This is a genomic window from Acidobacteriota bacterium (assembly GCA_016703965.1).
Classification (GTDB): domain Bacteria; phylum Acidobacteriota; class Blastocatellia; order Pyrinomonadales; family Pyrinomonadaceae; genus OLB17.
Genome location: JADJBB010000021.1, coordinates 2,018,501 through 2,131,425, shown reverse-complemented (window position 1 = coordinate 2,131,425; position 112,925 = coordinate 2,018,501). Strand labels below are relative to the sequence as shown.

General features: G+C 53.4%; 120 protein-coding genes, 3 tRNA genes and 2 pseudogenes (2 of these 125 running past the window's edge). 54 read left to right on the top strand and 71 right to left on the bottom strand.

Going from position 1 to position 112,925, the window contains the following annotated elements:
- The 26 genes from IPG22_16620 to IPG22_16495 form a co-directional block, all read right to left on the bottom strand.
- Nucleotides 1–199 carry the 5' portion of a hypothetical protein gene (locus tag IPG22_16620; GenBank protein MBK6589912.1) on the bottom strand. Its footprint begins 92 nt before the window's first position, so only the first 199 of its 291 coding nucleotides appear in the window; it begins with the start codon at nt 197–199; the stop codon falls past the left edge of the window.
- Between the two features lie 74 nt (nt 200–273).
- Entirely contained in the window at nt 274–708 is a 435-nt protein-coding gene (locus tag IPG22_16615; GenBank protein MBK6589911.1) for a hypothetical protein, read from the bottom strand.
- Complete coding sequence (locus IPG22_16610) at nt 641–1,021, bottom strand: hypothetical protein (protein ID MBK6589910.1); 381 nt, start codon at nt 1,019–1,021, stop codon at nt 641–643. The genes IPG22_16615 and IPG22_16610 overlap by 68 nt, the downstream gene beginning before the upstream one ends.
- Nucleotides 1,018–1,245 carry a hypothetical protein gene (locus IPG22_16605; GenBank protein MBK6589909.1) on the bottom strand — a complete coding sequence of 76 codons (228 nt, stop codon included), beginning with the start codon at nt 1,243–1,245 and terminating at the stop codon, nt 1,018–1,020. The genes IPG22_16610 and IPG22_16605 overlap by 4 nt, the downstream gene beginning before the upstream one ends.
- Nucleotides 1,246–1,284: 39 nt before the next feature.
- Nucleotides 1,285–2,328, bottom strand: a complete 1,044-nt coding sequence (locus IPG22_16600) for a hypothetical protein (GenBank protein MBK6589908.1) — start codon at nt 2,326–2,328, stop codon at nt 1,285–1,287.
- 7 nt (nt 2,329–2,335) lie between these two features.
- A complete protein-coding gene (locus IPG22_16595; protein MBK6589907.1) occupies nt 2,336–2,806 on the bottom strand; it encodes a hypothetical protein in 471 nt (156 codons plus the stop codon).
- 176 nt (nt 2,807–2,982) lie between these two features.
- On the bottom strand, nt 2,983–3,393 hold the full coding sequence (locus tag IPG22_16590) for a hypothetical protein (protein MBK6589906.1): 411 nt from the start codon (nt 3,391–3,393) through the stop codon (nt 2,983–2,985).
- A complete protein-coding gene (locus tag IPG22_16585) occupies nt 3,394–3,744 on the bottom strand; it encodes a hypothetical protein (GenBank protein MBK6589905.1) in 351 nt (116 codons plus the stop codon). It abuts the gene before it with no gap.
- 1 nt (nt 3,745) lies between these two features.
- The gene (locus IPG22_16580; GenBank protein MBK6589904.1) at nt 3,746–4,075 is read right to left on the bottom strand and encodes a hypothetical protein; all 330 of its coding nucleotides are present in this window, start codon (nt 4,073–4,075) and stop codon (nt 3,746–3,748) included.
- Nucleotides 4,068–4,424, bottom strand: coding sequence for a hypothetical protein (locus IPG22_16575; protein ID MBK6589903.1), 357 nt, complete (start codon nt 4,422–4,424; stop codon nt 4,068–4,070). Before IPG22_16575 ends, IPG22_16580 begins: the two co-directional genes overlap by 8 nt.
- 46 nt (nt 4,425–4,470) lie before the next feature.
- Entirely contained in the window at nt 4,471–4,887 is a 417-nt protein-coding gene (locus tag IPG22_16570; GenBank protein MBK6589902.1) for a hypothetical protein, read from the bottom strand.
- A 75-nt stretch (nt 4,888–4,962) separates the two neighbouring features.
- Nucleotides 4,963–5,817, bottom strand: a complete 855-nt coding sequence (locus IPG22_16565; protein MBK6589901.1) for a P22 coat protein - protein 5 domain protein — start codon at nt 5,815–5,817, stop codon at nt 4,963–4,965.
- A gap of 41 nt (nt 5,818–5,858) precedes the next feature.
- Complete coding sequence (locus IPG22_16560; GenBank protein MBK6589900.1) at nt 5,859–6,464, bottom strand: hypothetical protein; 606 nt, start codon at nt 6,462–6,464, stop codon at nt 5,859–5,861.
- A 163-nt stretch (nt 6,465–6,627) separates the two neighbouring features.
- Nucleotides 6,628–6,822 (bottom strand): hypothetical protein, encoded by a 195-nt coding sequence (locus tag IPG22_16555; protein MBK6589899.1) that lies wholly within the window; start codon nt 6,820–6,822, stop codon nt 6,628–6,630.
- On the bottom strand, nt 6,819–7,706 hold the full coding sequence (locus IPG22_16550) for a hypothetical protein (protein MBK6589898.1): 888 nt from the start codon (nt 7,704–7,706) through the stop codon (nt 6,819–6,821). Before IPG22_16550 ends, IPG22_16555 begins: the two co-directional genes overlap by 4 nt.
- Nucleotides 7,703–8,470, bottom strand: a complete 768-nt coding sequence (locus IPG22_16545; GenBank protein MBK6589897.1) for a minor capsid protein — start codon at nt 8,468–8,470, stop codon at nt 7,703–7,705. The genes IPG22_16550 and IPG22_16545 overlap by 4 nt, the downstream gene beginning before the upstream one ends.
- The gene (locus tag IPG22_16540) at nt 8,457–9,884 is read right to left on the bottom strand and encodes a phage portal protein (GenBank protein ID MBK6589896.1); all 1,428 of its coding nucleotides are present in this window, start codon (nt 9,882–9,884) and stop codon (nt 8,457–8,459) included. Before IPG22_16540 ends, IPG22_16545 begins: the two co-directional genes overlap by 14 nt.
- Nucleotides 9,885–9,976: 92 nt before the next feature.
- Nucleotides 9,977–11,380, bottom strand: coding sequence for a phage terminase large subunit (gene terL, locus IPG22_16535; protein ID MBK6589895.1), 1,404 nt, complete (start codon nt 11,378–11,380; stop codon nt 9,977–9,979).
- A 205-nt stretch (nt 11,381–11,585) separates the two neighbouring features.
- Nucleotides 11,586–11,786, bottom strand: a complete 201-nt coding sequence (locus IPG22_16530) for a hypothetical protein (protein ID MBK6589894.1) — start codon at nt 11,784–11,786, stop codon at nt 11,586–11,588.
- A gap of 59 nt (nt 11,787–11,845) precedes the next feature.
- The gene (locus IPG22_16525) at nt 11,846–12,415 is read right to left on the bottom strand and encodes a hypothetical protein (GenBank protein MBK6589893.1); all 570 of its coding nucleotides are present in this window, start codon (nt 12,413–12,415) and stop codon (nt 11,846–11,848) included.
- Nucleotides 12,416–12,745, bottom strand: a complete 330-nt coding sequence (locus IPG22_16520) for a hypothetical protein (GenBank protein ID MBK6589892.1) — start codon at nt 12,743–12,745, stop codon at nt 12,416–12,418. It lies immediately after the preceding gene.
- A gap of 4 nt (nt 12,746–12,749) precedes the next feature.
- Nucleotides 12,750–13,184, bottom strand: a complete 435-nt coding sequence (locus tag IPG22_16515) for a hypothetical protein (protein ID MBK6589891.1) — start codon at nt 13,182–13,184, stop codon at nt 12,750–12,752.
- Complete coding sequence (locus IPG22_16510; GenBank protein ID MBK6589890.1) at nt 13,181–13,489, bottom strand: hypothetical protein; 309 nt, start codon at nt 13,487–13,489, stop codon at nt 13,181–13,183. Before IPG22_16510 ends, IPG22_16515 begins: the two co-directional genes overlap by 4 nt.
- Before the next feature lie 4 nt (nt 13,490–13,493).
- Nucleotides 13,494–14,627, bottom strand: a complete 1,134-nt coding sequence (locus IPG22_16505; GenBank protein ID MBK6589889.1) for a chitosanase — start codon at nt 14,625–14,627, stop codon at nt 13,494–13,496.
- Between the two features lie 5 nt (nt 14,628–14,632).
- Nucleotides 14,633–14,710, bottom strand: a tRNA-OTHER gene (locus IPG22_16500).
- A 6-nt stretch (nt 14,711–14,716) separates the two neighbouring features.
- Nucleotides 14,717–15,199: a hypothetical protein gene (locus IPG22_16495; GenBank protein MBK6589888.1), complete on the bottom strand. Its 483-nt coding sequence runs from the start codon at nt 15,197–15,199 to the stop codon at nt 14,717–14,719.
- A gap of 283 nt (nt 15,200–15,482) precedes the next feature.
- Here IPG22_16495 and IPG22_16490 point away from each other — a divergent pair, with 283 nt between their 5' ends.
- Nucleotides 15,483–15,755: a hypothetical protein gene (locus tag IPG22_16490; protein ID MBK6589887.1), complete on the top strand. Its 273-nt coding sequence runs from the start codon at nt 15,483–15,485 to the stop codon at nt 15,753–15,755.
- 53 nt (nt 15,756–15,808) lie between these two features.
- On the opposite strand, the gene IPG22_16485 is transcribed toward IPG22_16490, so the two are convergent.
- Genes IPG22_16485 through IPG22_16470 form a run of 4 tightly spaced genes read right to left on the bottom strand, consistent with a single transcriptional unit; the run spans nt 15,809 to nt 17,411 of the window.
- Nucleotides 15,809–16,108, bottom strand: coding sequence for a superinfection immunity protein (locus tag IPG22_16485; protein MBK6589886.1), 300 nt, complete (start codon nt 16,106–16,108; stop codon nt 15,809–15,811).
- Nucleotides 16,092–16,262, bottom strand: a complete 171-nt coding sequence (locus IPG22_16480; GenBank protein MBK6589885.1) for a hypothetical protein — start codon at nt 16,260–16,262, stop codon at nt 16,092–16,094. The genes IPG22_16485 and IPG22_16480 overlap by 17 nt, the downstream gene beginning before the upstream one ends.
- The gene (locus IPG22_16475; GenBank protein MBK6589884.1) at nt 16,259–16,693 is read right to left on the bottom strand and encodes a hypothetical protein; all 435 of its coding nucleotides are present in this window, start codon (nt 16,691–16,693) and stop codon (nt 16,259–16,261) included. The genes IPG22_16480 and IPG22_16475 overlap by 4 nt, the downstream gene beginning before the upstream one ends.
- Before the next feature lie 28 nt (nt 16,694–16,721).
- Nucleotides 16,722–17,411 carry a helix-turn-helix domain-containing protein gene (locus tag IPG22_16470; protein MBK6589883.1) on the bottom strand — a complete coding sequence of 230 codons (690 nt, stop codon included), beginning with the start codon at nt 17,409–17,411 and terminating at the stop codon, nt 16,722–16,724.
- 115 nt (nt 17,412–17,526) lie between these two features.
- Here IPG22_16470 and IPG22_16465 point away from each other — a divergent pair, with 115 nt between their 5' ends.
- The 23 genes from IPG22_16465 to IPG22_16355 all read left to right on the top strand — a co-directional run bounded on the left by IPG22_16465 (nt 17,527) and on the right by IPG22_16355 (nt 28,580).
- A complete protein-coding gene (locus tag IPG22_16465; GenBank protein ID MBK6589882.1) occupies nt 17,527–17,772 on the top strand; it encodes a hypothetical protein in 246 nt (81 codons plus the stop codon).
- A gap of 94 nt (nt 17,773–17,866) precedes the next feature.
- Entirely contained in the window at nt 17,867–18,340 is a 474-nt protein-coding gene (locus IPG22_16460; protein ID MBK6589881.1) for a hypothetical protein, read from the top strand.
- A gap of 167 nt (nt 18,341–18,507) precedes the next feature.
- On the top strand, nt 18,508–18,948 hold the full coding sequence (locus tag IPG22_16455; GenBank protein ID MBK6589880.1) for a hypothetical protein: 441 nt from the start codon (nt 18,508–18,510) through the stop codon (nt 18,946–18,948).
- Entirely contained in the window at nt 18,945–19,148 is a 204-nt protein-coding gene (locus tag IPG22_16450; protein MBK6589879.1) for a hypothetical protein, read from the top strand. The genes IPG22_16455 and IPG22_16450 overlap by 4 nt, the downstream gene beginning before the upstream one ends.
- Nucleotides 19,145–19,312 carry a hypothetical protein gene (locus IPG22_16445; GenBank protein MBK6589878.1) on the top strand — a complete coding sequence of 56 codons (168 nt, stop codon included), beginning with the start codon at nt 19,145–19,147 and terminating at the stop codon, nt 19,310–19,312. Before IPG22_16450 ends, IPG22_16445 begins: the two co-directional genes overlap by 4 nt.
- Nucleotides 19,302–19,901 (top strand): hypothetical protein, encoded by a 600-nt coding sequence (locus IPG22_16440; protein ID MBK6589877.1) that lies wholly within the window; start codon nt 19,302–19,304, stop codon nt 19,899–19,901. The genes IPG22_16445 and IPG22_16440 overlap by 11 nt, the downstream gene beginning before the upstream one ends.
- Before the next feature lie 163 nt (nt 19,902–20,064).
- Nucleotides 20,065–20,331 (top strand): helix-turn-helix domain-containing protein, encoded by a 267-nt coding sequence (locus IPG22_16435; protein ID MBK6589876.1) that lies wholly within the window; start codon nt 20,065–20,067, stop codon nt 20,329–20,331.
- 104 nt (nt 20,332–20,435) lie between these two features.
- A complete protein-coding gene (locus IPG22_16430) occupies nt 20,436–20,945 on the top strand; it encodes a hypothetical protein (GenBank protein ID MBK6589875.1) in 510 nt (169 codons plus the stop codon).
- A gap of 31 nt (nt 20,946–20,976) precedes the next feature.
- Nucleotides 20,977–21,339 carry a hypothetical protein gene (locus IPG22_16425; protein ID MBK6589874.1) on the top strand — a complete coding sequence of 121 codons (363 nt, stop codon included), beginning with the start codon at nt 20,977–20,979 and terminating at the stop codon, nt 21,337–21,339.
- A 39-nt stretch (nt 21,340–21,378) separates the two neighbouring features.
- Nucleotides 21,379–22,020 carry a hypothetical protein gene (locus tag IPG22_16420; protein MBK6589873.1) on the top strand — a complete coding sequence of 214 codons (642 nt, stop codon included), beginning with the start codon at nt 21,379–21,381 and terminating at the stop codon, nt 22,018–22,020.
- Nucleotides 22,021–22,508: 488 nt separating this feature from the next.
- A complete protein-coding gene (locus tag IPG22_16415) occupies nt 22,509–23,834 on the top strand; it encodes a transposase family protein (GenBank protein MBK6589872.1) in 1,326 nt (441 codons plus the stop codon).
- 27 nt (nt 23,835–23,861) lie between these two features.
- The gene (locus IPG22_16410; GenBank protein ID MBK6589871.1) at nt 23,862–24,710 is read left to right on the top strand and encodes an AAA family ATPase; all 849 of its coding nucleotides are present in this window, start codon (nt 23,862–23,864) and stop codon (nt 24,708–24,710) included.
- Nucleotides 24,646–25,065 (top strand): hypothetical protein, encoded by a 420-nt coding sequence (locus tag IPG22_16405; protein MBK6589870.1) that lies wholly within the window; start codon nt 24,646–24,648, stop codon nt 25,063–25,065. The genes IPG22_16410 and IPG22_16405 overlap by 65 nt, the downstream gene beginning before the upstream one ends.
- Entirely contained in the window at nt 25,062–25,346 is a 285-nt protein-coding gene (locus IPG22_16400) for a hypothetical protein (protein ID MBK6589869.1), read from the top strand. Before IPG22_16405 ends, IPG22_16400 begins: the two co-directional genes overlap by 4 nt.
- A 66-nt stretch (nt 25,347–25,412) precedes the next feature.
- Nucleotides 25,413–25,697, top strand: coding sequence for a hypothetical protein (locus tag IPG22_16395; GenBank protein MBK6589868.1), 285 nt, complete (start codon nt 25,413–25,415; stop codon nt 25,695–25,697).
- On the top strand, nt 25,681–25,905 hold the full coding sequence (locus IPG22_16390; GenBank protein MBK6589867.1) for a hypothetical protein: 225 nt from the start codon (nt 25,681–25,683) through the stop codon (nt 25,903–25,905). The genes IPG22_16395 and IPG22_16390 overlap by 17 nt, the downstream gene beginning before the upstream one ends.
- Before the next feature lie 11 nt (nt 25,906–25,916).
- Nucleotides 25,917–26,453 (top strand): DUF1643 domain-containing protein, encoded by a 537-nt coding sequence (locus tag IPG22_16385; protein MBK6589866.1) that lies wholly within the window; start codon nt 25,917–25,919, stop codon nt 26,451–26,453.
- Nucleotides 26,453–26,725, top strand: a complete 273-nt coding sequence (locus tag IPG22_16380) for a hypothetical protein (protein ID MBK6589865.1) — start codon at nt 26,453–26,455, stop codon at nt 26,723–26,725. Before IPG22_16385 ends, IPG22_16380 begins: the two co-directional genes overlap by 1 nt.
- Before the next feature lie 12 nt (nt 26,726–26,737).
- Nucleotides 26,738–26,977 (top strand): hypothetical protein, encoded by a 240-nt coding sequence (locus IPG22_16375; GenBank protein ID MBK6589864.1) that lies wholly within the window; start codon nt 26,738–26,740, stop codon nt 26,975–26,977.
- Nucleotides 26,978–27,026: 49 nt separating this feature from the next.
- Nucleotides 27,027–27,356: a hypothetical protein gene (locus IPG22_16370; protein ID MBK6589863.1), complete on the top strand. Its 330-nt coding sequence runs from the start codon at nt 27,027–27,029 to the stop codon at nt 27,354–27,356.
- Nucleotides 27,357–28,040 (top strand): hypothetical protein, encoded by a 684-nt coding sequence (locus IPG22_16365; protein ID MBK6589862.1) that lies wholly within the window; start codon nt 27,357–27,359, stop codon nt 28,038–28,040.
- Nucleotides 28,037–28,411 carry a hypothetical protein gene (locus IPG22_16360; protein ID MBK6589861.1) on the top strand — a complete coding sequence of 125 codons (375 nt, stop codon included), beginning with the start codon at nt 28,037–28,039 and terminating at the stop codon, nt 28,409–28,411. The genes IPG22_16365 and IPG22_16360 overlap by 4 nt, the downstream gene beginning before the upstream one ends.
- A complete protein-coding gene (locus tag IPG22_16355; protein ID MBK6589860.1) occupies nt 28,368–28,580 on the top strand; it encodes a hypothetical protein in 213 nt (70 codons plus the stop codon). Before IPG22_16360 ends, IPG22_16355 begins: the two co-directional genes overlap by 44 nt.
- A gap of 58 nt (nt 28,581–28,638) precedes the next feature.
- Here IPG22_16355 and IPG22_16350 read toward each other — a convergent pair whose 3' ends face one another.
- Complete coding sequence (locus IPG22_16350; protein ID MBK6589859.1) at nt 28,639–29,154, bottom strand: hypothetical protein; 516 nt, start codon at nt 29,152–29,154, stop codon at nt 28,639–28,641.
- A gap of 431 nt (nt 29,155–29,585) precedes the next feature.
- Between IPG22_16350 and IPG22_16345 the strand changes: the two genes are divergently transcribed.
- The 4 genes from IPG22_16345 (at nt 29,586) to IPG22_16330 (ending at nt 32,808) form a co-directional block, all read left to right on the top strand.
- Nucleotides 29,586–29,825 (top strand): hypothetical protein, encoded by a 240-nt coding sequence (locus IPG22_16345; protein ID MBK6589858.1) that lies wholly within the window; start codon nt 29,586–29,588, stop codon nt 29,823–29,825.
- 267 nt (nt 29,826–30,092) lie between these two features.
- On the top strand, nt 30,093–31,259 hold the full coding sequence (locus tag IPG22_16340) for a hypothetical protein (protein ID MBK6589857.1): 1,167 nt from the start codon (nt 30,093–30,095) through the stop codon (nt 31,257–31,259).
- Nucleotides 31,260–31,344: 85 nt separating this feature from the next.
- Nucleotides 31,345–32,394, top strand: a complete 1,050-nt coding sequence (locus tag IPG22_16335) for a CHAT domain-containing protein (GenBank protein MBK6589856.1) — start codon at nt 31,345–31,347, stop codon at nt 32,392–32,394.
- A 132-nt stretch (nt 32,395–32,526) separates the two neighbouring features.
- On the top strand, nt 32,527–32,808 hold the full coding sequence (locus IPG22_16330) for a hypothetical protein (GenBank protein ID MBK6589855.1): 282 nt from the start codon (nt 32,527–32,529) through the stop codon (nt 32,806–32,808).
- Nucleotides 32,809–32,892: 84 nt separating this feature from the next.
- Here the strand turns inward: IPG22_16330 and IPG22_16325 are convergent.
- From IPG22_16325 to IPG22_16285, 9 genes and pseudogenes are all read right to left on the bottom strand, one after another.
- Nucleotides 32,893–32,968, bottom strand: a tRNA-Lys gene (locus IPG22_16325).
- Between the two features lie 71 nt (nt 32,969–33,039).
- On the bottom strand, nt 33,040–33,522 hold the full coding sequence (locus tag IPG22_16320) for a GNAT family N-acetyltransferase (protein ID MBK6589854.1): 483 nt from the start codon (nt 33,520–33,522) through the stop codon (nt 33,040–33,042).
- 9 nt (nt 33,523–33,531) lie between these two features.
- Nucleotides 33,532–34,851, bottom strand: a complete 1,320-nt coding sequence (locus tag IPG22_16315; protein MBK6589853.1) for an adenylosuccinate synthase — start codon at nt 34,849–34,851, stop codon at nt 33,532–33,534.
- Nucleotides 34,852–34,951: 100 nt separating this feature from the next.
- A complete protein-coding gene (locus IPG22_16310; protein ID MBK6589852.1) occupies nt 34,952–36,373 on the bottom strand; it encodes a glycogen synthase in 1,422 nt (473 codons plus the stop codon).
- 90 nt (nt 36,374–36,463) lie between these two features.
- Nucleotides 36,464–37,885, bottom strand: a complete 1,422-nt coding sequence (rho, locus tag IPG22_16305) for a transcription termination factor Rho (GenBank protein MBK6589851.1) — start codon at nt 37,883–37,885, stop codon at nt 36,464–36,466.
- Between the two features lie 234 nt (nt 37,886–38,119).
- Nucleotides 38,120–38,701, bottom strand: a complete 582-nt coding sequence (locus IPG22_16300) for a YihA family ribosome biogenesis GTP-binding protein (GenBank protein MBK6589850.1) — start codon at nt 38,699–38,701, stop codon at nt 38,120–38,122.
- A 21-nt stretch (nt 38,702–38,722) separates the two neighbouring features.
- A pseudogene (gene lon, locus IPG22_16295) lies at nt 38,723–41,145 on the bottom strand (endopeptidase La).
- A gap of 567 nt (nt 41,146–41,712) precedes the next feature.
- The gene (locus IPG22_16290; protein ID MBK6589849.1) at nt 41,713–42,069 is read right to left on the bottom strand and encodes a hypothetical protein; all 357 of its coding nucleotides are present in this window, start codon (nt 42,067–42,069) and stop codon (nt 41,713–41,715) included.
- A gap of 107 nt (nt 42,070–42,176) precedes the next feature.
- Nucleotides 42,177–43,904: a M20/M25/M40 family metallo-hydrolase gene (locus tag IPG22_16285; GenBank protein MBK6589848.1), complete on the bottom strand. Its 1,728-nt coding sequence runs from the start codon at nt 43,902–43,904 to the stop codon at nt 42,177–42,179.
- A 219-nt stretch (nt 43,905–44,123) separates the two neighbouring features.
- On the opposite strand from IPG22_16285, the gene IPG22_16280 reads away from it, so the two are divergent.
- The 4 genes from IPG22_16280 to IPG22_16265 all read left to right on the top strand — a co-directional run bounded on the left by IPG22_16280 (nt 44,124) and on the right by IPG22_16265 (nt 46,831).
- Nucleotides 44,124–44,765: an SOS response-associated peptidase family protein gene (locus IPG22_16280; protein ID MBK6589847.1), complete on the top strand. Its 642-nt coding sequence runs from the start codon at nt 44,124–44,126 to the stop codon at nt 44,763–44,765.
- A gap of 131 nt (nt 44,766–44,896) precedes the next feature.
- On the top strand, nt 44,897–45,601 hold the full coding sequence (locus IPG22_16275; protein MBK6589846.1) for a tetratricopeptide repeat protein: 705 nt from the start codon (nt 44,897–44,899) through the stop codon (nt 45,599–45,601).
- An 18-nt stretch (nt 45,602–45,619) separates the two neighbouring features.
- Nucleotides 45,620–46,177: a YdeI/OmpD-associated family protein gene (locus IPG22_16270; GenBank protein MBK6589845.1), complete on the top strand. Its 558-nt coding sequence runs from the start codon at nt 45,620–45,622 to the stop codon at nt 46,175–46,177.
- Nucleotides 46,178–46,183: 6 nt separating this feature from the next.
- Nucleotides 46,184–46,831 (top strand): Crp/Fnr family transcriptional regulator, encoded by a 648-nt coding sequence (locus tag IPG22_16265; GenBank protein MBK6589844.1) that lies wholly within the window; start codon nt 46,184–46,186, stop codon nt 46,829–46,831.
- Here IPG22_16265 and IPG22_16260 read toward each other — a convergent pair.
- The 12 genes from IPG22_16260 to IPG22_16205 form a co-directional block, all read right to left on the bottom strand.
- Nucleotides 46,764–47,225 carry a group III truncated hemoglobin gene (locus IPG22_16260; protein MBK6589843.1) on the bottom strand — a complete coding sequence of 154 codons (462 nt, stop codon included), beginning with the start codon at nt 47,223–47,225 and terminating at the stop codon, nt 46,764–46,766. The genes IPG22_16265 and IPG22_16260 overlap by 68 nt on opposite strands.
- Nucleotides 47,226–47,294: 69 nt before the next feature.
- Complete coding sequence (locus IPG22_16255) at nt 47,295–49,523, bottom strand: nitric-oxide reductase large subunit (GenBank protein ID MBK6589842.1); 2,229 nt, start codon at nt 49,521–49,523, stop codon at nt 47,295–47,297.
- 54 nt (nt 49,524–49,577) lie between these two features.
- Nucleotides 49,578–49,904 (bottom strand): hypothetical protein, encoded by a 327-nt coding sequence (locus IPG22_16250; protein ID MBK6589841.1) that lies wholly within the window; start codon nt 49,902–49,904, stop codon nt 49,578–49,580.
- Between the two features lie 173 nt (nt 49,905–50,077).
- The gene (locus tag IPG22_16245) at nt 50,078–51,046 is read right to left on the bottom strand and encodes an electron transfer flavoprotein subunit alpha/FixB family protein (GenBank protein MBK6589840.1); all 969 of its coding nucleotides are present in this window, start codon (nt 51,044–51,046) and stop codon (nt 50,078–50,080) included.
- Nucleotides 51,043–51,819 carry an electron transfer flavoprotein subunit beta/FixA family protein gene (locus IPG22_16240; GenBank protein ID MBK6589839.1) on the bottom strand — a complete coding sequence of 259 codons (777 nt, stop codon included), beginning with the start codon at nt 51,817–51,819 and terminating at the stop codon, nt 51,043–51,045. The genes IPG22_16245 and IPG22_16240 overlap by 4 nt, the downstream gene beginning before the upstream one ends.
- A gap of 82 nt (nt 51,820–51,901) precedes the next feature.
- A complete protein-coding gene (fabF, locus tag IPG22_16235; protein MBK6589838.1) occupies nt 51,902–53,143 on the bottom strand; it encodes a beta-ketoacyl-ACP synthase II in 1,242 nt (413 codons plus the stop codon).
- 88 nt (nt 53,144–53,231) lie between these two features.
- Complete coding sequence (locus tag IPG22_16230) at nt 53,232–53,471, bottom strand: acyl carrier protein (protein ID MBK6589837.1); 240 nt, start codon at nt 53,469–53,471, stop codon at nt 53,232–53,234.
- 17 nt (nt 53,472–53,488) lie between these two features.
- Nucleotides 53,489–54,421, bottom strand: a complete 933-nt coding sequence (gene fabD / locus IPG22_16225) for an ACP S-malonyltransferase (GenBank protein ID MBK6589836.1) — start codon at nt 54,419–54,421, stop codon at nt 53,489–53,491.
- Nucleotides 54,422–54,530: 109 nt separating this feature from the next.
- Nucleotides 54,531–55,511 (bottom strand): ketoacyl-ACP synthase III, encoded by a 981-nt coding sequence (locus IPG22_16220; GenBank protein MBK6589835.1) that lies wholly within the window; start codon nt 55,509–55,511, stop codon nt 54,531–54,533.
- 83 nt (nt 55,512–55,594) lie between these two features.
- Nucleotides 55,595–55,780, bottom strand: coding sequence for a 50S ribosomal protein L32 (rpmF, locus tag IPG22_16215; GenBank protein MBK6589834.1), 186 nt, complete (start codon nt 55,778–55,780; stop codon nt 55,595–55,597).
- A gap of 91 nt (nt 55,781–55,871) precedes the next feature.
- The gene (locus tag IPG22_16210) at nt 55,872–56,390 is read right to left on the bottom strand and encodes a DUF177 domain-containing protein (GenBank protein ID MBK6589833.1); all 519 of its coding nucleotides are present in this window, start codon (nt 56,388–56,390) and stop codon (nt 55,872–55,874) included.
- Between the two features lie 98 nt (nt 56,391–56,488).
- On the bottom strand, nt 56,489–57,568 hold the full coding sequence (locus tag IPG22_16205; GenBank protein MBK6589832.1) for a quinone-dependent dihydroorotate dehydrogenase: 1,080 nt from the start codon (nt 57,566–57,568) through the stop codon (nt 56,489–56,491).
- A 110-nt stretch (nt 57,569–57,678) separates the two neighbouring features.
- Between IPG22_16205 and pyrR the strand changes: the two genes are divergently transcribed.
- From pyrR to IPG22_16175, 6 genes are all read left to right on the top strand, one after another.
- The gene (gene pyrR, locus IPG22_16200) at nt 57,679–58,230 is read left to right on the top strand and encodes a bifunctional pyr operon transcriptional regulator/uracil phosphoribosyltransferase PyrR (GenBank protein ID MBK6589831.1); all 552 of its coding nucleotides are present in this window, start codon (nt 57,679–57,681) and stop codon (nt 58,228–58,230) included.
- A 71-nt stretch (nt 58,231–58,301) separates the two neighbouring features.
- Nucleotides 58,302–59,249 carry an aspartate carbamoyltransferase catalytic subunit gene (locus IPG22_16195; protein ID MBK6589830.1) on the top strand — a complete coding sequence of 316 codons (948 nt, stop codon included), beginning with the start codon at nt 58,302–58,304 and terminating at the stop codon, nt 59,247–59,249.
- 5 nt (nt 59,250–59,254) lie between these two features.
- A complete protein-coding gene (locus IPG22_16190; protein MBK6589829.1) occupies nt 59,255–60,538 on the top strand; it encodes a dihydroorotase in 1,284 nt (427 codons plus the stop codon).
- 11 nt (nt 60,539–60,549) lie between these two features.
- Complete coding sequence (locus IPG22_16185) at nt 60,550–61,065, top strand: hypothetical protein (protein MBK6589828.1); 516 nt, start codon at nt 60,550–60,552, stop codon at nt 61,063–61,065.
- 16 nt (nt 61,066–61,081) lie between these two features.
- The gene (locus tag IPG22_16180) at nt 61,082–61,879 is read left to right on the top strand and encodes a TerC family protein (GenBank protein MBK6589827.1); all 798 of its coding nucleotides are present in this window, start codon (nt 61,082–61,084) and stop codon (nt 61,877–61,879) included.
- Between the two features lies 1 nt (nt 61,880).
- Entirely contained in the window at nt 61,881–63,473 is a 1,593-nt protein-coding gene (locus IPG22_16175) for a D-aminoacylase (protein ID MBK6589826.1), read from the top strand.
- Nucleotides 63,474–63,760: 287 nt separating this feature from the next.
- Here the strand turns inward: IPG22_16175 and ggt are convergent, their stop codons facing one another.
- The 3 genes from ggt to IPG22_16160 form a co-directional block, all read right to left on the bottom strand.
- Nucleotides 63,761–65,506: a gamma-glutamyltransferase gene (gene ggt, locus IPG22_16170; protein ID MBK6589825.1), complete on the bottom strand. Its 1,746-nt coding sequence runs from the start codon at nt 65,504–65,506 to the stop codon at nt 63,761–63,763.
- 45 nt (nt 65,507–65,551) lie between these two features.
- A complete protein-coding gene (locus IPG22_16165; protein ID MBK6589824.1) occupies nt 65,552–66,487 on the bottom strand; it encodes an RluA family pseudouridine synthase in 936 nt (311 codons plus the stop codon).
- Between the two features lie 79 nt (nt 66,488–66,566).
- Nucleotides 66,567–68,060 carry an ammonium transporter gene (locus IPG22_16160; GenBank protein MBK6589823.1) on the bottom strand — a complete coding sequence of 498 codons (1,494 nt, stop codon included), beginning with the start codon at nt 68,058–68,060 and terminating at the stop codon, nt 66,567–66,569.
- 265 nt (nt 68,061–68,325) lie between these two features.
- Here IPG22_16160 and IPG22_16155 point away from each other — a divergent pair.
- Both IPG22_16155 and IPG22_16150 read left to right on the top strand, forming a co-directional pair.
- Nucleotides 68,326–69,833 (top strand): annotated as a pseudogene (locus IPG22_16155) (sigma 54-interacting transcriptional regulator).
- A 103-nt stretch (nt 69,834–69,936) separates the two neighbouring features.
- Nucleotides 69,937–72,681 carry a hypothetical protein gene (locus IPG22_16150; GenBank protein MBK6589822.1) on the top strand — a complete coding sequence of 915 codons (2,745 nt, stop codon included), beginning with the start codon at nt 69,937–69,939 and terminating at the stop codon, nt 72,679–72,681.
- Here the strand turns inward: IPG22_16150 and nagA are convergent.
- The 4 genes from nagA to IPG22_16130 form a co-directional block, all read right to left on the bottom strand.
- Complete coding sequence (gene nagA / locus IPG22_16145; protein ID MBK6589821.1) at nt 72,674–73,834, bottom strand: N-acetylglucosamine-6-phosphate deacetylase; 1,161 nt, start codon at nt 73,832–73,834, stop codon at nt 72,674–72,676. The genes IPG22_16150 and nagA overlap by 8 nt on opposite strands.
- 77 nt (nt 73,835–73,911) lie before the next feature.
- A complete protein-coding gene (locus IPG22_16140) occupies nt 73,912–77,631 on the bottom strand; it encodes a carboxypeptidase regulatory-like domain-containing protein (protein ID MBK6589820.1) in 3,720 nt (1,239 codons plus the stop codon).
- A gap of 278 nt (nt 77,632–77,909) precedes the next feature.
- Nucleotides 77,910–80,582, bottom strand: a complete 2,673-nt coding sequence (locus IPG22_16135) for a DUF1343 domain-containing protein (GenBank protein MBK6589819.1) — start codon at nt 80,580–80,582, stop codon at nt 77,910–77,912.
- Between the two features lie 39 nt (nt 80,583–80,621).
- Nucleotides 80,622–81,539: a LysR family transcriptional regulator gene (locus IPG22_16130; protein ID MBK6589818.1), complete on the bottom strand. Its 918-nt coding sequence runs from the start codon at nt 81,537–81,539 to the stop codon at nt 80,622–80,624.
- A gap of 128 nt (nt 81,540–81,667) precedes the next feature.
- On the opposite strand from IPG22_16130, the gene IPG22_16125 reads away from it, so the two are divergent.
- The 5 genes from IPG22_16125 (at nt 81,668) to IPG22_16105 (ending at nt 88,781) form a co-directional block, all read left to right on the top strand.
- Nucleotides 81,668–82,633 carry a hypothetical protein gene (locus IPG22_16125; GenBank protein ID MBK6589817.1) on the top strand — a complete coding sequence of 322 codons (966 nt, stop codon included), beginning with the start codon at nt 81,668–81,670 and terminating at the stop codon, nt 82,631–82,633.
- Nucleotides 82,634–82,843: 210 nt separating this feature from the next.
- Entirely contained in the window at nt 82,844–83,734 is an 891-nt protein-coding gene (murQ, locus tag IPG22_16120) for an N-acetylmuramic acid 6-phosphate etherase (protein ID MBK6589816.1), read from the top strand.
- The gene (locus tag IPG22_16115) at nt 83,735–85,249 is read left to right on the top strand and encodes a sodium/solute symporter (protein MBK6589815.1); all 1,515 of its coding nucleotides are present in this window, start codon (nt 83,735–83,737) and stop codon (nt 85,247–85,249) included. It abuts the gene before it with no gap.
- Nucleotides 85,230–87,062 (top strand): glycoside hydrolase family 3 C-terminal domain-containing protein, encoded by a 1,833-nt coding sequence (locus IPG22_16110; protein ID MBK6589814.1) that lies wholly within the window; start codon nt 85,230–85,232, stop codon nt 87,060–87,062. Before IPG22_16115 ends, IPG22_16110 begins: the two co-directional genes overlap by 20 nt.
- A 63-nt stretch (nt 87,063–87,125) precedes the next feature.
- A complete protein-coding gene (locus tag IPG22_16105) occupies nt 87,126–88,781 on the top strand; it encodes an alanine racemase (protein ID MBK6589813.1) in 1,656 nt (551 codons plus the stop codon).
- Between the two features lie 10 nt (nt 88,782–88,791).
- On the opposite strand, the gene IPG22_16100 is transcribed toward IPG22_16105, so the two are convergent.
- From IPG22_16100 to IPG22_16075, 6 genes are all read right to left on the bottom strand, one after another.
- Nucleotides 88,792–90,288 (bottom strand): hypothetical protein, encoded by a 1,497-nt coding sequence (locus IPG22_16100; protein ID MBK6589812.1) that lies wholly within the window; start codon nt 90,286–90,288, stop codon nt 88,792–88,794.
- Between the two features lie 125 nt (nt 90,289–90,413).
- On the bottom strand, nt 90,414–91,103 hold the full coding sequence (locus IPG22_16095) for an HAD family phosphatase (protein MBK6589811.1): 690 nt from the start codon (nt 91,101–91,103) through the stop codon (nt 90,414–90,416).
- An 81-nt stretch (nt 91,104–91,184) separates the two neighbouring features.
- Nucleotides 91,185–92,681 carry an FAD-binding oxidoreductase gene (locus IPG22_16090; GenBank protein MBK6589810.1) on the bottom strand — a complete coding sequence of 499 codons (1,497 nt, stop codon included), beginning with the start codon at nt 92,679–92,681 and terminating at the stop codon, nt 91,185–91,187.
- 43 nt (nt 92,682–92,724) lie between these two features.
- Nucleotides 92,725–94,713, bottom strand: coding sequence for an excinuclease ABC subunit UvrB (gene uvrB / locus IPG22_16085; protein ID MBK6589809.1), 1,989 nt, complete (start codon nt 94,711–94,713; stop codon nt 92,725–92,727).
- Nucleotides 94,714–94,837: 124 nt separating this feature from the next.
- The gene (locus IPG22_16080; protein ID MBK6589808.1) at nt 94,838–95,386 is read right to left on the bottom strand and encodes a peroxiredoxin; all 549 of its coding nucleotides are present in this window, start codon (nt 95,384–95,386) and stop codon (nt 94,838–94,840) included.
- Nucleotides 95,387–95,427: 41 nt separating this feature from the next.
- A complete protein-coding gene (locus tag IPG22_16075) occupies nt 95,428–96,618 on the bottom strand; it encodes a HEAT repeat domain-containing protein (protein ID MBK6589807.1) in 1,191 nt (396 codons plus the stop codon).
- A gap of 250 nt (nt 96,619–96,868) precedes the next feature.
- Between IPG22_16075 and IPG22_16070 the strand changes: the two genes are divergently transcribed.
- Both IPG22_16070 and IPG22_16065 read left to right on the top strand, forming a co-directional pair.
- Entirely contained in the window at nt 96,869–97,765 is an 897-nt protein-coding gene (locus IPG22_16070; protein MBK6589806.1) for a phosphoribosylaminoimidazolesuccinocarboxamide synthase, read from the top strand.
- Nucleotides 97,766–97,818: 53 nt separating this feature from the next.
- Entirely contained in the window at nt 97,819–98,628 is an 810-nt protein-coding gene (locus tag IPG22_16065) for a hypothetical protein (GenBank protein ID MBK6589805.1), read from the top strand.
- Here IPG22_16065 and recA read toward each other — a convergent pair whose 3' ends face one another.
- On the bottom strand, nt 98,629–99,642 hold the full coding sequence (gene recA, locus IPG22_16060) for a recombinase RecA (GenBank protein MBK6589804.1): 1,014 nt from the start codon (nt 99,640–99,642) through the stop codon (nt 98,629–98,631).
- Between the two features lie 573 nt (nt 99,643–100,215).
- Between recA and IPG22_16055 the strand changes: the two genes are divergently transcribed.
- Entirely contained in the window at nt 100,216–100,365 is a 150-nt protein-coding gene (locus IPG22_16055) for a hypothetical protein (GenBank protein MBK6589803.1), read from the top strand.
- A 1-nt stretch (nt 100,366) separates the two neighbouring features.
- Here the strand turns inward: IPG22_16055 and IPG22_16050 are convergent, their stop codons facing one another.
- Both IPG22_16050 and IPG22_16045 read right to left on the bottom strand, forming a co-directional pair.
- A complete protein-coding gene (locus tag IPG22_16050) occupies nt 100,367–102,472 on the bottom strand; it encodes a xanthine dehydrogenase family protein molybdopterin-binding subunit (GenBank protein MBK6589802.1) in 2,106 nt (701 codons plus the stop codon).
- Between the two features lie 7 nt (nt 102,473–102,479).
- Complete coding sequence (locus IPG22_16045) at nt 102,480–102,947, bottom strand: (2Fe-2S)-binding protein (protein MBK6589801.1); 468 nt, start codon at nt 102,945–102,947, stop codon at nt 102,480–102,482.
- A gap of 346 nt (nt 102,948–103,293) precedes the next feature.
- Between IPG22_16045 and IPG22_16040 the strand changes: the two genes are divergently transcribed.
- From IPG22_16040 to IPG22_16030, 3 genes are all read left to right on the top strand, one after another.
- On the top strand, nt 103,294–105,651 hold the full coding sequence (locus IPG22_16040; protein MBK6589800.1) for a serine/threonine protein kinase: 2,358 nt from the start codon (nt 103,294–103,296) through the stop codon (nt 105,649–105,651).
- The gene (locus tag IPG22_16035) at nt 105,648–105,887 is read left to right on the top strand and encodes a hypothetical protein (GenBank protein MBK6589799.1); all 240 of its coding nucleotides are present in this window, start codon (nt 105,648–105,650) and stop codon (nt 105,885–105,887) included. The genes IPG22_16040 and IPG22_16035 overlap by 4 nt, the downstream gene beginning before the upstream one ends.
- Before the next feature lie 79 nt (nt 105,888–105,966).
- A complete protein-coding gene (locus IPG22_16030) occupies nt 105,967–107,352 on the top strand; it encodes a VWA domain-containing protein (GenBank protein MBK6589798.1) in 1,386 nt (461 codons plus the stop codon).
- A 2-nt stretch (nt 107,353–107,354) separates the two neighbouring features.
- Here IPG22_16030 and IPG22_16025 read toward each other — a convergent pair whose 3' ends face one another.
- Nucleotides 107,355–107,798, bottom strand: coding sequence for a hypothetical protein (locus IPG22_16025; protein MBK6589797.1), 444 nt, complete (start codon nt 107,796–107,798; stop codon nt 107,355–107,357).
- A 106-nt stretch (nt 107,799–107,904) separates the two neighbouring features.
- Between IPG22_16025 and IPG22_16020 the strand changes: the two genes are divergently transcribed.
- The 3 genes from IPG22_16020 (at nt 107,905) to IPG22_16010 (ending at nt 109,743) form a co-directional block, all read left to right on the top strand.
- A tRNA-Phe gene (locus tag IPG22_16020) sits at nt 107,905–107,980 on the top strand.
- Between the two features lie 198 nt (nt 107,981–108,178).
- The gene (gene ric / locus IPG22_16015; GenBank protein ID MBK6589796.1) at nt 108,179–108,919 is read left to right on the top strand and encodes an iron-sulfur cluster repair di-iron protein; all 741 of its coding nucleotides are present in this window, start codon (nt 108,179–108,181) and stop codon (nt 108,917–108,919) included.
- A gap of 5 nt (nt 108,920–108,924) precedes the next feature.
- The gene (locus IPG22_16010) at nt 108,925–109,743 is read left to right on the top strand and encodes a YwiC-like family protein (GenBank protein MBK6589795.1); all 819 of its coding nucleotides are present in this window, start codon (nt 108,925–108,927) and stop codon (nt 109,741–109,743) included.
- 330 nt (nt 109,744–110,073) lie between these two features.
- On the opposite strand, the gene IPG22_16005 is transcribed toward IPG22_16010, so the two are convergent.
- Together IPG22_16005 and IPG22_16000 are read right to left on the bottom strand one after the other, a co-directional pair.
- Nucleotides 110,074–110,268 carry a hypothetical protein gene (locus tag IPG22_16005; GenBank protein ID MBK6589794.1) on the bottom strand — a complete coding sequence of 65 codons (195 nt, stop codon included), beginning with the start codon at nt 110,266–110,268 and terminating at the stop codon, nt 110,074–110,076.
- Between the two features lie 156 nt (nt 110,269–110,424).
- On the bottom strand, nt 110,425–112,925 hold the 3' end of the coding sequence (locus IPG22_16000; GenBank protein ID MBK6589793.1) for a carboxypeptidase regulatory-like domain-containing protein. It continues 3,739 nt past the right edge of the window; 2,501 of the gene's 6,240 nt are visible here — the last part of the coding sequence; its start codon lies off the right edge, out of view; its stop codon occupies nt 110,425–110,427.

Below are 112,925 nucleotides of genomic sequence, written 5' to 3'. Positions count from 1 at the left end.
CGAGGCCATCCGGATACTGAAAGGCCGCACCCGAGGTTTTAAGCTCTGTAAGCTCAAAACCGGTGGTCACGAGAGCCCGCATGGACTCGTCGATCGCATCAGGTTTCGACTTCTTCAACGGGCACCCGCCGCAAATACTTTCAGGATCTCCGCTCTCGTATTTATGGAGCGGTTTGCCGTCAGTTTCTGAGCAGGTCACCTCGCCTGGACACGCCTCGCCGTGTTCGTTGATGCAAGCGAATTGATTTTCAAATACGGCCGCGAGGGCCTCGCCTAGTCCAATAGGCCGCCGACGATCGATTCGACCAGTGTCTGCACGACTAGCCGCTTGATCAGTGGATCCACGTATTGCTTGAGTTCCACCGGGTGAAAGTTGGGCAGATTCTTGAGCGTTGCTCCATGAACGCCAACGCACCACAGGTCGTAATGCTCGACTGCGTTCTTGAGCGTCGAATGGCTGACAAAACGCTGCTTCCCGCGTTTGCCGGGCTTGATCTGTCCGTTCGACGATCGGCGTCGATAACGCTTCAATTCGCTCTCAGACGGCTGCCGCATGAGGTGAACGATCGTAAAGTCCGGCTCGTCACCGCTGCCGATCTCCTCGATCACCGGGACCTCGTCCGCGAACTGGTCCGTCGCCTCATCGACGTAGACCTCGCGAAGATAAAGGGCCTGAAAAGCCGCGGCCTTGTGAGACTGCCGGCACATTGCCGTTATAACCCTCGGTCGTGACGACGATCTGGTCGTAGAACTTCGCGTCGATGTCCTCATTCGCAGTCGGGTCCGGCATCTGAAAGCTGCCGTCCTTCGCGATCGGAATATCACTCTGCAGCTCGTCCTCGCGGGCAAAGATCTGCTCCGATGTCGGCCGTCGCAGCGTGTGCTTGAATCGCCGGTCCTTCAGCGTCACCCGCGTGGTTTCCCAGTCGAGCGGGTAGAGGTTTTCAGCAGGCTGAGCCGGTGCGATTCCCGCAGCCGGCTCGGACCTGTCCAAAGTTAAAATGTTGTCTGCTTCGTTCAAGCTTCTCCTTCTCCTTCCGCCTTGTCGGCGGGCTGTTCCACTGCCGGAGCTTCCGACAGCGGCGTTGATGTCAGCGGATGAGCTGGCTCCCAGGTGACCGTTTCACCGGTCCGCTCCTCATACGCTGCCTTTTCCTTGGCCAGAAACTCCCTGGCCGCAAATTCCTCGGTTCCGGGAACGATCTCGACCACATCCTCGGCCTGTTCAGCTTTTTTCCTTGCCATAATTCGTAAACTCCGTAACTTTCGAAACTTCGAAACCTTTTAGATCAGCGTCGCTGTCGCGTTCTGGATCCTTGCCTTGATCGTGCCGAGCGTCGTCGGGTCCTGCAGCGGGATCACGTTGATCGGTGTCGCTGCGTCGCCGTTGTCTTCACCCGGATCGACCGAGTCGAACATGAATTTCGGCACGATGATCTCGAATTCGTGACGATAGGTGCTTGAGATCACCGGCCCGATGACCGTGAACTTGAGGTTCGTCAGCACTTCGTTCTGGACCGACTTCGTCCAGTAGGTGAGATCTGCAAAATCGAGCAGGATCGACGCCGTCGTCTGATATTTGCCGCGAGGCATCTTGCGAACGTGAGCCCCGGAACCGCTCGAACCAACCGTCTGGATCGTGTCGCCGATGCGGCGTTTCGCGGTCTGAATATTGTTTTTGTGCTCGACCATCCACTCGATGATCGTGCCAAGCGTGCCTAGATTGACCGTCGTCGTGTTGTCAGAGTCGAGATAGGTGACCGTCGTTCGGAACGAGTCCATACACGCCGGCGTCGATAGCACCGGCAGGCTCGACAGCCCGTGCGGGTTCGTGAATTTACCGCTGTTGACGATGTCAGCTTCGTACTGGGCCCGGTTGTCGCCCTGCTGGCTCATCTTGAACCGCTCGACCATGCAGCCATGCAGCAGGAACGACGCGGTGTCGAGAAGCGAAGCCATGCCAAACGACGGCAGGATCGCACCCGTCTGCGGCGGCAGGATCGCAAATTCGTGGCTGTAAACACCACTCGCCACCAGCGAATCTGTTACCGTACCGCCCAGAGCTCGCCGCAGCAATCTCGCCGGCACGTCGGTCTCGACGTCATCGACAAAACCGTACTGTCCGGGCGACCAGTAATGATTGCAAAGGTGCGACGGTGCATTCTGGCCCGCACGGTCCGCGTCTGACCGCTTCTCGAGCTTTGGCAGCACGAAGAAAGGATTTCTCGTCGGGACCTGGCTGTAATTTGAACCAGTTGACTCGGCTGTGTTGTAGGTCGATTCGACCGTTTTTGAGATCCAATTTTGAGCGGTATCTAGTCTTGACATAGTATTTTTAGCAGCACAGGTGGACTCTCAATCTGCCCTGTGCGAAGTGCAGCGTTTCCTCGCCGCATTTGATCGTGGTCAGCTGGCGGTATTGCAGCAGTTCGTGATATTCGACCTCATTTTCAAAATCCAATCTTGGTTCGGCTTTGATCGCGTTGTAGGTTTTCGAAGTGATCACCGCGAATTCCTCGTCCGAGTTGTCACCCGCCTTGCCCGACCTGAAACCATAAAAACCGAGGATCTCGTACTCGAGCATTACGCGGTCTCGATGTGCCGTTTTTCTTTCGGCCAGTTGTGAAACTCTCCTGATCACCCAGCCGTGCGTTCGGCCTGCGATCGTCTGGCTTCGAAACTTGCCCGGCCAGTCGGCGAGCTGGTGATTCAAAACGTTCCAGCCATACACCTGGGCATCAGGATGCTGTGCTGCGAGCAGGGCGGCGATCTTCTCGCGGATGTCGTGATCTACTGTTTCTGTCATCGTGTCCGAGATGATACTCGTGGCAGTATGGGCATTTGTACGCCTTCAAGGTCTGATCGCCGAGCTCGTTGTCGCGAAACATTTCGGCATAGAACCTCGTCGCGAACGCCCGCTTTCTCGTACATGATCTTTCTCGTCGCCATTCGTCTTTTGTCACGTCCTTAAATTGCAACCCGCTAAATTGCTGCCACTGCCTGCTTAAGCATTTTTTCGAGCGTCGGCATGCTCTCGTCTACCGTCTTTTGCCACAACGGCCTGTCCAGGCCATCTTTCGCTTCGAGTATCGGTGCGTATTCGACATTGGTTCCGATCAGAGCTTCGAGCGTCGATGGGTAGATCGGAGGCCCGATCGAGTTGATGAGATTTCCGGAATCGCTCGCCGGAGATTCTCCGGGAGCCGACGCGATGTGAACTTTATCCTTGCCCCGTTTGTAGGCCCGGCCGGACTTTGCCGACGCGATGTTGGTTTTCAAACCGCCTTCGAGAAAAGCGGCGCCGTCCTGGACGAACTGTTCGAGCTGTTTCTCGAGCTTCGCCTCGATCTCCGGCGTCCGGTCCTTTGTGACTTTTACCGAGATCTCAGCCATTTACTTCTCAACTTCCGCCCGGATCTTCCAGACCAGCGATTCGCCTATTGGCTCCTCGATCTTCGTGATCTTCCACCGCCGCGTGCCGATCGTTAGCGCAACGATCGATCTCATGAATGCTTGAGTCGCCGCCCAGTTCGTCTTGGCCACAACCTGGAATTGCCAGGCTCCGGTACCGCCGCTCGTTGTGATCGCATCCGTTCGCTGGCCCATCCAGTCTTTCGCGAACGTCTCAACGACAGCTTCGCCGGCAGCCGGCGTGATCGAATAGACTTTCAAAGAGCTGTCGCCGAAGAGCCGTTTCCGGTGGCGGTTTATCGCCGAGATCCTGAGATCGTTAGCTTTCGACATTTCAAACCATCACAGGGCTTGCGGTGCCCGCGTACCGCTTCATCATTCGCTCGCAATGGTCAAAGATCTGGTTGGCTGACATCCTGTCGCCGTCGAGATCCGTCGATTGCAGCTCGGCGGCTTTGCCCATTTTCAACTTCCAACCCTGCCGGGCCGCTGCCCGCAGGTCATACGTCGGGATCCATTCCGCATCGGCCGGCGTCAGTCCGTCAGAGTCAGCGATCGCGTACTGGTCCAGCAGCGACTGCAGCTCGTCGGAGAGAAGGCACGGCGTGTCTTCCCACGCCGTCATCCTTTTCAACCGGTCCAGAGGTTTGTCCGCATTACTCATTTACTTCTGCCGTTTCGGCGAGCTTCGCCTCGATCGCCGCGATGATCTGAGCCTTCGTCACCTTATCCGGGACGAGATCCAGCTCGAGCTCTTCAGCTTCCGCGATCAGCTCGGCTTTGGTCTTCTTCGACCGATCGGGCGTTTCTGCGATCGCAGCTTTTGCCTTCGCCTCGGTGCTCTCATCAAGGCCGTTGTTCTGGGCGATCGCGTCTTCGAGCGTGTAAACGAACGGCTCACCCGCGGCGTTCAACTGCTGAAAGCCCGCATTCCGCATGATCTCGGCTGCCGCACTGGCCTCTTCGACCTCATGCTCTACGCCGTCACCACTGATAAATCTGACTTGTGCCATGTTGACTCCTTCAAAACTAATAAACGGGGCGGCTTAGCCTAGGACCTTACCGCCCCTCTCTTGGGTTGTTCCCGTGGATTACGTTTTCGGCAGACGGTACGCACGAACGGTGACATTCGGCGTGCTGGAGGCCTGCGAGGAATGCGATGTTGACCGAACCGTCATCCTGCAGGAACCGAGCCGATTCAAACGGGCCCGCGATCACCGCAGGCGTTGCCCCGCCCGTTGCCGTCAGTGCGATCGCTAGATCCTGCGATAACGGTGATGGCGGATTATCGCCGCCTTTGATCGTGATCGTCACCGCGGCTGCAGCCGCATTAACGAACTCAAAGATGAGTCGGTCCATTGCACCGCCAACAGAGACCGGAACGGTTCCGTCAGTGTCGATCGTCTGCACCGCAGGCCGGGCCGTCGAGCTGTTGGCAGCAAGTGCCGTGACTGTAATTGAACTTGGATTTGCCATAACTTTGGTTTTTCATGCGGGGCGGCATCACGCCGCCCCGGCTTTCTACGTTGTCGTCGGTTGGGTTATATGAAATTAGCTGGCCGCGTTGGTAACGGTTCCGACTGCCCAGGCGGTCGGACGAACGAGCTTGCCGCCGTAAACGTGCAGGCCCTTGACACCGTCCGCAAAGCCTTTCTCCTTGCGGTACGATTCGACCTTGCTGATCTGCTCGGCATAGCTGTACGCGATGGAGTGGCCCGCGATGACCTTGTACTTATCGCTCGAGGCGATCGGCACATTGTTCGACTTCATGACCGTGAAGCCCGCAGCTTCACCGATCTTGCCGTTGAGCATACGGGCATCAGCCGCAGCTGCACCGCTACCGACAAAACGCGAGTCCTGCAGCAGGTAGCCGTGGAAGAACGGAGGCACGACAACAAAGCGGCCATCGCTCGGCACGTTGGCCTCGTCGAGCTTCACGCTCAGATTTACGAGGTGGTTGTACGCGGCATTTGCCGCACCGGCTGCCACCGGCGAACCGGTCGAGCCGACTAGGTTGCCCGATGGCACCAGCGTGTAGCTCGCCGCGATGAACTGGTCCGCGAGATCACGTAGGCCATAGGCCGCACGCGTCATCGCCTCATCCATTGCATTGACGTTCTGCTGGACTTTGTCCACGTCATCGACGGTGAATGCAAAATACTTCTGCTGATTGATCAGCAATGTCTGCTCGGCGTCGGTCAGCACCTGGACCGAGATGTCCGCGTCCTTGGTGTACGTCCCGATTGTCGGATCACCGATCGACGCGATCTTCACCGTGTCACCGGCTTCCCGGATCTCGCCTTCGTAGTCGCGATTGACCACGCCGGCTTGTCCGTAAACGAGAGACTTTTCGAGGGCCGACAGCAATCGGGCGGCCCAAACTGTCTTGATAAAATTGAGTGACATATTTTTTAGTTAAAAAAGCGACATGTCGCTTGTTGCGGCCCTTATTTGCCGGCCATTACCTTCTTGACCTCTTCCCAGTCAAGCAGCTTTATCTCGGCCGGCGTCATATCTGCCAGCTTCTCCTTTGTGAGCTTGGTTGTACTGACGCCCTCTGCTCCTCCGTTTATCGACTCGTCCGGTTTTTCGATCCCGAACGCGTCCGCAAAATCTGATTTGTAGTTAGTGATCAGGGCATCGAGATTCTTCAGGCCGCCCTTATCATCAAATTCGAGATCGCCCTTCATCGCATGCCAAAGCAGCTCAGGTGATCTTGCACCGGCTTTTGACAGTGCAGCGGTGACCGTTTCCTTCGCACTCGTCAAACGCTGCCCGGCTTCGAGCTCCTGGATCCGTTTGTTTGCTCTCTCCAGTTCGCTGAGATCCTTCTCATCGTTGGCCTTTTTCAGAGCCTCAGCCGCAGCCTTCTGCCTTTCGGCTTCGACCTCAGCCTTGGTGTAGGTCTTTTCAGACTTCGCCTTCGGAGCAGCAGGATCCGCAGTCGGCGTGTCCGCAGCTGCAGGAGCAGGAGTTTCGGCCGCAGCAGGTGCGGCAGAAGTGTCGTCAGGTTTTGGATCAGCGGCCGGAGCCGCAGGAGCGTTCTTCGCCATACAAACCGAGGTTATTAAATGGCAGGCAGGTCCGGCAGGGTGTTTCGTTTAAATCGCGAGATTTGCTTAATTCAATCATTTACTCGTTTTTTCCGGGATTTCACGCGCAAAAAAGCCAACCCTAAAGGCTGGCTTTTAGATCTCAAATGTCAGATCTCAGATTCTAATTTGTGAAATTTCGGATCTCGTCCGCGGTGGGCTGATCAGGCAGCTGCACGACGCCGTCCTCTTCGGCGACCTCACGCCAGGCCTTATCGAGAGCCTTCTCGTCGCTCGTCGATAATTCGAAACCTTCATCGCCGGCACCGGTAAAGCCGGGCCGCGAAAGGATCCTGTCCATGTCGTCTAAACTGATCATTCGTCAAAGTCTATCTCAAATTCCTTTTCCTGTAAATACTTTCTCAGGATCCGGAAGCTCGCACTGTCGCGGTTCAGGTCGAACATCATTGGGCGTCCGTAACCATAATAAAGCCAGACGCGCTTTCCGTTCGTTTGTTCGATGAGCCCGTTCAGATCTTCGATGCCTCGAAAAGTTAGCGGGAACCGGTCCCAGTCGCTTTCCGTCAGCCTGGCGTTATATCCCATCCTCGCCCAGCTGTAATAACCATTCCAGACCTTCCCGGCCGTCGAGCTGTAATTGCCTGCGGCCATCGTATCAATGTATTCGATCCCGAACCGCTCGGCATGAAAAGCCTGCGTCGCAAACGATTTGAGCCCCGTTCCTTTTGGAGCCGTTCGCGAGGTTCTGAAGATCTCATTATGAATGAACAGCCGCCCGGCCCAGTCATGATCGAGGATCCTTTCCTGCGTCGCGATCAGCGGATGCCTAACGGTGAAATGCAACCCGTCTTCGTGGTCTATTACGCTGATCTTGGCTCCGTCCAAAGCTCCAACCAGGCCACCGATCTGATCGTGCGTGAGCTCGCGGCCGAGCATCTCGACGAGACGATCTTCGGTGCCGTAGTCAAAATCGACCGCGACCTCCTTCGGCGTCCGGATGACGCGATCGGCGACCGGTTTGCCGGCGAGGATCTGGTTGAGCGGTTTCGTATAGACAGACTTTCCAAATTCCTTGCTGTTTTTCCACCCGACAAAATCCTTAAGAGTGACTAAGCCTTCCTTGTATGCGGCCAGCCCATCGACTCCCAGGATCTTCTCTTTGACCGCATCGCTCTGCCGCTCGAACCATTCACGCCCGAGCTCACGCGGCGGCCGCGTCACGCCCTTAATGACCGGGATCATCGTGCATCGACAGTTGATGTGCTGCGGAATCCGTCCTTGATCGCGAAGATCGTTCCATCGAGAGCCAGACAAACCGGACACGTCCGCTCGGACTTTGCCGCGACCCACTCCCAGCCGGTGATATTTTGGTTCTCGCGATAAGCCTCGAGCGTCGTCGCTCTGCGCACACGGTTGACCTCGGTACGCGCCATTGTCAGTGCCCGGTGCCTGGTAATGTCGCCGGCCTCGACAAGCCTCCGGGCGATCGTGCGAAAGTCGGTTCCCAATGCCGCGGCCCTCACTATCTCACTGCGCAGCTTCTCAGCGACGGCCGGTGCAAATGTCTTCTCGAAATACGCGAGCATCGGCGAACCGTCGCCCATCATACCGATCGCATTTTCGATCGTCCGCGTCGGCAGCAAACTTCCGATCGCATCGGCCGGGCTTAGAACGTTGATCACTTCGCGGGTCTGATTCGCCGCGATCGAGATCGCCGATCGCTGTTCACGCGAAACGATGCCGGTCACTTTCCCGCCAAATCTGACGATCTCGGTTTTGACCTGGTCAATAAGAGCTTTTAGACGACGCGAACGAGCGATCCAGCTCGGAGTGATCTCCTCGCCGGCAGCCCGTGCCTCGTCCATGAGTTTTTGGATCGCTTTGTATTGGAGGGTTAGATCTTTCTGAAGATCGGCATAGACCGAGAGCATCTCGCGAAAAGTCGCCTCTTCGCGTTCGATGATCCGTTTCCGGTGAGCTTTGAGAAGGTCATCAAGAACCGACATTTACATCCGTCTGCTGCTGATCAGTGTTGTCGTTCGACAGATTCTCGCCCGCATTAAAGCTCTGGACCATCTTCTGCTGGATCTCTTGTTTTTCGAGCAGCATCTCATCGACATCCTCTTCGCCATAACCGGCTTCTATCAGAGCCTGCCGCTCGGTGATGCCGAGATCTTTTTTAACGACGATGTTATCAAGCTGCTCTTTCTCCGAGAGCGGCGCCGGATCCTGCCACTCGGTAAACAGCCTGACTCCTTTGCCTTTGTTCTCGATCATCAGGGCGAACGACATCAGGTTTTCCCAGACTGAGCCATAACTCTCCATGCGATCGCGGATCTTGCCGAGGAATCTCGACTCGAGCTTTTCTATTGAGATCCCCGACTGTGGGAACGACGCACCGGTCAGCATGAAGTAATGCAGCGGCGTTCCGGTCACCGTTGCGATGTCCGTGCGGAAACCATCCTTGACCTTCAGGAACTGCTCGAGGTCCGTGACCTCGAAGTCGCCGAACTTAGTCTCGGCATTCTCCGTGATCCAGAGCTTCTCGACACCGGCCGTAAATGGCGGCTTGGCTTTGCCCTCGTCGTCGATCTCGATCTCGATGCCCGACGCCCACCGCTGCCGATAGCTCGCAAATTCCATCGTCACCAGCATGTCGAGTACCGACTTATTGAGAGCATCCTGGACAGGCATTGCGTTGTGCAGCTCCGACACGCCAAACCCGCCGATCGATCCGTTGTTCGCAAAATGGAAAACTGGCACGATACCGTAAGGATTCGACACCGCAGGCTCGAACTCGACGAACTCCTTCGCTTCTGGCAGCTTGCCGTCCTCGCTCTTTTTCTTCGACACCAGCCGCTCGATGCGGTCCGGATAATACATGTTCAGCCGGAACAATTTCTCCGGCGTCTGCCAGTGCTTCGCCGCCCACAGGATCTTGCCCGGTGATTCCTCGTCGTAAAAGACGGTAACGTTCGCCGATTTGTTCGGGTAGATCGTGACCTGCTTCATATCATCGACCCAGACGATCGCATACGCGTCGCCGTTGATCGAGGCTTCTTTGTGGATCTCGCCGGACCGAACGCCCATGCGGTTGGCCTGCCAGATCTTCCAGGCTTCTTTTGGCAGGTCCTTAACTTCGCTGCCGCCTTCGCCGTCCGACTCGACACGAAAACCGGTGATCACCAGTTTGTCGCGGACCGCATCGCAGATGGCCGGGCACACGTTCAGGGCAAACGATTTGAATAGGTTCCCAAATGTGTTCTTGAATTTGTCTGTCGCGAACTTCAGATCATGCTCGCCGCGGTAATAGTCAGTTGTCTTTTGAACCGTCGTCGAGCGATCGTTAAACTGCTTGATTGCCGTTTCGATGTCTTTAGCGGTTGTCGATGCGTCCTTTTTTACGTTTTCCTGAGCCATAAGCCTGTCCCTTTGTGTCCCAACGGGCTTGAAACCCGTCGTTGGGAGTCCGAGCCGTCCGCGATCAGCCACGGGCCTCTATTCATTTCTCATCAAAATGCCCAAAGCTTGCCCGATTTTTTCGACAACATCCCGACCGCGACTCTAACCGCATCGACCTGGTCATCATGAGCATCGCCCTTGCCGGTGAACCTGCAGCACTCATCCAGAAAATCAGCGTTCCAGTGCCCGCGAACGATAAAGACCTTGCCCTCTTCCGCGAGGTTCGCCCATGCCAGGGCTCGGGTAAATTTGTCGGTATCGACCTTGACGGCCTTCAGCGGGATCGCCCGCAGCGACGGCTCACGTCTTAGGTCCTGAACCAGAGCCTCGCCGTGCAGAGCTTTTTCGACGCCGTGCCGGGTGTTTTTTTCCTGCTTCATCCGCTGAACGACAAAACGCCGCTGCTCCGGGTATTCGATCCGGCCGCGAAAACCTCCCGAGATGTAGAGATTGCCCTGCTTGTCAAAGCCGCATCGAAAGCTCGCCGTATAGTCGGCCGAGGTCTTCTGCGAGACCGCGAGATCGTAACCTCTGGCCCATTTCAGGTTTTCCGGTTCCTTCTCGACGATCTTGTCTTTGAACCAGCTTCGCTTGAACAACGCACCTTCGAGCGGCGTTGGCCGTTGTTGATAGAGAGCTGCGAACGAATACGCTCCGAGCTTCTTTTCCGCTCTCCGGAGACTCGCGATGTCGTACCGCTCCGGGCACAACGCCTGCCCGACCTTCCGGCCCATCGGGTCTTTCTCTTCGGCGATCGCCGGCAGCCGCAGCACTTCCCAACGCTCGCCGCCTTCCTCCATTTCCTTGAGCAAACGCCCGGCGAGATCATCATCGTGCCATCTGGTCATCGTCAGCACGATCGCACCATCAGGTTCGAGACGCGTGTAAAGATCATCGTTGAACCAGTCCCAGCATTTGTCGCGATAGGCTTCCGATTCGGCCTCCTCGCGGTTCTTGACCGGATCGTCCACCATGATCAGATTGCCGCCGAAACCGGTGATACCGGCACCGACGCCGACCGCACGAATGCCGCCACCGATCGCTGTCTCCCATTCCTCGACCGCCTTGCGGTCCTTGGCGAGAGCGATCCGTTGCTTTGCGATGCGATAGGTCTTTCTTGAAAATCGATTGGCGAGCTTCTGGTTGTACGATCCCAGAATGATGTTCATCTTCGGATCCTGCTCGAGCCTGTACGCGCTATAACGAACCGTCACCGTCTCCGACTTCGAATGCCTCGGCGGCATAAAGATCATCAGCCGCTTTGTGATCCCGTCCGTCACGTCCTGCAGCTTGCGGTAGAGCATAAGCTGATGCTTCCAGCCCCACGACCATTGCGGCGTGACCTGCGGGAGCCATTCCGGAAAGTCGATGCGGTTCAGCCCGAGCCCTTTTCTGGTTTGCTCAAAATCCGCTCGCTGCCGCTGCCGGTGATCATATTTGGTGGCTGGTTTCACGTTTTATTTCGGTGGCAGTTGTAACGACGCTCGCCCGCAACGGTCGGACTCGACGTGTAAATCCGGCTCAAATAGTCACTGAGACTGACGAATGGTTGGTTCGATCGCGGCGTAAAAGAAATAATTTCGCTCTGACCGCAATTACACTGCTTGCATTCGCCAGCCTCGTGGGATGCGTGACTACAGGTTTCGCATTCGGACATTGTTAGTCTTCGACTTTAGTAAGGTCGATGTAAAAGAACTTGCCAAGTTCCAGCTGCTCTGCCGCTGCAGGGTTATCGACCTGCATCGTGAAAGTTCCGGAAGGTGTGGCTTGGGCGAATCGCTGATCTTCGGGTATCGAAGTATCATCTTGCCGCGTCAAGGTGATCTCCTTTGAAGTCGGATTCCATGCGAACGACTTCACCGACGTAACTTGAAATTTTGCTCTAACTGACATAATTGTTTTCTCCTTTTTTTTCGTGGCTAAACTTTATCCGGTCCTTCCTCCTCAACAACGAACTTCCTCTCGGCCCACTCGATCAGCGCATCCTCTGCATCGCACAGCTCCTTCGCCAGTGAGGGCGAGATCTCGATGGCCGCGGCCAGTAGGTGTTTCAAAAAGAATGTCCAGTTGCCGTAGTTATCACGGGCAGCTTCGAGCTTGTCGAGGATCTTGATGCAGTTCTGGGTGTACGTATTGTGCTGCCAGACGAGCTCCTTCGATGCGCGAACGCCTTGAGCCTGGATTTCGATATACGCGGCCTTCCTGATCGTCTCGTTCTCAGCAAGCAGTGATTCGGCCGATGTCGCCGCGGCTGACGTCAGGCTTGCCAAGTGGAGCTTGAGCGAATTATCCCAGCGATATTTCGAGATCCAACCCTCGCGAAAGTTCTCGCCCTTGCCTCGGTTCGTGAGCAGCGACTTGCGAAAGCCCGCCCAGCCCATCCGCTGCATTTCTTCCTCAATGAGGTCGAGACGCTCGCCGTTATATTTCAAATACAGGGCAAAAGCGTCCTTGATCTCCTCGTCGGAATGTCTTTGTCGTGGAGCCATCTATTTGTTGATCAGCAACGAGCCGGCGACGATACCGGCAGCACCGCCGATCACCATCCACTTGAATTTTTTCCAGAACGTGACCTGATTCTTTTTCAGGACCTCGTTCGCCGCCTTTATCGCGGCCGTCTCACGCATCGCCGCCGCGACCGCATTGCGCAGCTGCGTCTTCTCCTCAGCGTCGAGCTCCCGCAGATTTTTCAGCCCGAACGAAACCTTGCTCTCGAGCAGCAAAAGCTCATTCTGTTTCTCGATCTGCACGCCCTGCGAAGCCAGCAGCTTACGCGCCGCTCTCAATTCCTCGACAACCTCCGCACAAGCAGCTCTCAAACCGTCATCTTGGGTAACAGGGGTAGCCGAGGGCACCGAGTTCGCGGCAGAGTTCGTCTGTGCTTGGAGCGTCCAAACGCCGCTCACGAACAGCACGCTCATACTCAGCACGATCACGGTTAACACTCTCAGCAGCACGTTTGACCTCTTCAATTTTTGCATCACGCTTTACCTCAACTTTTGCGAGTTCCTCCTCGCGAATCTTGATCACATTGGCGATCTTTGCTGCCTTCTCCAGAGCCTCGTCACGTTCCTGCCGGGCCTTCGTCGCTTCACGTTCGTAAACCCGAACCTCGCTCCATGTCTGAAACGTATTCCACCAGCTGCCGGCGATCGCAAAGATCACCACGGCGACGAGGGCCAGACTGACAAATTTCTGACTCGCCGAGAGATCAGCCCACAGGTCCGAAATGATTTCTTTGATCGGCACTTTCGTCATCTTTTCTCTGCCAATCCTTTCACGAGTTCCTTGATCTCGTGAAGGTCGCCCTCGATCCTGCCAAACCGCTCGCCCTGCCGCCTGTCAACTTCGGCTGCAAGCCGCTGGTCAAAGTGAATGCCCCCATTTGACCGGTGAGCCTCGAAATCCTTCCAGGTGTCTTCGAGCGACTGGTCCTGCCGCATCTGCGTCTTGTCAAGCTGGTTCACTTTGCCCTCCAGCCGTATGAGCCACGCGATACCGCCGATCACCGCGACCGCAACAGCGAATAAAAATCTTGGGTCTAGCCATGGAGAGTCTTGCATGCATCTATTTGGGCCTGATCACCAGGTTGTGCCGCGTCGGGTCTGTCGCATAGTCAGCCTGCAGCTTGAGTGTTTTCCAGCCAATCACCTTCTCCGCGACGAACCAGACCAGAAAACCAATGAATCCGAGGCTGAGCACTGTCGGCACCAGGATCTTCAGCAGCTCGATCGTCTCCGGAGAGATCTGCACGTTAAACAATTCTTTCAACCCCGCAACGCCACCGACCGCTCCGAGGATTATTGCCCCTTGTGCTTTGAGCTTCGCCATGAAACCGGTCGGCTCCGGAGCATCGACCGTCTTATCTTCCGCGACGAATGTCGGCGGCTGATCAGCAACTGTTGGTTCAGTAGCGGCCTGCGTAGCAGCTTCGTCGGAGGATGTTCGTTCCAGCGGAGTGTCGATAATAGCGGGCTGATCAACTGCCGAATCTTCAAATGGCTCGCCCACCGTCAATCGCTCGCCGGCGACGACTATGTCATCGTCGGTCAACTTGCGGCCGTGAACGTTTAGCGGCAGATCGAGCCGCCAATTATCTCTGGCGATCTGGGCCAGGAAGAAATCAGTTCGATAGTCCGTCACGGCCAAACGGGGTATCGACTCGAGCCAAGCGTCACGCTTTTGCACGTACTCCGTGATCCAGCCTTCCTCGTCGATCGGGCTGCACTTTACGCGGTCACGGATCTTGGCATAGGAACCGTGATTGATCGAGTCATAGATCACCGCCAAACTTAGCGGCAGTTCAAAGCCCGAGCCCTCACACGCATCGATCGCTGGCTGCAGATAAAAGTTCTCGGCGATCATCTGCTGAGCCTGCTTCATCTCGTCCGTCCGAGCCGCAGCTCGCAGAGCGTTTTTGAAAGTGAGGTTCTCGGACCATTTCAAAATATTTCGCCCCGAGTGCAGGTCCGGTAAGGCGAGCCGGAATATTTCCGCTCCAACCTGACCGCCCATACCGAGGTATGTATTCAGAACCTTGTAGAGAGATCCCGACCGATGCGTAAACTGGTTGATGCCGTAGCTCACGCCGGCACCGTCATTCAGCACCGCCACCGCCGCATAATCTCCGAACGGTTTCGCCGTCTCGAAGATATGCACGATCGCAAGTGCCGTCAGTTTTGCTTTCTCGGAAAATCCCATGATCTTGGTCGCGGGAGTCGGATTTGAACCGACGACCCTCGGGTTCGTGAGCGTAGGCGACTACCAGGCTGCTCCATCCCGCAAAATTCTTAGTCCTTCAGTCGGATGTTCACGACCTTCGTCGGCACGGTCGGGATCTCGCAGATCGCATTGATCTCGGTCTCACCCAGAGCTTTGTCGAGCTTGCCCAGGGCAACGCTCACGAACTGCCAGAAATCAACGCTTTTCTTTTTACAAAGGGCCATCAGCTTCTTCAGATCTGGCACACGGACGCCGTTCTTCGAACCGTGAACGACCTCAGCGACAGCGTGTTTCGTTTCGAGCACCGTCGTTTTCGGTTTCGTCCCGAGCCACTCGCGGATCTTTCCCTCGATCTCGTCTGCATTTGCCTGCAGCTTGTCGATCTTCGGATCGTGCTGCTTATTGATCTCAGCGACCGCTGCGTCGTATTTGTCGGTCAGCGGCTGGATCTCTTTCTCGCGAGCAGCCTCAGCCGCCCGCAACTTTTTCATCGTCGCAGCCCAACGCTCCGTTTCGTGCGTCACATCTGATTGTGATAGTGCTTTGCCCACGTCTTTTTCTCCTCGCCGGTCTCGTAAAAAGGAAACCTCTTGACCTTTTCCGGCTTCTCATTTATGGTTATGGCAAGCGAGCCGCCTCCGTCTGTCCAAACAAAAACGGCTCGCCCCCTGATAGCATTGAGCAACACAGTCAGCCCTTTTCCGAACCGGATTGTCTTTGCCGTTTTTGAGAATAAGTCGCTTGGGCGGGCATTTCACTAGCGTTTTCTTTGAATCGCGAGTTTTGCTTAATTCAATCGTTTTCTTGTTTTGTTTGAGATTTGAGAGTGTCCAAATGAATACGCAGATGACCCAGACTTCGCTTTTGCCATTTCCATCGCCCCGCTCGAACGACCGCCTGATCAAGCTCCGCGACGTCGAGCACATCCTCGAGGAATACTTCCACCGCGACAGCCGCCCCAGCCGCTCGACCATCATCGGCTGGATCGAAGACGGCACCCTGAACGGCACCCAGCTCGGCCGCGGCCGCAATTACTACGTATACGAATTAAGCCTCGACAGCTTTAAAACCAAGCTAGCCGCCCAAAACTACGAAATGGCAGCATAAACACAAAAAAGGCGTCCACCCGGACGCCTTTTGCTTTTCTTGTCTTTCAGATCTCAAATCTTTTTGTAGTTATAATCCGCAGCTCGGGGCGATTGAACAACCGGTTGCTGCGTCGTCTGAATGGCAGGTTTGTCATAGTTCATGACCGCCCAAACCAGTGCGATCACCCAACCAACGAACGTCCAACCCAGAAATAGATTCAGCAGAACAATTGCTGCCGTTTGCGGATGACTACTCGCCACCGCCACGATGCTCGGCAAGAAGTAAAAAAACAATCCGCCCAGAAAGACCGCTCCAATGACTAGCAAACCCGCAGCTGCATCGCCACTGCCTTGATTAGCTTGAAACAACATCATATTCGCCTTCCTCATCAAAAACGTATTGTAAATTCCCGAGCTCTCGATCCAGCAGGATCTCTTCTGCCTTCTCCAGACCGTGCTTAAGAATCAAGCCCTCACGCTCCACTTCTCTGAGCTCGTCTTCCATCCATTTAGGCAATTTGCTCATGCTGCCCTCTTCATCTTGTGGATCACGTAACGCACGAGCCCCCAAACTCGGAACGAGTCGGTTCGATCGACGCGTCTGATCGGGTAATCTTCGTTAGCTGGTACCAAATACAAACCATGAGAATGGTGGCGCAGCCTTTTGACCGTATATTCGCCATTTACTTCCGCGATCACAACGTCGCCTGGATTCGCAAATCCGGTCTGCTGGACGGCCAAAATATCGCCGTCATCAATGCCGGCTTCCATTTTCGATTTCATCGACAGGCCGCTTGCCCGGCAATAAACGATATCGTCGCTGCCAGAAAGGTAATCGTCGATGTCGATCCATTCCGGATCCTGTTGTATCGGGGCAGCCGGTCCAGCTGGAATGGCTACCGAGAAATATGGTCGTAATTTGTGCGAGTGTTTGGGTGTGAGAATCTGGATTTGCATGTCGTTCGTGAAATTTATGTCTAGTGTGTTATCCAGCCTTTCGGCGGGTCGTTTCTTCTATTTCGTCGTCGTCGTCGGCTCTAGATAATACGAGTGGGTAAACAGGACGTTTTCTCGAATTACTGACTTCCTCTCTAACGATTTCACGAATCATATCACGAATCTCGCCTTGCGTGTCAAGTGTGAAACGTTGATCATGCGAGACCCGCGAATCGACTATTTCTTGAATTCGATCGTCCACTGACTGCGGTTGATTACTGAAGAACGAGAATCTTTTCGCCCGCCGTCGATCCGAATAAATCCCTTCATCAATAGCCGGGATCAATCCAAATTTCAACATTCCGTGCTGCAACAAGACCTCGCAAAGAATACGAAGTGTGGCTTCGGTTAGGCCGTCTGATCCTATATCAAGATCAGCAAACACGATTGGAGCTTGTTCCTTTGCTACGATACGCAGTCGCTCCATCAGTGCATGATGAACGATATAGGCCAAGTTCCCCGAACCAGATACAAAACGATCACCTTCACCTGTCAATAACCAGTGAAGGCTACAATTCGTCAACTTCGAGATTTTTACAAGCTTCTTGTCGTCCGGGACGCGCCCAGCCATATAAACCTTGACCGTTGCCTCAGAAACCCCCATTTTAGCAGCAATTTGTGCGTATTTGGCGTTGCCAAAAGCAAGTCGCAGTCGTTCACCGAACGTAGATTTTTCCATTTGGTTGACAAAATATAGACGTTTCGCTTGACAGAGGTCTACGATTCGTCTACATTCTAACTCAAGCCTGTAACCTCCGGTTAAAAACTCAGGCTGGTAAACGGGGAATGTTACCATGACACCACGCAAGAACAAAGAAAAACTGATGGACATCGGCAAAACCGTCGCCGATCTGGTCCGTGAATTAAAGGAGCAGTATCCGGACGTTACGGAACGCAGCCTTCGGGCGATGATCGACGATATGATCTGGGGTCGCGATTACTACCCACGCTACGCGATGTACCTCAATACCAATTACGGCTTTAAGTTCACGCGTCCTGACCATAAGCGTCCGGCACGACAGATACTGAAAGCTGCTTAGGCTCGATAGGTTTTGACCATGTGGTCGAGCCTATCTTTTTTGCCCATTTTCGGCTAGGTCCGATTTTCCGAGATTCGTGATAACGAGAGGTCTGATGGAATCCTACGAGGTCTTACAAAAAGCGATACCCGAGCTACAGAGCCCAAAGGTGGCGAAGTTCCTCGGCATATCCGCAAACTACGTCAACCGCTGGCGACGCCGGCCGTCTGACGACGAAGAACCGACCGCAACCGGTCAACGCTCTATCCTGGATCGCATCACTGATCTGATCGACGTAGTTTTCCTGATCAATCCATCCGGCTCCGGCCTGATCATCCAGTACATCGACGCGCACCACGACAACCTGCTTACGACGCACGCCAAGCCGATCCCTTGCCGCGACACCCAGGCTCGAACCGGAGCAATCCTGCTGAGCGAAGCCGTCGAGGCGGTCAATTCTTTGCACGTTGACGGCTGTACACCTGAGACTCTGCAGCAGCTCGTGCAGCTCCGCGACGCAAGCGAATATGCGATCAAACAGGTTGAGAAAACGCTAAATCAGGAGGCAGCAGCGCATGGCCGTGGATAGGACACCATTCAGAATTTTTGACTCGGGTTTCAACCTCATCGCTGTCGCATATTTCAACGGTGAATCGGTGGTGATCACGTTTGGGAGGGAAACAAAGTACGCAGCCGGAGACCGTCTCTGTCTGGCAGTGACATCCCTCAAGGCCTTGATAGGAGAAGAGAAAACAGATGAACAGTCAGCCCAAAACAACTGAGCAGCTCCGGGCCATTTTCGGTCTCGGCAAAAAGCTTAACTGCTCGAAAGAGGATCTCGAAGAGATGGCCGGAAAACGGCTCTCGACGCTGACCTTCGACGAGGCAAACGGAATGATCACTCGCCTTGGCGGTGACGCATTCCCGTCACCTGCCGGTCCGGCACCGCGCCGCACCCAAAACTATCGCAAGCAAAAGCAGCAGATCAAAACGATCGTCACGCCTGCCCAACTCGATAAGCTCGACCGGCTCTGGTTCAAGTTCGACCACCGGACGGCATCCGGTCTCAATACGATCTGCCGCCGTGTTAACCGCGGAGCCGAAAAGCCCCGCACAACCGAGGAATGTAACCGCGTGATCGAAGCGGTCAAGTCCATGAATGCCCGCGAGGTCGCGGGCCGCAAGGAGGCAGCATGACAAGTGATCAGATGTACTTTCTTTCGATGTTTTTCATCATCGCCGGCTCGGTCGGCGTCGGTTTTGGATTCGGACACCTTCGCGGCTATCTGAAAGGCTGGGACTCCGGCTTCAATTCGTGCTCTGCCATCTGGAACCAGTTCCGCGATGCCATCCAGGAGGACGAGGGCGATGTCCTCAACGCCAAGGAGATCAAATGAGTCTGCTTGCCACGATAAACGTCCATGCATGCGACTGGTGCGGCGAGATCGCCGTACTACACACCGATAACGATGTCGATTCGTTCGCGGCAAATTGGTCGGGCGACGACGAAAAGGATTGTTGCCCAACGTGCCAGGAGGAGCTTGAAAAAGATGCTAATTGAATTACATAAACACGTCGATTCGATGCCGCCACAGGGCGATGACTACGCCGGACGCTGTAAGTTTTGCGGTGATCTTGGCGTCAGGATCACTTCGCTCGGCAAGGTCGATGTTTGCCCTGACATTCAGCTCAAGAGACCGCACGTTGAGCCGAATGATGCTGCCAAGATCATCGAGCGTTGCTGCCGTTCGTTGATGTTTCGCAAGGTGCCGGTGAATCCGTTGTCGTTTGACATTGCTCGGGCGTTATCGAGACAGACGACCGATGATCCGGCACCTCGCCAAACCATGCTCGACAAGTATTTCGGTTGGGCGTCGAGCCAGCGTTTGCGGAAGTTTCACCTGGTGATCGAAGACCTGCGCGACGTTTGGCTGTTGCCCGTCGCGAGCCGCAAAGGAACGCCGCACGGTTACTGGATCGCGACTACTGAGGCCGATTTTAAGGAATGGGTAGACCGTTCAAAATCGGCTCCGATCAAGCAGTTAACCACTATTCACAAAGTCGCTCGGGCAAACTATCCGATCCTTGCCGAGCAGCTCGAGCTCGAATTTTGGAAAGATCTGCCGCCCGCTGAAAGGCTGGCTGCATAAAGCTCCGCCAAGTGAGCGAGCCCGGCCGTCTGGCGGAAACCAAATGTTGGCGGTCGGCATTTTCTATCTCGAAAGTCTATGTACTCAGCAATTCCATATCTTGCCCTCGGCGTCGTCCTGGCGACGGCTCTCCTGTGCATTTATCAGGAGGCTCTGGGTATCGATGAGTAGAGAACATCGCGACGATCATCGCTACGAGATCGAAGCACTATCAAAGGGCCTCGCCGTACTCGAGGCCCTCGAAGGGCTCCGGTGGGAACCGGTCAATGTGGCCACGATCATGGAGCGTACCGGCCTCAGCCGAGACACCGTCGATCGCACATTGAAAACCCTTCGCCTCCGCGGCTATGCCATTTGCGAGGCCGGCAAATGGACCGCAGGCAAACGCCTGCAGCGGGTATCTAGGAGCCTGACGCTCCACAAGCTTTAAATTCTTTCACGAAAGAATTTAAAACGCCCATTTTTGAGCAAAGGTCAATAAAACCCTGAAAATTGCAATTCTTGCGCGCACGAATTTAAAGGAGAGAAACGATAGTGAGTGACAAATTAAATAAACAGATCCGCGAACTCGAAGAGGAGCATGCGGCCGAGACCGTCGAATCGCATCTGGAAGCGTTTCGGCAAGAGGATCACGACCGCGCGATGTTCATCCTTGGCGGCGTGAATATCGCAGATAAGATCGCGACCTCGCTGAACGCCGAGGCGATCAAGGCACTGATCACGTTCCAGGAACAAAAGCTGCACGAGGCGTTGGGCTTCGAGACTTTTGTCGCATTCCTCAATGAATCGGAGTATTCGCCGATGTCGAAGCAGCAGTTCTACGACCGCAAAGCGATCCTCGAAAAAGAGGGCGAAAAGATGTTTGACCTGCTCACCGAGTTGGGAGTATCGATGCGCAAGAGAAAGCTGCTCGGCAAGGGAAGTGTGGAGATCGTCGGCGACATTGCCATTGTTCACGATGGCGGCGAAACGACTGAGATTCAGCTAACCGACAGGACACGACTGCTCGAAACCCTCACGGCCTTAGCCGAACGCCAACGCTGAAAAGTCGATCAAGCTCGAACGGCAAAAGGAAATGATAGACAAGCACGCCGATGAGAAACGTGATCTCTACGAAGAAATGGATCGCGTTCGTGCGTCGAAAGCCGCTCCGACTCCGGATGATCACATGATCGCCCGCGTTGAGCTGGGTCTCAGTTTTACACGCCTTCGGGATAGTGCTGCGGGCCTGTCAGAGATCGAGAAGGATCAGTTTCGCGACAGTGTCCTTGAGGACGTCGCCGGCTGGACCGCGAGCCTCCGCGAAGCCTACAAACCCGGCACTGCCGCTGCAAAGCCCGCTGCCGAAGCTGAGATCGTCGGCGAAACATTCGACGATGCTCTGACCAATTTTCTCGACAAGGTCGATCTCGATGATGTCGCGAACGACGGCGAATGAGCCGCTCAACTTTAAATCACAGGAGACTAAATTTTTATCATGAAACGACAAAATTACACCAAAGAACAGAACGAGCTGATTGCCGAAGACTGTGCCGCCTACGGCCTCGAACCTGAGCAAATCATCTTTTTCAGGGACGATCCAAAACCATTCTTCGACCGCGAGGCGACGGCGATCTTGCTCCACAAACTGACTAACGCGGTCGGTATTGAGGACTTTCCTGTCAGCTCGGTTTTCCCGGACAACATTACGATCCAGTACAAGGTCACGTTCGAGGACGGTTCGTTCGCCAGCTCCACCGGCATGGCAAACCTGAACGAAAAGATCGACGGCGAAGCGATGTCTCCCGAACAGATCAAAAGCCTCGCCACGGCCCGAGCTGCACGCAGTGCTTTGACCAATAAGGGTATCGACCTGGTAAAGCTGCACGGTTTTGGCAAGGGCCACAACGTTACTCGGTTTTCGGGACCGCCCGAAACGGAGCACGCAAAGCTGCTTCGCGAGGTTCACGCCCTCGGCGATGAGGTTGGCTACATCATTGGCAGTGACAAGGATCACTGGTACGCCCTATTGATAAGGCGTTACAACAAAACCGCCAGCAATAAACTGAGCGTCGAGCAGCTAAAAGACCTAGCCGCATTCCTTAAATCACAAAGACCTGCCATGCAGCAGGCGGCCTAAAACCAAAACACCTGGTCCCGCTGTCGTTTTCAGCCCGAACGGCAGCGGTCCATCACGACTAGAGCAATGACACGAACTGTACTTGGCGAGTTAGCCAAGGCCGAAATAATCGAGTGCATGGGACGGTGCCGCACACGCTCTGAGCGTAGCAGCGAGGCTGACCGTCTCTCCGCACATTACAAGGTTGGCAAGGATCGCATTTATGCGGTCACGAAGGCCGTCAGGCCGCAGCGAAAGATGAGATCGGACAAAGGAAAACGCATCGTCAATATTCGCCAGGATGAGGCTCTTCGCCTCGTCGCCGGGTGGGTACTCGAGTACGACGTTTCACCTGCCGAGGCGATCAATATGGCTCGTGATCGCGGTCTCGAGGTACCGATCGAGTTTCCGACGCTGACGCGCTACCTTCGCGAGTCCGGGCTTGATAAAAAGCACGCCGCAACGCGACGACACCGCACCGCCGCTTTGAGGCATCGGCTCCGGGCGAGATGTTCCAGTTCGACATCTCCGGTCTTAAATCCCGCTGGCTCGATCAGAAAACCCGGCGTATTATTTCCGTCTCCAGTCTCGAGGTTTCAAAGAACCATGAAAACACCAACAATGATCGTGTCAGAGTTTGGCGTTTCGCTCTCATTGACGATTTTTCCCGCCGTTGCTTTATCCGCTACGTTGGAGTCGCGAAGCCGAATAGCTCACACGTCGTTGATTTCCTGCTGCAGGCGTACAGTGAACTTGGCGTCCCGCAAACCCTTTACACAGATAACGACGCGATCATTAAGTTCGGTCGAAATGCCCGCACTACGGAGATTCTCAATAAGGTTCTCTTAGACCAGGGCGGCTATCAAAACACTTTCCACTTACCCGGTAATTCACGAGCTACCGGCAAGGTCGAACGCCTGCACCAGACCGTCGAGCAGTGCGAGAGATTCATAGGTCCTTACATCGCCGAGCGCGGCCAGCTGACCCTCGAAGCACTTAATGATCAGTTCGCCCGCGGCGTCATGCACAAGCTAAATAACTCAGTCCACAGCGAGACTGGCCAAAAGCCGCTGGAACGCTGGGAAAACACTCTGTCCGTCATACGCCGGCTCGATTATTCATCGCTTCGCTCCGCCTTTATGGCCGATGAGCATGAGGTCAAGCTCAAAGGCGATCTGACGTTCCGGCTCAAAGGCAAAACCTATCAGCTGCCGCAGTCCGAGATCTATCCATTTGCGAACTGGACGACTCGCAGCGAAAAGCTGCGGATCATATTCCCGGACGATCAGCCGTTCTTCACGGTCGTCGGCTTTGATGGCCTTGAGTACGACGTGCCGAAGGATCTCTACAAACCGGACACTGCCGGCGAATACCGCTCGACAGCTCAAACCGATGCGGAAACGCTTCGGAAGGAGCTCAAGCAGGTCGCCAAAGAGGATGCGAAACGCGTCCGCACCGTCTCGTCCGAGGGCCGTGTTGCCGAACCGATCCGGTTCTTCGACGAGTCGGTCAACGATCAGCCAGCAGCGATGCCGAGCAATATTGCCCGTTTCCCAAAACCGGAAACTGTCGCGGTTCCGCTCGAACGCCTCGCCGAGGCAGCCCCCGGACGTGTCCGCGAGGATCTCTACACCGGCCGCATGCTCACCTGTTGGGAAGCCTGCGACCTCTACAAACAACGTTTCTCGACTCTTGCTGAGTGCAAGTCTTTCATGGATTCGATGTTCGCATCGCGTGATGAGACCTGCTTTGTCCCTCAGTCCGAGATCGAGAGTGGCATAGACGCCGGGCGGCAGACCGAAGCCGTTCCGCAGAGGATATTGCGAGCCGTTTAGTGCCGCATTCAAATAGGAGATTTTCCGATGAAACAGTCAGCCCTTCAGCCCGAAGATATTGCCTTTTGCCAGGCGGTAGACGAATTCTGCCAACGCAATGAGATCTCACATCGCAAGCTCGGTCACATGTGTACGTCACCGCAGCAATATTTCTCCAAGTCGAATGCGTTTCGTTTGCGATCGGGCGAGGCTCCACTCATGTTGGTGCGACGTATGCGTCCGATCCTCTTCGACGCTTTTGCTGATTTATTAACTACAAAGGGCCTCACTTCCACTGAGGTCGAAGCCGAACTTTCCACTGTTTTTGAACCACAGGAGTACAACATAATGATCGCCAATCGCTGCCCCCTTACACCCGAGGCCGTTCGCTATTTCGGCTTCAAGTATGATCCCTTCGACGTCGATCGCCTTCCGGTCGAGGACGAGGTCTTTACCAATCCCGAGCTTGATTCGGTCTCTGCCCGCGTCCGCGACGCCGCCGTGCTTTATCAGCGTTTCGTCGCGATCATCGGCGGTGTCGGTTCGGGCAAAACTCTGCTCAAGCTCCGTGTCGCCGGCGAAGTCGAGGGCCACGCCAAGCTGCTCTACCCCGAGTTTTTTGACATGTCCGAGGTCACTGTCCACGGCATCGCGAACAAGATCCTTGCAGAGCTCGGGCAAAAGATCCCTCAGAACAAAGAGGCTCGCGTGTCACGCATTCGCGAGGTCCTCACGCAAATGCAGCTCGAGGGAACGCCCGTCGCGATCGTCCTGGATGAATGCCATCGCCTGCAAAACCGCGTGGTCTCATCGCTCAAAAACTTTTGGGGAAATGACCAATGGCCGCAATGCTCGCCTGCTCGGCGTCCTGCTCTTCGGCCAGCCCGCGTTTGTTGATTCAAAGCTCCGCGAGGTGGAGTTTAAGGAGATCCGTCAGCGTGTCCAGATCATCCAGATGCCCGAGCTGACCAAAAGCACAAAGACCGGCCCGGCTGACATCAGCGGCAGTTCAGCCTACATCCAGCACCGCATCAATGTAGCTGGTGGCAGCTTTGACCAGATGTTCGAGCCTGAAGCGATTCGCCGGATCTGTCTCAATGCTCAATCGCCGCTCGCCCTCGGCAACCTCGCCAACGAGGCCCTCATGGAGGCCTTTCGTCTCGAAGAAAAGAAAGTTCAGGCTGGCTTCGAAATGTTCAAAAAACTCGGTGACGGCCGCTCCGTCGTCGGCATTAGGAGGTCTGCAGCGTGAGGAAGCATGCCGGCACCTGTCTCGAGTATTCGCGAGTTTACGATTCACGCTACCGCAGCCCTGATCACGTCTACCGAAAACGGGTGTGCCAGCGATGCAAACGATCGTTCACAACCCGCGAGATCGAACAGGACGAATACGATCGGCTCATGAAGCTCGACCAGCTCCGGCAGCACATGCACGACATGGCCCTCGAGCTCAGCGGCCGTTTCCTCGACCCTCAACCCGAACCGGGCAAGCCCGCCGCAATGCCTTCGAATCCGCGGCTTTCAATCGAATAAGAACTAAAGTATCAGGCGAAGGCGGCGGGAGTGATGACCCGCCGCCAAGCTTGAAGGAGTTAGCCAATGTTAGAAAAACTCGGACTCGTAAAGCTCGTGGAGGAATGCGGCGAGCTGCAGCAAATAGCTGCTAAGAAAATGGCTCGTATGGATACAGACGAGCACTGGGACGGAGCCGGAAGCCTGAAAGAACGACTCGAAGATGAGATCGGTGACGTGATGGCAGCAGTGTCGGTTGTCGTTGGTAATTTTGACCTTGATGACGATCGAATATTTGCCCGAGGCGATCGAAAAAGGGAGCTGTTTGAAAAGTGGATGACGGAGGATCAAGGCGATGCCAAAGAAATGTGAATGCTGCCGCTTTTATGGAATGTGGCTCGAAAAACCAGTTTGCAATAACTCCAACGCGATTGCCGTCTCGCTCGATATTTCACGCGACATCTGCGACCGCGAAGGCGACGGACACTTCGTCTACTTCGAGCCAAAACACCCGCAAGCCGGAGCCTGTTTCGTCCAGATCATCCGCGAACAGCCCAAAACGCTTGCTCAATCTGCATAAGGAGACCATGAATGTTAGCCACTGTCCAGCCAACATTATTTCAACACGAGACCCGTTCCGCTTCTCTCGATCGGCGCCGAATCTATCGCTATGAACTCTGGCGGCAATGGTCGCCCGAACCGCGCCGGTATGTGAATTTCGTCTGTCTAAACCCATCGACTGCCGATGAAAACACCGACGATCCAACCGTCCGCAAATGCGTCAAATTTACCCGCTCCTGGGGCTTCGACGCTCTATGCATAACCAACCTATTTGCCTTTCGTGCGACCGACTTTAAGGTCGCGATGAAGGTCACCGATCCAGTCGGATTCGGTAACGATCGGCACATTATTTCTGTCGCACAAGACGCCTCTCTAGTCGTCTGTGCATGGAGTCGCAACGGTGCTTTTATGGGCCGCGGCTCGATCGTCCGTCGAATGCTCGCTCGGTTCGATCCTCACTATCTGCGGCTGACTCGGGAACAGCCGTGGCATCCGCTTTATCTGCCCGACAACACTAAGCCCTCGCGATGGTATTCGCGAGATTTTAAAAATAAGGAGACTAAATAATGGCTGATACACAGCAAAAATTCGTTATCTGTCGAACTTACTCTGCGGGAGTTTTCGCAGGGTTTCTTGAGAGCCGCGATGGCAAAGAGGTCGTTCTGACCAAAGCTCGCCGTCTCTGGCGTTGGTATGGTGCTGCGTCCCTTTCGCAGCTCGCGATGGAAGGCACGAAGCAGCCGAAAGACTGCAAGTTCCCGGTAGCCGTAGACCGGGTCGAGCTGACCGAAGCGATCGAGATCCTCGACGTGACGCCGGAGGGCGAAAAAGTCGATTGACGAGGTGCCTGTATGGTCGGTGTAGGTAACGGCGACGGCTACGGCTCCGGCTCCGGCTCCGGCTACGGCGACGGCTCCGGCTACGGCTCCGGCTCCGGCTACGGCGACGGCTCCGGCTCCGGCTACGGCTCCGGCTACGGCTACGGCTCCGGCTACGGCTACGGCTACGGCTACGGCTCCGGCTACGGCTACGGCGACGGCTCCGGCTACGGCTCCGGCGACGGCTACGGCGACGGCTACGGCTCCGGCTAAATCACTACTTCGGGAGCGGTCAAAGCACCGCTCCCGAAACCTAAAGGCAATGAAAAAAAGCGTCCCTGAAAATCTAAAAACTCGCCCGGATCTCGACGACATGACGTGGATCATCTGGCTGCAGCAGCAACCCGAATACAAACCTCTACAGGTCGCTGAGTTGTACCGGAAGATGCTCGAATGGTGCGTGAAAAAAGGGAAAACACCCACCCGACTCCGTCTGCTCAATTGGCTGACCCGAGAATGCGAATCAATGCCCATGTCCTACGAACCGGCGTACTTTGAACCGCCATCAGTTGAGGTCACCCCAGACCCGCCCTGCGAATACTGCGGCAAAGAAAACTGTCTACTACTCCACCGAGAGGAGCGAGGAATTTAAGTGCCCAACCTTCGTTCAAAATTTAAAACCGATCGCTTTGATCAGCTGCCGCTCTCGCGCACCTGTAATAAGTGCGGTAAAGACAAGATGCGTGACGAGATGATCATCCAGCACCGACACGACGACAGCGGTAATTACTACTATTTTCGCCCTCGTTGTAAGGACTGTAACAACTCAGCCGAGCGTGGTCATCGTCGCGAATACAAGACTAAATACCTGCAAAACTGGCGCAAACAAAACGCCGAGGTAAATGAAAGCTATTGGCGAAACGACGAGACGCGGGAAGCTGCTAAAGTCCGGGCCCGGAGCTTCTCCCAGGATCACAAAGACGCGATCGCGATCCAGCGTCGTTTATATAACCGCGGCGAACAGGTGACCATCGCCGCAGCTCGTGAGCTGCTGGCTCTATACGGTCGATGCTACCCAACACGCTACGGATTGACGCTGAAAGGGCTCAAACGATGCGAGCAGATCAGATCACGCTTGCGCAGTCGATCTGAGAAATATCGAATGCTGTCGAGCTTCGAGATCCGCGTCATGGTTTATGAGGAAAGCGAGGAAGAAGTCGGCCTTGTCATTCCACCAGAACAGCAGCCAATTCCGTATCCAAAAGCCGCCGAAAACTTGCGGAATTTTCACCAAAGGAAAAACGCCGAGAAGCCACCGCAGGAGGTGTCCCTATGACAAACGAGTATTGTGATTATTGCCAAGGACTGCAACGCGAGATTGTCGCCTGCGGGTGCTGCAAACAAGCGAAGGAACGCTACGCGAATGCAATCGAAGAGAAACCGAAGACTGATTTCGCCTCGCTGCAGATCGAGAAAGATATACCGCTAATAACGGCTCGTCCATTCGATGGCCTTAGACAGGTGATCGCGAAGATGGAGGTCAACGATTCCGTTTTGGTACCGGGCTTTACACGACGCGATAAATTCCACCATTTGCTTAGACTACCCGACAAGAAATTCACGTCCCGCAAGGTCGAAGGCGGAGTCCGGGTCTGGAGATTGCATGAACGCCGCCACCGCCCGAATTCACTGCCGCCCGGCCGTTAGCGACAAGACCGCCGCGGCACTGATCGAAATGATGCAGGTCGCAGCCAAACAGCTATACGGCTACGAAGGCCCGGTCGATGTAGAGATCCTACCCGACCGTGAAGCATTCTTCGAAACCTACGAAACACCGTCACAAGACGATTTCTTCTATGCCCAGCACATGTTTTAACCTCGAGGGTTTTAAAATGCGAAAGAGCGGCAATCGCCGCTCTTTTTTGTTGTTTTAGTTAGTCGCCCTTGCTCGACTTCTTTGCCTCGTCGTCTTGATATTCGATCTTCTTACCAGACCGAGCTTCGAGGATTGGCAGACTCGTTCGAATGATGTCTTTGCCGAGTTCGAAGATGGCGACTTCCTCCTTTCCATCGGTCCCTTTGTAACCGATTGTTACGAAGTGTTTACGCTTCTTTGAAAAGAGCAAAAACAGCCCGATCGGCCCCAGCAAGATGGCCGACCCGATGGCAGCCCCAACGCGACGTCCGGCTTTCTGTCCGTACTCCAGATCGATCATCTGATCGTATGGAATTGAGTAGGTCTTTTCTACTTTATTCAACTTATAGCTAAACACCAGCTCCTTCGTGTTGTCGAGATCGAGTTTGCCTTCTGCCGGCTTTTTCATGCCCGGAAAGTCTTTATCTTTCGTAGTGCCGCCCTGATAAGCAGCTCCTTTGCTGTCGATGCCGGCAAATACGCTGGACGTCGCGAACAGCGAAATTAGGATGAGAGATGTAAGTATTCGTTTCATTTTGTGAGAACTCCTGAATTATGGGTTTTTTGAGACTGTCGCGATATTATGCCTGGCTCCGGATGAAGTCAAGTTGCGCCGGTTTTGATATATATATATATTGATGGAGCCCTAATTAGAGATGAATGAATTGGAAGATTGATCGCGATATTCGCCAGAATTCAGTTTTGACCCTATCAAAACATTACAACCGATCGAGCGACTCAATTTCCCCCGATTCCGGAGAATATCGTGTTTCACTACCCCTCAATATCTTCTCCCCTCTCAAAGAGTCCCGGAAGGGGACGTTCTCGGCCTCAAATCTCAACTGCGAGACGCGGGAGCCAATGTTTGGTTCATATATGCCAACGAGGCGGGACATGGCGTCGGAGGACGCTTCGTCACGGCGGCGATGTATGAATTTATTAAGACTCACATACGGAGGAAATGAAATGAAACGAATCAAAACTCTTCTCTTGGGGATGGCCTTGACAACCGTGTTAGCGGGCAATATTTTCGCAACTGGCGGGGTGTTGCCAGCAACCAGTGGCATCGTCACCTATGCGTTGACCGCGTTGCTATCGCTCGCGGGCGGCAATGATCAATGTCCCCTGCGACAGTGTACGACTTGTAGGCCGAACAATGAGGGCGGTGATAATGGCAATGGTGATTGTCGTCCTACACCGGACTAGGAGTAACTTTGATGAGAAACAAACCGAACATGTGGGCTTGTGCGACAAGATCAATTCTGGTCATTTTCGCATTAGCCCTCATGTCGGAAAAATCTTTGAGCCAACCCGGTTCACAGAACATTTCTAAGCTATATTCAAAGGGATACTTTGAAGAAGTAGCCAAACTCGCCCCTGCTCAAATCTCGCGACTCTCACAATCCGGACGATTGTCAGAAGCATCTCATATAGCCTTTCGAACTTGTCGGACTTTCATCCAACTGGGTCGATATGATGAAGCTGCTCAGGTTGTTGATCCATTCATTTCCGATCCCAAACTACGAATTCGCTTTCCCGACTCTGTCGTATCTCTTTACCTATGTAAGGCAGCAGTTTTTCGTTCAAAGCGTGATTTTGGAGCGGCTTGAAAACCTGCGACTAGCGAACTCAATGTCGACAAATGACTCAGCATCGCTCGCAGCTTACCAGTTGGAGGTCGGTCGGACCCTATATTCAGCGGGTCATGATTTTGCAGCGATCATATGGTTGGAAAAAGCTGAGAAAGAGGCTCTGGCGAACGGCCACATTTCGATTTACTATGACGCACTACGATTTCTGAGCCTAGCTTGGAGTGCGAAATTCTACTATGCCAACGCTCTTATTTATGCGGAACAATTAGTTGCGAAATCTTCAATGGGAGAATTCGAACATCGCAACAGAATCGCTCATCTTGAATTAGCGAACCTGCTCGATGTCACCGGTCAGCCACAACGATCGAGGGACCTGTATCTCAAGGGCCTGGCCCTTTCGACTCGAGCTAGAGTGGACTATCACGCCGGACAGTTCCTTTCAAGCCTCTTGCTGCGATCGTTATATGAGAATGATATTGAAGCCGCTAAAAACTACCTGGCAGGATTGGAATCAATCGATAAACAAAAGCAGTTTAGTTTTGAGCGTCTTCTAGGGCGGGCCTTGGTCGAGAACTTCAAGGGAAACCCATTAGTCTCAGAGGAGTATTTTTCAAGGCTGGCAAACGAGAAAGGCACTTCCGATTTCATTGTTCCCTATTGGAGAAGCACGATTGCCGAGCGAGATCAGAACTGGAAAGAACTTATCACGAATGCTCATCATCTACGTAAATTGACGGAAAATGAAAATTTTCAAGACGACCTTCCCCGGATCTATTTCAAACTCGCATTGGGTTCATGGCGGCTAGGCGACGAGCGATCTGCGAGGGAATATGCGGCAAAATCGCTCTCCTTGTTTGAGCCTTTTCGAAACTCACCTACCGTCGATCTTTCGATTGCGATGATGGAGGTTCACCATTCCGTCTATAGGCTACTCAGCGAGATTGAGGTTGCTGGCAATCCCACGAAAGCCTTTGAATATTCTGAGCTACTTAAAGCAAATCTGCTTAGGGGACAGAATCGAACGGTCCGTCCTGAAGCCACGTCCTGATCTATCCGAATCGATCCGAAACAGACTTCTCGCGACTTCTCGCAACTACATTGAAGGAAAAGAAGATGAGGCGGCCCTAATAGAGTTGGAAAACGGCATCGTGAGAGATAAACAAACAGCGAGCAAGGAAATTCCGGATCTCTCGACACAGGGCTTGAAAATTCCCGAGGACGTGACAGTAGTTTCCTATGAATTCACGTCGTCAGGCAAACTCCTTGCGTTCGTACTGGAATCTAAAAAACCGTTGCGTTCCTTGGAACTTGACATCACAGAAGGAGATATCTCTAAACTCGCGTCAGAGACCCTAATTAAAATAAAGGATCGAATATTCTTCAAGAGCGACGCTAAGAGACTCTACGATTTACTGTTTAAACCATTAGACCTAAAATCCCGTCACCTTGTAGTTGTTCCTGACAAGCTTTTATGGAGAATACCTTTCCATGCCCTGAGCCCAGACGGTAATAAGTACTTAATCGAAACCAATTCCGTCTCTTATTCACCGTCGGTTTACTTGCTGAAGCAACAGCTTTCATCCCAGCCGCCCCGCAGACAAACTATTCAGATCTTTGCGAACGATACGTTCAACCGACAGAAACTAGCCTATGTAAATAGCGAGGCGATAAATATTGGAAAGCTATTCGGAATCTTGCCTCAGCTCCATGCCTCGAAATCAGATTTCCTAAAATCTGCTGCGGAAACTGACATCCTTCATTTTTCCATGCATGCTCAACTAGATAGCGAAAATTCCTTATCTTCATTTCTTGCCTTTCAGCAATATGCCGGGGACTCTGGCGAATTGACGGTCAACGATCTCCTATCGACCCGCCTTAAGCCAAACAACTTAGCATTCCTCGCATCTTGCGACACGAGCAAAGTGCAAAGCGGCGAAGGGCTGGTCAGTATTCCGTGGGCAATGCTGGGTTCAGGGAGCACATCGGTGATCTCATCTCAGTGGGGGGTAAATGACAAGTCAACGCAATTATTTGCTACTGCGTTTTATGCTGAGTACCTCAAAGGACACTCCACTTCGATCGCTTTACAGAAAGCAGCGATTTCATTAATCCAAAACAAGCAACATGGGTTTCATGAGCCATACTTTTGGGCAGCCTTTAATATTCTCGGGGATTTTCGCTAGATTTGGCTTCTTTTTGAATCAGACTGTCGTGCAGGCGCTCCAATCTGGATCAATTTCGCGCCAAAACTCGCCATATTCTACTCTTTAAGTGAGGAATAAATCTTGCAATGTATGCAGCAACTATGGTGCATTATGGAAAGTGAGTTTGTTGTCATATCAAAAATCGAATTTGCCACCTTGCTTCGTGAAGTCATTAATGAAGAGATCGAAGCTCAAATTGGCCCTCTCAAAGCAGTAATTGCGATTAAGCAAAAAGACGCATGTGGCGCGGTTGGGATTACGGATGATACAGCTCGTCACAGAGTCGTCCATGGCGAGGTGTCCCCACTGCAGAAGGACGGATCTAGACTGATATATTTCGAATTAAACGCCCTACAAGGACTAAGGCCCAGAAAATCGCTAAGAAAAAAGTGAAAGGTTTAGAAGATCAAATAGATACTAAAATAGATAAATAACGAAAAAGGCGTCCGTGTTGGACGCCTTAACTGTTGCAATAATTGGTGATCCGAGCAGGACTCGAACCTGCGACCCAGTGGTTAAAAGCCACTTGCTCTACCGACTGAGCTATCGGACCACAAACGAGAATAATACAACGATGAATGCATTTTGCAAAGTGCCAAATGCACAATATCGTACGCTTTAGGATTATTGATGTTGATCGAGTGAAAGCTCCATGCGAATGTCTGCGCGGGCGTATTCCGAATTTGGGTCCGTTGGAACCTCCACAAAGCCAAATTTGCGATACAAAGCGAGGGCTGGTTGGAGTGAGCGGTGCGATTCGAGAAAAATTAGTGGCGTTCCGGACGCCTTCGCGTGCTCGATGGACCTCTGCATAAGGTGGTTTGCGATTCCCATACCCTGAAACTCAGTAGCAACCGCCATTTTAGTTAGTTCCAGAACTCCGTCTTCCGAGGGAATTAGTGCAACCGTGCCCGCCGCGAGGCCAGATACGATCGCCATGAATATCTGACCGCCGGGTGCGATCACGGCCTCACGCGGGTTATCGAGAATGTCGCGATCATGCTTCTCGACGGCGAAAAACTTTTCGATCCATTCGTAGTTCAATGCGGCGAAATCTTCGGCCCATTCATCGTTAAATTCAACGATCTCGACTGTCGCAGATCTCATAGTTTCGCTCTAAGCTTTGGCTTCGAACCAGCCTTCCATGACAGACTCTTTGAGAATGATCGTCTGATCGCGTTCCGGTCCGGTCGATATGAGCCCGATCTCAACGCCGATCTGATCGGATAGAAAACGGACATACGCTTGCGCCTTTTCCGGCAGCTTGTCGAAATCTGTCGTTCCAACCGTATCGGACATCCAGCCTGACAGCGTCTCGTAGATCGGTTTGATCTTTGTTAACTCACTGGAAACTGCCGGAAATGTATCAACGCGTCGCCCGTCGATCTCGTACCCGACGCATACCTTGATCTCTTCGAGAGCGTCGAGAACGTCGAGTTTGGTGAGAGCAACAGAATCGAACCCGTTCAGCTCAGCCGCATAACGTGTCGCGACCGCATCGAACCAACCGCACCGACGCGGCCGTTTCGTGACCGAGCCGTATTCGTTGCCGCGCTGACGAATCAGATTCGCCATATCTTCTTCCGAATCGATCATCTCCGTCGGGAACGGCCCTTCTCCGACGCGCGTTGCATATGTGCGGACGATACCCAGAACACCGGTAATATGGTGCGGGGGAATTCCCGCTCCTACCGAAGCACCGCCTGCGGTCGGGTTCGATGACGTGACATATGGATAAGTGCCGTGATCCACATCAAGTAGAGTCGCCTGTGCACCTTCAAGCAATATCTTTTTATTGGCCTTGCGAGCTTCCGCGAGGAAATGCGAGGTTTCGCAAACAAATGGCCGCAGACGTTCGACGAGCGGCGTAATTTCTTCGAGGATCTCATCGGCCCGCAGCGGTTGGTTACCGAACAGAACGATTATCCGATTGGCCTCTTCGAGATTGCGTTCGACTCGCAGTTTCAAAAGCTCGGGGGACATAGCATCGGCGACCCGGATACCGCGTCGTCCTGCTTTGTCTTCGTACGCCGGGCCGATCCCACGAAGTGTTGTGCCGATCTTTTCGTTCCCGAGACGTTCTTCCGACGTGTGATCAAGAGCACGATGGTACGGCATGATCAGGTGAGCACGGCTCGAAACTTTGAGACGGTCCGGCGTGACTGAGATTCCCTTTTCAGCGATCTGATCGACCTCTTCGAAAAAGGCTTTTGGGTCGATAACCATGCCGTTACCGAGAACGCAGGTTTTGTCTTCGTGAATGATACCAGAAGGTAAAAGCCTGAGAACAAAGGCTTTATCACCGACATAGACGCTGTGGCCGGCATTGTGTCCGCCCTGATAGCGGGAGACAATGTCGAACCGATCCGCGAGCAGGTCAACGACCTTTCCCTTACCTTCGTCACCCCACTGGGCTCCGATAATAACAATTATCATAAATGTGTCTGCCAACCAAGGGCATTTTTAACAGGGATAAAATGGATGAAAGAGATAAGAGGGAACAACCTACCCATCCCTTACATCATCTTCAACCCTGTCAATTCATAGTCCAATTATACAGGTCAACATAATTCCTCGCCGCGTTTTCCCACGAATTATCGACCGTCATGCCGTTCCGCTGGATCTTTGCCCAGGATTCCTTATCTTCGTAAGCGAAACGAGCCTCATAGATCTTTTCCAGCAGCTTATCTGCCTGATACGGACCAAATTTGAACCCATTTCCGCGACCGCTGACGGCGTCCCAATTTTCAACCGTGTCGTCCAGTCCGCCCGTGGCTCTAACGATCGGGATCGTTCCGTATCTTAATGAATACATTTGGTTTAGCCCGCACGGCTCAAACTTCGACGGCATCAGGAACATGTCCGCTCCCGCTTCGATCAGATGTGCCAGGCTTTCATTATAGCCGATGTAAACGCCGACCCGCGAGGGGGCATAGTCGCGAAGTGTCTGCAGAAATTGCTCCGAGTCTTTCTCGCCCGAACCAAGCGCAATAAAGAAGCCGCCAGCCGCCAGAATGTCACCCGCTCCCTGTCTAATTAGCTCAACTCCTTTCTGCGAAGTCAGACGCGTAACGGACGCGAATATCGGGCGGTCGAGTTCGATCGTCAGATGAAAGCGATCTAGCAATGCTCGTTTGCATTCTGCCTTTCCCGAGAGATCGTCGATCGAGAAATGTGCCGGCAGTTCTTTGTCTGTTTCGGGATTCCACTCCTCGTAATCGACACCATTTGTGATGCCGATCAACCGGTCAGCACGTTTTCGCGTAAGCCAATCAAGTCCTTGGCCAAACTCAGGCGTCTGTATTTCATAACCGTATCGACGCGAAACGGTAGAAAGCGTATCCGACCTTTCGAGGCCCGCCTTCATAGCCGATGCATAGCCATTAAAGCTAAAACTATCGCGGGCCAAACCGCTCGAAAATCCAAGCGCAGGTAATTCCCCTAATGGAAAACCACCTTGGTATGCCATGTTGTGGATCGAGAAAACCGTTCGGGTGTTTCGCCAATACGACTGATACTGTCGCCTGGCAGCGATCTCGACCGCCGCGAATCCACAATGCCAGTCGTTCAGGTGAACTATGTCGGGTGCCGCTCCGATGCGTTCTAGCAAGACAAGTGCGGCGTGATTGAAGAAGGCAAAGCGTTCGTAGTCCTCTGTATACCCGTAAATCGAGTCGCGGTGAAACAGCGACGGAGCATCGATCAGAAAGGTCGGAGAGCCGTTTGCCTCGCTGTAAAAAGCTCTCGCATGGTACGGGCGTCCGCGCCAATTTAGCCACAGATCATCTATCGCCGTGCTCCAGAGATATTCGCCTTTCGTCTGCCAATAACAAGGGGTGATCAGAAGCGAATCGATGCCGATCTGCTTTAGCGCCTTCGGCAACGCCCCCGCGACGTCTCCCAGGCCTCCGGTCTTGGAATATGGAACTGCTTCAGCAGAGATTACGGCTACGCGCATAAATGAAAAAGTTATCGGTTGTCCGCCGTCAGTTGTCAGAAAGATCCGAAAACTAACTGCTGACAACCGACAACTGACAACTGACAACTACTATGTTTGCATCGACGCTAAAAATTCAGCGTTTGTCTTGGTCTTAGAAAGCCTTTCCAGGACAACTTCCATCTGCTCGACTGGCGACAGCGGATTGAGCACGCGACGCATGACCCAGATCCGGTTAAGGTTTTCCTTATCGATGAGCAATTCTTCCTTTCGAGTACCCGAACGCTGAAGGTCGATCGCCGGAAACAGACGCTTGTCCGAGAGCTTGCGGTCGAGGTGAATTTCCGAGTTACCGGTTCCCTTGAACTCCTCGAAAATAACGTCGTCCATTCTTGAACCTGTATCGATCAGGGCCGTCGCGATGATCGTTAAGCTACCGCCCTCCTCGATGTTACGTGCCGCACCAAAGAACCTCTTCGGCCTCTGTAGAGCATTAGAGTCAATACCGCCCGACAGGATCTTACCTGACGGCGGAACCACAGCGTTGTGTGCCCGCGCGAGACGAGTGATCGAATCCAAAAGTATAACCACGTCGCGTTTGTGCTCGACCAGGCGTTTGGCCTTTTCAATGACCATGTCGGCAACCTGCACGTGGCGTGTCGGCGGTTCGTCAAAGGTCGAGGAAATGACCTCACCCTTAACGCTGCGCTGCATGTCCGTAACTTCCTCAGGACGCTCGTCGATCAGCAAAACGATCAGTGTGACCTCTGGATGGTTCATCGTGATCGAATTGGCGATAGTTTGCAGCAGCATCGTCTTACCGGTACGCGGTGGAGCGACGATCAAAGCACGCTGGCCTTTACCGATCGGCGTGACGAGATCCATGACGCGGGCAGCGATGCGTTCAGGATCACCTTCGATCTCCATCGTCAACTGCTCGTCCGGATAGAGCGGCGTCAGGTTGTCAAAGAAAACCTTCTCTCGCGACTGCTCGGGCGACTCGAAATTGATGGCCTCGACCTTAATGAGAGCGAAATAACGCTCCCCTTCCTTTGGCGGGCGGATCTGGCCGGAAACGGTGTCGCCGGTTCGTAGGTCAAATTTGCGGATCTGGGACGGACTGACATAAATATCGTCCGGGCCAGGCAGATAGTTGTATTCCGGAGCACGCAGGAAGCCGAATCCATCGGGCAGCGTCTCCAATACGCCTTGCGAAAAAATAAGTCCGCTTTTCTCGGTCTGGGCCGCCAGAACCTTGAAGATCAGTTCCTGCTTTCTCAGCCCGGTCGCACCTTCTATGCCCATTTCCTTGGCGATGTGCGTCAGTTCGCTGATCGACATATCTTTGAGGTCGCCGATATTCAGGGTCGTATCTTCGGAACTTCCGTTGTTATTGTCAGAACCCTTTTTCTTCTTTTCAGAAGGGTCGGAACTTACGGCATCGATTTCCTCGACCGGAGCAATTTCCTTTTCGTCAACAGGTGCGGATTTCGCAACTTTCGGTCTACGGGTTTGTGTGGTTTTAGTGGCCATTTTAGAGTCTAGATAATTTGGACGTCGGTTTACCTTGCGACAGCATTCTGCGGTTTTTACGAATTTTCTCGCGCGTTAACGCCCTTGGACTATTCAGAAAGATAAAGCGGAAAAAATCGTACGGATTGTATGTAGTAATGCCAGTGAAATAAGCTAAAGAAGCTTTCAGAGAACTCAAAAGAATCCGGGAACCATAATTATTACAATATGTGATGTTAAAAATCAACCGGAGGTTTAATAATTATTTATCGCCGCGTTAATTTCCGCCCAAACCTGGTCGCGTCCGCGCCCCGTTTGGGCCGAATAACTCAATATCTTGGCACCCGGCAGGACCTTTTCCGCTTCTTTCAACGATTTTCTAAGCTCGTTCGCCGATGTCTTGTCCGACTTTGTCGCGACAATTAGATGCGGCTTACCATTGAACTCAAGCCATTCGTTAAGTTGAATATCCAGATCTGATGGCTTGTGCCTTGAATCCACAAGTTGGATACACAGTGCTAATTCTTCCCGTTCACCCAGGTACTCTTCAGCCATTTTCCCCCAGTCCGCACGCATTGTTTTTGAGACCTTCGCGTAGCCGTAGCCCGGCAGGTCAGCAAAATAGAAGCTGTCGTTTATCAGAAAGAAGTTAATGCTCTGTGTCCGCCCCGGCGTATTTGAAGTACGAGCCAGGCCTTTGCGCAAAAGCAACGAGTTAATCAGGGACGATTTTCCCACATTCGAACGCCCCAAGAAGGCGATCTCCCGTCTGCCGTCAATGATCCAATGGCGCTTTTCAAACGCGCTCTTAACAAAATCGGCAGATGTGATCTTCATCGAGTTTCCCGGGGATCCAATCTATTCAACGGTCGCGGATATCTCCGTAGCCGCGGAATCAGAACTCCATACGACCGGCGTCTCGAGCTTTATTTCGCGACCGCCATCTTCGAGAGCAAGACCCAAAACTTCGTCTATATACTCTACCGCGTGGATCGTCAGATCATCACGTACTTCGTCAGGGATATCGACCAGGTCTTTCTCGTTTTCCTTTGAAAGGATAATAGTTTTCAACCCAAATCGATGTGCCGCGAGCAGCTTTTCTTTAACGCCCCCAATCGGTAATACCTTGCCGCGAAGCGTAATTTCGCCGGTCATTGCAACATCGTGGCGAGCCGCCTTCCCTGTCATTACCGAAACCATTGCAGTTGCGATCGTGATACCTGCGCTCGGCCCATCCTTTGGTATCGCACCTTCGGGAACGTGAATGTGCAGATCTTTCTCGCGAAATATTGCGGAATCGATTCCCAATTCGTCCGCCCGCGTTCGAATGCACGTCAATGCAGCTTTTGCCGATTCCTGCATTACTTCACCGAGTTTCCCTGTCAAAGTAACGTCACCTTTTCCCTTAACAAGCGTCGCCTCGATCTGTAAAACATCGCCGCCAACCTCTGTCCACGCCAGTCCATTCACCAACCCGATCTCGCTCTTGCGAGCAATATCCTGCTTGCGATACCGGATAACACCGAGAAGTTGCTGTACCATTTCAGCATTGACTACAACCCGGAAATTTTCTTTGTCATCTGAACCGACAAACTTCCGGGCGATCTTCCTAAGGCACGAGCCGATCTCGCGCTCAAGGTTTCGGACCCCGGCTTCGCGGGTGTAATGCCTGATGGTTTCAATGATCCCATCGTCTGTAAACACAACCCGTTCCGCATCGATTCCGCTGTTCTCACATTGCTTGTCGATCAGATGCTGCTTCGCTATTTCAAGCTTTTCACGCTCGGTGTAGCCGGAAAGATTCAAAATCTCAAGCCTGTCCTGCAAAGCAGGTGGAATCGTGTGCAAAACATTGGCCGTAGCGATAAAAAATACGTGCGAAAGGTCATAGTCAACGTCAAGATAATGGTCGCGGAACGTGCTGTTCTGCTCCGGATCCAAGACCTCGAGCAACGCTGCGCTCGGGTCGCCGCGATAATCGCGTCCGAGCTTGTCGACCTCGTCAAGAAGGATAACAGGGTTCGTGGTTCCTGCACGTTTCATTAACTGGACGATCTGCCCCGGCATTGAGCCGATATACGTGCGCCGATGCCCGCGGATCTCGGCCTCGTCATGAACTCCGCCCAGTGCCAGTCGCACAAATTTCCGGCCCGTCGCGTTGGCTATCGATTTTCCAAGCGAGGTTTTACCGACTCCCGGAGGCCCGACGAAGCATAGGATCGTCCCTTTCGGATTCTTTACAAGCTGACGAACTGCGAGGAATTCCAGGATCCGTTCCTTGATCTTTTCAAGCCCGTAATGGTCTTCGTTAAGCGTCTTTTCTGCTTCACTTAGCTCCTCGATCTCCTCGGAACGCTGCTGCCACGGCACGTTGATGAGCCAGTCCAAATAAGTCCTCGCGACCGTTCCCTCGGCGGACATCGGCGGCATCGATTCGAGGCGGCCGAATTCCTGCATTGCCTTGTCGGTTGCCTCCTCGGTCATACCGGCTTCAACTATCTTTTCTTTAACTCTTCCAGCTCGGCTTTATCGTCTTTTCGGCCCAGTTCTTTGTGGATGGCTTTGATCTGTTCGTTGAGATAATATTCCCGCTGATGCTTGTCCATCTGTTTCTTGGTACGGGAATGGATGTTGCGGTCGAGCTGGCGTTTTTCGATCTCGGCTTCGAGCACTTCGACCAGCTTTTGCAGGCGTTCGGCGACCGAAACGGTCTCGAGCAACTCCTGCTTTTCATTGACCCCGATCCGCAAATGCGACGACATCGAATCCGCGATCTGCGCCGCCGAAACGCCCCTCAAACTGGCATGAAGAGCATCGGTATAAGCATCCGGCGAGACCCTCAGGAATTGCTCGACCAGCGAGTGAATCTTCTGAAGCAGACCATCGGTCCGATAGCCCGATTCGTCGGTCGCTCCGATGCGGCGGACGTGGGCGTAGAACATTCCGTCCGAGCCCTGCTCGACACGCACCGAACGCCCTCTTTCACGGCCTTCCACGACAACTTTGATCTGACCGTTGTCCTGACGTTGGGCCTGGAGGATGCGGCCCAGAGTTCCGACCTGATAGATCTGATCGGCGGCCGGTTCGTCGACCGTGGCGTCGTGCTGGGTAGCCAGGAAGATCTGCCGTTCGCCCGTCATTGCTTGCTCTAACGCCATTACGGACGAGGGCCGGCCGATCTTGAAGGCGACTTTTGTGTACGGAAAAATGACTACATCTCGAATAGGAACCATCGGAAAACGCTCAATGTCCGAAGGCATCTGGTCTGTAAATTCTTGCATATTTAAAGGGAAAATCTCTTCGCAGAAAACGGCTCTGATTTTTTGAACTTATTGGATTAACTATATTTACGCAAAACCAAGCCGTAAAAGCAATAGCGAATCGCATCGATCAGGAATATTTTTTACCGTCAATTTATGTTTCTAGTAAAGAGCGATTAGGGGCTGGTTTTTACAAATTCCGGAAAAAGAAGATCCGGCTTCCCTGATCCAAGATCGGTCAGCCACGAGCGCCCGAAAGGGCGCCTTTTCGGGCGCCGGATCCGGCGAAATTTTTCGTGTCACAAATCGAAATTTTCCAAATAACGCCAATTTCCCGCCCATCACCGCGAGGTGCCCGTGTTTATTGGGATTGGTAGAGTACTTTGGGCACATTGGTACATGAAAAGTGCGAGATTGGTAGAGTTATTTTCTTGATTGGTCAAAGGTGTTTTTGGCCTCTGAACCGGCAAATTTCCTGGCGCGTCGCTGCTGAAGCAGCTCATTTGCCGTTCGCCGTCGGATCTTTCTCAATGGGCAGCGAGATGGGGATAAGATCGGAATCCAGTGAAAATATCTGGTGGCGCGGAGTCAGCCGGCGAGCCATTTGAGGGCCTCAGATTCTGAGGTGGTGACGAGGAATCGGGCGCCTCGGTTGACGGCGGCTAGTTCGCCTAGTTTGGTGACTTGTCCGGGGGGCATGACGAGGGCGGCTTTGATCTTTGAGCGAAAGATCTCGGCGACACGCTGGCCGCCGGCGAAGCGTTCGGCTTCGGTCATGTCGATGTCGAGCTGGCGGCAGTCGATGAGGAGTTTGCTTTGAGCGTTGGCGAGGGCGATGTTTCTGAGTTCAGAGATAAATCCGGGCAGGTCTTCGAACGCATATTCGCCGGTTGCAGTGACACGGACAAAGTCGGGTTCAACTGTTGTGGCGATCTTGTACTTCATTTTTACAATTAGAAAACACGGCAAAAATACAGCCGAATTAATTGTTTTGCAAAGTGCAGCGTGCCTGTCCTGGGATCAGCCAGGCACGCTGCACTTGCGGTCAAGGGTTACGGCCTCGGCGATGCCGCGGGCGTTGGTGTCGGAGCCGGGGTTGGCGGCGGCGGCATTTCGGCGGCCGAGAATCTCGGCAGCAGGCCGTCACGCATCGCAAGCGTATAAACAGCCGCTGCGAAGATGATCGACGATGCTTTCACATCGGCCTCGATTATGCGTTCGTAGGTATCGATATTCGTGTGCCATGTGCCCGCAAAGTACTCGATCGGGTCCTGCTGAGTACCGATTCCGGGTAAGCCCGCAAAATTGAACGACGTGCTGTCTGTTCCACCGGTCGCACGGCTCTTGGTCGTGTTGACGCCGGCGAAGCCGAGATCGGGGAACGGTGCCAGAGCATCGCGCAGGACAGTCGCTGTTTCGGCCGGGCCGAAAACATTAAGTGCCCGAGCCTTACCGGTTCCGCTGTCGATGTTGAAATAACCGCCGAACTTGGCGTATTCGGGCGTCGGATTTTCAAACGTGCCGAAGTGGCGTTTGACGTACGCGGCCGAGCCGAGCAGTCCCTGTTCTTCACCGCCCCAGCAGGCGACGCGGATCGTGCGGCGAGGTTTGACGCCGATGGCTTTCAGAATGCGTGCGGCTTCCATCATCGTTGCGCAGCCGACCGCGTTGTCGGTCGCACCGGTTGCCGAGTGCCACGAATCGAGGTGGCCGCCGAGCATGATGACTTCGTCCTTTTTGTCCGAACCCCAGATCTCGCCGACTACGTTGTAGCTTGTGACGCCATCGGGCACGGTGTGGCTGCGAAGGTCGAATTCGAGCGTGACAGGCGTTTTGTGCTGGATGAGGCGATAGATGCGGCCGAAATCTTCGGTACGCATGACGACCGTCGGGACGACCTTGGTAACGTCGAACGTGCGGTTATTGAATGCACGAACGAGGCCGCGATCGAGCTGTGATTCATTGACGCGAACCAGAACTTTGTTGTCGAGCAGGAATTTATCGAGCTGGTCGCTGATCTGAGCTCCGGTCAGAGCATTCGGACGCGGTGTGACCTGTCCGCCGCCGCCCGGTCCGCCCGGACCGCCGCCGCGAGGCCCGCCGCCAGGTCCGCCTGCTCCGCCGCCGAGGGCGGCACAATCAGCCGGAGTTTTGGTCGGGTCCATACGGCATTTGAGAACGGCGTCGTCGACACGTTTTGGTGCCTGCGGCGTCGACTGGTCGATGAAAGTTTGTGTTCCAACGAGCACGATTTTACCGGCGATGTCGCCTTTTACCTTGTCAAAATAAGCCGTCAGCTCTTCTTGGGTCGGATTCTGCATGATACGCGGATTCGCCGCTGCCGGGAATGACGGAAGGACCATGCTTACAGCCTCTGCCGTGACAGGGCCTTTGGTCGAAGGCGTCCACGCGAGCACTTCGAATGTCAGCGTGTCGGCAACGGGCTTGAGCATGACGCCGGTGTTGCGGTCATTGACCCAACCCGGATGCCCGAAGTCCCACGCCTCGAGATCCGCAAAATCAAAGCCCCACGATTTCATTTCGCGGGCCGCCCATTTCGCGGCGTTCACGTGATTTGGCGAACCGGTCAAACGCGGGCCGTAGAGATCGGTAAAATAATGCATCGTGTTCATTATTTTCGAATTCTCCATTCCCTCTTTGCGGATCGCGGCGTAAACCTCGTCCCGTTTAGCATCCTGCGCCAGCATTGCCGCCGGCATCACAAAAGACTGCAGCAATAAAACCACTGCCGCGATATGTAACGATCTGTATTTCTTCATAATCAAACAGCCCGGCAAAGCCGCAGCCTTCCCGTCTTCCCCTAAAGATTCTCCTGATAAAATTTCCCGGCTACCCTGCCGAAATTGAAAGTGTGAATGAATAATACACTAACATCGACGAAAAAGTTTCGCGAATTCCGAGTCGATTCTTTAGAAGACCGCACTTTTTCGCGAATTCACATTCGGTACACCCGGAAATTCTTCTGATACAATCGAAATATGTGCGGAAGAGCTTCACAGGTCCACGTCAGCCGGTATGAGAAGTACATTTCTTATTGGGAAACGCCCGACGAATTTGTCGAGCGGCGAAATCTGCGGCCGACCGAGCCGGCGTTCATCGTCGCCCGCCGCGGTGACGGGCTGATCAAAACGCTCGAAGCCCGCTGGTGGTGCCAGTGGGACGGTGCGGGCAAATTCGAGGCAAAATATCCGACCTTCAACGCCCGCGTCGAGACGATGCACGAGAAAAAACTCTGGCCCGCGTTGCTCAAGAAAGGCCAGCGATGCCTGTTCCCGGTCGACAGTTTCTATGAATGGCCCATCAAGGGCAAAGGCCTGCCGCCCGTCGAGATCTTTGTAAAAGGCCGAACACCGTATGCCCTCGCCGGCCTCTGGAGCCGCTATTTCGAGAACGGCCAGACGCGGTATTCGTTCACGGTATTCACCACCGAACCGAACGATTTCATGCGCCCGATCCACGAAAAAGCCATGCCCGTAATCTTCACCAACCTCGACGAACAAAACCTCTGGCTAACCGAAGGCGACGAAGAACTCCTCCGCCCCTACCAAGGCCAAATGGAATCCGACCAACTCCCCGACCCCCTCGAAAAACTCTACCCGGAAGAGAATCACAAGTACTGAGAACGATCATAAAAAGATCTCTCGATCCAGCCAGCGGAGCAACCTCACCGGTTTATCGTACCGGCTAAACGCCAATTTATCCGAAAGATGCGTCTGAATCGGTCTTTTTATCGTGATATGAGGGGTAAGGAATGAGATATTCTATTTTTCTTTTCGTTTTCGCGATGTTCTCTGTGGGAATTTTTGCCACGCAGGCTTCGGCACAGATGACGGCGGACGCTTATTTTAATCGGGCGGTCGACCGGCAGAAAGATGGTGACCCGGACGGGGCGATCGAGGATTATACTAAGGCTCTGGAACTCGCTCCCGACGACACCGACGCTTACGTTAACCGTGCCATCGTACGCAAGAACAAGGGCGACCTCGACGGAGCGATCAAGGATCTAACGGCTGCTCTTAGGATCGATCCGGATCTAGCGAGTGCGTATCTCAATCGCGGCGTTGTTTACAAATTGAAAGGAAATACCGACGCCGCCATCACCGATTACACGCGGGCGATCGGCCTCGCATCGTCGAGCACGTCGGCGTATTACAATCGTGGAACGGCCCGCCGCGACAAAGGCGACCTCACGGGTGCCGAAGCCGACTTCAGCAAGGTCATCGAGCTTAATCCACAGCACGCAAAGGCTTTAGCGAATCGCGGAAAGATACGGCTGCTGCTGAAAGATCTCGACGCAGCCGTCGCTGATCTGACAGCAGCGATCGCGATCGACGCCAAATTCGCGGAGGCCTACAAGAATCGCGCCGCCGCCTACCGCCTCCTTAAAAAGATCCCACTCGCCGAAGCCGACGAACAAAAGGCCGCCGAACTGGAAGCCAAGTCGAAGCTTTTGTAATGTTTGCTATCATTACGAATGCTTCCAAAATTTTTCCCTAACCAAAACCCATTCCGTGAGTGGCTCGAAAAGAACCACGAGACTGAGACCGAGCTTCTGGTCAGATTTAACAAGGTCGGCAGCGGAAAACCAAACATGACATGGCCCGAATCGGTCGATCAGGCTCTCTGCTTCGGCTGGATCGACGGCGTGCGAAGGCGCATCGATGACGAAAGCTATTCGATCAGATTCACACCGCGAAAAGCGGGCAGTATTTGGAGTGGGGTGAATATTCGAAAGGTCGAAGAGCTTACAAATGCCGGGGTGATGAAGCCTGCCGGCATCGCGGCTTTCGAAAAGCGAACTGAAAAGAGGTCGGCGATCTATTCTTATGAAAAAGAAGCGAGTGAGCTTTCGTCAGAATTTGAAAAGCAGTTCCGCAATAACAAGAAGGCTTGGGCGTTTTTCACTTCGCAGGCACCGTCGTATCAAAAGATAATGATCCATCATATAATGGACGCGAAACAGGAAAAAACGCGGATATCACGTCTCGCCGCTACGATAAGCGCGAGCGAGGATCATCGCCGTCTAAGATAACGACCAATGAAACCACTTCTCTCATCGATCAGTTCCGACCTGTCGCACTTGCTGCACAAATGCGGGCGGGTCAGGACGTTTGGCGTGGACGAAGAAGTCTTCGCGGGCGGCGACGATGCCGCTTTTCTGCCTATTGTTTTATCAGGGCGGGTAAAGATGATCCACTTTCTCGAACCGGGCAAGGAAGTGATCATCGGAGTTTTTCAGGAGGGCGAGATGTTCGCCGTGCCGCCGGTCTTTGATGGAGGTAAATATCCCGCGACCGCCATCGCTATGGAAGAATCCCGCCTGCTGCTGATCGCCCGCAATGATTTTCTCAATACGCTGCGGACCTCGAGCGAATTCTCCTTTACGGTGATCGATTGGATGTGCGGAATGCTGCGGGAAAAAACGGCGACTATCCACAATCTCGCTACCGCTTCGCCTGAACATCGCGTGGCGAGCATTTTGCTTAAACTCGCCCTCAAAGAATGCGGTGACGGCCCGGTTCGAATAACGCATCGCCGTCAGGATATCGCCCGAATGGCCGGGCTCACGACCGAAACTACGATCCGTTCGATCCGCAAACTTGCTGATAAAGGAGTTGTTACGATCTCTCATGGCAAGATCGTCGTCGAAGAGCGTCGACCTCTGCAGGATTATCTCGAGGGATAGCTAGCCGCTCGTTGATCTCGCCCACGTAGTGCAGCATCCTGTCCGCGATCGCTCTAGCTCTGACCTTAATAAAATCCGCCCTCTCGCCTGAAAATGTACCGTCGACCGTTTCGGTAAAGATCTCAAGCCAGCGTGTAAAATGTTCGGGTAAAAGGGGCGTTTTCTCAGTAAGTTCACCATGAACCAGCAAAGGATGGCGGCCATGACGCTGATAATCGCCGGTGTGAAAAACGATGGTTTCCCAAAAATCTCCGATGATCGGAAGGTGGCGGTCAAGGTCGAGTCTGGCAACGTCCGTAAAAATGTAGCCGATGACATCGTCTTTGATCGCCCGCGAATAGAACATTTTCATCAGGGCATCGATATCCTCGCGGTTTTGAATATCTGTTTTCATGGCGAATTAATAGTATTGTGAAAATGCGGCCCGTTTTGTGACGAGCCGCACTATTTTCAACGTTTTACCCTATGGAAGTTCGGTTCGTTCGCCTTTGGTAAGCATCAACTTTAATGCAAACCAAACAAAAGCCAATGCTCCGAGAGCAAAAACCGAGTCGCCAAAGAGCCTCATCCATCGCAGGTTTTGGAGTAATGCCGTCTGCATGAATTCAGGACTGCGTGCCGACCAATAACCGACCGAAACCGATTGGTAAGTCTGCAGCAAGCCGATCGGCAGCAGGCTGAGCAATATCTCCATCAGCATTCCGATATTGATCGCCCAGAATGCAAAGCTGAGCAGCTTTGTATTCCATTTACGCTCCGGCTCAATTGCACGCATGCAGAACAATAGAAGTGCCAGGCCCAGCGTTCCGTAAACACCGTAAAGTGCTCCATGAGCGTGAGTTGCGGTCGTGTTCAGTCCCTGCATGTAATAGAGAGCGATCGGCGGATTGATCATAAATCCGAAGATGCCGGCACCGACCAGATTCCAAAACGCCACTGCAACAAAGAAATACACGACCCATTTGTACTGTGCGAGCCATGGCTTCTTTTTCGAGTGACGAATGTTGTCGAAGGCTTCGTAGCCAACGAATACCAGCGGTACGATCTCGAGTGCACTGAATACCGATCCGAATGCCAATGCGATCGTCGGCGTGCCGGAGAAATACAAGTGATGCATCGTGCCGATGATGCCGCCGCTTAGATAGATTGCTCCGGATAATAGGGATGCCTGCGCGGCGTGCTCGGCATTGATAACTTTAAGCCGGGCAAACAAGAACGCGATCACGACCGTCGCAAAAACCTCGAAAAAGCCTTCGACCCAGAGGTGAACGACCCACCAGCGCCAATATTCGACGACGGTTAGATTTGACCTCATTCCCCAGAATAATCCCGGTGCGTAAAACAAGGCGATGCCAGCCGTCGTGCCGAGGTAGAGCAACACGAGTGATTTGTTATTCCCTGCTTTGTTGAGTCCCGCGATCGCTGACCTGCCAACGAGAACCAGCCACAACAGAAGCCCAACAAATAGAGCGGCCTGCCACACACGGCCGAGGTCGACGTATTCGTAGCCCTGATGGCCGAACCAGAACCAGAGATCGCCATTGCCGAGCTTGTGCATGACGCTCATCCATTGCCCGCCCATCGAACCGAGAACAACTATGAGCAAAGCTCCGAACAAAAGATCAACACCGAGCTTCTGTTTTTTCGGCTCATAGCCGCAAATGTACGGTGCGATAAATAGTCCGGCTGCAAGCCATGCGGTCGCGATCCAGAATATTCCGAGCTGCGTGTGCCACGTGCGCGTCACGACGTATGGCAAATAATCCTGCAACGGAATTCCATAAAATCCACCGCCCTCGACGCCGTAGTGAGCCGTGATTATTCCCATCACGATCTGCAAGAGAAAAAGGAGCGAGACGACGAAAAAGTACTTGACGGTCGCTTTTTGCGAGGGCGTCAAGGTCTCACCAATGAGCGGATCCGAATCCGGCGGCATCGACGCGTCGCCTTCCTTTCGCCAGCCCGCGTAGAACCAGACCATAGCTCCGATGCCCGCGATCAGCATGATCACGCTCACCCCTGTCCACACGATCGCAGAACTCGTCGGCACGTTTCCGACGAGCGGCTCTGACGGGAAATTACTGGTGTAAGAGATCGTGTTGTTCGGACGATTCGCCGCAGATGCCCACGCGGTCCAGAAGAAGAAGGATGTCAGATCTCGCAACTTCGCGGGATCGGACTGCGCGTTTCGCTGTATTGCGTAATCCTTGTTTCCGTTGGCGAAAACGTCCGAGTAATGTTTAAGATTCTCCTCGAATGCCTTAGCTCGAAGCGGATCGACGGTGATGCGGCCGATCGCTTCGTCGTAGGTATTTTTCCGCATCAGATCCTGCAGCCGCTGACGCAGCGAAGCCTGCTTTTCGCTAGCGAGGCTGTCGTAACTGCCTCCGAATTCCGCGTTCGACCACGTATTCAGGATAAATACCGACTCGCGATGCAAATAATCGGCCGTCCAATCAGGAGCGACGTAAGAGCCGTGCCCCCAGATCGACCCAACCTGCATTCCGCCCATCGCCTGCCAAACGTTTTGGCCATTCGAAACCTGTTCAGGCGCTATTAACTGCGAGCCGTCAGTGGTTACAACCTCTTTAGGGATCGGCGGGGCCTGCCTGAATATCTCCGTTCCGACCCATCCCAAAATTGCGAATGAAAAAACAAATACCGCTCCAAGTATCAACCAAAGCCTCTTCATCTCATTGTCTCCTCGCGACCAATCGTCGCTGACTATTGCTTACCAAATGTAATTTCACGCACTCTTGAATTTGCTGACGATCAAGTGGAGTGCGGGCTCGGCCCGGACCTCGTGTACAACGCCAGGCTCCAGGGTTATCAGTGTTCCGGTCTGCATTGCGATTGACTCGTCCAGTTCTTCGCCGGCAAAGAACGTTCCGGTTCCCGAAATGCAAAAAACAGTTATGGGCTCGGCGGCATTGTGCCTCGAGAGAACAGCACTATTATTGAGCCGAACTTCGACAATACGGCGAAACGGCCCGTTGTACAGTTCAGTCAATTTCTTGTCCTCCGCAGGATCATCCGCCTCCTGAAACTCTTTGATCAGTTGTATGTTGTTCATTCTTACTCCTTTTCTACAAACAAAGCTATCAGCGGAGCGGCGTGGAAAAAATGATTTCAATCATAAGTGCTATTTTTATTTGTTGATCATTGGAGGAGGCCGGAAAGAGCGCAAAGAAAAGCACGGACCGGAAATTCCCGGCCCGTGCTTAACGTACTGGAATGTGTTGGCGACTAGCCTTTCGCTTTCTTGATCTCTTCGATCAACACCGGTACCGCGTCAAACAGGTCACCGACGATGCCATAATCGGCAATGTCGAAGATCGGAGCCTCAGCGTCCTTGTTGACGGCGATGATCGTTCCGGCGTTCTTCATGCCGACGATATGCTGGATCGCACCGGAAATGCCAAGAGCGATGTACACCTTCGGAGCGACGGTCTGGCCCGACGAACCGATCTGGCGGTCGATCGGCAGCCAATCGCTGTCGCAGATAGGACGTGAGGCAGCAAGGTCAGCACCGAGAACGTCAGCCAATTGCTGGGCAAGGGCGATATTCTCTTGCGATTTGATACCTCGGCCAACCGCTACGATGATCTCGGATTTGCTGAGATCGACCGTGGCTTTTGCTTCTTGGAAGGGAGCCTCGGGCGTCATGCGTATTTCGCCGACGCTCACATCCATCGTCTCAACCGCAGCACTTCCCTTTTCGGCGCTGTCACCGCGGAACGAGCCCGATTGGAAAGTGACGAAATAAGGGGCATCACCGCCGATAGTGACATCAGCATCAAGCTTGCCAAGGAAAATACGGCGTGTGAGCGTTAGTTTACCACCATCTGCTCTGTAGCGGATGCAGTCGCCAACGACCTCGCGACCGAGACGCGCCGCAACTTTCGGAGCGAAATCACGAACCTGATAGGTGTGCGACATCACGACGTATTGCGGATTTGTCGCTTTAACAACCTGTTCCCAAGCATCCGCATAGCCGTCGGGTGTGTAGGTGCCAAGTTTCTCATTCTTTGCAACGATGACCTTTTCGATGTTATAACCGGCGATCTCCTGAGCGAGCGAGCAATCTTTGTCGCACGGCAGAACTGCCGCAACCTTAAGGCCGAGGTCTTTGCCGATCGCCTGAGCAGCGGTGATCGCTTCGAGCGAGGTTTTGTTGAGGACGCAATCCTTGTGTTCGATAAATACTAAGATCATATGACGCGAACCTCCGTTCTGAGCTTTTCAACCAATTCGACCGCACCGGCTTTAGCATCTCCATTGCCGAGCATTTGGGTCTGTTTGGATTTAAGAGGCAGGTAAACTTTTTCAACTCTTGAAGCCGATGCAAATGCCTCGATCGCCGGCGTGACGTCGCGGATCTCTTTCTTCTTCGCGGCCATGATGCCTTTGAGCGAAGCGTAACGGATCTGCGATATGCCCGACTGGATCGTCAGCAATGACGGCATCTTGTAGGTAAACCATTGATACCAGCCGCTCTCGAGTTCACGTTTGACACGGAGCGTGTCACTGAGGCTAGCACGGTCAACTTCGATCACAATGGTCGCGTGCGGAATGCCGAGCAATTCTGCCAGGATCACGCCCGTCTGCCCATGGCTCGCATCGTCAGACTGCAGCCCGGTAAAAATAAGGTCTGCATTCTCTTCGCGGATCGCATCGGCGATCGCCTTCGCGATCTGATACGGCGAAAGGCTCTTGCTGTCGTCCACGACAACGTGGATCGCTCGATCAGCACCACGAGCGAGAGCGTCTTTGATAACGGTCTTCGCGGTCTGCGGCCCAAGCGTGCAAACGACGACCTCGCCTGCACCTTTAGCTTCGACGGTCCGAAGAGCTTCCTCGAGAGCATATCCGTCAGACTCATTGGTCTGCTGCGAGATATCAGCCTCGTTGATCCATTTTTCATCGCCCGCGATGCGTAGTACGGCATCTTTATTGGCGACTTGTTTCATTAGTACGATAATTTTCATATTAAAAATGAATGGTCATTCATTTGTAGGATATAAGAAAAGCGCCAATGCTCAAAACGGGCACAGACGCTTTCTGTTGAAACTATTCGCTGTATCGTTTGAATATCAAACAAGCATTGGTTCCGCCGAATCCGAAGTTGTTCGAAAGCACGTAATCGACCTTCGCTTCGCGGGCCTGATTTGGGATGTAATCGAGATCACAATCAGGATCCGGGAATTCGTAGTTGATCGTTGGCGGCAGTTTGTTTTCCATCAGGGCTTTGACCGAGAATACGGCTTCGAGCCCGCCGGCGGCACCGAGTGCGTGACCGGTCATGGATTTTGTCGAACTAACTGGGATGTTATAAGCGTTTTCGCCAAAGACCTTTTTGATCGCGAGTGTCTCAAATTTATCGTTATACGGCGTCGACGTTCCGTGGGCATTGATGTAGCCTATCTGGCTTGGATCGAGCCCGGCATCTTTTAACGCACGCTGCATCACACGGATCGCTCCCGAACCTGTTTCGTCTGGCATCGTTACGTGAAACGCATCACCGCTCATACCATATCCGACGATCTCGGCAAGAATCTTGGCACCCCGAGCCTTGGCAAATTCAAGCTCTTCAAGGATCAGAATTCCCGCACCTTCGCCAATAACGAAGCCATCTCGTTCAAGATCGAACGGCCGCGAGGCGTGTTTGGGATCGTCATTTCGGGTCGAAAGAGCCCGCATTGACGCAAACCCCGCGACAGACATCGGCGTTATCGCACTTTCCGCACCGCCGCATATCATCGCGTCAGCGTCACCGCGTTCAATGATACGGAAACTGTCCCCAATCGCGTGAGCACCTGCGGAACACGCGGTCGCCGTAGCCGAATTCGGGCCTTTCGCACCGTGGCGAATTGAAACGTTGCCGGAAGCAAGATTTACGATCGCGGAGACAATAAAGAATGGCGAAACGCGATCAGGCCCCTGATTCAGAAGCTTTTCGTGCTCACGTTCGATCGCCCAGAAATCGCCGATGCCGGAACTGATGTATGTTCCGATCATTTCGTCATTCGAGCTGTCGATAACAAGTCCGCTATGTTTCATCGCCTCATCCGAGGCTGCGAGAGCGAAATGGGTAAATGCCCCCATCCGCCGGGCTTCCTTTTTATCGAGGAAACTAAGCGGATCGAACCCTTTTACCTCACACGCAAACTTTACGGAAAACCTCTCGGTGTCGAACCTGGAAATAAAATCAGCCCCGTTCTCGCCCTTCATCAAAGCGCCCCAGGTCGTGGGCACATCATTTCCGCAAGGCGTAACCGAACCGAGTCCTGTAACTACTACTCGACGTTTCATATAAATAGTTAGTTGATCGTTGTTCGATGATGGTTGGAAAAAACCACGCAACGAACAACGATCAACGGTCAACCATCAACGATCAAAACTAAGCAGCTTTATGCTGTTCAACGTATGCGTAAGCGTCACGAACGCCCTGGATCTTCTCTGCGTCCTCATCAGGAATTTCGATATCGAATTCCTCTTCGAAACGCATCACGAGTTCGACGAGATCGAGCGAATCGGCGCCGAGATCTTCGATGAACCGGGCATTTTCAGTAACTTCTGCTTCGTCGACTCCGAGTTCGTCAACGATGATCTGTTTGATCTTATCCTGTACTTCTGACATAAATATAATCTCCTGTTTTATAGCGTTTCTAAAGTATTTCTCAAACTGTCCGTATTTTCAATGTTGGCGTAGACCGCTTCTTTATCTATCTGTCTAACCAACCCTGTCAAAACCTTTCCCGGCCCGATCTCGATGAATTTCTCGACACCGTTAGCCCGCATATTCTCGATCGTCTGCAGCCAGCGAACCGGCGACGAAACCTGCTGCGTGAGCTTTGCCGCGACGAGCGAAGTATCGCTGCTTGCCGCCGCGTCAACGTTGTGAAATATCGGAAACTCGAACGCTCCGTATTCCAGCTTCGCAAGGTCCAAAGCGAGCCGCTCCTGGGCCGGCATCATCAAACCGCAATGAAAAGGAGCCGAGACGTTCAGCTTGATCGCCCGCTTTGCTCCTTTTTCTTTCAATATCTCGCACGCACGGTCGACCGCTTCGGCATTGCCGGCGATCACGACCTGTGACGGCGAATTGATATTCGCCGGGCTGCAAACCTGGCCTTGAGCAGCTTCCGCACATCCTGCCTCGACCGTCGCAGCGTCTAGTCCAAGTATTGCCGCCATTGCGCCGACACCGACCGGAACCGCTTCCTGCATATAAGTTCCGCGTTTGCGAACGGTTTGCACCGCTTCCGCAAAATCGAGAACACCGGCGGCCACTAAGGCCGAATATTCGCCAAGGCTGTGCCCGGCAACAAAATCAGGCACCGGCAATCCTTCAGCCATCGCAGCGTGAAAAGCCGCAACGGACACCGTCAATATAGCCGGCTGCGTATTCGCCGTTAACTGCAGATCAGCCTCGTCACCGTCGAAGCACATTTCCGACAGCGAAAATTCGAGTGCATCATCTGCAGCCTCAAAAACCTCTCGTGCCGCCGTAAAATTATCAAACAGGTCTTTCCCCATGCCCACCGCCTGCGAGCCTTGTCCGGGAAAAATATAAGCAGTCTTACTCATCAGAACAATCTAACGCAAAGTCGCAAAGAAGCAGAGACGCAAGGTTTTTTCTTAAACAGACCAAAGGCTTTGCGTCTTAGCACCTTAGCGTCTTTGCGTTTAAACGACCTTAAAATCGAATCACCGTTCCGCCCCAGGTCACTCCGCCGCCAAATGCAGTAAGCAGAACCAAACTTCCTTCTTTGATCCGTCCGGATTGGATGCATTCATCCATGGCGATCGGGATTGACGCTGACGATGTGTTGCCCATTTCCGCGATATTCGAATAAACCTTTTCCTCGGGCACGCCAAGACGCGACGCAACTGCGTCAGTGATCCGCTGATTTGCCTGATGCGGGATAACAATATCAACATCATCGACTGTATATCCGGCTTTTTCGAGCATTTCGGCCGAAATATCAGCCATCGAGCGCACCGCAACCTTGAAAAGCTCGTTGCCTTTCATCTTGAAGAAATGCTCTCGATTATCTATGGTTTCGTGGGTCGTACCCAGTTTGGTGCCGCCGCCCGGAGCATAAAGCTGTTCCTCATAGCGGCCATCAGACCTGATCTTGGTGGCGAGAATACCTTTCCCTTCCGGAACTGGCCCGAGCACTGCCGCTCCGGCGCCGTCACCGAAGATCACGCACGTCCCGCGGTCGGTATAATCAACATACTTTGTCAGAACCTCAGCCCCTATGACCAAGGCGTATTTGATCTGACCGGTACGGATCATCGATTCGACCATCGTAATGCCATAAAGAAAGCCGGAACACGCAGCAAACACGTCCATTCCGGCTGCATTAACAGCCCCGATCTGAGCCTGTATCAGGGCACCGGTCGAGGGCATTATTTGATCGGGTGTCGTCGTGGCACAGACGATAATGTCTATGTCCTCAGGTCTTAAACCGGCACGTTCGATCGCCTGCAGAGCAGCCTTTGAGCCGAATTGCGAAGTATATTCATTCGCTTCAGCCTTGTGCCGCTGCTTGATCCCCGTGCGGGAGGTTATCCATTCATCGTTAGTGTCGACAAGTTTCTCCAGATCGGCATTCGTTAAGATGCCCTCCGGATAAGCATGTCCCATCCCGATAATTCCCGCGTTAGCCATAAGTAATGGTTTTTGAGTGTAGCGAGTTTGTCCGGCAGGTTCAACCGCAGGACGATCATTCACTCAACGAACACAATAAACTACTATTCAGCTTCTTTAACGTCGATTATTTTACGGCCTTTGAACATGCCGGTCTTTGCATCGATGCGGTGCGGCACCTTGGCTTCGCCGGTATCTTTATCGAGATAAAACTGTGGCGTATTCAGGGCATCATGGGCACGGCGGGTCCGCGTACGGGAATGTGAATGTCGTCGTTTAGGATTTGGCATAATTTTTCTCGTAAACAGCTATCCATAAATTGCCGATCGTGTTATCGCGGGCTTCCCTGCTATTCACGATCGTTAACTTAAGAACAACGGCCTACGCCTTTTTCAAACTCTTCAAAGCAGCCCAGCGAGGATCAACATCTTCGTCGGCACACTTACAATCTATCAAATTTAGGTTAGCACCGCATTTAGGACAAAGCCCTCGGCAGTCATCCCTGCAAAAGATCTGCTCCGGCAGCCAGAGCAAAAGCTGCTCTCGAACTACCTCCGCCATATTTACATGGCCGTCGGGAACGAGCGATTCATCGAGGGCATCTTCGCTGACCTCGGCTTCGACATTTGGATCGTCACCACTTGAATCAACGAATATAGCTCGAAACGGTAATTCGAGATCACGCTCGATGACATCAAGACACCGTGTGCAGTCAAGCACCAAGTGAGCTTTCACCGTTCCGCTCAGCTGAGCCTTCGCATCAACAAGAACGATCTCACCGAAAAGCTCCGTATTGCCACGCAATTGAACCGGTTCGCCTTCAAGGTCTATTTCCGAGGGATCGAACTCAGTTTCGATCCGCTTTGCGGTCGTCCCAACGCTGGCTAAATCGATGATCATTTATCAATCGTTGCCGCCGCCTCAAAAACCATAGCGAAGGCAAAACCTTAATTATAGCGACTATCAGTGACGTGTCAAATAAAATGCCTCTAATTGCGTCATTTCGACGCGGATCCAACCGCTTCATCGAGCGAGCGAAATCCGCGGTCTTTCAGAATGTTGGCGAGTCCGGCATTCACATCACGAGCGAAATACGGTCCGCCATATACAAAACCCGTGTAAGCCTGGATCAATGATGCTCCGGCTGCGATCTTGTCAAATGCATCCTGAGCATCGAATATTCCCCCAACCCCGATGATCGGGATCTTGCCTTTGGAGTATTTATATATAGCTGAAACAACCTCCGTTGATCTTTCCGTCAAAGGCCGTCCGCTTAATCCGCCGGAACCGATACTTGCTGCGTCCCTGGTTTTCAGACCGTCTCGCGAGACGGTAGTGTTCGTTGCAATTATTCCAGCTAGCTCATATCTAAGGGCGATATCGACGATCGATTCGATCTCTCCGGCAGCAAGGTCGGGAGCGATCTTAACGAGCAGCGGCTTGATCGGCCCTTTGCCGCTCAACTCTCTATTTCGCCTCTGCAATGCTCCCAAGAGTTCATCGAGGCTGTCCGATCTCTGCAATTCGCGTAGGTTTGGCGTGTTTGGCGACGAGATATTCACCGCAACATAATCGGCGTGGGGATGAACCAAGTCGAAACTGCTCAAATAATTCTCAGCTGCCTCTTCGATCAGAACATCCTTGTTCTTCCCGATATTCACACCGACGACGCAGTTTCTTTTTAACAGTTTGAGCCGTTCGGCTACTTTCACGGCACCATCATTATTAAAACCGAGTCGGTTGATCAGAGCATAATCCTGCGGCAAACGGAACATTCGCGGCTTTGGGTTTCCCGGCTGAGGCTGAAAGGTAACCGTTCCGACCTCGACGAAGCCAAAGCCAAGCCTCTCGAGCTGATTCACCACAACGCCATTCTTATCAAAGCCGGCAGCGATCCCGAGCGGGTTTGAGAATTTCAAGCCAAACCTCTCGATCGATCCAAAATTCGGCTCATCAGAATTAGGACCGACCGGCACAAGCCCCAGATTCAGAGCTTCGATCCCGAGTTCATGGGCCCGCTCGGCATCGAGACCAAACATCACCGGCCGAAGTAATTTTTGCCACAATTTTGTTGTCATCGCTGAAAAGATTCTAGTTCAAGACACGTTGTATCAAAACCTTGGCCTCAAACTTTGAACTTTCAACCGCTGTTTGTTACGATTCTCCAGCAATGGCTGACGAAATAAATTTGGTAGAAAAGTCGCGAATAATGGATTCGGCGGCGATGAAACGTGCCCTTCGGCGGCTCGCGACCGAGATCGTCGAATCGAATCACGGCCCGAAAGACCTCTACATTGTCGGCATCCGCCGCCGCGGCGTACCGCTGGCGGAGCGGATCGTCGATAAGATCGAGGCGATCGAAGGCGAGCGTCCGCTATACGGCATCCTCGATATAACGCTCTATCGCGACGATCTCTCGACCGTCGGAGCAAATCCGATCGTCAATCGCACCGAACTTGAGCATGATATCGATGGCAAGATCGTCGTGCTCGTTGACGATGTACTCTACACGGGCCGAACGATCCGTGCAGCGATGGATCAGCTAATGGATTTTGGCCGTCCGCGTAAAGTTCAGCTCGCCGTCCTCATCGATCGTGGCACCGAACACCGCGAATTGCCGATCCAGGCCGATTTTGTCGGCAAAAAAGTCCCGACCAAGCAAACCGAGATCATCAAGGTCATGCTCAAAGAATATGACGATGTTGAGGCCGTGGGCATTTTTGAACGGCCGAGTGAATAATTGCTAAGCAAGGTTAACGCCTTGCTTTTTTTAATGACTGGAGAGCAAGCGTCCCGCTTGCCACCGTTTAGATGGAAAAACCATTCAAGAGAAGAGATCTGTTGGGAATTCGCAATCTCTCAGCGGCCGAGATCGTCGGCATTCTCGATACGGCTGAGAATTTTAGCGAGATCTCGACGCGTGAGGTGAAGAAGGTTCCGGCGCTTCGCGGTAAGACCGTCATCAATCTCTTTTTCGAAGCCTCGACGCGAACCCGCACATCTTTCGAGCTTGCCGCCAAACGCCTTTCGGCTGACGCCGTGAATATCAGCGTTTCGTCGTCAAGCGTTACCAAAGGCGAGACGCTGCTCGACACGGCCCTGAACCTCGACGCTATGGCCCCGGATTGCATCGTCGTGCGTCATTCGAGTGCCGGCGTGCCGCACCAACTCGCAAAAGTAAGCCGTGCAGCGATCGTCAACGCCGGCGACGGAGCGAACGAACACCCGACGCAGGCTTTGCTCGACGCGATGACGATCCGCGAACACAAACACCAGATCGACGGCCTCGAGATCGCGATCGTCGGCGACATTCTGCACAGTCGAGTGGCTCGGTCGAATATCCATCTGCTGACCAAACTCGGTGCGAAGATCCGGGTTGCGGGCCCCGGAACGTTGGTTCCAAACGATTTCCAATATCTCGTCGAAAGTGGCCTCACGGTCTGCCCGAACGTCGAGGACGCCATCGCCGGAGCCGACGTCGTCATGATCCTCCGCATCCAACGCGAACGCCAGGACTCAGCATATTTTCCGACGCTCCGTGAATATTCGATCCACTACGGCCTAACAAACGACCGCCTCGACCTGGCAAAAAAAGACGCGATCGTCCTTCATCCGGGTCCGATGAATCGAGGGATCGAGATCGCTTCAGAAGTCGCCGACAGCTCGCGTTCGCTTATTTTGGATCAGGTAAAATATGGTGTGGCGGTCAGAATGGCGGTTCTTTATCTCGCGACGGGCGGCTCGGTAGTTAGCAGTTAGTTCTTATGAAGTTATTGATCGCAAACGGCCATCTCATCGATCCGGCCGCACAAGAAAATACTGGGATGTCTGTCCTCATTGAGGACGGCAAGGTAACCGCATGGATCAAACCCGGGGAAGGCGTCCCCGAAGGCTGTGAGGTTTTCGATGCGAGTGGAATGCTCGTCGCTCCGGGCTTTATCGACATACATGTGCATCTGCGTGAGCCAGGGCAGGAACATAAAGAAACGATCGCGAGCGGATGCGCGGCGGCGGTCGCGGGTGGTTGGACGAGCGTTTGCCCGATGCCAAATACGAATCCGGTCAATGATAATGCCGCGATCACGCGTTACATGATCGAGCAGGCGGAGCGTGCGGGTTTGGCGAATGTTTTCCCGATCGGGGCGATCACTAAATCTTCCGACGGTTCCGAACTTGCCGAGATGGGCGAGATGAAAGCTGCCGGAGCCGTTGCTGTCTCGGACGATGGCCGTCCGGTGCCGAATGCCGGAATTATGCGGCGTGCTATGCAGTATGCACGCGATTTCGACCTGCCGGTGATCGATCATTGCGAAGACAAATCGCTCTCGTCCGGCGGCGTGATGCACGAGGGAAAGATCTCACTCTTACTTGGCCTTAAAGGCATGCCTGCACTTGCCGAAGATATCGACGCGGTTCGCGACATCATACTTGCCGAAGAGACCGGGGCTCATTTACATATCGCTCACGTTTCTACCAAAGGTGCGGTCGAGGCTGTTCGTCGGGCCAAGAATGAAGGCTTGAACGTGACTTGCGAGGTGACGCCGCATCATTTTACGCTGACTGATAGAGCGGTCGAGGGCTACGACACGAACACGAAAATGGCACCGCCGCTTCGCAGCGAAGAGCACCTCGCTGCCATTATCGAAGGCCTCCGCGACGGAACCATCGACGCCATCGCAACCGACCACGCCCCGCACCACGCCGACGAAAAGGCTCTCGAATATGACCGTGCTCCAATGGGGATCACCGGCCTCGAAACCGCTATCGGCCTCGCTTTTAATGAACTCGTCCACAAAGGCGTGATCGGCCTCGCTCGTCTTGTCGAGCTGTGCTCGGCCAATCCGGCCCGGATATTTAAGCTCGCTGGACGTGGGACTTTGGCTCCGGGATCGATCGCGGATATCACCATCATCGATCCTGATCTGCAGTGGACTTACAAGTCATCGGAATCGCGTTCGAAATCAAGAAATTCACCGTTCAATAACTGGGAATTTTTTGGAGGACCGGTCGCGACAATAGTTGGCGGCAGGATCGTTTATCGCCGATAATTAGGAAAAACATGAAATCTTTTCTACTCACTCTATTTTGTTTTACGATCTCGGTATTTGCCGTAACTGCCCAAAACCAGTCCGTCTACACAAGCACGAAAACAACCGCCTGTAAGACGATAAAATCGAGTTCGAAGGACGCCGGCTCATACGAAGGCGAATGTCCGGGCGTTGGCGGGTACAAGATCCGCCTGATCGAGGGCGACATCAGGCAGACGATCGATATCATTACGCCTGCCAAAAAGAAATTTGAGCTCAATTTTTGGCATTTCTACGGCGCCTTTTCGTCGATCGGCGAGAAAGTCGAGTGGCGGACAAAGGCTGGCGTGCCGGTGGCTCTGATCGCCCGCTATGAGGTTGCAGATCCGGAAGGCATTAAGAAGGGTACGTCGTACCTGATGATCTCAAAGATCAGCAAAAATGAGTCGTGTGTGACGGACGTCGTTCCGCCCGGAGCCAAACAGAATGAAAAGGCCCGAAAACTGGCGGACGCCGCGATCTCGAAGCCGTGCAAATCTAACGAATAGAAACTAAAATAACCCAATGGAATGGCTCTCTGACCCGCAGATCTGGATCGCGTTTGCGACATTAACCGTATTAGAACTCGTCCTCGGGATCGATAATGTGATCTTCATATCGATCCTGTCGGGCAAACTTCCGCCTGAACAAAGGGCTAAGGCTCGCTATGTGGGGCTTGCATTGGCACTGGGTATCCGTATTCTGCTGCTGATGTCTCTGTCATGGGTCATCGGGCTGACCGCGCCGCTCTTCTCTATTTGGGGATGGGGATTTGCCGGTAAAGACCTTGTTTTGCTCTTCGGAGGCCTGTTCTTAATAGCTAAAAGCACCCATGAAATTCACGGCAGCCTGGAGGGAGAAGAAGGCGAAGGTTCTAAGAAAACCTATGCCGGTTTTGTCAGTGTAATTATACAGATCGTCCTGCTCGACATCGTATTTTCTCTCGATTCGGTTATAACTGCGGTCGGAATGATCAGCACGACCTATGGCCCGAACGGGATCTATATAATGATCGCGGCCGTAGTTATTTCGATCATCGCGATGATGCTTTTTGCCGGGCAGATCGGGGCATTTGTTCAGCGGCACCCGACCATTAAAATGCTGGCGCTCTCGTTCCTGCTCCTGATCGGCGTAATGCTCGTGGCCGAGGCGTTTCATCAGACAATTCCGAAGGGCTACATCTACTTTGCGATGGCATTCTCGGTCTTTGTTGAGATGCTGAATATTCGGCTGCGTAAGAAAGCAGCTCCAGTTCATCTGCACAATCGTTTTTCTGACGAGGACGAGGCCAAAGCCATAGAAACAGAACCCGAGGCAAAATAGAATGTCAAAGATCTCGATACTCCTGATCATATCCGTCTTGTTTTCATCAGTTAGCGGTGTACTGGGTCAAAGTACCGAAAGATTCGATCTCGTCATTACAAACGCCCGTATCATCGACGGAGCCGGAAACCCTTGGTTTCGCGGCTCCATCGCAATTAAGGACGGCAAGATCGCGAAAGTCGGCCGTTTCGAGGTTCCCGCCGGAACGAGCACGCTCGACGCCAAAAATCAGATCGTGGCCCCTGGATTTATCGACGTTCATGCTCACACCGAGGACATATATTCGAATCCAAAGGCTGAGAATTTCATCCGAATGGGCGTGACATCGCTCGTCACCGGCAACTGCGGCGGATCGGATCTCGACATTGGAGCTTTCCTCGGCAAAGCAAGGACGACGCCGCTCGCCGTCAATATCGCGAGCCTCATCGGCCATAATACGGTGCGTTCAAAGGTAGTCGGCCTCGATAACCGTGCTCCGACGCCTGAAGAACAGGCCCGGATGGACCAGTACGTCGAGCAGGCGATGAAGGACGGTGCGGTCGGGTTTTCTACCGGGCTGATCTACCTGCCGGGGACTTACGCCAAGACAGACGAGGTCGTCGGGATGGCAAAGGCTGCAGCAAAATACGGCGGTATCTACACCAGCCACATCCGCGACGAAGGCACCGAGGTCGTCAAGGCAGTCGAAGAGGCCATAAACATTGGCGAGCAGGCGAATATGCCGGTCGAGATCTCGCATTTCAAGATCCAGGTTCCCGCACTTTGGGGCAAGACTCCGACAACCATCGGGCTCGTCGAGGCGGCGCGAAAACGCGGGCTTTCGGTGACGGTTGACCAGTATGCTTATACGGCTTCGTCAACTAATCTAGACTCGCGGCTCCCGACCTGGGTCAATGCCGGCGGACGTGCCGAGGGCAAAAAGCGCCTTGCCGATCCGGCAGTTCGGAAGCAGGTTGCCGAGGAAATTAAGCAGGACCTCAAGAAAAAGAAATTCAAGGATTTCAGCTACGCATTTGTCTCCAGCTATCGAACCAAGCCGGAATATAACGGCAAGAATATCAAGGAGATAGCCAAGATCGAACGCGGTAAGGATAACCTCGACGCTCAGATCGAGCAGTTCCTCCAGATGTATGAAAATGGCGGTTCGGGCATGGTGTATCACGGGATGCAGGAGGCGGATGTGCAGAACATTATGCGGCAGCCTTTCACGATGATCGCGGCGGACGCGGGGGTTCAACGCCTCGGCCAGGGAATGCCGCATCCGCGTGGTTACGGCAACAATGCCCGCATCCTCGGCCGCTACGTACGCGAACTAAAGATCATCACTCTAGAGGATGCCATCCGCAAAATGACCTCGCTCCCCGCCCAAACCTTCGGCCTGACAAACCGCGGCCTCATCCGCGAAGGCTTCGCCGCCGACCTCGTCATCTTCGATGAAAACACCGTCGGCGATCCCGCCACCTACGAAAAGCCGCATCAATACGCCGTCGGATTCTCAACCGTCATCGTCAACGGCGAAGTCGTTTTTGACGGCAGCCGAATGACCACAAAAATGCCCGGCCGCGCACTCTACGGACCGGGCAAGATCGACTAGAGATCTGAAGTTCTGAAATGGAACTTTTCGTGTAAAAACACCTGACGCCAATTTTTGTCAATTTAAAGTGTGAATCGATTCACACTTTTCAAAAACAGGCGTATTTTCAACGTTTTTCGGCCCAAAACCGCCGGTTTGGTCAAAGGAACCGCCCTGCCAGTCGAGCAAGAAGACGCTGATTGGTAGAGGTATCTGGGAGATTGGTCAAAGGTTTAAATGGCCGGCAAACTTTGAACTATCAATTCGCAAAACGGGATGCATGCTTCCGGGCTTTGAAGGGATGCACCTCAATAACCAACTGCCGCACCCGGTGAACGCGAATCTTCGGCTCCGAGGCGTACACCGTCTTCACCGATCATGATCGCTGTCGCTCCTGCAAAGTACTGCGGCCGACCGACAAACTTCTGCCCATAACTCTCCAGTAGTTTCTTGGTGTCCGGCGAGATCCCGAATGGCTCGTAAAGTATCTGATCCGGATACCATTGATGATGAATACGCGGAGCGTCTATCGCCTGCTGTATGTTCATCTGATGATCGATCACGTTCACTATTCCCTGCAGTATCGCCGATATTATGGTTGGCCCACCTTGTGCTCCAAGCCCAAACCAGGGTGTTCCATCCTTTCTAAGAACTATAGTGGGCGTCATGGATGAAAGCGGCCGCTTTCTGGGCTGAACCGAGTTCCTTTCGCCTTGTATCAGGCCGAAACCGTTAGGTTTGCCCGGCTGGGCGGCAAAATCATCCATTTCGTTGTTCATCAATATGCCCGTGCCTTTTATTGTGACACCAGAACCGAATCCGTTATTTAGCGTGTAGGTATTAACGACAATGTTGCCCGCCGAATCGACAACCGTGTAGTTCGTCGTCTGCATCGACTCATAGCCTGGAACTTCGCCCGGGCCGATCGTTGAACTCGGCGTAGCTTTGACAAGATCAATCGTCGCCCCCCTCTTTTCAGCGTACTTTTTGTCGATCAGCGGGGCCACCGGAAACGCAAAAAAATCCGGATCGCCCATGTACACAGCCCTATCCGCAAAGCCGCGGCGCATCGCCTCGGTCATCACCTGATATTTTGCCGCAGAGTTGTATTCCATCGCACGAACATCGTAAGCCTCGAGCATGTTAAGGATCTGGAGTATGACTACACCTCCCGAACTCGGCGGCGGCATGGTTATGATCTGATGCCCGCGATAATTACCTATAAGAGGAGTGCGTTCTTTTGCCTGATAGTTTTTTAGATCGTCGAGTGTGATCAGGCCATTGTGAGCCTTCATATCGGCGGCGATCATTTTTGCTGTTAGACCTGAATAGAATTCCCTGGCTCCCAGACGCTGCACTCTCCCCAGAGTCTGCGCAAGTTCCGGCTGCGCCAATAGATCGCCCTCGGCCAGATATTTTCCGTTGTTCTGAAAGATCCGCTTGCTCTCATCATTCTTGGCCAATACCGATCTGGGCGAACCGAGATCGCCCGCTTGCCAGGATTCAAGTCGAAATCCCTTCACCGCAAGCAGCCTCGCCGGTTCGACGAGTTCTCGCCATGTTAGCTTTCCGGAACCGTACTTCTTGAACGCGATCTCAAATCCCGCAAGTGTTCCCGGTACACCCGAGGCCCGGTAACCGATTAGCGATGAACCTTCACCCGTGATCAACTTGCCGTTCTTGTCGACATAAATGTCACGGCTCGCGGCACCTGGGGCCATCTCGCGGTAATCGATAGCGTGAGCCGCTCCGTCCTTAGTCCGGATCATCATGAATCCACCGCCGCCGATATTTCCCGCCTCGGGAAAAACCACAGCAAGAGCGAGGCCGACGGCGATCGCCGCATCAACGGCATTGCCCCCTTTCTTCAGGATCTCGACACCGACTTTCGACGCGATCTCCTGATCTGCGACCACCATCGCATTCTTGCCCCTGACAGGCTCTCGCCAAGACGCATTGATCGGCACTGAGGCTGCCAGAACGGAAACAAATAGAGATAGAGCTGCGAAGCAAGTCGCAAGCCGGCGACTAAAACCAGAATTTTGGAATTTCATGGACACGATTATGGTTGACGCACGGAAAGTTGTCTATTCAGTTCATTAGAAACCGAGCGGTTTTGATTCGAAACTAACCTGCCCCGTGCCCGATGGGTGCTGGAAGCCAAGTTTGTAGGCGTGGAGGCATAATCGTTCGAATTCGCGGCCGCCACGCTGGACGTCGCCGACGATGGGGTGGCCGAGGAGTTCGCAGTGGATGCGGAGTTGGTTGGTGCGGCCGGTTACGGGTTCTAGTTCGAGGAGGGTTGTGTCGGCGTGACGCTCGCGAACCCAGAAGCGGGATTCGGCGTGTTTGCCGTCTTGTTTTACCATCCAGAGTTTTAGGTCTGCATCGCGGCCGATCGGGGCGTTGATGGTGCCTTCGTCTTGCTCGACGATGCCGTCGACGAGGGCGAGGTAGCGCTTTTCGACGCGTTTCTTCATGAAGTGATTACAAAGCTTGGCGTGAGCACGCGGGTTTTTAGCCGCGACGATGAGGCCGGAGGTTTGTTTGTCGAGGCGGTGGATCAGGCCGGGCCTGATGAGACGGGAGACCGGAGTCGGGAGTCGGGAGCCTTCGATTTCCTGAGTGCTTTGCCCCTTTGCGTCTTTGCGCCCCTGCGTTAAAAATCCTTGATTCAGATAGTGAGCCAACGCATTCAGCAGCGTGCCGCTATTTTCGCGGTGGGATGGGTGGACGAGCATTCCGGCGGGTTTGTTGACGATGATGAGGTCGTCGTCTTCGAAGACGATGTCGAGATCGATCTTCTCAGCCCGCATCGCGGTCCCGCGGGTGCGGTCGACGGTTATCTCGATAAAATCCTGCGGTTTTAGCTTGTAGCCGATGTTCTCGTGACGGCCGTTCACCTCGCACGCGGCGGTTTTCACGAGGTCGCGGAGATACATTTTGCTGAGGCTGTCGAAATGGTTTAGAAGAAAATCCTCTAAACGCATCTTAAAATGCGGCTGGCCTACAACTATTTCTACGCGTTCGATCACACCTAAATTGTAGCGTAAAAAAAGGGAAGGCGAATTCCCGCCTTCCCTCTATTAAGGAGTTTCCCGATAAGAGCCGATCTTAGCCGGGCGTCGCGACCATTGTCTTCTCAATGGAGACCTCTTGTGCTTCGTACGAAGCAATGATATTCGGCGGATATGAATCCGGCTCGTACGCGTAGGCGATCTCGCCGTGCTGCGATACGTCGAGGCCGCTGATCTCGTCGTCTTCGGTAACGCGAAGCCCGATCGCAAGATCGACTATCTTCAATACGATCAATGTTCCAACCAGTGCGAGAGCGACAGCGATGCCGATTCCGGCGAGTTGGTTGACGACCTGCATCCAGTTGCCCTCGATGCCGCCGACCGGAAGCGGATTGCCCGCCGCGTCTTTGAATATCGGATTGATCAGGCTGGTCGCCAGAACGCCGGTGAGCAATGCTCCGACCGTTCCTCCGACGCCATGGATGCCGAATGCGTCGAGAGTATCGTCGTAACCGAAGATATGCTTGACCTTTGCCACCATGATGTAGCAGATCGTTCCGGATGCGAGGCCGATCAGCAGGGCTGACATCGGCGTAACGAATCCCGCTGCGGGCGTGATGCCGACGAGGCCCGCGACGGCACCCGAGATCGCACCGATCGCCGTTGGCTTCCCGCTCTTGAACCAGTCGATCACCGTCCACGCAAGCATCGCAGTTGCCGCTGCGAAGTGCGTTGTCACGAATGCACTAGTAGCCAATGAACTTGCCGAAAGAGCACTTCCCGCGTTAAATCCAAACCATCCGAACCAGAGCAAACCGGCACCGATCAGGCTTAGCACCGAGTTGTGCGGCGTTGTCGGTTCATTTTTATAGTCGAGCCGCTTGCCGAGATATAGAGCACAAACAAGTGCCGAGACGCCCGACGAAATGTGTACGACCGTGCCACCTGCAAAATCGAGTGCCGGAATGCTGCCGCCGAGCACCGCATTCAAAAATCCGCCCTTGCCCCACACCATATGCGCGAGCGGAAGGTAAACGACGATCGTCCAAAGCGATGTGAACGCGATCTTGGCCGGGAATCGAATTCGCTCGGCGAACGCTCCTGTAATGAGAGCCGGAGTGATGATCGCGAACATTAGCTGAAAGATCATGAACGTCTGCTGCGGAATGGTCGCGGCATAATCTGCGTTCGGTTCAGCTCCGACACCTCGAAGAAATGCAAAGTCGAGCCCGCCGATGAACCAATTCCCTTCCGAAAAGACCAGGCTATAGCCGAAGAACGCCCAGATAACGGTCACGATCCCGACCGAGATCAGGCTCTTGAGCATCGTCGAGAGCACATTCTTTTGACGAACCAGCCCGCCATAGAACAATGCAAGCCCCGGGATCGTCATCAGCAGCACGAGTGCACTGCACATCAGAACCCAGGCGTTGTCCGCCGAACCCTGAGCGGTCGCTGCCGCCGCCTCGAGTTTCGCTATCCGATCAGCAACCTCGTCCGCCGATGCTGTCTGCGAAAACAAGAGCAGCGATGCCGACGCCGCCAAAAGGAATTTCGGGGAGTTGCGATATAGATTGCTAAATGTATACATAAGTGTGTTTTGCCCTTTAAGTGCAAAAGCTATGCCATCGGCACGCTAATTGCCGTAAACACTGTCTTTACTGGTCTTATTGTGTTTTACTCAAGTTTTGGAGCGGTTTCCGGAGTTATTTTTGAGACATATTTGTAAGATTTATGCGGTTAACTTACGTTTTTGTCACTGAGCGAACGGGTGATTCTTGGTTTTGGAGTAGTTTTGACTATATAATCAACGCGTCGATAACAAACAGCCGAATATTTCTTACATTTTTGTAACAATGCGAGTTGATCAGCTAGATTTCATATCAAAAGCAGCCTCCACGCTGGCCGAATCCGAGGGCTTTCGCGGCGGATCTGGTGTTGTGATCGAACACGTGGCGCGTGCCCTGACCGCACAGATCGGATTTGTTGCTTTGCGGCGCCGGGACAGTGATCTGGCTGACATCGTTTCCTCACGCGGACTCGGAGCGGCGGACTTTCGACGGCTGGAAGAACGAATAATCAAGAGCAGCTTGTGGCGAATACTTGATATGTCGTCACCATTTGTTATCGATGATCTGAGCGAGGATCCGGTGTTAAGCTTTCTGGCGTTCGGTTCCGGAACCCGTTTGCTGGCAGCAGTTCCGATCGTTTTGCAGGGTTCGACGGTGGGGCTAGTGGCGGTAGGCTTTCCGCCTGCGGCGAATGTTGCCGAGGATTCGGTGATCAAGCTTCTAAAGGCCATCGCCGCTCTGTTTGCTCAGTCTATCCGCGTCGAACGCATCGTCAGCGAAGAAGGCCGCAAGCTGCTCGAGGAAAACTCGCACCTCAAACAGGAATTGCGTGAGAAGTACGATTTTAGCCATCTCATCGGCAATTCCGGCCCGATGCGGCAGGTTTACGATCAGGTCGCACAGGTCGCTCGCTCGAATGCCACGGTCCTGCTTCGCGGCGAGAGCGGCACCGGAAAAGAGCTGATCGCCCACGCCATCCATTACAACAGCCTGCGGTCGAAACGCCCCTTTATCAAGGTAAACTGTGCGGCCCTCCCTGAAACGCTCATCGAAAGTGAGCTTTTCGGCTACGAGCAAGGTGCATTTACGGGAGCAGCGAAGCAAAAGAAAGGGCGTTTCGAACTCGCCGAAGGCGGAACGCTTTTTCTGGACGAGATCGGCGATCTGCCGGTCCAGACGCAGGTCAAGCTGCTTCGCGTAATCCAGGAACGCGAATTCGAGAGGCTCGGCGGAACCGAAACGGTTAAGATCAACGTCCGCATTATCACGGCGACCAACAAGAATCTCGAGGAAGAGATCGCATCTGGTGCATTTCGCGAGGATCTTTTTACCGGCTGAACGTCTTTATGATCTTTCTGCCGCCGCTGCGTGAGAGAAAGTCGGACATTCTACTTTTGGCGGAGCATTTTCTCGAGAAGTACGAACGCGAGCACAAAAAGGCGGTACGCCGAATTTCGACGCCGGCGATAGACATGCTGACGGCGTATCATTTCCCCGGAAACGTGCGCGAACTCGAGAATGTGATCGAGCGGGCCGTGATCGTTTGCGATTCGAACGTCATTCACGGCCATCACCTGCCGCCGACTTTGCAGACGGCTGAGATCAGTGGAACGGAAACTCGAATGACGCTTGCCTCGGCAGTCGAGGCATTCGAACGCGACCTGATCCAGGACACTTTAAAGTCAACCCGCGGCAACATTGCCAAGGCTGCCATCATGCTCGATTCGACCGAACGCATTTTGGGCTATAAAATAAGAAAGTACACGATCGATCCGAAACGATTCCGCAGATAAATGCGGCCTCAGGATGCCAAAGCCCGCGCGTGAGCAAGGGCGAATCATAGGCGCCGGATCGAATCACGCCCCTGCTTACGCGCGGGCTTTTGCATTGGATCTTATGCCCAGAACCGAACAACTCATCCGCGACCTGCCCGATCCCGAGGCGGCGCGGCGCTTTCTCGGGCAGTTGACCGATGCAAATCCTGCGGCCGCGACCAAGCTGACCAAAAGCGAAGGCCTCCTTTCGGACATCCTTACGCTCGTATCATTTAGCCCTCTGCTCGCGACCACACTACTACAAAATCCAGATTATTTTTGGTGGCTTAACCGTAAAAGGATAGATTCGCGTGTTCGCGGAAAAGACGAACTGCTAGAGTCGCTCGCCCGCTTCGCCCTTACAAATTCGCAGCTGGAGCCGCAGGTCTTGTATGCGCGGTTCCGCCGCCGCGAGCTGATACGGATATATTTGCGTGACATCCGAGGCCTCGCGACCATCGCGGAGATCACCGAAGAGATCTCAAATCTCGCCGACGCCATTTTAGAAGCTGCCCTGAAAGAAGCCCGGCGTGAGATGGACAACCGCTTCGGGATGCCGCAGGAACAGGATGAAAAGGGCCGCTCGATCACAGCCAGATTCTGCATCGCGGCACTCGGAAAACTCGGTTCAAAAGAGCTGAACTATTCGTCCGACATCGATCTTCTTTTCCTGTATTCCGACGAGGGCAAAACCTCCGGCATCGGCTCGAAAGGCGAGGTTACGAACCGGGAATACTTTGTAAAACTCTCGGAATACATCGTCAAACTCGTCGGCCAGCAGACCGGCGAAGGAGCGGCCTATCGCGTCGATCTCCGCCTGAGGCCGCACGGTTCGATGGGCTCACTCGCACTCTCGATCGGCGACACCGTCAAATACTATCGTACCGAAGCCCGGGCATGGGAACGTCAGGTGCTGATCCGTTCGCGTGGAAGTGCGGGCGACGTCGAGCTTTTCAAGCAATTTTACGGTGAGGTTGAGGATCTGATCTTCCCGCGAAGCGAGACCGTTTCGACTGCGCTCGCAAACGTTCGGCGTTCGAAGGAGCGGATCGATCTCGAAAACATCAACAAGCGTGGATTTGACGTCAAACTCGGACGCGGCGGGATCCGCGAGATCGAGTTTCTCGCTCAGGCTTTGCAGCTCGCCTACGGCGGCCGCGACAGTTGGCTCCGCAGCCCGCACACACTCATCAGCCTGGCTCGGCTTGCCGATCGAAAGCATATCAGCGATACCGAGTTGACCGAACTCTCAGCCGCGTATGAATTTCTTCGCCGCACGGAACACGTGCTCCAAATGAAGAACGGCGTGCAGACTCACACCATTCCCGATGATCCTGAGAAACGCGGCGTGCTTGCCCGCCGGGTGATGTTCTCGGGCGGCGGCGGTGATTTTGAAGCCGAACTCAAGAACCACACATCTAATGTCAGTCGTATTTTCGGACGCGTATTTGGCGAGATCGACGACGGGACCGCTAACGAGATCGAAATGAACGAGGTGCCGGACATTCAGGAACGGACCCTGTCGCACGTGATGGCTTCGATCGAGAAATCGGACGTTGAATTCGATACGAGCGGCCAGAGCGTGACAGTGCTCGATCGCCTAACCGCCGTTTCACCCCATTTCTCGGCGATGGTTGCGGCTAACCCTGACCTCGCCGCCGAGCTTCCCGACCCCGAATCCCAGTTTTACGAGACCGACTATGTAAGCGAAATGATGGACGCGGTCGAATCCGAACGTGAACTTGGCGGTCGCCTTTCGGCGATGCGGCGAACGTGGTCGCGATGCCTTTTGGAGATCGTGGTCCGCGATATTTTTGAGAAGATCACGATCCGCGAGGCAAAGCGTTTGCAAACTGCTCTCGCGGAAGCAAGTATCGCGGCGGCGCTTCGCGTGGTTCGTGATGAAATGGCGAACCGCTATCGAGCCTCCGACCTTCACCTGGATATGGCGATCCTGGCACTCGGCAAACTCGGCGGCCGCGGGTTGGATTACGATTCCGACCTGGATATTGTCGTTGTTTATTTTGACCCACAGGTTGAGCGGGTTTCGCGCGAATCGGCTCGATTGCTTCCGGGAGACGTCACGGCGGCGGAATTTTACAGCCGGGCGGTCGAACTGTTTTCGACGACTCTTTCGTCGATGACCCGCGAGGGCAATCTTTATCGGGTCGATCTGCGGCTACGCCCGTTCGGCTCGAAGGGAATGAGTGCGATGTCGATCGACGCATTTCTGGGCTATATGTCGGAAACGGCGGCGATATGGGAAATGCTGGCTTTCGTAAAGCTGCGTGCGGTCGGCGGCGACACAAGCATTGGCTTTACGGTCGAGAACGAGACCCGCCGCTTGATACATGCCCGGGCGTTGGATCTCGACCCTGATGAGCTCAAGAAAGAGACCCGGCGGGTTCGCCTCGCTCTGCAAAACGAACGCTCGAATCTCCGTCGAGGCTCGGAGGTCGATATCAAATACGGTTCCGGCGGGATGCTGGATATTTACTTTGCTATGAGGTATCTGCAGCTTCGAGATAACGTCCCCGACGAAGCCGGTGACCGCTCGACCACGCACATGCTCGAACGCCTGAAGGCTAACGGATCGCTCAGCGAGGAGATGCACCGGGAGATATTTGCGGGTTATCAATTTCTCTCCGCCCTCGACCACGATCTGCGGCTGACGGTTGGCCGCACGACCCGCGTTCCGTTGGCGAATCACACCGCTCTGGCAAACATAGCCCGACGAATGAAGCTTAACTCCGAATCTGATCTGCTCGAGCAGCTGACATTTCACCGTCTGGCGATCCGTGAGGTTTTCGATAAGATCGTTAGCTGACCATTTCTCCGCCGATCATTGTGAAAGCGACATTTCCGTCCTGATCCAAAGCGACAAGATCAGCTCGTTTGCCGATGTCGAGCGTTCCTCGGGTGTTGTCGAGCCCGAGGAGTTTGGCGGGATTTGTGGATGACATTTGGGAGACCTCGTTCGCCGAAAAACCAACCGAGAGCATCGTTCGCACCGCATCGTCCATGGCGATGACGGAACCGGCGATGCTGCCGCGTTCGTTGCGGGTACGGCCGTTGACGACCGAGATCGTTTCGCCCCAAAGCTGGAATTCGCCGTCGCCGAGCCCCGTCGGAGCGACGGAATCGCTGATGAGCGAAACCTTGTCCGGTGATTTCGCACGGCACGCGACGCGGAGCATGTCCGGATGAACATGGATACCGTCCGCGATGATGTCGAAGGTCACGCCTTCATTCGCAAGCCCCCAGCCGGCAACACCGACTTCCCTATGATGCACGCCGGTCATGGCGTTAAAGAAATGCGTTATGTGCCTCACACCGGCCGCGTACGCACGATCCAAAGTCTCATGTCCCGCCCGAGTATGCCCGATCGAAACGATCCAGCCGTCCCCCACCAAAGCCTCGATCAACTCGATCCCACCGTCGATCTCCGGAGCCAAAGTCGTCATGTGAACGCCGCTCTTGAGCTTGGGAAGGCCTAAAAACTCCCCTCCTGCCTGAGGAGGGGTGGCAGCCGCTTCGGCTGACGGGGTGGTGGGAGCCCGCTGCCCACTCTTAAAATACTCCGGCCGCAAAGCCCCGCACATCTTCTCGTTCGCAAAAACGCCTTCGTAATGCACACCGACAACCTGTGCGACCGGTTTCCCTTCCTGCACGATCATCAGTTCATCGATCGCGCCGATCACACGCCGATAGTTCTCATCCGAATCCGGCACCAGCGTCGGCATCCAAGCCGTCACCCCGCGAGTCGCTAAAAACGCCGCGACCTGGAGCAGCCCGTCCACGTCCGCCTCATTCACATCGATCCCAACCGCCCCGTGATTGTGAACGTCGATGAAGCCTGGAATAACAGTCAAACCGGATGTCTCTATGAGGGCCAATCTTGCGTTACCATTCGCCGCGACAAAATGCCCATTCGCAACCTCAATATCTTGCCCATCAATTCTCAATCGCTTTGAACTCATAACCTTCAATCTATCAAATAAAAATGGCCCGCGTCGAACAGATCCGACGCGGGCCAAAAGTAGAACATTCTCAGATCTTAAAAGAAGACCTTGGCACCAAACTGCATCGTTCTCGAATCGCGTACCGTTGAGACAGTACCGAAGCTCGCGAGCGAAACGTTCGTGTTCAAACCTCGGAAATTAACATTGTTGAAAATGTTAAAGCCCTCGGCTCTCAACTGAATCCGGAAGGTCTCGCCGAAACGAAGGTTCTTGACTGCGGTCAGGTCAAATCTGACCGTTGACGGGCCCGTGACGTTTCCTCTCGCCGTATTACCGACCGTATTCGGTACCGGAGTGAAGACTCCGGTGACAAGTGCGGGGTTGGTGGTGAAACACGACGTATTGAACCACTGCTGCAGTGTCTGGGCTCCGCCCTGATTCGGATCGCAAGTAATATTAGGCCGAGCTGACGGGTTCGTATTCAGGATTCCAAGACCGGCAGCATCGTAAGACGAGGTCGTCACCGTGAACGGCAACCCTGAGTTATAAGTCGCGATCCCGTTGAACTGCCATCCGCCAAACATCTTGCCCACGAATCCCTGCTGCTTCTTAAAGAACGGAAGTTCGTAAACATAATTGACGGAAAGAATGTGGCGGCGATCAAACGCAGCCAGCTGATATTCACTGCGAATATCATACGCATTCTGCGGCGCTGTGGAGCGGTCGTTGATGCTCGTCGTCAGATTCTTGGACCACGTGTAGTTTGCTCCGATCTGTGAACCTACGCCGAGACGATGGGTTGCCGACATCTGAAGGCTGTGGTAGTTCGAATCATACCGAGGCTGAACGATCGCTATCGAACGGTAACCGCGATATGGACGGATTTGGTCAAGGATCAGGTTATCGTTGAACGCCGTCGTGCCAACAACGTTCGTATTTCCCTGAGCCGCCGTGGTCGCTGAGTTTCGAAACGCATAACCGGCCTGCTGGCAGGCAACCGGCGTGAAGGCTGCTGCCTGACCAGTGTAGTTGTTGCCCGGAGCACATGTTGATGCGAGAGCCTTTCCAGCTGGAAGACTGTTCAATTCAGTAAGTCCCTGCAAGTGGGTGCCCTTCGAACCAGCGTAACCAATCGTAACTACAGTCTTACTCGTGATCTGCTGTTGGACATCGAGCGTCCAATGCTGCATGTAGGGCGTCTTCCAATCCGCTTGGACTGCCCGCAAGCTCTGCGATGTGACGCCCGAGGCGACTGCCGAATTCGCCGCCGGATTGTTTAGGCTCGTGGTCGATGCAGTTGCAGTGATCTGATACGGAGGGTTAACACCAATATTCTGAAGGAATGTTCCGTTCAAGACCTGCTCGTGGTACATGCCGTAGCCCATACGAACCGAAGTTTTGCCCTTCTTGAACGGATCCCACGCAATGCCAACTCTTGGAGCAAAATCCGTTTTCGAAACGTCAATGACATATTTGCCGTAAGGCGAAAGCGTCGGCGTACAGTTATTAGCCGCCGTCGCATAATTCTGTTCGTTTACGAAGATACCGCTGCAGAAATTCCTTGTCGGGTCGACAATTCTATTTCCCGCGCCGGTTACCAGCGGAGCGCTCGCTGCGCTAAACATTGCAGGATCAAAATTTGAAAGGCGGCCGTTCTTATCCCACGGAGCACCAAAATACGAATATCGTAGACCAACTGAAATGGTCATGTTGCTTTTGGCTTTCCACTCATCCTGAACGAATGCCTCGATAGTCTTTTGACGCAGATCAGCCGTGTAATCAAAGCTCGCCTGCGAGAAGCTTGAAACGTTTCCTACCAGGAAACTAGCCCAACGCTGAAGGTTGTCAGCCACCGTTGTCGTGATAGCGTTTGTAAGTACGACACCGCCTGGAGTTGTGTAATTGATCGGCAGGGTAGTGCCTGCCGGACGCGTCGCCGGGAAAGCAGTAAAACTGCCCTCGTTGACGCCGGCAAGTGCATTTTCATTTTTGCGATAAATTGAATACACGCCGCCAAATTTAACGGCATGGTTACCCGAAAGCCAAGTGGTCGTGCCCGTAAAGTTATGCTTGTACGAGAAGTTGTCATACGGGCCAAAGCTGCCGAGGCCGGTAAATCCGTTTCCGCTGATCGACGGGATACGGTCGCGTTGATTTGCGAACGGCAGAGTGACTGGAACCTGCGTGTTCGAAAGGGCTAAAAGTCCGACGTTCTGACTAAGGATCGCTCCGTAACCATAATTATAACGGCCTTCGAAGATCAGCGTCGGGCTGGCGGCATACGTTGTCTGGAAGGTATGCGTCTTGCCCGGCGAGTTCGTCGAGGTCGTTGAAACACCGTTCAATCCAGTTCCGCTCGAGAAGAGCGAGTTACCGTCGAGTGTCGGGATCTTGTCCTGTTGGTATCTATAGTACATCGACCACTGGTCGTTGAAGCTGTGGTCGATCTTGATCAGTTCCTGTCGAAAATCAGCTTCGTTCGGGATCTGGTCAACGAGAGCGAACGGATTTGATACACTCGGGTTATTTGGGTTTGCCAGCTTTCTGTAAACGCCGTTGAGATAAGCGAGAGCTGCCGGGTTGATCATTGCCGCTGGGATCGGTGTGCCCGCCGCGAGAATGTTAGAGCCAGTACAGGTTTCACTAAGATATGTTCGGTTGATACAAACAGGTACTGGAAAAACACCATTCTTCAGGAAGGCGTCCGGAACAGTCGTGGTGATCGGTGATGTAAATCTTCGGTCGCGGCGACGCTCAGTCGAAAAGAAAAAGAAGGTGCGATCATACTTTCTGAAGTATGGTTCGCCGGGTCCCCGTTCGCCAAAATCGAGGAAATAGACTGGGCCGCCAAACGTGCCGCCGTAGTTATAGTAGGAGAAAGGTGCTCGGCGGGCCTGGCAGCGTTCGTCCGAATTCGGAAGCCCGTCAGCCGGGAAGCAGTTTCGTCCAAATGCCGGAGTTCCAGTAGTTGAATTAACCAGGTAATTGTTCGCATTGTACTGTTCGTTACGCCAGAAAAGGAATGCGCTTCCCCTGAATTTGCTGCCGCCCGAACGCGTGACAACGTTGATCTGACCGCCGCCGCTACGGCCCGATTCTGCCGGGAAGAGCGAGCGAAGGACCTTAAATTCACCGATCGAATCGAGGCTCGGATACGCCTGGATCGTGATGTTGGAACCACGGTCGGTTACGTCAGCACCGTCAACAGTGAACGTGTTCTGGCTGCTGCGGGCTCCGTTGACCGAGATGTTGATCGTGTTTGCCTGACCGTCAGGATTGGTCGTACCGACATAAACCTGATCGGCGAGATCATTTGAAACGCCAGGGGCGAGCGTAATGAGCTGGACCCAGTTTCTATTATTGACCGGGATCTCACGAGCCTGATCACCTGAGATGATCGTGCCGCCCGTAGCCGAGGTCGAATCGATCGCTACCCGATCAGCTTCAACAGTGACCGTCTCAGCTACGTTTCCGGCCTGAAGGTTGATATCAACCGATCTACGCTGGCCTACATCGAGTTTGACGCCCGTCTGTACGGATTTCTTGAAGTTCGGGGCCTCGACGGATACCGAGTATTCGCTTGGCGACAGATTCGGTGCCGAGTAATCGCCATCCGAATTGGTCATGATCGTTCTGACAACGACCTTCTTAGCGGTATCCGTGATCACGACTGTGGCGCCGGAAACAACAGCTCCGTTCGCGTCCTTGACTGTTCCAACAATAGTTCCGGTGACTTCCTGGGCGATCATCGCGGTGCTAAGGCAAGCGACGACAGCAAGGGTTAACAGACCGGAGATCAAAGCTCTAATGCGCATATTCTCTTTTCCTCTTTGGGTTTTTCTTGAAATTTGATCAGTGCAATCCATAAAAATTATTTACGTTAATGGACATTTATTCAAATTTTCGTTATCGCACGAGATTCACGGCATACGGCGGATCTGGCGAAACCGTTGATATTAAACAGGTTGTTACGAAAAAGTGAATTTATGAGTCGTCCATGACTCTAAACTACTCATTAATAAGGCAAATATGATGCCCAACGAGTTCCGGAATATTATTTATTTTGGTTAACCGCTTTTTCGGAAGCGGAATGCTATTTGTAGATCAAGAATGGGGTGCGGCGCCGGTTGAATTCGTCTCGTTTGACGTTCGCGGCCTTTTCGATATTCTCTGGCGTTTCTCCGCGCTTTACCAGGTCGAGGATCTCTGAATTGACGAGCAAACGGGCGTATTTATCAACCTGCCATTCGGTTGGGTAGAGCTTTCGCAGAGCGGCGGCGAACTCGATTCCCAAGTGAAACGAATCAAGTGCGTTGCGGTCGGTGATCAGGATATTTACGCCGCCGAGCTGTTCGTCTTTAAAAACCGAGGCGTTGGGTTTGAAGCGGATCGGGATGAAACGAACGCCTTTGATGTTTCGACCGTTGAGATACGACGCGAGCTTTTGACCGACGATGTACGGAGCCCCGACAACCTCGAACGGCGTGTCCGTGCCGCGGCCGACACTGACATTTGTGGTCTCAAGCAGTCCGATTCCCGGATAGAGCGTGGCCTCGGTCAGCGAACGCATGTTTGGCGACGGATTTATCCAGGTCTGCCCCGCCTCGTCAAACCACATCGAACGCGACCAGCCTTCCATTTTGATGACGCGGACATCGGCACCGATCTTTCGCTCGGAGTTCATCATTTGGCCGAGTTCGCCGATGGTCAGGCCGTAACGGACGGGCGTCGTGTGGGCGGCGATGAATGAAAGTTTATCTTCGTCGGCGAGTGAGCCTTCGACGGAATTGCCGTTTATCGGGTTTGGACGGTCGAGGATGAAGACAGGCTTCCCGGCGTTCGCGGCCTCTTCCAACACGTTTTTGAGCGTCGCGGTGTAGGTGTAAAATCTCGCCCCGATGTCCTGGATGTCATAGACAAACGCATCGATCGTCGCCGTTTGCTCAGGCTTTGGTCGTCGCGTTTCGCCGTAGAGTGAATAGATCGGCAGGCCGGTTTTTTCGTCCTTGGAATCGTTGATCTTGTCCTGATCAAGTTCACCGCGAATACCGTGCTCCGGTGCGAAGAGCGAAACGAGCTGCACATTCGGAGCTTCCTTCAGAATGTCGATCGTCTGCTTCCCAGCGAGATTGCGGCCGGTATGGTTTGTGACAAGGCCAAGCTTAAGGCCCGCGAGCTGTTTGAATTTATCGCGTTCGAGAACGTCGATTCCGTTCATGACTGGAGCGGCGAGCAGCTTGCTCGCCACCGGCGAGGCTGCCGATGCCGGTGCCGCCGGACGAGCCGCCGCAACAGATTCCCTAAATCGCGGAACCTGAGCCGCGACCGCCGTATTAAACTGTGCCTCGGCCTGCTCAAATTTCTCTCTCGGCGTATCCTCAACCGCCGAAGCTACGACCGTCGCGACCTTTGCCCGAAGCGGCCCGACATCGCCTTTGCCGTCGGGGTGAACGCGGTTCGAGAGGAAGACGACAAACGTCTGTGAAACCCGGTCGATCCATACGCTCGTCCCCGTAAAACCCGTATGCCCAAACGACCCAAGCGGAAACAGATCGCCGCGATTCGACGAGAACGAAGTATTAATATCCCACCCAAGCCCGCGAGCATCGCCCGACTCCGAAACGACGATCGGTGCAGTCATCCGCGAAATAGTCTGAGCCGACATCACCCGCTTCCCATCCAACGTCCCGCCGTTCAGGAGCATCTGGCAGTAGCGTGCGAGATCATCCGCGGTTGAGAAAAGTCCCGCGTGGCCGGCGACTCCGCCCATTCGAATTGATGTAGGATCGTGGACGAATCCCTTGAGTATCACATTACCTAATCCATCGTTGCCCTTAAACTCGCTACCTAAGTAACTGAGTTGTCCTCGGATATTCTCAGTCGCGGCGATGGTTTGAAATGTAATCGGATCTGTAGCAAAACTCGGGTTAGGGTTGGCCTTGGCAGTGAGGCTTTGTGGCGAGATTATCCCTGGCTGTCTAAATTTCGTCTGAACGAGCCCAATCCGTTCAAAGACATCGCGGTAAGCAAATTCCCCAAACGATTTTGCAAAGCCACCTGTCGACGGGGGTAAGTCCCCCGTAAAAAGAAAACTTCCTGGTCCAACTTCATTTCCAGTTAGTCGTTGAACAATCTCCCCAAGCACGATAAACCCAATATCCGAATAAACAAATTTCGTCCCCGGCGGGGTTCGCAGCTTTTCTTTTTTGAGGGCGGCAAGCATGCCTTCGCGGCCGGTCCATTTTTCTTTGAGGTCGAAATCGGGTGCGTAGCCTGAGGTGTGCGTCAGGAGTTGTTGGATAGTGATACGTTTTGCGTTCGGGTCGTCGATGTCGGGGATGTACATCCCGACGGTGTCGCTGAGCCGCAGTTTGCCTTGCTCGACGAGGATCATGATCGACGTCGCGGTCGCGATCGGCTTTGTGAGCGATGCCAGGTCAAAGATCGTATCGACCGTCATCTTCTCAACTGTCGGCACAAGCGAACGGTTGCCGTAAGCCTTGCGAAAAACGATCTTACCTTTGTGCCCGACCAGCACGACAGCACCGGGCAGCTTCTTGGCCGCAATATCAGCCTCAACGATCGCGTCGATCTGATTCAACTTCGCCGCATTCATCCCGACGGCCTGAGGCAGAGCGACGGGCAATCCTTGGCCGGAAGAATTGACCACAGATGAACACAGATAGACACAGATAAGAATGGCGTTTGTAATAAACGCGAGTCTTATCGGGCTGAAACGGTTGCGGAGGTACTGCGGCTTTAACAAATTCTTATCCGTGTCCATCTGTGTTTATCTGTGGTTAATTTATTTCCTGGCCTTTAATTCTTTTTCTCGCACGACGAAGCTTTCCTTGCAAAGTGCGACGAACTGCTTTGCTATCGGCGAGAAATAGCCACCGCGTAGACGCGCGAGGCCAAGTTCCCAGTTGATCTCGGCTCCTTCGATCATCCAGGAGACGAGGCGGCCTTCGCGGATCTCGTCGGCGATGGTTTTGGCTCCGGCGGTGCCGACGCCGAGGTTGTTTTCGACCATCTGGTTGATCGCTTCCTGACGTGAAAGCTCCATCACGACGTGTGGACGAACGTTTGCGGCGTTAAAAAAATCATCGATCATTCGCCGTGTGTTTCCTCCGCGTTCGCCGAGGATGAGCCTTTCGCCGGCGAGGGCCGCCGCACTGATAAATTTGTCATTGGCACGAGGATGCTTCGGATGTGCGATCGCCACGATCTCGTCACTGAAAAGTAAATCTGTCGTGATCGACGAATTCTCGACCGGCAAAGATACGAATGCAATATCGATCTCGCCGTGCATGATCTTGTCGACCAAAATTTGGCTCGTCCCGGCGCTGACGTTTAGCTCGGAATTCGGGAATTTCTCACGAAGGCCCTGCAATATCTGCGGTAATTGCTGCGTCGCAAATTCCGCTGATGCCGAGCCGATACGCAAGCGGCCGTGTTCGACGCCGCCGAGTTCGGCGATCTCGGCGAGGGCCGTGTCGTGTTCGCGCAGGATCTTTCGGGCCCGGTCGAGCAGATATTCGCCCGCCTCGGTCAGGATCACGCGCCGCGGGGTGCGGGTAAATAGCTGCAGCCCGACCTCGTCTTCGAGCTGCCGGATCTGCATCGAAATAGCCGCCTGCGTGACGTTCACACGCCGCGCACCTGCTGTAAAAGTTTTAGCTTCGGCGATAGCCAGAAAAGCTTTGAGCTGTCGTATCTCCATAGATCAAACCAACCTGGGGATGTGCGATTAGAATATCTTATTGACTACATAAAATCCACTAACTTTGATTATAAGTCAAGTATGCGCGAACAATGTAGATGTAATTTTTTCGTCTCTTGACTTCCGAGATGCCGCAAACCGAGCCACAAAGAGGACGCAAACGCCAACTATACCAGCTATTTCTGGGCGTGGACGGCGGCGGTACAAAAACAAATGTCGCCCTGATGAACGAGGCTCACGAGGTCGTCGCCGAAGGCTCGGGTGGTCCGTCGAACCCTCTTCGAGTCGGCGTCGAAACCTCTGTCGCAAACATCGCAAAAGCCATCGACGCAGCCTGCGACAGCGGCGGAGTCTCACGCGGAGACATCGTCGCCGCAACGCTCGGCCTCGCCGGAGTTAGGCGGCTGGATATGCGGGAACGCGTGCGTGAGAGTTTTGTCACTCGCTTCCGGGTGCGCAAAACACTGGTCACGACCGACGCCGACATCGCTCTCTACGGCACGACGCTCGGCAAGGCCGGCCTTGTCGTCATCGCCGGAACCGGCTCGATCTGCATAGGCGTCAATGATGAGGGCGAGCAGTTCATCGCCGGCGGTTGGGGACCGGTTGCCGGTGACGAAGGCGGCGGCCGAGGCATTGCGGGCGAGGCACTTCACGCCGTTGCAAAAGCCTCGGACGGTCGCGGTGAATTAACAAAACTCAGCGAGCGAGCCGCTGAGTACTTCCGTGCATCAAACGTTGAGAACCTGATAGGCGCGATCTACGCCCCGCAAATGGACAACAGCCGCATCGCCGGCTTTGCGAAGCTGGTTGTTGAAACCGCGGCTGAGGGCGACAAGGTCGCGGTCGAAATATTGCAGGATGCCGGACACGAGCTCGGTATCGCAGCGGTCGCCGTCATCCAAAAACTCGGCCTCGCAAAAAAGAAGATTCCGATCGGCTGTGTCGGCAGCGTTTTCAAAGCGGGAGAATTATTGACCGGACCAATGACGGAAATTATCAGCAAAGTCGCTTCAAAAGCATATCTGATCGAGCCGCTAATGCTGCCCGCCCATGCGGCGGCGTTGATGGCGATGAAGAATGGGAATAAATAGAAGCCGAGTCGAAGAATCATTCCGGGGCTATGCCCGTCTATTTGCGGCGAAGCTGTGCTTCGCCGATACTGCCTGATTTGGCTTTGCGGCTATGCCGCCATTCTCTCGGCCAGGAGCGGCGGCACAGCCGCGTAACAGGAGAAAAAGCGCGTCGGAAAAGCATAGCTTTTCTGCAAGTAGAGCGGCGAAGCCGCAAGAACGTCATTCGCTATGCTACCCGTAACCGAACAAGAAAACCCCAAAACTGCCGCGATCGACCAAGCATCGACACTTGAAGCGGTGCGTTTGATCAATGACGAAGACAAGACCGTTGCTTTGGCGATAGAAAAGGTTATGCCTGAGATCGCGGCGGTGATCGACAAGGTCGTTGATCGGCTGCAAATCGGCGGGCGGCTTTTTTATGTGGGGACGGGCACGAGCGGAAGGCTCGGTGTGCTCGATGCGTCGGAGATACCCCCGACATTTGGGGTTTCGTACGATCTGGTTCAGGGCATCATCGCCGGCGGCTACGATGCCCTCTACAAAGCGACCGAATCGAGCGAAGACAACCGCGAAGCCGGTTCCGAGGACCTGAAAAAACGAGGCGTGACGGCGAATGACGTCGTCATCGGTATCGCGGCCTCCGGACGAACGCCGTACACGATCGGAGCGGTAGATTATGCATGCGAACTTGGCTGTTTTACGGCCTGCATCACGTGCGTTCCCGATTCTGCGATCACACAAGCAGTCGATATCGCGATCGTCCCCGTTGTCGGCCCCGAAGCACTCACCGGTTCGACTCGAATGAAAGCTGGGACTGCTCAAAAGCTTGTCCTCAACACCATCTCAACCGTCACGATGATCCGCCTCGGCTACGTCAAAGGTAATAGGATGACTAATGTTAAGTCGTCCAACATTAAACTAAAAGAGCGATCGCTGCGTATTTTGATGGCGGAAACGGGATTGGACGAAGAAGCCGCGAACGATTTACTTGGGCGATCCGACAACGACTTAAGAGTGGCTCTTGTTATGGAACGAGCAAAAGTCGGTTATGATGTTGCATTAAACGCTCTTAACAACTCGGACTTTGTGGTGGAGAAAGCTCTGTCGACCCTCAACTAAATGCAAACACTCGACCTCATCATCATCTTTGGTTATCTGATCGGCATTACGGCCTTTGGCATTTGGTTTTCGGGTAAGCAGGAAACGACGGCGGACTATTTTGTCGGCGGTCGAAATGTGCCTTGGTGGGCGATCGCGATGTCGATCGTGGCGACGGAGACGAGTACGATCACGTTTGTCTCGGTGCCGGGAATTGCGTTCGCCAAGGGTGGGAATTTTCAGTTTTTGCAGCTTGTTTTCGGCTACATGCTCGGCCGCATCGTGATATCGCTGATCTTTATTCCGATGTATTTCAAGGGCGAGCTGCAGACGGTTTATCAGCTACTCGGCGACCGCTTTGGAAACCGTGTGAAGATGCTAGCGTCGGCACTGTTTGTCGTGATGCGGAATGTGGCTGACGGCGTTCGGCTGCTGCTGACGGCGATCGTTTTGGCGGCAGTTTATACCTCATTCAATCCCGGCACCGATCCGACGACGATCATTATCGCCTCGATCGTTTTGCTGGGCGTGGTGATGATCGTGTTCACGTTTTACGGCGGTATGGAAGCGGTCATTTGGGTCGAGGTCGTGCAGCTTGTCATCTACATCGGCGGTGCGATCGCGGCGGCGGTCGTGCTGATCCAGAACATCGACGGCGGCCTATCACAGGCGATGACTCTTGGCGAGCAATTCAATAAGTTCAGCCTTTTCGATTTCGGCTGGGACATGACGAAAACCTATACGTTCTGGGCAGGACTCTTCGGCGGTTGTTTCCTGACGATGTCGACGCACGGGACCGATCAATATCTCGTCCAACGATATCTCTGCACCAAAAAGCCTTCGTCGGCCATGCTCGCCTTGCTATCGTCAGGAGCGGTCGTGCTCGGGCAATTTATCGGCTTTCTGTTCATTGGCGTTCTGCTTTTTGCATTCTACGCACCGTTCAATTCGGCAGACTATGCCCAGGCTGGTGTCGCCGGTTCGGGAATTTCAGCCAATTTCCCTTTCCTAAAAGGCGATCAGGTCTTTCCGGATTTTATTACCAAACACATGCCCGCCGGGCTTTCAGGCTTGGTGGTCGCGGCCATTTTCGCGGCCGCTCTTTCGTCGTCACTCAATTCGATCGCAGCTACTGCGATAAATGATCTGTACAAGCCTTTCAAGAAAGACATAACTGACAAGCAGCTCGTTCGATATGCGGGAATTCTAACTGTGATCGTCGGAATAGTTCAGATCATTGTCGCTATCGCCTTTATGAAAAGCGGCGAGTCGGCACTCGGCCTCGCACTCTCAGTCGCGTCGTTGATCAACGGTCCGGTTCTTGGCGTGTTTCTGGTTGGATCTTTCCTCAAAAAGGCCCGTGAGGTCCATGCTTTGACGGGCATGGTCGTTAGTATTTCTGTGATGCTTTACATCCTGCTCGCAACCAAGATCGCGTGGACGTGGTACGCCCTGATCGGGAGTATCTTGACATTTGTGGTCGCATTCATCGCGAGCATGATAATTCCGACAAAAAATGATGAAGTTTCTATTTAGCTCTCTAACTGTTTTGGTTTTGTTATTTAACGCGGCGGCTCCGGCAAAGGCACAGCCTTCGGGTGGATTTTGGCCTTCAAAAAAATCCGAAGAATTCGCGGCGAAATACGTCAAGAAAATGTCGGTCGAGGAAAAAGTCGGCCAGCTTGTGCACATTGGCATCAACGCGAAATTTGCGAATCAGGAAAGTGCGTTCTTCAAAGACCTGCAGCGTCACGTCGTGCAAAACAAGCTCGGCGGCATAATCTTTTTCGGAGCTCCGATCTACGAAACAACGATCCTTGCCAATCGCATGCAGCAGAATGCAAAAACGCCGCTGTTGATGTCGCTCGACGCCGAGACCGGCATCGGGATGCGGTTTGAGGATGCGACAAATTTCCCATGGGCAATGGCCGTTACGGCAACCGGAAATCCTGATTTTGCCCGCCGAATGGGCGTCATTACTGGACGCGAAGCCAAGGCCATCGGCATTCGCCACGTATATGCTCCGGTTTTGGACGTTAACAACAATGCCGGAAATCCGGTGATCAACGTTCGCAGTTTTGGCGAGAATCCTGAGGATGTCGGTACTTTTGGAACAGCTTTCGCACAAGGTATTCAAAGTCAGCAAGTCATCGCGACCGCGAAGCATTTTCCAGGACACGGCGATACAAACATCGATTCGCATCGGGGCCTGCCGATAATTGATCTGCCGCGTGAACGGCTCAATTCACTTGAACTCGTGCCCTTCAAAAAAGCTATCGATGGCGGTATCGGTTCAATAATGATCGCCCATATCGCCCTGCCGCAGATAGACAACGAAGAGATAAAGCCGCTTAAGGAGTATCGCGGCGGAGACGCCGAGGCCGGGGCTGAGATCGTCAAGGAAAAGGCAACGATTCCCGCCACTCTATCGGCAAAATTTCAAACCGAGATCCTGCGAAAGGAAATGGATTTTAAAGGGCTTATCGTCTCAGATGCGATGAGTATGAGCGGGCTGACGCTTTATTTCGATCAGGAAGAAGCCGGGGTTCGGGCGTTCCTCGCCGGCACGGACATTCTCGAAAAACCCGCCGATGTTGATGTAATGCTCCGGGGCCTGACCGCCGCGGTCAAGAGCGGCCGGATCCCTATGGAACGGCTGGACGATTCCGTTCGACGCCAGATCGCCTGGAAGCATGAGCTTGGATTGTTCAAGGAAAAACTAACCCCGGTAGACAAGATAGACACGCTTATTTCTGGAGCGGAAAGTACGCTCCTTACCGACGAGATCGCAACAAAAGCGATAACGCTCGTAAGAAATGACGAGGGCCTTCTGCCGATCAACAAGAATGCAAAGATCGCCGTTCTTGGTCTTTCTAACGGCATTGACGGACCGCTGACGATGAGCAGTTTGGTCAACTCCCTTCGAGGCGGCGGACTGAGGTTCTCGTCTGCATACCTTCAGGAAAACTCTTTCGCCGATCAGGTCGCGGCTGCCCGAAAAGCGGTCAACGAAGCGGACACGGTAATTGTCGGCCTTTACGGACGCGTAAGATCTGGAGCAAAAAACAGCGTCGGCATTCCGGAAAACGGAGCGGCGATACTGAAAGAGCTGCTCGCCTCGAACAAAAAAGTTATCGGCATTAGCTTCGGCAATCCATACGTTTTGGGCGGTTTCCCCGAAATGAAAACCTACCTCGTCGCGTATGGCGATATGCCGAGTCTGCAGAGAGCATCGGCACGGGCGTTACTTGGCACGCAGGACATCACCGGCAAATTGCCCATCTCGCTCCCCGGGCTTTATCTACGCGGAACGGGCATTCAGCTAACTAAAAAACAAACAACGGATTAACGCGGATTCACGCAGATTCTTTCTTTCCGTGTAGATCTGTGTTAATCCGTTGTTACTTTTCCTATGACACAATCTTGGGAGATCGAGGGTTTCCTCGACATTAGAAATCGCGAGCTGCACATCGATGGCGTCAACGCAGTCGACCTTGCCCGCGAATACGGCACGCCGCTCTTCGTGTTCAGCGAGAAGCGCTTACGTCACAATATCACCCGCCTGCAGCGAGTTGGCAACGCCATCGATTGCCCGCTAAAGGTCTGCTACGCCGCCAAAGCGATGTCCACGATGGGCATTCTGAAAGCCGTGAAAGGCGCCGGATGCGATATCGAGGTCAATTCGGGCGGCGAGCTGTGGAAAGCTCTGGAAGCCGGATTTAACGGCGACCAGATAATTTTCAACGGCACCAGCAAAGAGGTTTGGGAGATCGAGAACGCAATAAATGCGGGGATCTACGCGATCCAGGTCGACTCACTCTACGAACTCTCACTGATAGAAGAAACCGCCAAACGTCTCGGCAGATCCGCCAACGTCAGCCTCCGTCCCGTCCCCGAGATCGAGTCGGACACGCATTCCGGCCTGCAAACCGCTCTCGTGACGTCAAAATTCGGAATGATGCCGGATGAAGCTTTCTCGGCGTTTCGCGATCACAAAGATTCACGACATCTCAACCTTTGCGGCATTCACCTGCACGTCGGCTCGCAAAATCCGGATCCGATCGTCTATACGCAGGCTCTTGCTATGCTCTTCGACAATCTGGTCAAAATAAATTCGGAGACCGGCATCCGGCTAAAACATATCAATATCGGCGGCGGCTTCCCTGTCAACTATTCACGAGGCAAAGAACTTCCGCCGATGCCAGCGGAAATGCAAAAGCTCGCGGACGAGGCTAAAAAGCGAATGGACGAAGCTATCGAAAGGGGATATTTCGAGAGCACTCGTCCTGACGGAGCTATAGTACACCGCCCCGTCCCAAAAGAGTTTAAGAAATCGCTGCGAGAGAAACAGGTCTCCGCCGCATATGATCCATATTCCGCAATCTCCGAGGCCTGGAAACAAGTCCGCATGAAGTCCGAGGTAACCGGTACGGAACACTTGCTCAAGGAGCTGACGGTTCTTCTCGAACCTGGTCGCAGCATCATCGCTGATGCCGGGATCTGTTTGACCTCGGTTCGCAACCTTAAGGAGAGACCGCTTGCGAGTATCAATGAGGCGACGAGTCAGTCACTACGGAAAAAGTTGGAGAAAGATGCGGAGGACAGGAAAAAAGGCCATCAGAGCGTGTCATTTGGCATTTACGAGGTAGCCAAATCGTTTGCAGATAAAGAGATCACGAGCGAACACTGGCTGCTCACCGACGCCGGTTTCAACATCCTGCTCTCAATGGAAACGTACAAATGGTACTACCATGTTATCTCAGCCGAACGTGCCGACGATGAACCTGCATTTCCATACAAACTCGCCGGACCTCTCTGCGACGGCGGAGATGTTTATTTCGACATCGAGGGCGAAGGCCGTCTGCCCGACTATCGGCTTCTGCCGCCAAACCTTAAGCCGGGCGATCTGCTCGCTCTGTTGAATTGCGGAGCGTACTCACTTGCCCAAGCATCGCAGTATAACGGCCGATTTCTGCCTGCGGTTGTTCTAATTAAGGAAACCGGTAGTTCAGAGTTGATCCGAAAGCGAGATGTATTCGGCGATCTGATCAATAACGATATCTACTAAGTTAATAGAGTTAGTACGCCACCGAACTCGCCAAGCCGCGCATTACGGCTTTTTCCCGCTCTTCCGGCTCGATGCCGGCCGTCGAATAGACGGCCGCGAGATTAGCTAATGCGACGGCCCGGCTGCTTTCGTCGCGGATCTGAGAAATGATCGACAGGTTTTCGATCGACGTCGCTCGTGCTTTTTCCGGTTGCTCAAGGCTCGCAAAACCGTCGGCTATTTCAATGAGTACTTCGGACCTTGCGGAGATCTGCGGAACAGTTTCCGCGAGTGTCGCAGCCTCGTCCAGAACAGCTACCGCCGCAGCGGGCTCGTCCAGTTTTCGTTTCCCGTCCGCTATCGCGACGAGAGCGAACAGGCGGTTGGCATCTTCATCGATCAGATTTAGTGCCTCGCGAGCAAGTTCGTCTTCCTTCTGAATAGTTAGGATCTGAGAGATCTGGGCGAGAGCGTTCATCTGCTCGTTAGGGTCGGAATTCTCGAGGGCGATCTCGACGCCGCGCTCGGATTTGCCGAAACCGGCAAATTGCGTGGCAATTGTTGTAAACAGAGCGTTTCGCGAACGGCTGTCCCGCGTTTCGTTCTCACGCTGGGATCTTAGTATCGCGTACGCTTCTTCGAGAGCATCGATCGCTTCTTCTTTCTCCTCTTTTCGCCAGTGATCGCGAGCAAAGCCGAGCATCGCAGAGGCGATCTGCGTCTTGTCTGTGACTAGATCCAATGTGCGGTCCGCCAGGTCTGTGCTCCCGGCGTGCAGAAATCCGATCGCACAATTTACGAGGAATGTTTCCCGATGTGTATTCTCGAGCACTTCGGCGAGCGACTTCGCAATATCAAAGGTCTCAATCGCCTTGTCATTCGCTTTTGCGTCCAGGAATACGTTGCCGAGTTCGCAAAGGGCCCGTATCTGTTCCTCGTCGTGCTCGATCTCGCCCGCCGAAGCGACCGCTTCCTGCATCGTTGCGATCCCCTTTTCGGTTTCCCCGGCGTCGATCTGTGCAGCTCCGATCTGCTGCAGAGCAGCGACCCGAGCGGACGGAAACTCGATGCTTTCTAAGGTCTTCTCAGCTCCAGCATCATTACCGTGGGCTGCCTGATTGGTGGCGATGCCGGCGTAAACAAAATCGGAATGTCCCATCAGATCGGCAACCTCAGCTGCCTTTTCTGCCTTGCCCTTACCCGCCAGGACGAGTCCTATCCGCTCAAATGCCTGTGACTGCAGCCCGTGATCCTCGATGGCATCGGCCAATTGGAGAGCGTACTCTTCGTCATCTATCTCAGCACATTTCACAGCGACCGCGATCAAGAGCTTGTCCCTTGAGAAAGGATCATCGACAGCGTTTGCCAGCTCGGCAGCAAGGTCTACATCACCCTTTGCGAGGTACATTGGCACGATGGTATTCATCGCCTCGGCATGGCCGTCACTGCTCTTGATCCGCTCGGCGAGAAAAGCCGCACAATCGAGAAGGCCGTTTTCGGCTTGGTCTTGTGAAATGAAATGGTCCATATGTCAGAACCGCCTGCGTAAGCGGGCGGTGTATTAGTTGAATACCTTTCAGCGAGGAATTCGCTGTAAAAATAGCTGCAAAATTGCTAACCGACGATCCGTCCGCTAACGCAGGCGGTTCTGACTTAAAAAACCCGCCGGATCGATTCCGGCATCCAGTCACTAAGATCCTTAGCGATCGCACCGGCTCCTGCCTCGCGGAGTCTCTCGGCAGAAACCGTGTTCGTCACGCCCAGAACCGGAAGGTCTGCCAGGCGGCCACCAATAACCCCAGGAGGCGAATCTTCGATGACCAGGCATTCGGAATGAGTCATCGGCAGATGGCCGCCCGCGGTGCGGATCGCATCGAGTTGGCGAAAACCGTTACGAAAACACTCAGGATCGGGCTTGCACTTAGAGGTATCCTCGGCGCTTACTATCGTCGCGAAAAACTTGGCCAGCCCACTTTTCTCAAGGACAAGGTCGATCTCATGGCGCCGCGACATGCTCACGATACCGAGGGTAAATTCTCGGGACATCTTTTCGATAAAATTGGGAATCCCGTCAAACAGCGGCAGATCGGCGGAAACGCTTTCCTTCCACTTTGCAGATTTTGCCGCGATGAGTTCCTCTACTTGCGAAGGCTCGACTGATCGTCCTGCCCGAGCGTAAGCGTTTGCGACGAACGTCTTGTCATCCATTCCGAGAGAGGAAAAGTAATCTTCCTCCGTCAGGTCGATGCCGTCGGCTTTCAGAACCTCCTGATAAGCTTTCATCTGCACCCGTTCGTCATCGATAATGACGCCGTTGAAGTCCATTAAAATTGCTTTGATCATATTCACTGGATGGCGAGCATTTTGCTCGCATGTTACTAAACTCAAATTCAACTTTGGACGGGCAAGATGCTCGCCCTCTAATTATAGGTAACTTTCGTCGAAAATGTTGCCTCGTCCCAGAATACACTTCGGGTCAAACGCCTTTTTGAGCTCGGCCATCTCATTCAAATACCGCTCGCCCATCATTGCCGATAGATACTTTCGTTTCAGCTTCCCAATGCCGTGTTCTGCTGATACCGTTCCGCCGAGCATGATCGCTTGGGCGACGCACCGGCCATAGATATGCCGTGCCCTCTCCGCCTCAACCGCATCTTTAGGCAGCATATTAGCGTGCAGGTGGCAATCGCCTATGTGCCCAAAGATCACATAATCGAGACCACTCGCGTCGAGAGTTTCTTTGTAATATCGAAGGAACGAGGCAAAGTTCTCATCCGGAACCGCCATATCCGTCCCGATCTTTCGCTGCTTGTTCTTAACCACGCGCTCGTTAACCGAAACCGGCAAGACGTGGCGAAATGCCCGCATCTTCTCGCGATCCTGCTCATTCGTCGTAAACCATGAACGCTCGAGATCAGCTCCGTGCTTTTCAAAAAGTTCGTTCCACGACTCTAGGAGAGCATCCTCATTATCCGCGGTCGTTTCCTGTTCAAAGAATATTGCTCCCGCCATGCCGTTCGGCGTTTCAGGGAATTTCTCCGATATAAACCTCAAGGCCCGGTTGTCAAAATATTCGATGAGCGAAGCTCTGATCCCATCTGAAATTTCGGATCTGAAACTTGAGATCGAAAGAGCCTTGGCTTCGTCGACGAAGGAGAGGAGATCGGAATCGCTCGCAAAAAAAACAATCCCGCTAAAAAATCCTTCAGGCTTAGGCAATAACGCCAGTTCCACCTCAGTGATCACACCTAGTGTTCCCTCGCTGCCGATGAAAAGATCGATCAGATCAAGCGGTGCCTGATTGTAGTAGCCACTGACATTTTTGCGAACATTTGGACGATCGTAGGTCAATTGTGGAAGCTGTCCAAGCTCAAGAAAGTTCGATCCATTCGACTCTGGCGATTCGCCCTTATTTACGAAATGGCTTTCGCTATTTCTTTCGATCTCCACGATCTGGCCATCGGCCAATACGACTTGTATCCGTCTCACATAGCGACGCGTCGCACCGTATTTAAAGCTTCTCGCACCCGAAGCATTTGTCGCGACCGTGCCGCCGATCTGACAACTCCATTCGGTCGGATCGGGCGGATAGAATAAGCCATCAGCATCGACCGCTTTTTGCAGATCGCCGAGAATCACGCCGCTGCCGACAATGGCAGTGCGAGATCCTTTATTTATTTCGAGCTTGTTAAATCTCTCGAGCGAGACGATCACGCCGCCGAACGGGATTGCACCACCAACGGTGCCAGTTCTGGCTCCCGAAATCGTAACCGACGTACCGTTCTCGTTCGCTTCGCGAAGTATCTCAGCGATCTCATCTGCCGATTCCGGGACAAACAGCTTCTCTGCATAGCCTCCCGGCATGTTGCTGGCATCGTTGAGATAGCTTTGCAGATCGTCAAGCTGCGTTTTGACTTGCATAAACACGATTATACAGGATGCAAGAACGACTATGAAACTGACGCTATCGAACCACCAATTCCCTTTCCTTCAAATACTTCAGCCGGTCGCGTATCTCGGCAGCCTGTTCGAATTTCATTTCCTTGGCCGCGTTGCGCATATCGGCCTCCATCTGCTGGATGGTCTCTTTCAGTTGTTTGGGTGAATACTCTTCGTACGAATCCAAGTCGAGCGGGATCTTGAAATAATCGGCCTCGTAAGCTGTCACAAGCGTTGCGTCGATCGATTTGATGATCGTGGTTGGCGTAATCCCGTGTTCAGTATTGTAAGCCTCCTGGATCTCGCGGCGGCGGATCGTTTCCGAGATTGCGTATTCCATCGACTTTGTGATCCTATCGGCGTAGAGGATGGCCTTTCCGTCGGAGTTTCTGGCAGCTCGCCCCATTGTCTGAATGAGCGAGCTTTGCGAACGCAGGAAACCTTCTTTGTCCGCGTCGAGGATCGCAACAAGCGAAACTTCAGGCAGATCGAGCCCTTCGCGTAATAGATTGATTCCGACGAGAACGTCGTATTCGCCTCGACGCAGATCGCGAAGGATCTTGATGCGTTCGAGCGTGTGAATATCGCTGTGGAGATACCTGACCTTAACGCCCACCTCGGAGAAGTATTCGGTCAGATTCTCGGACATACGCTTGGTCAGTGTTGTCACTAGAACGCGTTCATTGCGTTCTGCACGGAGGCGGCATTCCTCGAGCAGATCGTCGATCTGGCCCTTCACCGGACGGACCTCGACCATCGGGTCCAGAAGCCCGGTCGGGCGTATTATCTGCTCGATCACTTCGCCTTCGACCTTGGTGAGTTCGTAAGGGCCGGGTGTAGCCGATACATATATCGTCTGGCCCACACGTTCCTCGAATTCCTGAAAATTAAGCGGCCGGTTGTCTTTCGCACTCGGCAGCCGGAAACCGTATTCTACAAGCGTTCCCTTTCGTGATTGATCGCCCTTAAACATCGCTCCCAGCTGCGGGATGGTTTGATGGGATTCGTCGATGACCATCAGGGCATTTGACGGAAGATAATCGAGCAAAGTCGGCGGCGGTTCACCTGGAGCCTTGCCGGTCAAATGGCGTGAATAATTCTCGATACCGCGGCAAAACCCCATCTCCTTTATCATCTCGAGATCATACATCGTCCGCTGGTGCAGACGCTGGGCTTCGACGATCTTACCTTCTTTGACAAGATATTCTTCGTGCGATTCGAGCTCGGCCTTGATTGTCTGGACCGCACTTTTAACCGTCGCTTTACTCATTACATAGTGGGTTTTCGGATAGATCGGGATACGTGTTTCGTGCTTCGCCAAAACCTCACCCAGCAGCGGATCGATCGTATAGATCGCGTCGATCTCGTCGCCCCAAAACTCAATTCGATATGCCTGGTCCTGATAGCTCGGATAAAGTTCGACCACATCACCGCGAACCCGGAAAACGCCGCGGTCAAAATCTATGTTGACGCGTTCGTACTGCAGTTCGACCAGCTTTTGCAGGAACTCCTCACGCTTTATCTTCATGCCCGGCTCAATGAAGATGAGCATCCCAAAATACGCGTCAGGATCGCCAAGGCCGTAAATACAAGAAACAGACGCAACGACTATCACATCCGGTCGCTCAAAAAGCGCACGGGTGGCCGAGAGCCGCAGCCGGTCGATCTCTTCGTTGATCGTCGCTTCTTTTTCTATGTACAGATCGGCGGCCGGAACGTACGCTTCGGGCTGATAATAGTCGTAGTATGAGACAAAATACTCGACCGAATTCTCGGGAAAAAAGGTCTTAAATTCCTGATAGAGCTGGGCAGCCAGAGTTTTATTGTGAGCAAGGACGAGTGTCGGGCGCTGCGTTTTTTCGATCACATTTGCGATCGTAAAGGTTTTACCGCTGCCCGTTATGCCGAGCAGCACCTGATCTTTAACGCCATCGTTAAGCCCTTCGATGATCTGCCTGATCGCCTCGGGTTGATCTCCCTTGGGCGTATTTTCAGAAATGAGACGAAATTGCACACCTCAATCGTATCAAAAAACTACTGGCTGCGAAAGCGGACAGATGTGCTGGAATACTACCAATGTCGGTTTGTTGTATTGAGCGGACAACAGCAGTTCCCTATTAGCGAAAGTCGTGACTTGGCTATCGGACCAGGTCCCGGATCGGAGATCGCTGCCTAATCTGATCGTATTTATCGTTGAAGGCGTCACCGCGTGCGGCGTAGATATCGGTGATTATTTTCTCGTCCAGCGGTCGGAATGCTCGGAGCATCACGTCGCAGTTCCGCACCATACCCTTTGCGTCGATTACCACTACGGCTCTGGTGAAACTTATCGGAAAGAGCCAATGCCGACCAAAAATGCGGGTAACGGTGCGGCCCGGATCCGCAAGCAGCGGGATCGGAAGCTTGCGCCGCTTTGCGAATTGAAAATGCTCCTCAGGATCAGCGGGCGAAACGCCGATTATCGTCGCTTTTGTCGCAAGATAGTCTTCCCAGTGATCACGAACTGAGCAAAGCTGTTTCGTGCACACAAGAGTCTCGTTCTGAGGATAGAAGAGCAGAACAGTGACGGAGCCCAAGTGGTCAGAAAGTTTCCAATCCTCGTTTGTACTGGTCTTAAGCGTGAAATCGGGAGCAATAGCTCCGACTTTCACGCCGACGCCCGTTCCATCAACATACAATGCTGGCATAACCTTTGGGCTGTCCCCCTTGTATTTTATTACTACTATTACTACGCCGTTACTTTTTCAAAGCTGGCGATTGTCTCTTTGATCCGCTCGGCAACGTCCGGGGAGAGTGACCCGGACGTTCGTAGTTGCTCCAGTGCTTCAATCGTTCTCTCGTCCTTCTGGACCTTTAAAACGTGGAGGAGCGCAAATTTCACCCGCTCGTCTCGATGATTTCTGATCGCCTTAAAGATCTCAGCGGTTTCGCCGGAACCAATCATGAACGCGACAAGCGAGAACGCTTCATAGGCGACCTTTAGATCTTCGTGGACGAGCCTATCAAAAGACTTTACCGCGATTCCCGATTCGATCGCAGCCCTTGCAGCGTGGCTCATGCGAAACTCGTCGTTGGTCTCCATGAGCCGTTTCCAGGCATCAGCCCGGTCAAAACTGAGCCGGAACAAACCTCGTGCAGCTGCGGCTCGGACCTCACGCGTAGGATCGGCGCACGCAAGCAGGATCGCCTCAAAAACTGACGGATGATCAAACTCGGTAAGCGTGGACACGGCCTTTGACCGAAGGTTTGACGAAAGGTCGTACAGAGCGATCTGCGTCAGCGCATCGACGGAATTCCGGGTTCGGAAAGCCGTCAGGATCTTAAGCGCTAACTCGCGGACGGATTCATCTTCTTCATATTCTTCATTTGCCTGTTCTATCGCGTTCAACAGCGATGGATCGTCCAAAACAGGCAGCGGCTCATACAGCTTGGCGGGAGTGAAATGCATGAAGGAGTTGATCGGCAGCTGTGAATATTGCAGTTTTCGCATTCTCTCCTGAAATGCTCTCGTATCTATGTCGGCGCTCGCTGCCGCTCGTCTCGGCGGAGGATCAGAAAGTGCCGCCTTGGATCGGGCGGCGGTTCCTGAGGCCACAGGTGCTTTTGCTTTTGATTTCTTAGACTTTCTTAGCCATTCCAACTCCTTGTCGACGTCTAGTCCGTCCATCTCGTAGCTTTCGTTGCTATTGTAGAAGCTGGTAGCCCGGCCTTCACTTGCCTCCAGCAATGAAGACGTTCCCTTATACTTTCGCCAGATAAGGAAGGCTCCCGCCAACAGGAGGCCAACGATGAGGATCATCCATAACCAGCCGCTGTCACCGGATTGCTCAATCACTTTTTGCTGCTGGGCCGATTGGGCAAGGGTGGACGAACCAAAAGCCGCCGCCACGCATGCGGTGGAGGTAATTCGGAATATCATTGGGAAAAGACGGTACATGTAGGAACTCTGCGGACCAACTATCGACGGGGATCCAAAAAGAGTAAAGGTCCGGAAGGTAAAAGAGTGTCCGGTAATCTTAACCGGGCCACCTATTATTATGCATGTTCCTAAACTGTTTGTCATTAAATTTTTCAACAGTGTTCAAATAAGTTCAACGCTAGGCATCTTCCAGAAATAATTGACCTTTTTTTGTTTTGCCAGAACGCGGTCTCCATAATAAAGTTGAGCTATGACCGTTGCGACCAAGATATCCGAATCTGACATACCCGAATTGAATCTGCTCCATCGCGGCAAGGTTCGCGATGTGTACGAGGTCGATGAAAAACGCCTGCTGCTCGTTGCAACTGACCGCATATCTGCCTTTGATTGCGTCCTGCCAACCCTGATCGCAAGGAAGGGTGAAGTACTTACCCAAATATCACTATTTTGGTTCAACCACCTTCTTCCTATAACAGCCAACCACATCATTTCCGCTGATCTCACGGCGATGCCGCAATCGATCAGGCGGCATGATGAACTGCGGGGTCGGGCGACGTTGGTTTGGCGTACGAATGTATTCCCGGTTGAATGTGTAGTTCGAGGCTATCTGGAAGGCTCGGGCTGGAAGGAATATCTAGCTACCGGTTCAGTCTGCGGCTACGAACTTCCGCAGGGTCTGAAGCAATGCGACAAACTTCCGGAACCGCTTTTTACGCCGGCCACAAAAGCCGCAACGGGCCATGACGAAAATACCAACTTCGACACCTTCTGCTCTATCGTAGGTAAAGAAACCGGCGATTTGCTGCGGGAACGATCGTTGAAGATATATGAAGAAGCCTCAGGCTACGCTTTGACGCGCGGAATCATCATTGCCGACACAAAGTTCGAATTCGGCACGGACGCGGATGGCAATATACTTCTTATCGATGAAGTTCTCACCCCTGACTCATCCCGATTCTGGGAAGCCGACAAATACGCACCTGGCAAAGCTCAAGCATCATTCGACAAACAGTTCGTCAGAGAATATCTCGAGACACTCCACTGGGACAAAACACCGCCGGCTCCGCCTTTGCCCGATGATGTCAGTGATGCTACGACTGCAAGGTATATTCAGGCGTTTGAGCTTCTTACGGGGAACAAATTTTGATCGCAAAGCGTGTTATAATCTGGCAACCCAAATCTAAACGGAGGCCTTAAATTATGAAAAAACTGGTTATCAGCATACTACCGGCGGTTTTTGGGCTCTGCACCGTCGCAGCTATCGCTCAAACTCCTCCACAGGGAAAGCCCAATCCTCAAGCACCCAATCAGCCGGCAACCAACCAGCCGCCGAACACTCAGCCGCCGGCGCCTGCCGTGATCCCGTGCCCTCAGATCCAGATCCAGGGCCCCAACCGTCCGTTAAAGGATGGTGAGCAACTTACCGTGGCGGCAAATATTGGTGGCGGAGACCCGAGCGTTCAGCCGATCTACAGTTGGTCCATCTCCTCCGGCACGATCACTTCAGGGCAGGGTACTCGCAATATCACGGTTGACTCGACCGGCGCCGGCAATGACCGTCAGATCATTGCGGACCTGCTGATCGGTGGCTATGGATTCGAATGCACGAACCGCGCTACCGTGACCGTTCCGGTAGCCGCACCAGCGAAAAAGGTGGATGAATTCGGTGACCTTCCCGAAAAAGACGAAGCGGGAAAACTCGACAGTATCGTAACCTACTTAGCTCAGGCTCCCGACCGTATCTATATCATTGGTTACGCGGGCCGAACTAACGTCCGCGGCTACGCAGCCGATGTCTTGCGACGGATGAAAGCGTATATAACTAAAGCCGGTACGCCGTATGACCGGGTTGCGGCGATCGACGGCGGGTTCAAAGAACAGCCGAATTACGAGATTTGGGTTGTTCCGATCGGTGCCGACCCGCCACGTCCGACACCGACCGTTGATCGAAAGGATATCGTCTATCCCAAACCTCCACCGCCGGTCAAGAAACCGGCAACGAAGCCCTAATTACGCGGTGGCCGCTGCCGTAGAGTCAGGAAAACCAAGTTCGGCCTTCACGTCCGTTTCAATACGTTCGAGAAGGTCGACATTCGTTTTCAGCATGTTCTTGACGTTGTCACGGCCCTGGCCGAGGCGTTCACCTTTGTACGAGAACCATGCTCCTGATTTATCGACGATGTTGTGATTTACCGCCAGGTCGAGCAGATCGCCGGTCCGCGAGATTCCCTCTCCGTACATAATATCGAACTCCGACTCACGAAACGGCGGTGCACATTTATTCTTCACTACCTTAACGCGAGTGCGGTTTCCGACGACCTTGTCGCCATCTTTAATAGCACCAATTCTACGAATATCGAGGCGAAGGCTGGCGTAGAATTTCAACGCCTTGCCGCCGGTCGTTGTCTCCGGTGAGCCGAAGAACACGCCGATCTTCTCGCGAAGCTGGTTAATAAAGATAAAGCACGTATTTGAACTCGAAACGATCGCTGTGATCTTTCTAAGTGCCTGCGACATCAGCCGTGCCTGCAGTCCAGGCAGCGAATCGCCCATTTCGCCATCAAGCTCAGCCCGCGGAACAAGGGCCGCGACCGAATCGATCACGATCACATCCACGCTGTTCGAACGGATAAGCGTCTCGGCGATCTCGAGAGCCTGCTCGCCGGAATCGGGCTGCGAGATTAACATGTCGTCGATGTTGACGCCGAGCTTTGTGGCGTATTCCGGGTCCATCGCGTGTTCGGCATCGATATAAGCACAAACGCCGCCCGTTTTCTGGGCCGAAGCGACCACGGTCAACGCCAACGTCGTCTTACCCGAACTCTCAGGCCCGTAAACCTCGATGATACGGCCGCGCGGAAATCCGCCGACGCCGATCGCCGCATCCAGGCTGAGGCACGTTGTCGAGATCGCTCCGATATCCTCATGTGGCCGCTCGCCAAGCCTCATGATCGACCCTTTGCCAAACTTTTTCTCGATCTGCATCAACGCAGACTCGATCGCTTTTCCTTTATCTAAGCTCATTTTCTAGTTCTCCCATCCAATTTTCTGCAAATCCATGAACCGAATTACTTCGATAAAAATAATCTAACACAAATGCGACCGCGTTTCACAAATAAAACACGTAAATTCTCAAAGAATATGAGAAATGATGAAAAAAGTTAGCTGGTCGCTGAATTTCCCCAAATATTAGCGGAAATGGAGATAAATATCAACAGAAACTTCTCCGCCGAATTCGAGCATCCCACGAGTGCCCAATTACACGAAAAATAGCGCCCCCAAATTTTGCATTTCGATGTGCTCCAACTTTTTTGCTCAAAAAGTGTGAAACGATTCACACTTTTTCAAAACACCCCTGTTTATCGAATGAATATGTACAAGCAGGGCAGATTGTTCGAAGGAGTCCGCCCGTTTGTCTTAACAAAAGAGCGAGATCGGTAGAGGTATTTGGCAGATAGGTCGAAGGTTTTTTGGCAGTTCGTTCTTTGACCAATTAGGGGCGTGGGATCGCGTCGCCATTCTCTGCTTCGACGCTCCGCCGAGCAGAAAAAAGGCAATTGTTAATATCACGCTCAGGCAGAGAGTTTCTGGGCCAGATTGAAAACCGAACTGCTCGAAGGCGGTGCTTTTCGCAAGGTCGAAGAAGTCCGAAGCGAACCATTCAGTCGTATCGAAGGCTTCTACGGACGGACCGTCTGCCACTCGGCCCCTGGCCGTATCCATTTCTACTTGACCATATCAAACTGATCTAAACCAGTTGGTCGGCGAATGGCAACTTGCGTAATCGTTTGCCGGTCGCTGCAAAGATCGCATTTGCAAGAGCTGCGGCAACAGGCGGCAAAGCCGGTTCACCTAATCCTGAAGGTGCCTCATTCGATTCAACAAACTGCACATCGATCTCGGTTGGAGCATCTTTCATGCGTAAAAACTTATAGGCATGAAAATTTGTTTCGGCCACAGCACCATTTACAAAAGTAATTTTCGGAAACATGGCATGACTGATGCCATCGACAATTGAACCCTGCACCTGGTTTTCTGCACCGCTCAAATTAATTACACGGCCACAGTTTACTGCGCAAAAAACTTTCTTAACCTTCGGTTGTCCATTTACCAATTGCACATCAACCACCTGCGCCACATAAGAGCCAAACGAGAACCATGTTGAGAAACCTCTGAATACGCCGGGTGTTTTCGTACCCCACTTACTCATCTTTGCGACAAGGTCGATCACACTTTTATACTTCTCCGGGTCATAATTGATCCTTCCGACAGGTTGTTCTTTTGCTTTCTTCAACAACTCCAGGCGAAATGCTACCGGATCTTTTTTCAATGCGGTGCATACTTCATCCATGAAGCTTTCAGCAACAAATGCAAGCGTATTTGCCCCGGGAGCTCTCCAAAAACCTGTTGGCGTATTGCTTGTAAAGCCTTGTCCTTCGGCACGGTAATTTGCAATACTTCCTGCAACATAACTGTCACCACGTACACCACGACCAATACCAACACCCGATTGATGCCAGGATAATAAATTGTCAACCGAAAGTGCTGCCCGGTATCTCCACATTTCTGCAGGACGATAAAAATCATTCTGCATATCATCTTCACGTGTCCATTGCACCTGCACTGGACATTGTGCCGCTGCAGAGATCAATGCGGCTTCCACGCCATTATCGGTCATTAACTTTCTGCCAAAACCCCCACCCTGGCGGGGCGATGAAATGGTTATATTTCCTTCCGCAATTCCTAATTGTTTCGATACTTCGGTTCTTACTGCCCCGGGTACTTGTGTTGGACCAAACAATTCCACCTTCCCATCTTTCACATTCGCATAAAAATTAAGCGGCTCCATTTGTCCGTGCGCGAGTGCAGGTATCTCATACGTTACATCAAGAAATTGTGCGGCACCTTGTTTCGCTGCATCAACATCTCCGTCATTCCTTGCGGGCTCTGTTGGTGCAGGTTTATCAAGCAAAGTTTTAAACGCTGCAAAATGCTCGGAAGTGTTCTCCAGTTTTTCACCTGCATTCCATTGGATCACCAGTGCATTTCTTCCTTTTCTTGCAGCCCATGTAGAGGTTGCAAGCACGGCAACTGCGTTCTTGATCTTTACTACTTTCTTAACGCCATCGATCTTCAGGGCAGCTGCATCGTTCACTTCGCCTAATGTTTTTCCATAAGCCGGCGGACGGCTTACCATGGCGAAAAGCATTCCTTCTTTTCTTGTATCGATTCCAAACAACGGCTGACCGGTTACAATTTTATGTGCATCTACATCTTTAACTCTTGTGCCGATCAACTTAAATTCCTTCGGGTCTTTTAACGTTGGCTTGGCCGGCACTTCGAGTTTTGCTGCTGCAGACGCCAACGATGCATAACTCGATCTTTTTCCGCTTACCTTATGGATCACTTCTCCGTTTTCAACCGTGCATTCAGTTACAGGAACATTCCATGTTTTCGCTGCAGCAGTCGTCAACATTTCACGTGCTGTTGCTCCTACTGTACGCAACTCTGTAAACCGTCCTCTTACTGATCCACTACCTCCGGCTGTTTGTCGGCCCATTCTGCCGTCTAATGGTGCTAATTCGACCTTGATCTTTTTCCAATCAACACCCAATTCTTCGGCAACGATCATGGGTAACGATGTTTTTACACCCTGGCCAATTTCCGGGTTCGGTGCCAACAACACAATGGTGCCGTCAGCAGCAATTTTGATATACGCATTTGGAGCAAAAACCATTTCCTCCGATACTTTTGCTTCGGCAGGCAGGTTAAATAGACTAAAACTGATTAGCATACCTCCACCAGATAAAGCAGATACCTTAAGAAAGTTTCTTCTTGAATATGTTGTTGGCATGATTAGTTTATTTGCTGCTTTGTTGTTTCGCCGCTAAATGAATTGCTTTACGGATACGGACATGTGTTCCGCATCTGCAGATATTTCCCGACATCGCATTATCAATATCGTTATCTGTTGGCTTTGTGTTGCGTTTTAATAATGCGGCTGCACTCATGATCTGGCCCGCCTGGCAATAACCACATTGAGAAACATCCAGTTCTTCCCATGCCTGCTGCAGCGGATGATCACCTGTTTCGCTTAACCCCTCAATGGTAACAACGGCATTGTTTTTTACAGATGAAACCGGTAATACGCAGGAACGTACAGCGCTGCCATTTACGTGAACGGTACATGCACCGCATTGTGCGATGCCGCAGCCAAATTTTGTGCCCACAAGATTTAAATGATCTCTCAGTACCCACAATAGAGGTGTTCCGGGATCAGCATCAACCTTTAACGTTTTACCATTTATGTTTAAGCTTACTACTGCCATAAGAAGTTACTTTTGTTAAACTTAGTCACTATTCAATTCATAAAAAAACACAATTTGAATTATGAGGATTATATGGATACCGGTTTGATATGGTCAAGTAAAACTGGACACGACGCTCACGCGAACTACCGTTTCTGGTTGATCTGCCTGCCTTTTCATTTTTTGAAATTTCGAATTGCTTTTCGAACTCGTTCGGGCTGATCCGGGGGCCTCATATCTCCGCGACCGTCTCGTTCACTTCTGCAATTTACATTTCCTTACTTAAAAGCAAAAACTAATCCGGCCTGCGGGTCGTAAATACTTGCATAGTTAGCAGTAAAACCGTTAGAGTTTGCTCTATTACACTATGGATCTTCTCGATTTCGCAGGCCAGACGCTGGACGGTAAATATCATATTGAACGCGAGCTTGGCCGCGGCGGTATGGGAACGGTGTATCTGGCGACGCATCTTGGGACCGAGCGGCCTGTGGCGGTGAAGATCATATCGCCCCAGTTCATGCAGCGGACGGAATTTGTCGAGCGATTTCGGCGCGAAGCCCGAGCTGCCGGACGACTGCGGCATCCGAATGTGGTAAACGTCACTGACTTTGGATTTTCCGAGACAAAGGAAGGCCAGGTCGCTTATCTTGTGATGGAATATCTCGACGGCTGCACGCTCGGCGAGATCCTCGACGAAGAAAAAAATCTGCCTGTCGCCTGGACACTCGACATCCTCGAACAGGTCTGCTCGGCCGTTCAGGAGGCCCACGATCAGGGCATTATTCACCGCGACCTCAAACCCGACAACATCTGGCTCGAACCAAATCAGCGCGGCGGCTATACGGTCAAAGTGCTGGATTTCGGTATCGCAAAGCTCGAGGATCATGTTGATATTCCGGCAAGCGGTGAAATTCCGCAGGAATATCGCCGCTCGACGCATACCGTGATCGCGGGCGCAAACACGACCTTTGGCGGGACGGATCCCGAGGGAACAAAAGCCGGTGCGATAGGAACGCATATTTCCGACGGAAATACGATCTCAGGTACCGCAGAGCAGCAGACATTGGTCTCAGAGGCCGGCACATTGCATCTAGAACCGATCGCATCTGAAGGCAAAACCGCGGTTTTTAACGACGGAGATCTCTCAGGTGAATTTCAGGACTCGGTCGGCACCCGAATGATCGATGATCGAGCACCGACCGAAGCCGCCGGGACGAATGCCCAAACGACGGCTCGCTCGCTCTACGAATCGAACAATTCAGCCGAACTCACGCGTGTTGGAGCCGTTCTAGGAACGCCGCTTTACATGTCGCCCGAGCAATGCCGCGGCGAACATCTCGATCCCCGCTCAGACATCTACAGCCTCGGCGTGATCGCGTATCAGATGCTCTCGGGAGCACCGCCGTTCGAGGGCGATTTCAAGGACGTAATGGAATCGCACAAAAACGTCGCCCCAAAACCACTGGATGCGAAGAAGGTGCGAAAGAAAATGAAGCGGGTCATTCACTCCGCTTTGGCCAAAGAGCCGGAACATCGGCCGCAAAGCGCCGAAGCATTCGCGAGCGAACTCGTTTCCAGATCTGAAGGCATCTTTGCCCTGCTCCGGCGAGCGCTCGTCATATACAGCGAGCACCTGCCGAAATTTCTGCTGCTCGCCACGATCTTTGAGCTGCCGGTGATCTTGCTTACCGCACTCCAGATAATAGTGGGATTTCTTCGTGTCAGCGACTTGGTTCCCGAGGCTACGGGAAACATCCTTATTGGCGTGGTCGTTTTGGTCCTCACCCTAGTAAGCGCCTTTTGCGCGACCTTGATAGTGGGGTCGATCGTGTGGCTCGTCACGCAGTATTTATCGGTACCGTTAAGGCCGATCCGGCTTCGCCCGGTACTTGGCGAAGCCCGCCGAAAATGGAAGCGGATCCTCACGAGCGGAGCGACTGCGGCGTTTACACCCTTTGTTTTCGCGGCTGTTGCAGCGGCTCTCGCGTTCGCGGTGTTTGGCGGCGGAGCAGCACTTATCTCGATGGGCATCGGCGTAGATCTTTACTATCAGGTCGTCGGCGGCATTGCATCAACGATCGCCGCCACTGCCGCATTTTTCACCTCATATGTTTGGTGTATGGTGATGACGCCCGTCGCAATGATGGAGAACCTCGGCATCCGCGAGGGCTTCAAACGTTCCCGGGCACTGACCAGACGGGCATTTACAACCGCCTTGGGAGCCTCGCTATTTATGTTCGTGATCCCGATGCTGCTTGCGGGAACGTTGTCATTCTTTGTGAACGTGACGGCGAAAGCATTCGATCCCACGCCTAAGAAAGATGACGTCAAGGTGGAGCAACAGGAAGGCGAGACCAACGCTGAAGGTACAGCTCCGCCCGCTGATGCAGAGACAAAAGACGGTCAAAACGGGATAAATATCAGTCTCAGCGGCCGTCCACCGATCCGCGAACGCGGAAAAATGGACATGCGGACCCGCGTAAAACGGACGATACTGGAGTCGCTTATCCAGATAATCTGGCTACCGATCCAGCTCATTACCATCTCGTTTTCTGCTATCATTGTAGCGTTGCTCTATTTGAAGACCCGGCTAGCGGGCGGTGAATCGATGAACGATCTCATCGAACGATTTGAGGACGACGGGCGTCCAAAGAAAAAGTGGCAGGAACGCGTCAGGGCTCGCCTGATCCAATCCGGCCGGATCTCAAGCAACCCGAGCAGATGACCTTTTCGGCCAAAAAGTTCTTTATATCATGCAGTTTTGTGATCGCGATGTGCTGTTCGGCATATTCGCAGGATCTACGGCGCGCTCTGAATTTTGCCGAAGGCTCGACCGTCGAGATCGTCAATAAAAATGGACGTGTAACCGTGAAAACCGCACCTTCCGGCTTTGGCATCGTTGCCTCGTCCGCAAAAGGGTGTCGGCGTCCGAGGTCAGATAATGGTCAGGGCGGAAGATAAACGATCTCGATAAACTGGGACGGCGAAACTCGACCTCGTTGTCACGCTTCCCGAACGCACGGATCTTAAGATCGAAACCTTGAGCGGAGCGATCGAGGTCAGCGGAAATTTCGCCTCGATCGAAGCAAAAAGCGACACTGGAACGCTCGCAATGGACGTTCCGGCAAACGACCTCAAATATCTGCTGCAATGGACCGAATCACGTCCGAGATACCTCGCCGATTTTGAGATCGCCGCCGTAAAAGAGCGAGCCGCGGGACGTTTTGAGATCAAAGGCGTTCACGTGAAGGCGGAAGAGAAGAAGAAAATAGGAGAAGAAGAGAACACTCCCGCTGGAGCTGCTTCTAAGCCAAAAACCGTTTCGCTGGATCTAACGACCGCTCGCGGCATTATTCTGCTGAACGTTCCCCCAAACGAGGTGTTGAGCGACCTCAGGGAAAGGCCGCTGACGAACGCGGCAAAAGCGATCATCCGCAGCGGCGATTCCCTGCTGATGGAAGCGATCCGTAGGGCGTCGCCGAAGTATTTCGGCGATTACGCGAGAACACTGCCGCCGTTGAGACTCGAACCAAGTTTCGCACCGCGATCAGATCGGGCAGCCGGAGTAAATGCCGAGACGAAAACGGCACTCGTTCGGGTGACCGATCTCAAGAACCGCTCCATCCCGGGCCTGAACGCTGATGATTTTGAGGTCTTAGAGAACGGAACGCCCCGCGAGATCATCTCGGTCGAGCGGTCAGAAGCTCCGTTCAATCTTGTGCTGCTTCTGGACGTTTCGGGAAGCGTAGAAAATTACGTTAACTTCATTCGAAAGGCGGCGCGGAATTTTGTCGACACGGTCGGGGCTCAGGATCGGGTAGCGATCGTTATTTTTAACGAGGACGTTAAGCTGCTCTCGACCTTCACAACGGATAAAGGAAAACTCTCAACCAGCCTCGACACTTTCGACGCGGGCGGCGGCACCGCATATTACGATGCCCTTGCCTACACGATCGCCGACACGCTTCGCCCTCTCAAAGGCGAACGGACGGCAATTGTGGTGCTCACAGACGGCGACGACAACCGGTCTTTTCTTGCATTTGATTCCCTTACGGGCTCGATCCAGGAAAGCGGTGCTTTGATATATCCGCTCTACGTTCCGTCGGGACTGATAGCTCTCGCCGCGCAGAATTTGAATGCCGACATCGATCCCCTTCGGAAAAAATACATGTCGCTCACCGCCAAGAGTGAGGGCGAGGGCGAAAAACTAGCTCAGATGTCGGGCGGCGTCTATTATCCGATAACGCAGATCGGCCAGATCCAAAAGGCTTACGAAGATATCGTCCTGCAAATGCGCTCCGCCTACAACGTCACCTTTCGCTCCGCGATGGATCCGTCGGCAAACGGAGGGTCGCCAAAACTTAAGATCAAAGCCAAGCGTGAAAACGTTTTCGCAACGGTCACCGCAGTAACCGCCGCGAAATAACCTTACGGTTTATTCGCCGGCTTCGTTGATCTCATCATTGGAACTTCCTTCATCATCGACGGCGAAGCCGAATTCGCATTTGCAGCCGGTTTTGAAAAGGCTTTTCGCATCTCGTCAGCCGAAGGAATTCCGGGCGTCGGAGTCGTTCCGGGCTTAGCCTGTTTCTTCAACTCCGCGGGACTCGGAATGCCGGGTGTCGTTACCGGTTTAGGCGTTGCTCCGTTTGCCGCCGAAACATTTGCTGCGTTCGCAGGAGACAGAGGCGTGGTCGAGACCCCGGCAGGTAGGTTCGCGGGAACCGCGTTCACCGGCGTTGCTGCATTCGCATTCGACACGTTCCCATTTTTGTTCGCGGAATTCCCTGCCGGAACACCCGCCGAACCGCCGCAGCCCGCACCAATAGAAACAAGAAAGATCAAGACAGAAATGGATAGATCCTTTAGCATAATTATTACCCCGTAAAGAAAAGGTTAACACCGATGATTTGACATCGCGAAACGGCTTATTTACACTTACAAATTCGCGTTCTGCTTCGACTTAGATGCGAAATTCGGCCAGATAGCTCAGTTGGTAGAGCAGCGGATTGAAAATCCGCGTGTCGGCGGTTCGACCCCGTCTCTGGCCACCAGATAATAAAGGACTTACGAGTTATCTCGTAAGTCCTTTTTAGCATTTGTGCGTCAAAGCCGGAAATTGAGCGATTTTGGCAGGGTGTAATGGCTAAGCTGATACCGTTTATTTTTGCGAACATGAGCCAAATCATATTTATTACAGATCAAACCGACGAAACTTCTTTTTTGAAGCTTGAGGTTAGGAGGAAAAATTGATGATAAATGTTGAAGGTAAAACGGTTCGCGAGATCGCCCTCGCTATGCCTGTGACAACACGGGTTTTTGAGGAATTCAAGATCGACTACTGCTGCCACGGAAATACTCCGTTCGAGGAGGCATGCCGGAATGTCGGAGCTAATCCGGAAACCGTCATCCAGAAGATAGACGGCGTTCTGGATCTGCCGAACGCGGGCGACCAGGACTCCTTTGCCGAGATGCGGCTGAGCGATCTCGTTGATCACATTCTTGACAAACATCATGTCTACACAAAGGATGAAACGTACCATCTCACTCCATTGATGGCCAAGGTGGCGACCCGGCATGGTGAGCACAACCCATACCTGATCGAGCTAAAGGGCCTTTTTCAGTCGCTGTGCGAAGATCTGGCTCCGCATATGATGAAAGAGGAAATGGTGCTTTTTCCATATATTCAAAAACTCGAATATAGTTATGCGAATCATCTAAATGTATCGTATCCGCCCTTCGGGACGGTTCGGCACCCAGTAAATATGATGGAGATAGAACACGACGAGGTCGGGGAATTATTGGCCAAGATGCGGGCGGTAACGAACGATTACACGCTGCCGGCAGAAGCCTGCCCGAGCTTTACCGCACTTTACCTTCGTCTCGGCGAGCTCGAACGCGACTTGCATCAGCATATCCATCTGGAAAATAACTTGCTGTTTCCGCGTGCTATTGAAATGGAGCAGATCGTCTTCTCACCCGTAGTTAATTAGTGCGAATGTTATTAGAAGCACCTCCGATCGATCGATTCCCCAAGATCCGAGCCAAAGCCGTCGCATTGCCGGTAGAGCACGGATCTTGGGGCTTTCTATTGGAACCGTTGGTTGGCGGGATCGCGATCGCCCCTTCGATCGCCGCACCATGGATCGCCATTCTGGTGATCGGCGCGTTCCTGCTTCGGCAACCTCTAAAAGTTATCCTTTCTGGCGGGTTGGCGGGAAGAAGCCTGCCTCAAACCACGTTGGCCCTTAAATTTGCGGCAGCTTTCTTCTCGATATTTTGTGTCGGGGCTGTCGGGGCTGCCTTTAATACGCGGCCTGAGAGTTTTATCCCGTTCGCACTTGTCCTCCCATTTGCGGTATATCAGATCTATTGCGATGCCAACCGGAAATCCCGCAGCTTGCTCGCCGAGCTCTTAGGTTCAACTGCCCTTACTGCGTCGATCGCGGTTATCGCTCTCGCCGCCGGGTGGGGTTATCCAAAGTCATTATCTTTGTGGGCAATAATCACGGCGAGGCTGATCCCATCGATCCTTTACGTCCGAAACCGTTTAAGACTTGAAAAAGGCAAAACTTATTCGTGGATAGTACCGATCAGTGCTCACGCGGCTGCAGCGGGCCTAGTATTAGTTCTCGCGATCGATCATTTAGCACCGTATTTGCCTGTGCCGATGTTCCTGATACTTCTTGTCCGCTCTGCAATCGGACTCTCGTCCTATCGCAAGAAAGTCAAAGCAACAAAGATCGGCATAGGCGAAGTCATATATGGCACCTTGACGATCCTTGCTCTGATAATCGGCCATTACGTCGGAATCTAACAGCCCCGTTTTTGGTTATGTCACAGGGTGGATCGGCTTACGCTGATACTCACGGATCTTCTCATAATTCCTTTCTGTTTGTTTGAGAAATTTTTGTGCAATAGCCACGATGGATCCAAAACGGGAGAACAAGGTTTCTCCCGAAATGAATTCGACAACAAAAGGCCCCGCCGGTCTGGCGGGGCCAAGAGCAGATCGAGGGCTCTTTGAAGAAGTCGCAATGCCCTAGCCGGCTTCGTCTGCCCGACCTAATTCATAGTCGCTCCAAATTGGCTATTCGAGAGCTACGATATGGGTCTTGACCTCACTGACCAGGTCAACAGTCGCAATTCATCTGCCGTTCATCGTCCGGGCGAGACTAACGCCAAGGCGGTCCCGTACGATCACCTTTATTGCCGGTTCAACGATATTGGTAATCAAATCCTCAATTTTATCGGGAAAGCTGACGTCAGAGGGTTCGCCGAATTGAGGCTCCGGGCTCGAATACCTTTTCTCCTTTCCTATGACTGCTTCGGTCTGCGACATAAGTCGATTTCTTGTCGGGCATTTCTAGAAGTGATTTGGGAAAGCAACAACAACCTCGGTCGGTTATGTCAAGCAAATCGATGGGTTCGCGATTGAACCAACTAAAAAGGGCGGCTCGCGTGAGCCGCCCGTAGAATATTGAGTTGCACAAGATCCCTATTCTTGTGCAACAAAGTCAATATCAGTCAGCGTATCTCGTACCGTGACCGTTCTCGCCGAGAAGCGGTAACGGCTTGATCTGACGCTCACGATGTAGGCACGGCCCGCCTCAATACTATCGAAGCTGTAGAAGCCGAACGAGCCTGTCGTTACCGCCCGTCGGTTGCCCGACGGATCGGTGATAACGACCGTTGCTCCTCTCACGCCTTGGCCGTTTGCATTTATGACGCGGCCTGAGACTGAGACGCCAGCCGCTGTCGGGTGGACGACGATATTCCCCGCTTCGAACGTCGTAGGAAGCAATGCTCCTTGAGCACTCGAAACGCTTTTAGCGGTTGGAGTGTCAGAGAACGTTATTGGATATACACCCGGCGATGCATTAGCAGCAACTGAGAACGTTATCGTCAATAGCTGCCGAGGGCCTGCTCCGTAGGTATTCGTTGCATCCAGCAGCACACCGAGACGTCCTTGCCCGGTTTGGTTTGTATTGAGGCCGAGGTTCGTGCCCGCCGGTGTACCTCCTCCCATGTTAGAACTCACGTACGTGAAGATCGCAGGATTCCAGTTCAACGAAAAGCTGGTCGATGCCTCATCGCCTATGGCATCAAGTTGGAGATCGACGGTTACCGTCGGCGTAAAGTTCCATTGAGTGTTCACCGCCCGAATAGTTCGCCCAACTTCAGGTGAAGCCGTTCGAGCGTTCGGCTCTACGGGCGAGGTCGTCACCGGAGCGGTCGGGCCGCAGACTGGTTTGGTCGTGATCGGCACGCCGTTGAGCACGCCGAGGTTGTAGCCGCGGATGACGGTCACGTCGCCGGCCTCGATCTGGGCGTTTCCGCAGGCTCCCGGAACGTCTAGATTGACGTCCGCTGCCTGGAACTGAGCTCCCGCCGGGATCGCCGGCAGGTTGCCGAGAACGACCTGTCGGATGTACGAAACGTCGTTCGACAGGACCTGATTATCGCCCAGCGGTCCGCCGCTGCCGTCGACCACGTCGCCTTCCGGCCGCGTTGGAAGCGGTGTCGGTGTCGGCGTCGGGGTTCCGGCCGGCGTCGGCGTCGGCGTCGGCGTTATTCCGCCGTCGTCGTTAAGGATCGTTCCGGTTCCGGTCGCTCTGCCGATGACGCCGTTCGAAACGGTCGTCATGTCGACGAGGAACGTCTCATTCGGCTCGACAACGGTATCGCCGTTGACAAGAACCGTGACCGTCTTCGACGTATCGGTTGGTAAGAATGTGACCGTGCCGTTCGAGACCGCAGTGTAATCGCCCGGTGCCGCTGCTGTCTGGTTCGCCGTCGAATAGGTCACCAGCGAACTGAACGACGTCGGGTTGCCCGAACGAGTGATAGCAAACGTGAACGCCGTCGTTCCCGCATTACCTTCATTAGCTGAAACATCATTGATCGAGAACGAAGGCTCAACGTCGTCGTTAAAGATCGTTCCCACCCCGTCGTTCCCTAAAACGGTGCCATTAACCGGATTTGAAAGGCGGATATAGAAGACCTCGTTGGCTTCGAAAGTTATGTCGCCGTTAACAAGAACATCGATCCTTTGCAGCGTCGGTGAATCAGACGCGAAGGTTATGGTTCCCGAACGAGGCACATAGTCGTTATTTCCAACCGTGGCGGTTCCGTCAACTGTTGTGAAATCTACCGTCCTGGCTGGAGCCCCAAGTGGCGGCAGTTCAGTAATGATCACCTCAAAGCTGAACGTGGTGGTACCCGCATTCGTCTCGTTGCGTGTCACCGAATTCACTGAGAACAAAGGTCCAACAGGGATCGGCGTCGGCGTTGGACTTGGCGTCGGACTCGGTGTTGGACTCGGTGTTGGACTTGGCGTCGGACTTGGTGTCGGACTGGGTGTCGGACTTGGTGTCGGCGTTGGCGTCGGCGTCGGCGTTGGTGTCGGCGTTGGTGTCGGCGTCGGGGTAGGCGTAGGCGTCGGGGTTGGCGTCGGCGTTGGAGTCGGTGCTACTGCTTGTACCTCAAAAGCGCCGATATCCGAGTCATTGCCTTCCGGGGCAGGGGGCACTCCGCTGTTATTAACAACCCGGAGGAAGCCTTCGCCTCGCTGATCGGTGTTTAGATCGGGAGCAGTGCCGCCCTTATCGATCGCCGGGCTGCCGGCAAGAAAGGCATGTGTTTGCGTCGGACCACCGTTCGAACCAAGGGGTCCAAGAAGCGGGTTGATCGGCAGGTTGGGATTACCTATCTGATCCCCGATCGAACCGAAGCCAGTGGCATCGCCTACGTTGCCTATCAGGTTGTAACCCGTTGAATAGAAGGCACCCCGAACGTCTATGGCCTCTCCGTTCGCGGCAATTATCGTATTTCGAACCGAACCGACAGGTACTCCATTTTCGGGGCTGGTCCCAGAAGGTATTACTTCCCGCGGTCGCATCAAAAGGTTATCCAGGCGAACTCCTGCTCCTGTTCTGCCGGGCGTAGAGTTGTTCGTTATAGTCGCGTTCAAGAGATTCACGATAGAGCCGTAACCAG

Excerpts from the sequence above, each read along its gene's own strand:
- IPG22_16615 (MBK6589911.1), bottom strand. The coding sequence starts at position 708 with ATGTGCCGGCAGTCTCACAAGGCCGCGGCTTTTCAGGCCCTTTATCTT.
- IPG22_16605 (MBK6589909.1), bottom strand. The coding sequence starts at position 1,245 with ATGGCAAGGAAAAAAGCTGAACAGGCCGAGGATGTGGTCGAGATCGTT.
- IPG22_16600 (MBK6589908.1), bottom strand. The coding sequence starts at position 2,328 with ATGTCAAGACTAGATACCGCTCAAAATTGGATCTCAAAAACGGTCGAA.
- IPG22_16595 (MBK6589907.1), bottom strand. The coding sequence starts at position 2,806 with ATGACAGAAACAGTAGATCACGACATCCGCGAGAAGATCGCCGCCCTG.
- IPG22_16590 (MBK6589906.1), bottom strand. The coding sequence starts at position 3,393 with ATGGCTGAGATCTCGGTAAAAGTCACAAAGGACCGGACGCCGGAGATC.
- IPG22_16585 (MBK6589905.1), bottom strand. The coding sequence starts at position 3,744 with ATGTCGAAAGCTAACGATCTCAGGATCTCGGCGATAAACCGCCACCGG.
- IPG22_16580 (MBK6589904.1), bottom strand. The coding sequence starts at position 4,075 with ATGAGTAATGCGGACAAACCTCTGGACCGGTTGAAAAGGATGACGGCG.
- IPG22_16575 (MBK6589903.1), bottom strand. The coding sequence starts at position 4,424 with ATGGCACAAGTCAGATTTATCAGTGGTGACGGCGTAGAGCATGAGGTC.
- IPG22_16570 (MBK6589902.1), bottom strand. The coding sequence starts at position 4,887 with ATGGCAAATCCAAGTTCAATTACAGTCACGGCACTTGCTGCCAACAGC.
- IPG22_16565 (MBK6589901.1), bottom strand. The coding sequence starts at position 5,817 with ATGTCACTCAATTTTATCAAGACAGTTTGGGCCGCCCGATTGCTGTCG.
- IPG22_16560 (MBK6589900.1), bottom strand. The coding sequence starts at position 6,464 with ATGGCGAAGAACGCTCCTGCGGCTCCGGCCGCTGATCCAAAACCTGAC.
- IPG22_16555 (MBK6589899.1), bottom strand. The coding sequence starts at position 6,822 with ATGATCAGTTTAGACGACATGGACAGGATCCTTTCGCGGCCCGGCTTT.
- IPG22_16550 (MBK6589898.1), bottom strand. The coding sequence starts at position 7,706 with ATGATCCCGGTCATTAAGGGCGTGACGCGGCCGCCGCGTGAGCTCGGG.
- IPG22_16545 (MBK6589897.1), bottom strand. The coding sequence starts at position 8,470 with ATGTCGGTTCTTGATGACCTTCTCAAAGCTCACCGGAAACGGATCATC.
- IPG22_16540 (MBK6589896.1), bottom strand. The coding sequence starts at position 9,884 with ATGGCTCAGGAAAACGTAAAAAAGGACGCATCGACAACCGCTAAAGAC.
- IPG22_16525 (MBK6589893.1), bottom strand. The coding sequence starts at position 12,415 with ATGGCTCCACGACAAAGACATTCCGACGAGGAGATCAAGGACGCTTTT.
- IPG22_16515 (MBK6589891.1), bottom strand. The coding sequence starts at position 13,184 with ATGACGAAAGTGCCGATCAAAGAAATCATTTCGGACCTGTGGGCTGAT.
- IPG22_16510 (MBK6589890.1), bottom strand. The coding sequence starts at position 13,489 with ATGCAAGACTCTCCATGGCTAGACCCAAGATTTTTATTCGCTGTTGCG.
- IPG22_16505 (MBK6589889.1), bottom strand. The coding sequence starts at position 14,627 with ATGGGATTTTCCGAGAAAGCAAAACTGACGGCACTTGCGATCGTGCAT.
- IPG22_16490 (MBK6589887.1), top strand. The coding sequence starts at position 15,483 with ATGAATACGCAGATGACCCAGACTTCGCTTTTGCCATTTCCATCGCCC.
- IPG22_16485 (MBK6589886.1), bottom strand. The coding sequence starts at position 16,108 with ATGTTGTTTCAAGCTAATCAAGGCAGTGGCGATGCAGCTGCGGGTTTG.
- IPG22_16480 (MBK6589885.1), bottom strand. The coding sequence starts at position 16,262 with ATGAGCAAATTGCCTAAATGGATGGAAGACGAGCTCAGAGAAGTGGAG.
- IPG22_16475 (MBK6589884.1), bottom strand. The coding sequence starts at position 16,693 with ATGCAAATCCAGATTCTCACACCCAAACACTCGCACAAATTACGACCA.
- IPG22_16470 (MBK6589883.1), bottom strand. The coding sequence starts at position 17,411 with ATGGAAAAATCTACGTTCGGTGAACGACTGCGACTTGCTTTTGGCAAC.
- IPG22_16465 (MBK6589882.1), top strand. The coding sequence starts at position 17,527 with ATGACACCACGCAAGAACAAAGAAAAACTGATGGACATCGGCAAAACC.
- IPG22_16460 (MBK6589881.1), top strand. The coding sequence starts at position 17,867 with ATGGAATCCTACGAGGTCTTACAAAAAGCGATACCCGAGCTACAGAGC.
- IPG22_16455 (MBK6589880.1), top strand. The coding sequence starts at position 18,508 with ATGAACAGTCAGCCCAAAACAACTGAGCAGCTCCGGGCCATTTTCGGT.
- IPG22_16450 (MBK6589879.1), top strand. The coding sequence starts at position 18,945 with ATGACAAGTGATCAGATGTACTTTCTTTCGATGTTTTTCATCATCGCC.
- IPG22_16445 (MBK6589878.1), top strand. The coding sequence starts at position 19,145 with ATGAGTCTGCTTGCCACGATAAACGTCCATGCATGCGACTGGTGCGGC.
- IPG22_16440 (MBK6589877.1), top strand. The coding sequence starts at position 19,302 with ATGCTAATTGAATTACATAAACACGTCGATTCGATGCCGCCACAGGGC.
- IPG22_16435 (MBK6589876.1), top strand. The coding sequence starts at position 20,065 with ATGAGTAGAGAACATCGCGACGATCATCGCTACGAGATCGAAGCACTA.
- IPG22_16425 (MBK6589874.1), top strand. The coding sequence starts at position 20,977 with ATGATAGACAAGCACGCCGATGAGAAACGTGATCTCTACGAAGAAATG.
- IPG22_16420 (MBK6589873.1), top strand. The coding sequence starts at position 21,379 with ATGAAACGACAAAATTACACCAAAGAACAGAACGAGCTGATTGCCGAA.
- IPG22_16415 (MBK6589872.1), top strand. The coding sequence starts at position 22,509 with ATGTTCCAGTTCGACATCTCCGGTCTTAAATCCCGCTGGCTCGATCAG.
- IPG22_16410 (MBK6589871.1), top strand. The coding sequence starts at position 23,862 with ATGAAACAGTCAGCCCTTCAGCCCGAAGATATTGCCTTTTGCCAGGCG.
- IPG22_16405 (MBK6589870.1), top strand. The coding sequence starts at position 24,646 with ATGACCAATGGCCGCAATGCTCGCCTGCTCGGCGTCCTGCTCTTCGGC.
- IPG22_16395 (MBK6589868.1), top strand. The coding sequence starts at position 25,413 with ATGTTAGAAAAACTCGGACTCGTAAAGCTCGTGGAGGAATGCGGCGAG.
- IPG22_16390 (MBK6589867.1), top strand. The coding sequence starts at position 25,681 with ATGCCAAAGAAATGTGAATGCTGCCGCTTTTATGGAATGTGGCTCGAA.
- IPG22_16385 (MBK6589866.1), top strand. The coding sequence starts at position 25,917 with ATGTTAGCCACTGTCCAGCCAACATTATTTCAACACGAGACCCGTTCC.
- IPG22_16380 (MBK6589865.1), top strand. The coding sequence starts at position 26,453 with ATGGCTGATACACAGCAAAAATTCGTTATCTGTCGAACTTACTCTGCG.
- IPG22_16375 (MBK6589864.1), top strand. The coding sequence starts at position 26,738 with ATGGTCGGTGTAGGTAACGGCGACGGCTACGGCTCCGGCTCCGGCTCC.
- IPG22_16370 (MBK6589863.1), top strand. The coding sequence starts at position 27,027 with ATGAAAAAAAGCGTCCCTGAAAATCTAAAAACTCGCCCGGATCTCGAC.
- IPG22_16360 (MBK6589861.1), top strand. The coding sequence starts at position 28,037 with ATGACAAACGAGTATTGTGATTATTGCCAAGGACTGCAACGCGAGATT.
- IPG22_16355 (MBK6589860.1), top strand. The coding sequence starts at position 28,368 with ATGAACGCCGCCACCGCCCGAATTCACTGCCGCCCGGCCGTTAGCGAC.
- IPG22_16350 (MBK6589859.1), bottom strand. The coding sequence starts at position 29,154 with ATGAAACGAATACTTACATCTCTCATCCTAATTTCGCTGTTCGCGACG.
- IPG22_16345 (MBK6589858.1), top strand. The coding sequence starts at position 29,586 with ATGAAACGAATCAAAACTCTTCTCTTGGGGATGGCCTTGACAACCGTG.
- IPG22_16340 (MBK6589857.1), top strand. The coding sequence starts at position 30,093 with ATGATGAAGCTGCTCAGGTTGTTGATCCATTCATTTCCGATCCCAAAC.
- IPG22_16330 (MBK6589855.1), top strand. The coding sequence starts at position 32,527 with ATGGAAAGTGAGTTTGTTGTCATATCAAAAATCGAATTTGCCACCTTG.
- IPG22_16320 (MBK6589854.1), bottom strand. The coding sequence starts at position 33,522 with ATGAGATCTGCGACAGTCGAGATCGTTGAATTTAACGATGAATGGGCC.
- IPG22_16315 (MBK6589853.1), bottom strand. The coding sequence starts at position 34,851 with ATGATAATTGTTATTATCGGAGCCCAGTGGGGTGACGAAGGTAAGGGA.
- IPG22_16310 (MBK6589852.1), bottom strand. The coding sequence starts at position 36,373 with ATGCGCGTAGCCGTAATCTCTGCTGAAGCAGTTCCATATTCCAAGACC.
- rho (MBK6589851.1), bottom strand. The coding sequence starts at position 37,885 with ATGGCCACTAAAACCACACAAACCCGTAGACCGAAAGTTGCGAAATCC.
- IPG22_16300 (MBK6589850.1), bottom strand. The coding sequence starts at position 38,701 with ATGAAGATCACATCTGCCGATTTTGTTAAGAGCGCGTTTGAAAAGCGC.
- IPG22_16290 (MBK6589849.1), bottom strand. The coding sequence starts at position 42,069 with ATGAAGTACAAGATCGCCACAACAGTTGAACCCGACTTTGTCCGTGTC.
- IPG22_16285 (MBK6589848.1), bottom strand. The coding sequence starts at position 43,904 with ATGAAGAAATACAGATCGTTACATATCGCGGCAGTGGTTTTATTGCTG.
- IPG22_16280 (MBK6589847.1), top strand. The coding sequence starts at position 44,124 with ATGTGCGGAAGAGCTTCACAGGTCCACGTCAGCCGGTATGAGAAGTAC.
- IPG22_16275 (MBK6589846.1), top strand. The coding sequence starts at position 44,897 with ATGAGATATTCTATTTTTCTTTTCGTTTTCGCGATGTTCTCTGTGGGA.
- IPG22_16270 (MBK6589845.1), top strand. The coding sequence starts at position 45,620 with ATGCTTCCAAAATTTTTCCCTAACCAAAACCCATTCCGTGAGTGGCTC.
- IPG22_16265 (MBK6589844.1), top strand. The coding sequence starts at position 46,184 with ATGAAACCACTTCTCTCATCGATCAGTTCCGACCTGTCGCACTTGCTG.
- IPG22_16260 (MBK6589843.1), bottom strand. The coding sequence starts at position 47,225 with ATGAAAACAGATATTCAAAACCGCGAGGATATCGATGCCCTGATGAAA.
- IPG22_16255 (MBK6589842.1), bottom strand. The coding sequence starts at position 49,523 with ATGAAGAGGCTTTGGTTGATACTTGGAGCGGTATTTGTTTTTTCATTC.
- IPG22_16250 (MBK6589841.1), bottom strand. The coding sequence starts at position 49,904 with ATGAACAACATACAACTGATCAAAGAGTTTCAGGAGGCGGATGATCCT.
- IPG22_16245 (MBK6589840.1), bottom strand. The coding sequence starts at position 51,046 with ATGATCTTAGTATTTATCGAACACAAGGATTGCGTCCTCAACAAAACC.
- IPG22_16240 (MBK6589839.1), bottom strand. The coding sequence starts at position 51,819 with ATGAAAATTATCGTACTAATGAAACAAGTCGCCAATAAAGATGCCGTA.
- fabF (MBK6589838.1), bottom strand. The coding sequence starts at position 53,143 with ATGAAACGTCGAGTAGTAGTTACAGGACTCGGTTCGGTTACGCCTTGC.
- IPG22_16230 (MBK6589837.1), bottom strand. The coding sequence starts at position 53,471 with ATGTCAGAAGTACAGGATAAGATCAAACAGATCATCGTTGACGAACTC.
- fabD (MBK6589836.1), bottom strand. The coding sequence starts at position 54,421 with ATGAGTAAGACTGCTTATATTTTTCCCGGACAAGGCTCGCAGGCGGTG.
- IPG22_16220 (MBK6589835.1), bottom strand. The coding sequence starts at position 55,511 with ATGGCTAACGCGGGAATTATCGGGATGGGACATGCTTATCCGGAGGGC.
- rpmF (MBK6589834.1), bottom strand. The coding sequence starts at position 55,780 with ATGCCAAATCCTAAACGACGACATTCACATTCCCGTACGCGGACCCGC.
- IPG22_16210 (MBK6589833.1), bottom strand. The coding sequence starts at position 56,390 with ATGATCATCGATTTAGCCAGCGTTGGGACGACCGCAAAGCGGATCGAA.
- IPG22_16205 (MBK6589832.1), bottom strand. The coding sequence starts at position 57,568 with ATGACAACAAAATTGTGGCAAAAATTACTTCGGCCGGTGATGTTTGGT.
- IPG22_16195 (MBK6589830.1), top strand. The coding sequence starts at position 58,302 with ATGGAAAAACCATTCAAGAGAAGAGATCTGTTGGGAATTCGCAATCTC.
- IPG22_16190 (MBK6589829.1), top strand. The coding sequence starts at position 59,255 with ATGAAGTTATTGATCGCAAACGGCCATCTCATCGATCCGGCCGCACAA.
- IPG22_16185 (MBK6589828.1), top strand. The coding sequence starts at position 60,550 with ATGAAATCTTTTCTACTCACTCTATTTTGTTTTACGATCTCGGTATTT.
- IPG22_16180 (MBK6589827.1), top strand. The coding sequence starts at position 61,082 with ATGGAATGGCTCTCTGACCCGCAGATCTGGATCGCGTTTGCGACATTA.
- IPG22_16175 (MBK6589826.1), top strand. The coding sequence starts at position 61,881 with ATGTCAAAGATCTCGATACTCCTGATCATATCCGTCTTGTTTTCATCA.
- ggt (MBK6589825.1), bottom strand. The coding sequence starts at position 65,506 with ATGAAATTCCAAAATTCTGGTTTTAGTCGCCGGCTTGCGACTTGCTTC.
- IPG22_16160 (MBK6589823.1), bottom strand. The coding sequence starts at position 68,060 with ATGTATACATTTAGCAATCTATATCGCAACTCCCCGAAATTCCTTTTG.
- IPG22_16150 (MBK6589822.1), top strand. The coding sequence starts at position 69,937 with ATGCCCAGAACCGAACAACTCATCCGCGACCTGCCCGATCCCGAGGCG.
- nagA (MBK6589821.1), bottom strand. The coding sequence starts at position 73,834 with ATGAGTTCAAAGCGATTGAGAATTGATGGGCAAGATATTGAGGTTGCG.
- IPG22_16140 (MBK6589820.1), bottom strand. The coding sequence starts at position 77,631 with ATGCGCATTAGAGCTTTGATCTCCGGTCTGTTAACCCTTGCTGTCGTC.
- IPG22_16130 (MBK6589818.1), bottom strand. The coding sequence starts at position 81,539 with ATGGAGATACGACAGCTCAAAGCTTTTCTGGCTATCGCCGAAGCTAAA.
- IPG22_16125 (MBK6589817.1), top strand. The coding sequence starts at position 81,668 with ATGCCGCAAACCGAGCCACAAAGAGGACGCAAACGCCAACTATACCAG.
- murQ (MBK6589816.1), top strand. The coding sequence starts at position 82,844 with ATGCTACCCGTAACCGAACAAGAAAACCCCAAAACTGCCGCGATCGAC.
- IPG22_16115 (MBK6589815.1), top strand. The coding sequence starts at position 83,735 with ATGCAAACACTCGACCTCATCATCATCTTTGGTTATCTGATCGGCATT.
- IPG22_16110 (MBK6589814.1), top strand. The coding sequence starts at position 85,230 with ATGATGAAGTTTCTATTTAGCTCTCTAACTGTTTTGGTTTTGTTATTT.
- IPG22_16105 (MBK6589813.1), top strand. The coding sequence starts at position 87,126 with ATGACACAATCTTGGGAGATCGAGGGTTTCCTCGACATTAGAAATCGC.
- IPG22_16100 (MBK6589812.1), bottom strand. The coding sequence starts at position 90,288 with ATGGACCATTTCATTTCACAAGACCAAGCCGAAAACGGCCTTCTCGAT.
- IPG22_16095 (MBK6589811.1), bottom strand. The coding sequence starts at position 91,103 with ATGATCAAAGCAATTTTAATGGACTTCAACGGCGTCATTATCGATGAC.
- IPG22_16090 (MBK6589810.1), bottom strand. The coding sequence starts at position 92,681 with ATGCAAGTCAAAACGCAGCTTGACGATCTGCAAAGCTATCTCAACGAT.
- IPG22_16080 (MBK6589808.1), bottom strand. The coding sequence starts at position 95,386 with ATGCCAGCATTGTATGTTGATGGAACGGGCGTCGGCGTGAAAGTCGGA.
- IPG22_16075 (MBK6589807.1), bottom strand. The coding sequence starts at position 96,618 with ATGATATTCCGAATTACCTCCACCGCATGCGTGGCGGCGGCTTTTGGT.
- IPG22_16070 (MBK6589806.1), top strand. The coding sequence starts at position 96,869 with ATGACCGTTGCGACCAAGATATCCGAATCTGACATACCCGAATTGAAT.
- IPG22_16065 (MBK6589805.1), top strand. The coding sequence starts at position 97,819 with ATGAAAAAACTGGTTATCAGCATACTACCGGCGGTTTTTGGGCTCTGC.
- recA (MBK6589804.1), bottom strand. The coding sequence starts at position 99,642 with ATGAGCTTAGATAAAGGAAAAGCGATCGAGTCTGCGTTGATGCAGATC.
- IPG22_16050 (MBK6589802.1), bottom strand. The coding sequence starts at position 102,472 with ATGCCAACAACATATTCAAGAAGAAACTTTCTTAAGGTATCTGCTTTA.
- IPG22_16045 (MBK6589801.1), bottom strand. The coding sequence starts at position 102,947 with ATGGCAGTAGTAAGCTTAAACATAAATGGTAAAACGTTAAAGGTTGAT.
- IPG22_16040 (MBK6589800.1), top strand. The coding sequence starts at position 103,294 with ATGGATCTTCTCGATTTCGCAGGCCAGACGCTGGACGGTAAATATCAT.
- IPG22_16035 (MBK6589799.1), top strand. The coding sequence starts at position 105,648 with ATGACCTTTTCGGCCAAAAAGTTCTTTATATCATGCAGTTTTGTGATC.
- IPG22_16025 (MBK6589797.1), bottom strand. The coding sequence starts at position 107,798 with ATGCTAAAGGATCTATCCATTTCTGTCTTGATCTTTCTTGTTTCTATT.
- ric (MBK6589796.1), top strand. The coding sequence starts at position 108,179 with ATGATAAATGTTGAAGGTAAAACGGTTCGCGAGATCGCCCTCGCTATG.
- IPG22_16010 (MBK6589795.1), top strand. The coding sequence starts at position 108,925 with ATGTTATTAGAAGCACCTCCGATCGATCGATTCCCCAAGATCCGAGCC.
- IPG22_16005 (MBK6589794.1), bottom strand. The coding sequence starts at position 110,268 with ATGTCGCAGACCGAAGCAGTCATAGGAAAGGAGAAAAGGTATTCGAGC.